Genomic DNA, 115,343 nt, shown 5'->3' with positions numbered 1-115,343 from the left:
GGGCCAGATCGAGGTGATGAAGATGACGAAGATCGCCGACGGGCTGGAATCGCGGAACGCCGCCAGCGACAGCGGCAGCCACGCGAGCGGCGGCACCGTGCGCAGGATCTGGAAGACCGGATCGAGACCGCGCATCGCCCAGATCGACTGGCCGACCAGCGCGCCGAGCGCGACGCCGACGATTGCTGCCAGGCCGAAGCCCATGGCGACGCGCTGCAGCGACATCAGCACCCGCCAGGCGAGTCCGATGTCCTGCGGGCCATTGTCGAAGAACGGGTGGGCGATCAGGTCATAGGCCTCGTTCCACACCTGGCTCGGCGGTGGCAGGCTGGCCGTGGGCGACGAACAGGCGACCTGCCAGACGACGAGCATAATGGTGATGACGATGACCGGCGGCACCAGCGTGCTGGCCAGCTTGGCGGCGACCGCGGCCGGGTCGAAGCGGCGCCGCGCCCTGGCGGTCAAGGCGATGACCTCGGCGGGCTTGGCCGGTGCGGGGAACGGCTTCACCTTGCGGTCCTCGATGGCTTGGATAGACATTCTCGAAAAACTCCTTGGCGGCAGGTGCAAGGCAGGCGGCGCTGCCACCGCCTGCCGCGCATCCCCTGTCAGGCTCAGGCCGACACCTTGATTTTCAGGCTGTCGAGATAGGCCGACGGGTTCTCCGGATCGAATATCTTGCCGTCGAAGAAGGTTTCAGTGCCTCGCGACGTAGACGCCGGAATATCGGCCGCGGCGACACCAAGATCCTTGGCCGCCTCGCGCCACAGATCCTCACGGTTTACTTGGCCGACCAGTGCTTTGATGTCGGTGGTCGGCGCGAACTTGCCCCAGCGGATATTTTCGGCGAGGAACCAGCTGTCGTGGCTCTTGAAGGGATAGGACACGCCGCCCTTCCAGAACTTCATATAGAGGTCGGTGCCGTTGGCGACGCGGCCATTGCCGTAGTTGATGTCGCCCTTGAGGCGGCCGATGATGTCGGCAGTCGGCACGTTCATCCACTGCCGCTTGCCGATGATGGCGGCCATCTCGTCCTTGTTTTCTTTTGCCTCGCACCATTGCTGGGCTTCCATGACGGCCATCAGGATCGCCTTGGTGGCGTTCGGGTACTTGTCGATAAAGGCGGCGCGCAGGCCGAGCGCCTTTTCCGGATGGCCCTTCCACAGTTCGCCGGTGGTGGCGGCGGTGAAGCCGACGCTCTGGTGGACGAGTTGCTCGTTCCACGGCTCGCCGACACAGAACACGTCCATGTTGCCGACCTTCATGTTGGCGACCATCTGCGGCGGCGGCACGACGATGGTCGAGACGTCCTTGTCGGGATCGATGCCGCCGGCAGCCAGCCAGTAGCGCAGCCAAAGATCGTGCGTGCCGCCCGGGAAGGTCATGGCGGCCTTCACCTCCTTGCCTGCGGCCTTTTTCGCAGCGAAGGCGTCCTTCAGCTTGGAGGCGTCGAGGCCGACGCCGGTGCCGGCATATTCCTGGGCGACGGAAATGCCCTGGCAGTCGTAGTTGAGCCGCGCCACGATCGCCATCGGCAGTGGCTGCTTGTTTTGCGTCACCTTGCCGGTGTGCATCAGATAAGGCATCGGCGTCAGGATATGGGCGCCGTCAATGCCGTTGGCTTCGCCGCCGAGCACCAGATTATCGCGCGTCGCCCCCCAGGAGGCCTGCTTGAGCACCTCGACATCGGGCATGCCGAATTTCTCGAACAGGCCTTTCTCCTTGGCGATCATCAACGGTGCTGCATCAGTCAATGCGATGAAGCCGAGCTTGGCGCCGGTGACTTCCGGCGCGGCGGGCGCCGCATAGGCGCCGGAGGGCAGCAGCGCACGCGCCGCGGCCAGCGTTGCCGCGGTGGCCGCGCTGATCCTCAGGAAATCCCGGCGGCTGATCGCCGTTTGGGCGGAATGGCTATTGGTGCTTTTCGTCATCGTCATCTCCGGTTGGGCGCGGCTTGGGATCGGCGCCGTCGATTGCGTGTTCGACCAAAACAAAAAAAGCCGCCGGCCAGGCCGCGCGCGTCCGTCCATCCGGGATCGCGTGTTGACCTGAGCGGCAGCTTTGCCTGTAGCGCCCGCCATTGGACGCCTATTCCGTGACCCGAGAAGAGTCTGCCTATTACAAAGCAGGAACCGTGCCAGTTTCGGAATGGGTGACAAACATCAATGAGATCAACGGCATGCCACAATCTTCGGCGCGCCGGGCCGCTGGGCGAGCAAGCCAAGGATTGTTCATTAGCGCAGTTGCACGCACATTTTTTGTGCAGCGCACAAGAATGCCGGAGAAATGATCAGGCCTCAGCGCGCGCCAATTTCTGGCCGGCAATGTAGGCGTCGATCTCGTCGGGATCGAATATCTGGCCATCGAAGAAGCCATCGGGACCGAGCACCAGGCTTGCCCCCGCCGAACCGACCGGAGTCGCGGCCTTCAGCGCGCCCTCGACCTTGGCATTGGCACCGGGAAGCGCCACGCCAAGCGGCTTCAACGCCGAGCGGTAGAGATCGGGGCGGTAGCAGTCGCGGGCAATAGCGAGGTTTTCCGGCGTGTGCGCGACATGCCCCCAGCGCACCATCTGCGTGTAGAACCACAGCGCATGGCTCTTCCACGGGAAGTTCGCCGCCTTGTTGAAGGGCAGAAAGAAGTCGCCGACGGAGAGTTCGGCGCCGCCGCCGAGCGCCAGATGCCCGCTGAGAATCGGCATCTGCAGCGCCGGCGCAAGCCCGAGGAAGGCCGGCTGCGCCATCAGGGCCGCGAGTTCGTCACGGTTTGCCGGATCCTGGCACCAGCGCGCCGCGTGATGAAGCGCACGCAGCAGAGCTGAAAGCGCGTCCGGCTCTCTTTCCGCCCATGCCTTGCGCACGCCAACGACTTTCTCCGGGCTGGTCTTCCAGATGGCCGCCTTGACCGTGGCGATGCGGCCGGTGCCGGCGACGACCGCGGCACTGTTCCAGGGTTCGCCGACGCAGTAGCCGTCGATCCTGCCGGCGGCGAGCGCGTCGGCCATGAAGGGGGGCGGCACGATGACGATCTCGATTTCACGCGACGGGTCGATGCCGCAGGCGGCGAGCCAGTAGCGCAATTCGTAATTGTGCCCGGAATGCGGATGGACGACGGCGAAGCGCAGCGGATCGCCGCCGCCATTCGCCCGTTCGCGAATCAGCGCTCGCAATGCCTTGCCGGCCCGCGCCGGATCGAGATCGGGTTGGGCGCCGTGCGCGGCCATGCCGGCCCAGACCGCGTTCGAAACCGTCACGCAATTGCCGCCGAGGCCGAGCGAGAACGGCACGACGGTATCGGAGGCGAGCGGCGTCAGCCCAAGATTGCAGGCGATCGGCATCGGCCCCAGCATGTGCGCCAGATCGAAGTGGCCGATGGCGATGCGGTCGCGGATGTTGGCCCAGGACGTTTCCCGGTTGAGGGTGAGGTCGATGCCTTCGCGCAAAGCAAAGCCGATTTCCTTCGCCGCGACAAGGATGGCGCTGTCGAAGAGCGGCATGAAGCCAGCATTGATCCGGTGCTCGGCCGCCATTCTCAACTCTCCTCGGGATCCAGAAGCCCTGCCGCCGTCACCAGGCTCTGCGCGATTTCGGCGATCTTGCGGTTCTGGTTCATGGCTGTCTTGCGCAGCAGCGTGTAGGCCGCGTCCTCCGACAGGCCGCGCGATTTCATCAGGATGCCCTTGGCGCGATCGATCACCTTGCGGCTCTCCAACTCGCTGCGGGCTTCTTCCAGTTCGCGCGCCATGCGCGAGAAGGCGTTGAAGCGGCTGATCGCCATGTCGAGGATCGGCTTGACCCGCTCCTGGCGCAGGCCGTCGACGACATAGGCCGATACCCCCGCTTCCACCGCAGCTTCGATCGAAGCCTGATCCGAGCGGTCGACGAACATGGCGATCGGCCGCTTCACCACGCGCGAAAGCTGGAACATGTTTTCGAGCATGTCGCGGTTGGGATTTTCGAGATCGATGACGATCACGTCGGGTTCGATCTCGGCGATCCGCCGCGCGATGCCGGCGACGTCGTGGATGACCGTGACCTGCTGATGCCCGGCCTCCCGCAATCCCGCTTCGATTATCGAAGCGCGGATGTGGTTTTCATCGATCACCAGAACAGTGAGGGATTTGCGGATCATGCCGCATTTTGCGCAGGCGAGACGATTGTGCAATGCGGCATGGCGAGATTCACGGAAACAAAGCCGGCGTCCAGGCGCCGCCTGAGGAATTGGACGACGGCCGGCGCGACGAAGTTGACGCCGCGGGCGCCGGCACCCGCCTGATCGGCTGCCTGCAGGTCTGTCGGCGCACGGTGATCGCGTCGGGCGGAAGCAGACATCGCAAGCGAGGACTCCGGAGGTCGCGGTTGCGCCCTCAAGCCCCGCCTGGTCGACCAGATAGAAGATCGCATTGGCCTCTCCGCCCGGCATCGTCTCGCTGAACTGGATGCGGCTGTCAGGCTGGATCAGACCGAGCAGGGTCTCCGCGGCACCTCGACGCCGAGGTTGCGCAGATCGTAGCCGTTGCCGCGCCGCGCCGATTTTCTGGAGTGATAACCGCGCTCGCGCGGCGAATTCGTAACCCTACTCGGCGGCCGTCTCCGATGGCGCCTCTGCCGGCCCCGAAGGTTCGGCCTCGGCACGGGGCTTGCGCCGTGAAAACAGCGACCTGAGCGTGACGTAGAACACCGGCGTCAGGAACAGGCCGACGAAGGTGACGCCGAGCATGCCGGAGAATACCGCGGTGCCGAGCGACTGGCGCATTTCTGCGCCCGGTCCCGTTGCGATCATCAGCGGCACGACGCCGAGGATGAACGAGAAGGCGGTCATCAGGATCGGCCGCAGCCTGAGCCGGCAGGCTTCGACGGCAGCCTCGGCGGCCGACAGCCCGCGTTCCTGCGCCTGCCGCGCGAATTCGACGATCAGGATCGCGTTCTTCGCGGCAAGCCCGATCAGCACGATGAGGCCGATCTGCACGAGGATGTTGTTGTCCAGCCCTCGGAAAGACACGCCGAGCAACGCCGCGAGCACGCCGAGCGGCACCACCAGCACAATGGCGAACGGCAGCACCCAGCTTTCATATTGCGCCGCCAGCGCCAGGAACACGAACAGCACCGACAGTCCGAAAATATAGACAGCGGCATTGCCGGTGTTGCGCTCCTGATAGGCGAGCTCGGTCCATTCATAGGAGGTACCGGCCGGCAGCGTCTTTGCCGTGATCCCTTCCATCAATGCCAGCGCGTCGCCCGTGGAAACGCCGGGCGCGGCGTTGCCCTGCAGCGGCACTGAGACGTACATGTTGTAGCGCTGGACCAGCGCCGGGCCGGTGACGTCGCGGATCTCGATCAACGTGCCGAGCGGAACCAGCGCGCCGGTCGCCGAGCGCACCTTCAGTTTCAAGATGTCGGCGCGATCGAGGCGGAACGCCTGGTCGGCCTGCGCCCGCACCTGGTAGACGCGCCCGAACGCGTTGAAGTCGTTGACGTAGGCGGTGCCCAAATTGATCGACAGCGTCTCGAAGATGTTGGGGATCGGCACGTTCAGGATGCGCGCCTTGTCGCGATCGATCTCCAGGAAGAATTGCGGGCTCGACGCGGAGAAGGTGGTGAACACGCCCGTCAGCCCCGGCGTCTTGTTGGCCTTGCCGGCGATTTCGTAGGCAAGCGCCAGGATCTGCCGCATGTCGGCGCTGTTGCGCTCCTGGATCTGCAGCTTGAAGCCGCCGGCATTGCCGACGCCGCGGATCGGCGGCGGTGGCAGTGCGATAATGAAGGCTTCCTTGATGCTTTGCAGGCTGCCGAACAGATTGCCGATGACCTGGGTCGCCGACTGGCCGGCTTTCAGTCGCTCGTCAAACGGCTTGAACCTGGCGAAGATCACGCCCGCGTTGCTGGCGTTGGTGAAGGTCGCGCCGGAGAAGCCGGCGAAGGCGACAGCGTAATCGACGCCTGGCGTTTTCTGGATGATCTGCGACGCCTGCTGGATGACCGAATCGGTCCTCGACAGCGAAGCGCCGTCCGGCAACTGGACGACGACGATCGCATAGCCCTGGTCAAGCGACGGAATGAAACCGCGCGGCACCGCCTGCACCATGTAGACCGTGGCGTAGATGAGGGCCGCGAAAACGGCCAGCATGGCGGCCATCGTTATCCACGAGCCGACCAGCACGCGGATAATGCTCGAATACCAATGGGCGACCCTGTCGAAGCCGCGATTGAAGCCGTCGGCGAGCGCCCGTCCGAACCGCGCCAGGAAAAAGCGCGGCGGCGCCGCCGCGGCGTGATGCGGCTTGAACAGCAGTGCGGCCAGCGCCGGCGAAAGCGTCAGCGAATTGAATGCCGAGATCGCCGTCGACACCGCGATGGTGATAGCAAACTGCAGATAGAACTGCCCAGAAATGCCGGGGATGAAGGCTGTCGGCACGAACACGGCTATCAACACCAGCGAGATCGCGATGACGGCCGTTCCGACTTCGTCCATGGTCAGGTGCGACGCCGGACTGGGCGCCAGCCCTCTGGCGATATTGCGCTCGACGTTTTCGACCACGACGATCGCATCGTCGACGACGATGCCGATCGCCAGAACGAGGCCGAACAGCGTCAGCATGTTGAGCGAGAAGCCGGCGGCGTAAAGTACCGCCAGCGTGCCGATCAGCGACACGGGAATCGCCACGATCGGCACGATCGCCATGCGCCACGATTGCAGGAAGACGATGATGACGATGATGACCAGCAGCATCGCCTCGAGGATCGTCTTGTAGACCTCCTGGATCGACTCGGCGACGAACTCGGTCGGATTGTAGACGATGTCGTAGCTCAACCCCTTCGGGAAGTCGCGGGAAAGCTCCTTCATCTTGTCCTGGATCTCCGCGGCTGCGGCGAGCGCATTGGTGCCCGGCCGCTGGAAGATGGCGAGCGCCACCGCCGGTTTGCCGTTGAGATAGGAGTTGGTGACGTAATCCTTGGCGCCGAGCTCGATGCGCGCCACGTCCTGGAGCGAGATCAGGCGGCCGTCGTCGGTCGATTTGACGATCACGTATCGGAAGTCGCGTGCGTCGTTGAAGCGGCCTTGCGTTGTGACCGTGTACTGGAACGCCGTGCCGGTGCTGGTCGGCGGCGCGCCGATCGAGCCGCCCGACACCTGGACATTCTGGTCGCGCAGCGCCTGCACCACATCGCCCGAGGTCATCCCCAGGGCGGACAGTTTTTCCGGATCGAGCCAGATGCGCAGCGAATATTCGCGTTCGCCGAAGATGATGAGGTCGCCGACGCCGTCTAGTCTGAGCAGTATGTCGCGCACCCGCGAGCGGGCGTAGTTCGAGACGTAGAGTTGGTCGTAGGTATTGTCGGGCGACAGCATGTGCACGACCATCATCAGGTCGGGCGAGGTCTTGGTGGTGGTGATGCCGAGGCGGCGGACTTCTTCGGGCAGGCGCGGCTCGGCGACCGACACGCGGTTCTGCACCAGCACCTGCGCCTGGTCGAGATCGGTGCCCAGCTTGAAGGTGATGGTCAGCGCCATCGCCCCGTCGCCCGACGAATAGGACGACATGTAGAGCATGCCCTCGACGCCGTTGATCTCCTGCTCGATCGGCGTTGCCACCGTCGCTGCGACCGTCTCGGCGTCTGCGCCCGGATACTGGGCGCGAACGACGATGGTCGGCGGCGCGATCTCGGGATATTGCGCGACCGGCAGCTGGGTATAAGCAATCCCGCCGAGGATCAGCAGGACGATCGAAACGACCGATGCGAAGATCGGACGGTCGACGAAGAAATGTGCGAACCTCATTGCTGCAACTCGGCGGTCTCGGCCCTGGGCGGCAACGTCACCATCTCGACCTTGACCTTGGTGCCGGGCCTGGCGTGCATCAGCCCGTTGACGATGATCGTCTCATCGCCGGTCAGGCCCTGGCGGATCACCCGGTAGCCGTCGAGAAGCGGGCCGGTGCGCACGGGCTTCGCCGACACCATCCCGGCCTCATCCACCAGGAACACGATGCGGCGATCCTGATCGGCGCCGATCGCCTCGTCGGGCACCAGCACGCCGCTATGCGGCAGCGACCCCGGCACGTTGATGCGTCCGAACATGCCTGGCTGGAGAATGCCGTCGGCGTTGGGAAACCTTGCACGCACCCGCATGGTGCCGGTCGCGTTGTCGATCCGGTTCTCGGCAAAATCGAGCTTGCCTTTGAATACTGCCTCCGCGCGGTCGGCGACGCGAACCACCACCTCGAGCCCGCCGGCGCCTTCCTGCATGCTGCCGCCGCGCTCCTTCGCGTCGCGGGCGTAGCTGAAATACAGGCGCTCATCGACGTCGAAATAGAAGTCGATCGGATCGCGCGTAACGATGGTCGTCAGCAAGGTGGAATCCGGCTGCACGAGGTTGCCGACCGACACCAGCCGGCGGTCGATGCGGCCGGACAAGGGTGCCTTGATCTCGGTGAATTCCATGTTCAGTCTGGCCGTCGTCAGCGCAGCCGTCGCGCCCTGCATCTGCGCCTGCGCCGAAAGGTATTCCCGCCGGCGGTCGTCGACCGTCGCGGTTGAGATATTGCCGGTCTTGGCGAGTTCGTCGGCGCGATCCAGCTGCATCTTGGAGAATTCGAGCAGACTCTTGGCGACGTCCACTTGCGACTTGGCGGCATCATAAGCCGCCTGGTACGGACGCTGATCGATGGTGAAGAGCAGGTCGCCCTTGTTGACCAGTGCGCCGTCCTGGAAGCTGACCTTGTCCAGATAGCCGCTGACGCGCGAACGGATGGCGACCTGGTCGAGGGCTTCGAAGCGCCCGACGAACTCGTCGTCTTCGACGATTTCACGGACCACCGGCTTGGCCGCCGTCACCACGGGTAACTGTTGGTCCTGCGCAAACGCAGTGCTGCTGAAAGCCATGCCGAGCAGGAATGCCGCCAACACGGCGGCGCGGGTAAGCCAGCCGGCCGATCGACAGGGTCGCCCGCCCGCGTCGCGATGCAATTGCCCATTCTCTTGGGTGTCCATTTGCGTCCTCGCTCGCTGGACCCGGAGGTCGGTTGATCCGCTTCTACGCTCAGGCTTTTCGTCGAAATCAGAGCACTACAGTGTGTGCATGGCAACATGATCATTTTCGATGTGGGCTGAAATGTCCACCCTGTGGCTGCCCCGCCACCCGCCACTTGCGATGCAGATCCACCGGGCGGTCCGGGGATGCCATTGAGAGGGGGCGGCTAGACCTGGGAACAGACCTTGGTCCCGTCGGGCTGAACGTCCGCAACCCTTCTTCAAACGTTAAAGCCGCCATTTCGCTATCGGAACCGCATCAGCCCTTACACCGCCAAACTCCCCTGCTCCGCGTCCTCTGCATTGGGATCGCCCGGCGCGGTCGCCCAGGCGAGCTCCACCAGCGTCACCGTCCGCCTTCCAACCCCGTCGAGCTGGCAGACGATCAGCCCCTGCTCCTCGATATATATCAGCAGGCGCCGGGCGCGGCGTAGCGAGTGCGAGCCGTAGGCGCGGGCGATCGCCGCGTCGCTCGGGCAGGGCCAGCCTTCCTTGGCGGCGCGGGCGATCATCATGAACACGCCTTGCATGTCCTCGGGGAGCAGCGAGGCGCGCGCCGAGACGTCCTGCCAAGCGTCATCGCCTGCCATGTCGGAGCCGAGGCCGGCGCGGGCGCGGGTCAGCATGCGGCGGAACTCCGGCAGGTCCGGCACGACCGAGGCGAGGCCCTCGATGCGGCAGCGGACCACGAACTCCTGATAAAGCACGCCGATGACCCGGAAGCCGGCATCGGGTTGCGCCAGCACGGCGCGCAGCACCCGGTCGACGCGCTCGCGGCGCTCCGCCAAATCCTCGGCGCTGATCGGCGGCTCCACCGCTTCGGGGCGGATTTCCAGCGCCGCCGATTTCGCCGCCATCAGCTGGTCGAGCAGGTCCGGCGACGACCGGCGCTGCGGCCGGACGGTTTCGGGCGGCGGGGCCGCCAGGATGATCGCGCGCGCGTCCTCCAACGCCGATTCCGGCAGCGGCATCAGGCGCGGGGTCGCGTTGCGCGGACTTGTATCGGTCGGGCCGATCCGCAAGCCCAGCGGACGGCGCGACAGCGCCGGGCCGAGCGCCATGAATTGCCCGCGCTCGAGGTCGCGAAAAGCCTCCGCCTGGCGCCGCTCCATGCCGAGCAGGTCGGCGGCGCGCGCCATGTCGATATCGAGAAAGGTCCGGCCCATGAGGAAATTGGAAGCCTCGGCCGCGACGTTCTTGGCAAGCTTGGCCAGCCGCTGGGTGGCGATGATGCCGGCCAGCCCGCGTTTGCGGCCGCGGCACATCAAATTGGTCATGGCGCCGAGCGAGAGCTTGCGCGCCTCGTCGGAAACCTCGCCGGCGACAGCCGGCGCGAACAGCTGCGCTTCGTCAACCACCACCAGCATCGGGTACCAGTGGTCGCGGGCGACCTCGAAAAGCCCGCCGAGAAAGGCGGCGGCGCGCCGCATCTGGTTCTCGGCGTCGAGCCCCTCGAGATTGAGCACCGTGGAGACGCGGTGGATGCGCGCCCGCTCGCCGGCGCTCTGCAGGCCGCGCTCGGTATGCTCCTCGGCGTCGATCACCAGGTGGCCGAAACGGTCGCCCAGCGTCACGAAGTCGCCTTCGGGGTCGATGATGGTCTGCTGCACCCAGGGCGCGCTCTGCTCCAAGAGCCGGCGCAGCAGGTGGGACTTGCCGGAGCCCGAATTGCCCTGCACCAAAAGGCGGGTCGCCAGCAGCTCCTCGAGATCCAGCGCCGCCGGGGCGCCTGCGCTCGTCTGGCCCATCTCGATCGCAACGGTCATGTCTCGACTCTCCTTGCGGAGAGGGCTTATCAATCGCATCACAGCCCGTCGAGCGCGGCATGGCCGGCGCTCCGTGTTGCGCACAGGCTGGATGTCGCGGACGATCGAGGATACGGAACGTACCGTTTCGATTCGATGAGGCTTGTCTCCTCAGGTCGAAAACCGGTACCCGCCTTTCACCGGCTGGGCCTGCCTGGCTTTCTGCGAGCCGGCGCGCGCGGCCGCTGCAAGAATGCTCTCCACCAGATCCTTATCGCGCAGCGGTTTGCCGAGCAGCGGCACGTCGGGGGGCCGGCCGGCGATCGCGTCGGCATCGGCATATCCGGTTATCATCACCGCCGGCCAATCGGCCCGCAGATTGCGGGCGAACCGAATGACCTCCAGGCCCGAGACGAGCGGCATGGCAAAATCGGTGACGATGACATCGAAATCGTACGGCGCGCGCTCGATCATCGCCAGCGCTTCGGCACCGCCCGCGGCACAGGTAACCGCAAAGCCGTGTTGGCGAAGCGATTGCGCCGTCAGTTCCCGCAGTACGTTGCTGTCGTCGATCAGCAGGACCGATGGATAGTCCTCGCCGGCATTCACGACGCTGTCGTCGGCATCGGATTTCTCGGGGATTTCGACCGGACGCTCGATTGAACGCGGCAGCCAGAGCTGGACGGATGTTCCACTGCCGACGGTGCTTTCAATGCGAAGCGTGCCGCCCGATTGCTTGACGAAACCATGCACCGTGCTCAGACCGAGGCCAGTGCCCTTGCCGACCGGTTTTGTGGTGAAGAACGGTTCGACGACCTTGGCGAGAATGTCAGCCGGTATGCCCGACCCGGTGTCCTTGACGGTGACCACGACATAGTCGCCCGCCGAAATATCCTCGGCTGCACGGCCTAGCGTTCGATTTTGCGCCTCCACGATTATCGTGCCGCCGGACGGCATGGCATCGCGCGCGTTGAAGACCAGGTTCATCAGCGCGAGCTCCAGCTGGCTGGCATCGACATGCGCCGGCCACACAGTGTCGTCGACAAGCCAATCGAAACGGATCAGGCCGCCCAGGACCGGGGCCACCAACCCGTTCATTGTATCGCCGAGCGCGGCGAGGCGCACGGCCTGCGGCCTCAGCGTCTGGCGGCGCGAGAACGCAAGCATGCGGTTGACGAGCTCGGCGCCTTGTTTTGCCGACCGGCGTGTCAGTTCCAGAACCTGCCTGGTCTGTCCATCGAACTCGGCGTGGCGCTCGAGCAATCCCAATCCGCTGAGAATTGCGGCAAGCAGATTGTTGAAATCATGCGCCAGCCCGCCGGTAAGCTTGCCGATCGCGTCGAGGCGCTGCGATTGCAGCAGCTGGTTCTCAAGCTCGCGCCGCTCGGTAACGTCCAGCAACGTGCCGAGGATCTCAGGCTCTTTGCCGTCGGAGCCATTCGACAGGACGCCCTGGTCGAGAAAAATCCGGTAATTGCCGTCGGCGCATTGCCAGCGGAATTCGCAGGTGTAGGAGCCGGCGGCCTTGGCTGCGAGCAGGACCTCCCTCACTCTCGGCAGATCGTCGGGATGAACCCGGCTCAGGCCGAAGCCTGGATCGGATGTCAGGCGTTCGGGAGGAAAGCCGGTCAGGCGTTCGACCCCTTCGGTGACAAAGCTGGCGCCGAACGGCGGCTCCGCCGCCCTTGCGTGGAAGCAGACCGGAAGAGAGCTCAAAATGGCATGCTGCCGCTCCTGGGCGCTGCGCAGGGCTCGCTCGGCCTCGAGCTTTTCCTTCTGCGCCTGCAGTGCCTGGGCCAGCAGCCGTTGCTCGGCAGCCGCCTTTTGCTGGATTTCCAGCGTCTTCTCATGAAGTTCGACGAACACGGCGACCTTGGAACGCAGCATGGCCGGGTCGAAAGGCTTGAACACGTAATCGACCGCGCCGGCGTCGTAGCCGCGCAGCATGTGCGCGTCTTCCTTGTTGATGGCGGTGAGAAAAATTATCGGCGTTCGCCTGGATTGCTCGCGCTGGCGGATCAATCCCGCGGTCTCGTAGCCATCCAGCCGGGGCATCAGCACATCCAGCAGGATGACTGCGAAATCCTCCTTCAGCAGTGCGCGCAACGCCTCTTCGCCCGACTGCACGCAGACGACTTCACCGATAGGGGCCAGAACCTCGCCGATCGCCAGCAGATTGCGCTCGTCGTCATCCACGGCCAGGATGCGCGCCTTTGCCGGCCCTGCTGCCGGCGCCATAACCTCCAGCTTCCTTGCTCCGTTTCTCGACAGTTTCTGCATCGAGCGGCCGTCAGTTCACTGCCATGAGCGTCTTTTCCGGACCATGAACACGGGATCGCGAACGGCCGATCCAGACACGCAGCAATGCCAGCAGCAGATCAAGGTCGACAGGCTTGGCGATGTAGTCGGAGGCGCCGGCGTCGAGGCACTTCTGCCGGTCGCCCTTCATTGCCTTGGCTGTGACCGAGATCAACGGGATATGGGCGATCGCCGGCATGCTGCGGATCTGCCGCATCGTCTCGTAGCCATCCATTTCCGGCATCATGATATCGATCAGTGCCGCATCGATGTCCGGGCTCTGCTCCAGAAGCGCGATACCTTCCCGGCCACGCTCCGCATGCAGCACCTGGATGTCATAGGTCTCGAGAACGCTGGTGAGTGAATAGATGTTGCGGATGTCGTCGTCGACGATGAGGACCTTTGCGCCGGCGAGGTCGAACTTGTCCGGCTGTTCGGCTGCCGCACTATTGTTGTCGTGGCCCCGCCCCGGGAGCGTCGCGGATATCAGGAGAGCCAGCTGCGCGAAATTCTCCGCCCGGGGAACGTCTGCCAATGCCGGATGCAAGGCAAGCGACTGTTGCAGCGCTTCCGGATGAGGCGCAAAGAACAGCAGCCGCGACACCGACTGTCCGAACAGGACGGCAATCTCATCCAGCATCTGGGCGTTGTCCTTGGCCGAGCGGCCAAAGCCGAGCACAACGGCATCATAGCCGGCGATGCCGATATCGTCCGCATTCGCGGCGACGCGGCCGATCGCCATGACCGAGGTGACGCCGTCGCGAATCGCGTCGATCAGCGAAAGGCGGCGCTCGGGATCGGGATCGGCAATCAGGACGCGGCGCTGGACGCGGACCTTTCTGGAATGAATGTCGTGGAAGACCTTCATCAGTTCGTCCGACGATACGGGCTTGGTTGAAATGCTGGATGCACCCTTGCGGGCAAGCACCTCGATGTCTTCGGCGCCCGAGATGACATGAACGGGAATGTCCTTGGTTTTCGGGTCATGGCGAAGCAGATCGAACAACACCCAGCCGTCGATATCCGATAGTCCGAGATCGAGCGTAATCGCGTCGGGAACCAGCTTGCGTGCCAAAGCCAGCGTGCCGGAGCCCGCGGTCGACAGGACGCCTTTCAGCCCGGCCGAACGTGCAAGGCCGAGCAGCAAACCGCCGAAGGTCGGATCGTCCTCGACGATCAGCACGACCCGATCTTCCGACGAGATCGTGTCGCGGTCATCGAGCAATTCGGAGGACGGCGGGCTCGGCTGCGCCGTCGTCGCGGCCACCTCCATCGCCGGCAGCAACGCCGCTTGCGGGGCCAAGGCCATCCGGGGTCCGTCGAATGGAATGACCAGAGTGAACGTCGAACCCTTGCCCGGCGTGCTCTCGACCCTCAATTCGCCGCCAAGCAGCCGGGCAATCTCCCGGCTGATCGAAAGCCCAAGCCCAGTGCCGCCATATTTGCGGCTTGTGGTGCCGTCGGCCTGCTGGAAGGCTTCGAAGATCAGCTTCTGCTTGTCTTGCGGAATACCGATGCCGGTATCGCTGACGACGATCGCGAGCGCCTCCATGGGTTGCGCCGAACCGTTGTGACGGCCCGCCTTTTCGGCCCGGAAATTCAAGCGGACCTCGCCTTGCGAGGTGAACTTGAACGCGTTCGACAAAAGGTTGAGCACGATTTGCTGCAATCGCTTCTCGTCGGTGCGGACGGTCTCCGGAAGCTCGGGATCGACGTTGATGGTGAAGCCAAGTCCCTTGTCGGTCGCCAGTTGCCGGAAGGTTCGCTCCATGTGCTGGCGAAGATGCACCACCGGCATGTCGTTGATGTCGATCGAGACGGTGCCCGATTCGATCTTCGACAGGTCGAGGATGTCGTTGATCAGGCTCAAAAGGTCGGTGCCGGCCGAATTGATGGTGCGCGCGAACTCGACCTGCTTGTCGTTGAGATTGCCCTGCTGGTTGGTTGCGAGCAGGTTTGAAAGGATGAGCAGCGAGTTCAGCGGCGTGCGCAGTTCGTGGCTCATATTGGCGAGGAATTCCGACTTGTATTTCGAGGTAAGCGCCAGCTGCTCGGCCTTCTCCTCCAGCGCCCGCCGCGCCATCTCGATTTCCAGGTTCTTGTTCTCCACCTGCTTCTTTTCGTTCTCGAGCAGCTGCGCCTTTTCCTGCAGCTCCTCGTTGGTGGCGTGCAGCTCCTCCTGCTTCTTGGTCAGTTCGGTCTGACGCGCCTGCAATTCCGAGGTCAGCAGCTGCGACTGCTTGAGCAGGCCTTCGGTGCGCATGGTGGCGGCGATGGTGTTGAGAACGATGCCGACGGATTCCATCAGCTGGTTGAGGAAGGACTGGTGCGTGTCGCGGAATTCGCTGAACGAGGCGAGTTCGATGACGGCCTTCACCTCGTCCTCGAACAGAGCCGGAAGAATGATCACGTTCGCCGGCGCGGCATTGCCAAGGCCGGAGGTAACGCGCAGGAAATTCGGCGGCACATTGTCCAGCATGATGGCGCGCTTGTCGGCGGCACTCTGCCCGACAAGCCCTTCACGCAGATCGAGGCGTTGCTTGATTTCCGCCTTGCTTTCGGCGCCATAGGAGGCGGCGAGCTCCAGATAGAATTCATCCTCGTCGCGGTTGGTCACATAGAACACGCCATATTGCGCATTCACCAGCGGGGCGAGTTCGGACATGATGAGGCGCGAGACCGTGGCCAGGTCACGCTCGCCCTGCAGCATGCGCGAGAAGCGGGCGAGATTGGTCTTCAGCCAGTCCTGCTCGGCATTCTTCAGCGTCTGGTCCTTCAGATTGCGGATCATCTCGTTGATGTTGTCTTTCAGCGCCGCCACCTCGCCGGAGGCCTGGACGCTGATCGAGCGGGTCAGATCGCCCTTGGTCACCGCCGTCGACACCTCGGCGATGGCGCGCACCTGGGTGGTCAGGTTGGCCGCGAGCTGATTGACGTTGTCGGTCAGGTCGCGCCAAAGGCCGGCAGCGCCGGGCACCCGGGCCTGGCCGCCGAGCTTGCCTTCGATGCCCACTTCGCGGGCGACGTTGGTCACCTGGTCGGCGAAGGTCGCCAGCGTCTCGATCATGCCGTTGATGGTGTCGGCGAGCGAGGCGATCTCGCCCTTGGCATCGACCGTCAGCTTGCGCTTGAGATTGCCTTGCGCGACCGCGGTCACGACATCGGCGATGCCGCGCACCTGGTTGGTCAGGTTCGTCGCCATCAGATTGACGTTGTCGGTCAGGTCCTTCCAGGTGCCGGCGACGCCCTCGACCCGCGCCTGGCCGCCGAGCTTGCCCTCGGTGCCGACCTCGCGGGCGACACGCGTCACTTCGCCGGCAAAGGAGTTCAGCTGGTCGACCATGGTGTTGATCGTCGATTTCAGCTCCAGGATCTCGCCCTTGACGTCGACGGCGATCTTCTTCGACAGGTCGCCGCGCGCCACAGCGGTGGTCACCTCGGCGATGTTGCGGACCTGGCCGGTCAGGTTCTCGGCCATCGAATTCACATTGTCGGTCAGATCCTTCCAGGTGCCGGCAACGCCGCGCACCTGCGCCTGGCCGCCGAGCTTGCCTTCGGTGCCGACCTCGCGCGCCACGCGCGTCACCTCCGAGGCAAAGGAATTCAGCTGGTCGACCATCGTATTGATGGTGTCCTTCAGCTCGAGGATCTCGCCGCGCACATCGACGGTGATCTTCTTCGACAGGTCGCCCAGCGCCACTGCCGTCGTCACCTCGGCGATGTTGCGCACCTGGCCGGTCAGATTGGCGGCCATTGCATTGACGTTGTCGGTCAGGTCTTTCCAGGTACCGGCAACGCCGCGCACCTGCGCCTGGCCGCCGAGCTTGCCGTCCGAACCGACTTCGCGCGCCACGCGCGTCACCTCGGAGGCGAAGGAATTCAGCTGGTCGACCATCGTATTGATGACGTCCTTGATCTGCAGGATCTCGCCCAATGCATCGACGGTGATCTTCTGGGTCAGGTCGCCGGTCGCAATCGCGGTTGCTACCTTGGAGACGTCGCGTAATTGCACGGTCAGATTGCCGGCCATGGCATTGACGTTGTCGGTCAAATCTTTCCAGGTGCCGCCGACGCCCTCGACATGCGCCTGACCGCCGAGCTTGCCCTCCGACCCCACTTCGCGCGCCACACGCGTCACTTCCGAGGCGAAGGAATTGAGCTGATCGACCATCGTGTTGACGGTGTCCTTGAGCTCGAGGATTTCGCCCTTGACGTCGACGGTGATCTTCTTCGACAGGTCGCCGCGGGCAACGGCGGTCGTCACCTCGGCGATGTTGCGGACCTGGCCGGTCAGGTTGGCGGCCATCAGGTTGACGTTATCGGTCAGGTCCTTCCAGGTGCCGCCGACGCCCTTCACCTCGGCCTGGCCGCCGAGCTTGCCTTCGGTTCCGACCTCGCGCGCCACACGCGTCACTTCCGAGGCGAAGGAATTGAGCTGGTCGACCATCGTGTTGATGGTGTCCTTGAGCTCGAGGATTTCGCCCTGCACGGCGACGGTGATCTTCTTCGACAAGTCGCCCGAAGCGACCGCAGTCGTCACCTCGGCGATGTTGCGGACCTGGCCGGTCAGGTTCTCGGCCATCGAATTGACGTTGTCGGTCAAGTCCTTCCAGGTGCCGGCGACGCCGCGCACCTGAGCCTGGCCGCCGAGCTTGCCCTCGGTACCGACCTCGCGGGCGACACGCGTCACTTCGCCGGCAAATGAGTTCAGCTGGTCGACCATGGTGTTGATCGTCGATTTCAGCTCCAGGATCTCGCCCTTGACGTCGACCGTGATTTTCTTCGACAGGTCGCCAAGCGCCACGGCCGTGGTCACCTCGGCGATATTGCGCACCTGGCCTGTCAGATTTTCGGCCATCAGGTTCACGTTGTCGGTCAGGTCCTTCCAGGTGCCGCCGACACCTTCGACGCGCGCCTGACCGCCGAGCTTGCCTTCTGTACCGACTTCGCGCGCGACGCGCGTCACTTCCGAGGCGAAGGAATTGAGCTGGTCGACCATCGTGTTGATGGTGTTCTTGAGTTCGAGGATTTCGCCTTTCACGTCGACGGTAATCTTCTTCGACAGGTCGCCGGAAGCGACGGCGGTCGTCACCTCGGCGATGTTGCGCACCTGCCCGGTCAGGTTCGTCGCCATGGCGTTGACGTTGTCGGTCAGGTCCTTCCAGGTTCCGGCCACACCTTTCACGCGAGCCTGGCCGCCCAGCTTGCCTTCGGTGCCGACCTCGCGCGCCACGCGCGTCACTTCCGAGGCGAAGGAGGCCAGTTGCCCGACCATGGTGTTGACGATCTTGCCGATGCGCAGAAACTCGCCGCGCAGCTGCCGGCCGTCGATTTCGACCATCATCGTCTGCGACAGGTCACCCTTGGCCACCGCGCCGATGACGCGCGCCACTTCGGCCGTCGGCTGAACCATGTCCTCGATCAGATCGTTGACGGAACGGACGCTCGATTCCCAACTGCCGGTGGCGTTGCGGACACGGCCGCGTTCGCCGATCCGGCCATCCTTGCCGACGACCTTGCTGAGGCGTTCGAACTCGCGCGTGACCTGATCGTTGAGTTCTACGATTTCGTTGAAGGTGTCGGCGATCTCGGAATCAAGGCCGGCGTAGACATTGTCGATACGAACGGAGAAATCACCGCTCCGAAAAGCCTTCAGCGCGTTCAGTATTTGACGACGGTCCAATTGCCTTGTGGATGCAAGCACGCTCACAGCGCCCCTCCCAGCTCACGGATTTCTTGAATGTCCTGGTGAAACTGTCCCCTGCGGCCGACACAACTCCCCGCAAGCGCAAGAACGCGGCATGCTCGATTTGGTTCCAGACGAAATTGCCGCTATGCGGCAGGAATTTCGCAGCCGCATTCACGAAACGACGAGCAACAAAGATCCATAATGATTGTATCGATCAATATTTCTGCCCAACGGAACATCTCGAAAAAACTCTCGTTGGTATAGATCGCGATCCAGCGATGCAACTCGATGGAGACACTAAGATGATGAAAATTCTCTCTGCATCCCTACTTGCTATCGGCCTGGCCACATCTGCCATGGCACAATCCATGGGCTCCGGGACCGGTAGCGCCGATGGCAATACCGGCGTCAACACAGGCACTTCCGGCGGCAACACCGGGACCGGCAGCGCAACTACCCCGAACACGATCGATCCGAACGCAACGAACGCCACCACGCCGCAGACAAACGGTATGGAGGACCGCTGTAAGGATACGGCGAGCAGCGATACCGACAACAATACCCCCAGCGGCGCCATGACGTCGGATATGCAGAACTGCAACAAGTAACGGAGTTTTGCGCAGCGGTCATTTCAGCCCGCGGCCTGGTCCAGACCGGTGCTCGCGGTTCAAACCACAGCCAGAAATATGCACAGACCGGGCACGGGCTCATTACTTCTGAACGGATCGGCGAGCCCAAGCCGGGCGGCCGATTAACTAGTCTCAGCTAGGTTCTGCGATAGGCGGCGGCCAGCCCGGCGGGCGGGGCGGCCGTTCTGCTGATTTTCGCGGAGAGAACTGGTGGAGCCAATCGGAATCGAACCGACGACCTCTTGAATGCCATTCAAGCGCTCTCCCAACTGAGCTATGGCCCCACTCCGGCAGTTCACCGGCGCCGTTTCCGGCGAAGAGATCCGGCGCGGGTTCTAGACCGCGCCGTTAGTGAAGGCGGCTTCTAACCCCGCCTTCAGTCAATATCAAGCTTTCAAGAACCGCTTTTTCTAAGCAGCGCCGCGAAAGCCGGCGAATGCGGTTCGCTCAGACTTCGTCGTCGTCTTCGCCGACGCCGATCATGTCGGCAACGTCGTCGTCTTCTTCCTCCTCGTCGGCGAGGAACGTGTCATCCTCGTCATCGCCAAGGTCAACGTCGTCTTCGTCATCGCCGAGATCGGGAAGCTCGTCGGCCTTCGCGTCCTCGTCCGCCTCTTCGAGCGAGACGACCTCGACGCCCTCTTCCTCCTCGGCGTCCACTTCCTTCTCGGCAACTTCCTCTTCCTCCTCGAGGGCGGCGATCTTGCCTTCTTCGAAATAGGAGCGCGGATAGCTCTTGCCCGTGTAAGGCGAGACGATCGGGTCCTTGTTCAAGTCATAGAATTTTCGACCTGTCTCCGGGTCGATGCGTTTGGTGCCAAGTTCGGGTTTTGCCACAGCAAGCCTCGTCGATGAAAGTTTGGTCCCCTTAACCAGAGTTTACGGCGCTGTCAAAGCGAAAAGCCGGCGTCCCAAAAAGCTTGAATTCGAAGGCCTTCATACCAAGGGGATGACCATTTCGGCACGCCATGATAGGAGACCCCGCAAACCAGCAGAAAATGGCCGGCCGCCGGCGTTTCCAGGAAAGAACCATGTCGCACACTGCCGCCCCGAAGCAGGCCACCGCCCGCAAATCATCTGGCCTTTCAGGCGCGGCACGGGTGCCGGGCGACAAGTCGATCTCGCACCGCTCGTTCATGTTCGGTGGCCTGGCCTCCGGCGAAACCCGCATCACCGGGCTGCTGGAAGGCGAGGATGTGATGCGTACGGGCGCTGCCATGAAGGCCATGGGCGCCCATATCGAGAAGCATGGCGCTGAGTGGGTGATCCGCGGTACCGGCAACGGCGCGCTGCTGCAGCCGGAAGGCCCGCTCGATTTCGGCAATGCCGGCACCGGCTCACGCCTCACCATGGGCCTGGTCGGCACCTATGACATGGAAACCACCTTCATCGGCGACGCCTCGCTGTCCGGCCGGCCGATGGGCCGGGTGCTCGAGCCGCTCCGCCAGATGGGCGTGCAGGTGCTGAAGGCGACGCCCGGCGACCGCATGCCGATCACGCTGCACGGGCCCAAGCACGCTGCTCCGATCACCTACCGCGTGCCGATGGCATCGGCACAGGTCAAGTCGGCGGTGCTGCTGGCTGGGCTGAACACGCCGGGCATCACCACCGTCATCGAGCCGGTTATGACGCGCGACCACACCGAAAAGATGCTCAAGGGGTTCGGCGCCAATCTGTCGGTCGAGACCGACGAGCGCGGCGTGCGCCACATTTTCATCGAAGGCCAGGCCAAGCTCACGGGGCAGACGATCGCAGTGCCTGGCGACCCCTCCTCGGCCGGCTTCCCGCTGGTGGCGGCGCTGATCGTGCCCGGCTCGGACATTACAATCGAAAACGTGCTGATGAACCCGACCCGCACCGGACTTCTGTTGACGCTGCAGGAAATGGGCGCGCGCATCGACATAATCGATCCGCGCAACGAAGGCGGCGAGGATGTCGCCGATCTGCGCGTGCGCTATTCCGAGCTGAAGGGCGTCACCGTGCCGCCCGAACGGGCGCCGACCATGATCGACGAGTATCCGGTGCTTGCCGTGGCGGCGAGCTTCGCCGAGGGCGAAACGCTGATGCTCGGGCTGGAAGAGCTGCGCGTGAAGGAATCCGACCGGCTGTCGGCGGTCGCCAACGGGCTGAAGCTCAACGGCGTCGACTGCACCGAGGGCGAGGCCTCGCTTGTCGTGCGCGGAAAACCCGGCGGCAAGGGCCTCGGCCAGCATCCCAACGGACAGGGCACCATCGTCCAGACCCATCTCGACCACCGCATCGCCATGAGCTTTCTGGTGATGGGGCTGGCGACGGAAAAACCGGTGACCATCGACGATCAGGCGATGATCGCAACGAGCTTTCCGGAGTTCATGGGGCTGATGAAGGGGCTCGGTGCGGAGATCGAGTAGCTTGATGGCAATCAATAGCCTTGGGGGTTGGGGCCAAACTGGAACGTCGGCGGGACAGCGCCCCCCTCTGTCCTGCCGGACATCTCCCCCACAAGGAGGGAGATTGGCAGCTTCGGCGCTCCGCTCAATCCTGCGACGTAGACAATTGGCGAAAGCCGCGATGGCCGCCGATCTCCCCCCGAGTGGGGGAGATGTCCGGCAGGACAGAGGGGGGCGCGAAGGATCGCCACGCCTAGCTGGATCATTGCGCTTTTCGATTCCGGTGGGCGGCCAATGACCCCAACCTTCACCATCGCCATCGACGGCCCTGCCGGCGCCGGCAAAGGCACCCTTGCCCGGCGGCTGGCCGATCACTACCGGCTGAACCTGCTCGACACCGGTCTTACCTATCGCGCGGTGGCGCATTCGCTGCTCCGGCTCGGCCTGCCGCTCGACAATGTCTCGGCCGCCGAGACTGCCGCCCGCCAGGTCGATCTGGCAAAGCTCGACCGCGCCGTGCTTTCGGCACACGCAGTCGGCGAGGCGGCTTCGAAAGTGGCTGTCATCCCGTCGGTCCGGCGCATACTGGTGGACAAGCAGCGTGCCTTTGCAAAAACCCCGCCGGGTGCGGTGCTCGACGGCCGCGACATCGGCACTGTCGTCTGTCCCGATGCCGACGTAAAACTCTATGTCACGGCCAGCGCCGAGGTGCGGGCAAAGCGGCGGCTGGATGAAATCGAGAGCATCGGCGGCACTGCCAATTTCGATGAAATCCTTGCCGATATCGTGCGCCGCGACGAGCGCGACATGGGCCGCATGGACTCGCCCTTGAAGCCGGCCGCCGATGCGCACTTGCTCGACACGTCGGAAATGGCTATAGAGGCCGCGTTTCTGGCAGCTCAGGCGATCATCGACGACGTCCTGGCTAAGAGAAACGAAGCCTGAGCCGGGTTTTCCTGCCGCCGCCGATTGCCGGCGACAAAAGAATTCCCATATTGGGCGTGAACCAGCCTGCCAGCATTCTTCATGCGCCGGAATTGCCGCTCAAGGGCGGCCAAGGGCTTTTTGCCCGGAACGCCGGCAGGCCAACGCAACGCTAACCCACGGCGCCCGCCCCGCGACAGATGCGGGGCATTCCAGGAGAAACTATGTCAGTTGCAAACCCCACTCGCGATGATTTCGCGAGCCTGCTCGAAGAATCATTTTCCGCCGGCCATTCCGGCGAAGGCCAGGTCGTCAAGGGCATCATCACTGCCATTGAAAAGGACATGGCCATCATCGACGTTGGCCTCAAGGTCGAAGGCCGCGTGCCGCTGAAGGAATTCGGCGTCAAGGGCAAGGACACGACCCTCAAGGTCGGCGACACGGTCGAGGTCTATGTCGAGCGTATCGAGAACGCGCTTGGCGAAGCCATGCTGTCGCGCGAAAAGGCCCGCCGCGAAGAGAGCTGGGTCCGTCTCGAAGAGAAGTTCACCAAGGGCGAACGCGTCGAAGGCGTCATCTTCAACCAGGTCAAGGGCGGCTTCACCGTTGACCTCGACGGTGCCGTGGCCTTCCTGCCGCGCAGCCAGGTCGATATCCGCCCGATCCGCGACGTCTCGCCGCTGATGCACAACCCGCAGCCCTTCGAGATCCTAAAGATGGATCGCCGCCGCGGCAACATCGTGGTGTCGCGCCGCACCGTGCTTGAGGAAAGCCGCGCCGAACAGCGTTCGGAAATCGTGCAGAATCTCGAAGAAGGCCAGGTGGTCGAAGGCGTCGTCAAGAACATCACCGACTATGGTGCGTTCGTCGACCTCGGCGGCATCGATGGCCTGCTGCACGTCACCGACATGGCATGGCGCCGCGTCAATCATCCGACCGAAATCCTCAATATCGGCCAGACGGTCAAGGTGCAGATCATCCGCATCAACCAGGAAACCCACCGCATCTCGCTCGGCATGAAGCAGCTCGAGAGCGATCCGTGGTCCGAGATCGGCACCAAGTTCCCGATCGGTAAGAAGATCAAGGGTACCGTCACCAACATCACCGACTACGGCGCATTCGTCGAGCTGGAGCCGGGCATCGAAGGCCTCATCCACGTTTCGGAAATGTCGTGGACCAAGAAGAACGTGCATCCCGGCAAGATCCTGTCGACAACGCAGGAAGTCGACGTGGTGGTGCTCGAAGTCGATCCGGCCAAGCGCCGCATCTCGCTCGGCCTCAAGCAGACGCTGGAGAACCCGTGGGAGGCCTTCGCGCGCAGCCATCCGGTCGGCAGCCAGGTCGAGGGCGAGGTCAAGAACAAGACCGAGTTCGGCCTGTTCATCGGCCTCGAAGGCGACGTCGACGGCATGGTCCACCTTTCCGACCTCGACTGGACCCGTCCGGGCGAGCAGGTGATCGAGGAGTACAATCGCGGTGACATGGTCAAGGCGCAGGTGCTCGACGTCGACATAGACAAGGAGCGCATCTCGCTCGGCATCAAGCAGCTGGCCAAGGACACGGTCGGCGAAGCAGCGACGTCAGGCGAACTGCGCAAGAACGCAGTCGTCACCTGCGAGGTTATCGGCGTGAAGGATGGCGGTCTGGAAGTGCGGCTGGTCGACAGCGGCATCGAGACCTTCATCAAGCGCTCCGACCTCAGCCGTGACCGCGACGAGCAGCGCCCCGAGCGCTTCACCGTCGGCCAGAAAGTCGACGCCCGCGTCATCGCCTTCGACAAGAAGACCCGCAAGCTGCAGGTCTCGATCAAGGCGCTGGAAATCGCCGAAGAGAAGGAAGCGGTCGCTCAGTACGGCTCAACCGATTCCGGCGCTTCGCTGGGCGATATTTTGGGTGCCGCGCTGAAGAAGCAGGGCAGCTAAGCCAACACCGCGCCTCGCGCGGGTTATAAACGAAACAAAAAGCCCCGCCGGAACGATCCGGCGGGGCTTTTGCTTGTGAGCCTTGCTTGCGACGGACCGCAGGCTCAGGCCCGGCCGTAGAGTGGCACCAGCGTGCCGCTGATCGCCATGTTGGCCGGCGAGGCGAGATAGGCAATGGCCTCGGCGGCCGCTTCAAGGCTGACCCATCTGCTGAAATCTGCGTTCGGCATGTCAGCCCGGTTGGCCGGCGTGTCGAGCGTCGAGGGCGCCACGGCATTGACCAGGATGCCGTTGCCCTTCAGCTCTTCGGCCATCGCCACGGTCATCGCGGCGACTGCCGCCTTGGCGGCGGCGTAGGCCACCTTGCCGGAGCCGCGCCGCGGATCGAGCCCGGCTCGCGCGGTGACATTGACGATGCGGCCCGGCACGGAAGATCCCAGCATCGAGCGTATCGCCGCGCGGCAGCACAGAAAGGTGGTGCGGGCATTGGTGTCCATCATCTCGGCGAAGGAGGCGGGTTCGATCTTCTCGACCGGCGCCGCGGTGAAGCCGCCGGCAAGATGCACCGATGCCCATAGATCTGGAACGCTGGCATAGAAGGCGGCGACCTTGGCAGGGTCGGCAAGGTCGACATTGTGCGCCAGCCTGACGCGGTCATGCGCCGGAAAGGGAAAATGCGCAGGCGCGGCAGCGTGGGCATTGGGCACATGGCAGATCGCGCCCTGCTCCAGCAGTTTTCCTACGACCGCGCCGCCAAGGGCACCGGTGCCGCCGGTCACCACGATATGTCTGCCGTCCAGTGTTTCCGTCATATTCGACCGCTCCGTCATTGCGCGCCGCCGATGCGGAAGGTCGCGCCTTTCGCGCGATCACTCAACCGAAATCTCGATGACGTAAGGTCGTCCAGTCGCCCGCGCGCGCCCAAGCGCGTCCGCCAAGCCGCCGGTGCCGGAAATCCGCTCGGCGGCAATGCCGTACGCTTCGGCCAATTTGCAGAAATCCGGCGGTGCCGGGGAGACGCCGACCGGCTCGACGCCGACGTCGAGCATCGAGGTTTCGATCTCGCGGTAGCCACGATTGTTCCAGACGGCGAAGATCACCGGCGCCGCCGCGTCGAGCGCGGCGCCCAGTTCCGGCAGGGTGAACTGGAAGCCGCCGTCGCCGGTGAGGCAAACGACCGGCGCCTCAGGCCTGGCAAGGACGGCACCGATCGCCGCCGGCGGGCCATAGCCAAGCGCGCCGAAGCCGGTGGCGGCGTTGAACCAGCCGCCCGGCCGGTCGTGATCGTAATAGAGGTTGGCGGCGTAGACCGGCTGGGTCGAATCGCCGACGATGATCGCGCCAGGCAGCGCATCGCGGATCGTCTCGACGGCGCGCAGTTGCGCCTGCATAGCCGGGCCGATCTCGGCAAAGGCCGCTTGCCGCGTCGCGGCGGCGCGAGCGGCGCCGTCGACCGATTGCGCCTGGCCCGTGCCGAGTTCGGCACGCAGCGCCTCGAGCGCTGCACCGCAATCGGCATGGATCGAAATCCGGGCCGGCCGGCGGGCAAGCTGCTCGGCGCCGATGTCGATGCGGATCAGATTGGCAGGCAGGACAAAACCGCCGTCGCCATAGCCATCATAGTCGGTCGGACCGAATTCGGTGCCAGCGGCAATGACCAGGTCGGCGCCGGCCATCAGCGCACGCACCGCCTTCAGGCTGGGGCTGGCCGGCACGCCAAGTGGATGACGATAGAGCAGGCCGCGCGCATTAGCGGTCTGGACGACCGGCGCTCCCAGCCTCTCGGCCAGGTGCTGCAACGGCGCTTCGGCGGCCTTGGCGCCGCCTCCGGCGAGGATAAGCGGCCGGCGGGCAGACGCGCACAGCCTTGCCGCCTCTGCAATCGCCACTACATCCGGCTCGGGCGGCGCTGAATTCCGCAGCAGCGGCACGATGCCGTTGGCCGGCATGGTCATGACATCGGTCGGGATCTCAATATGCACCGGACCCGGACGCGAGGATGAGAACAGCGCAAAGGCGCGGGCGAGCACGCCGGGCAGTTCGCCGGCCTCGGTGACACGGTGCGAAAACAGCGCCACCTTCTCCATCATGCCGCGCTGGTCCGGCAGTTCATGCAGATGGCCAAGGCCTTTGCCCAGCGTCGGCGTGGCGTTGACGCCCGAGATCACCAGCATCGGCACCGAATCGGCGCGCGCCTGACCCATGGCGGTGATGGTGTTGGTCAGCCCCGGCCCGGTGATGACGAAGGCGATACCCGGCCTGCCGCTGGCGCGCGCATAGCCGTCAGCCATGAAGCCGGCGCCCTGCTCGTGGCGCGGCGTGACGTGACGGATCTTCGATCGCGCAAGCCCGCGATAGAGCTCGACCGTGTGTACGCCGGGAATGCCGAAGACGGTGTCGACGCCGTGCGCTTCGAGCAAGGTGATGAGCGCTTCGCCGATGGTCGTCATTGTCTTAACACCGGGCGCGTGAGGCAGGTAGGGCCGCCCTCGCAGGCAATGCACAGCGCATCGGCCTCGAATGTCGAGACCGTACAGCCGGCGGCTTGCATGGCAGCCGCCGTCTTCGGAAAACCGGCAACGGCGATAACCTGGCGCGGCGCGGTCGGCAGCACGTTGAGGCTGAGCCCATTCGAGGCGAAGAATTCGTCGGCGTCGCCCTCGACCAGCCGAATGGCGCGTTCGCGCAGCATCTGGTGGAAGGCGACCGGCAGGAGGGGCGCATAGACCAGCGCCAGATCGTCTGCGAGCGGGCTGATCACCGACATCAGGTGCAGGCAGGCCTCCTCGCCCTGCCAGAGCGGCAGGTCGAAGCCATAGACCTGGATGCCTTTGGGTGAAAGCAGGTTGGAGAGCTGCTGGATGCCGTGCTGATTGGTGCGCACGCCGCGGCCGATGGCCAGCGTGTTTGCATCCACCCACACACAGTCGCCGCCCTCGACCTGGCCGGGAGCCTCGATTCGGCCGAGGACGGGGATGCCCATGCGCCCATAGGCTGACTCGTGGAGGCTGGGCTCGGGCCGGCGCAGCGCCTTGCCCATGGCAAGGATGACCGCGCCATGATCAGTCATCAGCGAGGGATCGTGGGTAAAAACCGAATCGGCAAGCCCGTCGTCGGCGTCACTCAGCCATTCGATTTCGGCGCCTGAGGCCGAAATCAGCCTGGCCAGCGCATCATGCTGGACCGCCGCTTTTTGCGGATTGAAGCCGGGGCCATAGTGCCACTCCAGCGCTTCGGCCCGACGCATGGCGCCGGCAGCGGAGCGCATCAGCACGCGCTGCAGCGTCCCGGCCATCGACTGCGACCCGTATGCTTTGCCCACTAAATTCTCCTGAAACGCGCCCCTCCTGCCAATAGCCACTCGGCAGGCGGTGATCAATGGTCCAAAAAACTGCGGTTGACGGAGACAAGCGGAACGGTCCATCTTGAGAATCGGAACGCTGTCCAGTGACGGGTAATGGGTAAAAAATTCCAGCAAGGACTGCCTCGGCTGCTCCGCGGGGCACCGCGACGATGACAGCGCCGGCCACTGCCCTGAAGCATACGGCGCAGAACGGCGCTGCCGAAGCCATCCACGTCGAGAACCTGCACAAGAATTTCGGCAAGCTGCATGTATTGAAGGGCGTTTCGCTGTCGGCGCGCGATGGCGAGGTGATCGCCATCATTGGCGGCAGCGGCTCGGGCAAATCGACGCTGCTGCGCTGCATCAACTGCCTGGAGAACCCGACCAGCGGCATTATCCGGGTCAATGGCGAAGAGATAAAGCTGAAGGCCGACAGCTACGGCCACACCGTGCCCGCAGACCGCAAGCAGATCGAACGCATCCGCTCCAAGCTTGGCATGGTCTTCCAGAACTTCAATCTGTGGAGCCACATGACGTTGATCGAGAACGTCATCGAGGTTCCCGTGCATGTGCTCGGCGTCAAGCGCGATGTGGCGATCGGCGAGGCGGAAAAATTGCTCGCCCGCGTTGGCTTGGCCGAAAAACGCGACGTCTATCCTGCCTATCTGTCGGGCGGCCAACAGCAGCGCGCCGCGATCGCCAGGGCGCTGGCCATCAATCCGCGCGTCATGCTGTTCGATGAGCCGACTTCGGCGCTCGACCCGGAACTCGTCGGCGAGGTGCTGAAGGTGATCGGCGACCTGGCGCGCGAAGGCCGCACCATGGTGCTGGTCACCCATGAGATGAAGTTTGCCCGCGAGGTCGCGACGCACGTCGTTTACCTCCATAACGGGCTGGTCGAGGAAGAAGGGCCGCCGGAACAGATCTTCGGCGCACCAAAATCCGAAAGGCTGAAGCAGTTCATCCGCAACATCAGTTAAACTGTGGGCGGACGAAAACCGGGAACAACAACAAAACTGGGAGTCATGACGATGAAGATTATTCTCAAGACCTTTGCCGCAGCGCTGCTGGTTGGCGTTGCCGCCATGGGCGTGGCCAAGGCCGATCCGGTCAAGATCGGTGTCGCTGCCGAGCCCTATCCGCCGTTCACCTCGCCGGATGCTTCCGGCAAATGGGTCGGTTGGGAAATCGAATTCATCGACGCTGTCTGCGCCGAAGAGAAGCTCGACTGCGTCATCACGCCGGTCGCCTGGGACGGCATCATCCCGGCGTTGACGACCAAGAAGATCGACGTCATCGCCAGCTCGATGTCGATCACCGACGAACGCAAGAAGACGATCGACTTCTCCGACAAATATTACAACACCCCGACTGCGATCATCGGGCCGAAGGACCAGAAGTTCGGCTCGACACCGGAGGACCTCAAGGGCAAGATCATCGGCGTCCAGGTCTCGACCGTACACGCCGACTACGCCAAGAAGCACTTCGCCGACGCGGCGGAAATCAAGGAATACCAGACCCAGGACGAGGCCAACCAGGATCTTGCCGCCGGCCGGGTCGACGCGGTGCAGGCCGATTCCATCGCCCTCGACGCCTTCCTGAAATCGGACCAGGGCAAGCAATGCTGCGATCTGAAAGGCATGGTCGCGCCGGATCTGGCCATTCTCGGGCCCGGCGTCGGCGCCGGCGTCCGCAAGGAAGACACCGAGTTGAAGGAAAAGATCAACGCCGGTATCAAGGCCATCCGCGCCAACGGCAAATATGACGAGATTTCGAAGAAATACTTCGACTTTGATATTTACGGCTCCGACACGCAGTCGAACTGACGGCCTCATCCATGAGCGATTAACCACGCGGCCCCGATAGAGCCGCGTGGTTGGTCGAAATCCATCGACGCGAGCTTCCGCGGGCGGAAATCGCCGGCGGTTTTAGCGCCAGCAATTCGAGGGCGACGCTGATCGACGCATTTGTTCCGGCTTGGGCCGCCTCTGCCATCGCGCTTCTCTCGCCCGTGCCGCCGGGCTGGGGTGGAACGCTCATCGTCGGGCTGCTCCATACGATCGAGATTGCGGTCGGCGCCACCTGTCTCGGCCTTTTGATCGGCATCGGCGGCGCCTCCGGCAAGCTGTATGGTGGTCCGGTGGTGCGCGATCTCCTGGCAGTCTATACGACCGTCGTGCGCGCCGTGCCGGAGCTGGTGCTGATCCTTCTGCTCTATTACGCCGGCACCGACCTGATCAATCAGATGCTGACGGCAACGGGCTATCAGCGTATGGACATTAGCGGGCTGGCGGCCGGCATTGCCGTGCTCGGCTTCGTCCAGGGCGCCTATTCGACCGAGGTGATCCGCGGCGCGATCCTCGCCATTCCGCAGGGCCAGATCGAAGCCGCGCGCGCCTATGGCATGTCTCCCGGCCTGCTGCTGCGGCGCATCACGCTGCCGGCGATGCTGCCGTTCGCCATACCCGGCCTTGCCAATCTCTGGCTGATCGCCACCAAGGACACAGCCCTGCTGGCGGTCGTCGGCTTTTTCGAGCTGACATTGGCGACACGGCAGGCGGCCGGCGTGACCAAAGCCTATCTGACATTCTTTATCGCCGCCGGCGCGATCTACCTTCTGTTGACGCTGGTTTCGAACCTGATCATCGGCCGCATCGAGACATGGGCCCGCCGCGGCATGCCGTCGCTCAAGGAGGCTCGGTGATGGCTGGCCCGGCGATGACTGGCGAAGCGGCCGTCGAGATAGCCGCACGCGCTTCGCTGTGGCTGAAGCCGCATCGTATCGCGCTGATCCTGATCGCGCTGGGGCTGGTTTTGGCGGCGGCCGTCTTCATGCGCTGGGACTGGCTGCCGAAATATTACGGGATGGGATTGCTCGGCATCTGGCGCGCGCTGTGGATTCTTGCCGTCACCTGCACGCTGGGCTTCCTGCTCGCCATGCCGCTCGGACTGGCACAAGCCGCAGGCTCTTTCTGGTTCGCGGCGCCCGCCAAGGCCTTCTGCACGGTCATCAGGGGAACGCCGCTGCTGCTGCAGCTCTGGTTGCTCTATTACGGGCTGGGCTCGCTGTTTCCACAATATCCATGGATTCGCGAGTCCTGGATGTGGCCCTATCTGAGGCAGGCATGGCCCTATGGCGTGCTCGGGCTGACGCTGTCCTTCGCCGGCTATGAGGGCGAGGTGATGCGAGGCGCTTTTGCCGGCGTACCGAAAGGCCAATTGGAAGCCGCCCGCGCCTTCGGCATGAGCCGGTGGAGGATTTTCCGGCGAATCTGGCTGCCGCAGGCCTTCTACCGCGCGTTGCCGACACTGACGGGCGAAATCGTGCTGCAGCTGAAATCGACGCCGCTGGTGGCGACCATCAGCGTGATCGACATATTCGCCGTCTCCTCCAAAGTGCGGCAGGATACCTATCTCACCTATGAACCCTTGCTGCTCTTGGCGTTGATCTATATGGCGATCACCGGCATCCTCGTCTTCACCCTGGGCAAGATCGAGGCGCGGATCCCGAACAAGGTTGGTTAGGTGAATAGTGAATGGTGAATAGTCAGTAGTGCGTAGCCCCTATGTTACCGGCTAAGTCCCCACTCACCATTCACTATTCACCATTCACCCATTCCCTCAGATATCCATGGCAATCACAATGCAACTCAGTCTCGACCAGGCGACAGGGCTGTGCCGGATGGCCGCACTTGGCGCTGGCGCCAACGAAGAGGCGGCGCAGTCGCTGGCTGCCTCGATCGTCGCGGCCGAGGCGGAAGGACTGTCGACCGTTGGGCTGTCGCACTTCATCGATTATCTCGAAGCGCTGGAAGCCGGCCGCATCGACGGCAACGCCGATCCGGTGATCACCAGGCCGGCGCTCGCGGTCTATCTCTCCGATGCGCGCGGCGGACTGGCGCATACCGGTTTCGACCGCACGATCGATGACCTCGCCAAGGCGGCGCGGCTGTTCGGCGTCGCGATTTTTTCGCAGAAGAATGCCTATACGTGCGGCGCGCTCGGCTATTTCACCGGAAGGCTGGCCGCGCAGGGATTGGTGTCGTTCGCCGCCACCAACGGCCCGGCCGTGCTTGCCGGCTCGGGCTCGGTCAAGCCGGTCTACTGCACCAACCCGATGTCCTTTGCGGCACCCGCCGCGGACGGGGCGGCGCTGGTCATCGACCAATCGTCGAGCGCCACCGCCTTCGTCAACATCCGCAAGGCGGCCGAGGACGGCAAGAAGATACCCGAAGGCTGGGCACTGGATGCGAGCGGCAATCCGACCACGGACCCGGCAGCTGCAATGAAGGGCGCCATGCTTGCCTTCGGCGGCCAGCGCGGCGCCAACATCGCGCTGATGGTCGAGGTGCTGGCTGCGGGCCTGTCGGGCGCCAACTGGTCGCTCGATGCGCCATGGTTCAGCGGCGGGCCGGACAGTCCGGGGACCGGCCTGTTCGTGCTTGCCGTCGAGCCCAAGCTGCTCGATCCGGACTTCGAAAAGCGGATGAAGGATCAACTCGACCGGCTGCGGCGGCGCTATGGCGTGCATGTGCCGGGGCGTGCCCGGGCCGAGGCCGCGGAGAAGGCGGCGGCGCGCGGCATAAGCGCGCCGAAAGCCGTGGTGCAGCGCATTTCCGAATTCGCCGCCCGCTATTCGTCCTGAAGAAATTCGTTTGTCCGATGAGCGGCTGAGAACGCCTGCCGATCCGGCAGCGCGAGCCTACTTCCCGCAATAATGATCGTTGATGACGTTCGCCGCATTCGCGTCCGGCCCTACCCTGTTGTAGGAGCAGGGTTCGGCGGCCGTCGTGAACAGGTGGTTGTCATAGTAGCGCGGGCCACCGAACAGAATGTCGATGATGTTGCCGTTGGCCGGAACGTAGCGTTCGGGTTGAGCTTGGTGGTGATGCCGGTTTGCCGCGAATGCCGAGGCACCAATGCTGCAGCCTGTTGCGAAAGCCAGAGCGAAGATCGCAACGCGTTTTGTCGTCATCGGCAATATCCTCCATTCGGAATCAAACCATACATCCTAAAATCGCCGGCCGGAACAAAGGTTCCTGTCCCGAATGGAGTTACCCTAAAGCCCGGCGTCGGCGGGTTTTCTGCCGTTTCCAACGGATACTGGAAATCATGCTTCAACAATGCCGGGCGACCGATGGTCACCCTTTGCCTTTGGCGCGAAACCGACTATGAAACGGCTTCAAACCAAACCATCTGGATAGCCCGCCGGAGCCAGCCATGACCGAAATCCTGCAGACCCCAAAGCTCGTCGTCGTGTTCGGCGGCTCCGGCTTTGTCGGTCGTCATGTCGTGCGGGCGCTGGCCAAGCGCGGCTACCGCATCCGGGTTGCCTGCCGTCGGCCCGATCTCGCCGGCCACCTGCAGCCGCTCGGCAATGTCGGGCAGATCCAGCCGGTGCAGGCCAATGTCCGGGTGCGCTGGTCGGTCGACCGCGCCGTGCAAGGCGCGGACCATGTCGTCAATCTGGTTGCGATCGCGCATGAGGCCGGCCGGCAGAAATTCACTGCCGTCCACGAATTCGGCGCGCGCGCTGTCGCTGAAGCGGCGCGCGCCGTCGGCGCCGGCCTCACCCACATCTCGGCTCTGGGAGCGGATCTCCACGCGCAATCGGACTACGCGCGTACCAAGGCGCTCGGCGAAAAGGCTGTTCTGGAGACGGTCCAAGACGCCGTGATCTTGCGGCCATCGATCAATTTCGGGCCGGAGGACGGTTTCTTCAACCGCTTTGCCAACATGGCCCGCTTTTCCCCGGTGCTGCCGCTGATCGGCGGCGGGCAGACGAGATTCCAGCCGGTCTATGTCGGCGACGTCGCCGAAGCGGTGGCGCATTCGGTCGACGGCAAGGTCCAGGGCGGCCGGATATATGAACTCGGCGGGCCGCAAGTGCTTACCTTCAAGGAATGCATGCAACAGCTGCTTATCATCATCGGACGCAAGCGGTTTTTGCTGCCCGTGCCATGGTGGCTGGCGAACCTCCAGGCATCAATTCTCGGGCTGTTGCCCAATCCGTTGTTGACCAAGGACCAGGTCCTGCTGTTGCGCCAGCACAATGTCGTGTCGGAAGCCGCCGTCAAGGACAACCGGACGCTCGCCGGCCTCGGGATCCAGCCACGGTCGATCGGAACCATCCTGCCCAGCTATCTCTGGCGCTACCGCGCCGCCGGCCAGTTCCAACGCAAGTCCGCCGCATAATACAAACGGACGTCGGTTGCCTACGAGGCGCGCCGGGTGACCTGCATCGGCAGGCCGCCTTGCGGCTGCGTCGTCAGCTTCTGCACCGGCCAGGGGCGGGTTTCCGCGGTGGCGTCGAAACGGTAGCGCGACAGCATGATCGCCAACGCGATGATTGCCTCCTGCATGGCAAAGCTGGCGCCGATGCAGACGCGAGGCCCGGCGCCGAACGGCAAATACTGGAAACGGTCGATCTTCTCGCGGTTTCCCGGATGGAAGCGTTCCGGCATGAAGGCGTCGGGCCTGTCCCACAGCTTGCGATGGCGGTGGACGACCCACGGCATCACCAGCACCGCGGCACGTCGCGGTATGTAGAGGCCGTTCCAGGTTTCGGGCTCGATCGGTTCGCGGTTGATCGATGGCGCCGGCGGATAGAGCCTGAGCGCCTCTTCGAAGGCGGCACGGGTGAGCGGCATGGCGTCGAGCCATTTCGTCGGGTCGGGCTCACGCGCCAGCACGGCATCGATCTCGTGCTCGATCTTTTCGCGCTCCCACGGCGCTTCGGCAAGGCAGTAGAGCGTCCAGCCGAGCGCCCTGGCCGTAGTCTCGTGGCCGGCGCCGATAAAGGTGATGATGTTGTCCTCGACCTCGGCCCGGGTCAGCCCGCCCGGTCCCTCCGCTTTCAACAGCAGCGTGAGAAAATCCTGCGGCACCGTGTCCGGATCACGCTTCAACCGCGCCTCGCGCATCTGCACCGTGTCGGTGACGATCTTGCGGAAGTAGGCCATTGTCTTGCGGCCGCGGATGCGGGTCAGACGCGGCAGCCAATCGGGTGCCCGCAACAGGTCGAGCGGATCGACCCGACCCATGGTCTCGAACAGGCGGTCGATCTCCTTGGCAAAGCTGCCCGGCTCGCCTGAAATCTCACCGGAAAACAGCGTCTCGGCCAGGATGTCAAAGGTAAGCAGCGTCATGTCGTGAGCGATGTCGAACGTGCCGCCGCCCTCGTAGCGCGTGACGAACTCCCGCGTGCGCCTCAGCATCGGCTCGGCAAAACCGAAGATATGGCGCGGCGTGAACACCGGCGCCATGGCCTTGCGTGAACGCCTCCACACCTCGCCCTCGGCGGTCAGCAAGCCGTCGCGCAGGATCGGCCGCAGGATCAGCTGGCGAACCGTCGCCATCTTGTAGTTCTTGGCGTTATCGACCAGCACGTGGCGAATGAGACCGGGGTCGTTGGCGATGACCAGCGGCCCGCCGATGCCGGTCACCGAAATCCAGGGCTCGTTGTAGGTCGGCTCGCCCCACAGTTCGAGCGGATTGCGGTAGACGATGCGGATCATCTCCAGCGTCGAGGGCGGCGCGGTGCGCGGCTTCGGCGCCGGCGGGACGAAGGGGACTGGCTGACTGTCCATGACTTGCTCCGCTGACACCTCAATGTAGTGGCGGGCAAGGCAGGCGTCCATGTGAGCGGACGACAAGGTGATGCATCCGCTCTCTGTAATGTGACCCGGGCACCGGAAAGTGCCTGCTTGCTGTGTCCGGCTGCGTGTCTTAGGTGGCAGCACCACAGATGTCAGAACCGGCGGGAGCCTGCCTTGAAGCACCAGTTGAACGTCATCATCGGCAGCACGCGGCCGGGCCGCGCCGGACCCGCTTTCGCAAAGTGGCTGGAGAGCTTTGCGCGCGAGCATGGCAAATTCGAGCCGGTGCTCACTGACATCGCCGCATTCAACCTGCCGGTGCTGGACGAGCCGCATCATCCGAGACTCGGCAAATACGAAAACAGCCACACGAAAGCCTGGTCGAAAGCAATCGACGCAGCCGACGCATTCGTCTTCGTGGCGCCGGAGTACAATTATTTCACCGCTCCCGCGATCGTCAACGCGGTCGACTACCTGCTCAGGGAATGGCGATACAAGCCGGCCGCCATCCTCAGCTACGGCGGTGTCTCCGGCGGTTTGCGAGCGGCGCAGGCGGTCAAACCGTTGCTGACCGCCGTCGGTGTCATGCCGATTCCGGAAGGCGTGGCGCTGCCGATGTACCAGAAGCTGCTCGACGAGACCGGCGCCTTCCTGCCCAGCGAGCAGGTGCTCGGCGGGGCCAGGACCATGCTGGACGAGCTGTTCCGCTGGAGCGAAGCGCTGAGGCCGATGCGCGCCAGCTAACAACGCGAACGGCCGAACTGGCCGATGCCATAACTTGCTCATGCCATAAAGAGATGGAATGCTCCGGCAAATGACCGGGCCGGGGCGGTTCGATTTGCGTTTTCTGTTTGCCTTGCTGCTGATCCTCTCGACGGCCTCCGCTGCAATGGCGGAGCGGCGCGCTGCGCTGGTCATCGCCGAGAACGACTACCGGCTGATCCGGCCGCTCGCCAATCCCGTCAATGACGGCGAGATCATGGAAACTGTGCTGAGGAAGCTCGGTTTCGAGGTCTTCCTCGAAACCAACCGCGACCTGCGGCGCATGCGCCGGGCGCTTGACGATTTCCGCGAGGATGCCAAAGGCGCCGACGTGGCACTGGTGTTCTTCTCCGGCCACGGCGTCGAGATAGCCGGCGAGAATCGGCTCCTGCCGGTCGATGCAGACGCGTCGTCGCTCGCTACGCTGGAACGGACCAGCCTGCCGCTGGAGGAGATCCGCGCGACCGTCGCCGCCACCAGCAAGGTCGGACTGATCGTGCTCGATGCCTGCCGCAGCGATCCGTTTGCGGCTACGGGCGGCGAAGGCCGCGGCGCAGCGGCGCTGGTAAAAGAGGTCAGCGACAAGGTCCGGCCGGGTCTTGGCCGCATCGGGCGGGCAGAAAACATCCTGTTTGCCTTCTCGGCGGCGCCCGGCGAGACCGCCGCGGATGGGACGGACCAGAATTCGCCGTTTACCGCGGCGCTGACGAAATACCTCGGCACCGAAGGTCTCGAGATCCGCTCCGTGCTGACGCTCGTGCAGCAGGAGGTTTACGACCTCTCGCGCGGCAAGCAATTGCCCTATGTCGAGAGCGGCCTGCCGCAGCTGTTCTTTGCCGCCTCGGCCAAGGAGAAATTGCCGGAACGCGAACGCCTGTTGCTGGCCATGGCCGAGGTGACGCCTCAGATGCGCGGCGAAGTGGAGAAGATCGCCAGCGACGCCGACATGCCGCTGGCACCGCTCTATGGCGCGTTGATCAGTTCCGATGCCGGCCACCTCTCCGCGGACAGTCTGAACGCCAGGCTGCGTGAGGCAGCCGACGCCTTCGTCAAGGTGCGGAGCGAAATGCAGACGCTTGGATCCGACGATCTCAGAGTGTCGGCGTTGCGCCGGCAGGCCGAAGAGCAGCTTTCGCTGGGAGCGTTCGATGCGGCGCGGAAAAAGCTCGCCGAGGCAGCCGAGATCGACAGTGTCTCTCGCAACGCTTTGAAGGCCAATTTCGTCAGCCGCACGCTCTCCGAGGCCGCAACGCGCTATTTGTCCGGCGGGGCGGCGCGCGCCGACCTCGACTACGCCACAGCCATCAAGGACTATGAGTCCGTGCTCGCGCTTTATGACGAAGCCGGACAGGTGGTGCTGTCGCTCGACGACGCCGACCGCTTGATCCGCACGCTGGACGAGCTCGGCAAGCTGTATACCACGGTCGGCAATATCGATGCGGCTGGCCGTGCCTTCGAGGCGCTGCAAGCCGATCTCGAGCGGCGGTCGCATCATGAAACCGATCTCAACGTGAAGCGCGACTTCGCCGTCAGCTACGTCAAGCTCGGCAACGTGCGGATGGCGCAAGGCAATCTGCCGTCAGCGCTGCAGAATTATGAGACCGCCAAGACCATTCTGCAGGGCCTGACCGAGGCAGAACCGGACAATCTGGAGTGGTTCGGCGACCTCGCCATGGCCGACGACAAGATCGGCAACGTATTGGCGACGCAAGGCGATCTGGCCGGCGCCGCAGAGGTCTACCAGGAAAGCCTGTCGATCAAGAAACAGCTCGCCGCCGGAGAGCCGGACCGTGCCGAACTGCAGCGCGACCTGACCATCACCTACGATGAGATCGGTCACCTTGCCCATATCGCAGGCCAACTGGACAACGCACAGGCGGCCTATGAAGAGAGCCTGAAGGTGCGGCTGGCGCTGGTGGCGCACAAACCGGGAGACGCCGACCGGCAGCGTGACGTCTCGGTCAGCCACGATACGATAGGCGACCTGCTGCGCGAACGCGGCGACGCCGCCGGGGCGCTGGCGGCCTACAAGGAAGGTCTGGCGATCGTCAAGCAACTGGCGAAACGCGATCCGGACGACACCGAGTTGAAGCGCGACCTGTCGGTCGGCAACGCCAAGATCGGCAATGCGCTGAGCGACCAGCAGAATTGGCCGGCGGCACTTTCGGCTTATCGTGAGGCACTTTCGCAGGCCAGCGTGCTCGCCGCCGGCGACCCGAACAACACCGAATGGCAGCGCGACCTGTCCGTGTGCATCGAGAAAGTCGCCGGCATCCTGGCGATACAGGGCGACCACAAAGGCGCGCTGAAAGCCTATCTGGACAGCTACGCGATTGCGCAGAGGCTGGCCAAGCTCGATCCCGCCAATTCCGACTGGCAGCGGGACTTGTCGATAACGCTGTCCGAAGTCGCCACGCTGCGCCTCAGGCAGCGCGACGTCAGGGGCGCCCGGCAAGCCCTTCAGGACAGCCTGGCCATTCGCGAGAAACTTGCCCGGTCCGATCCGGACAACGCCACCTGGCAGCGCGACCTGGTGGTCGCCTATATCGACTACGCCCAAGTCGCAAAGGACCCGAAGGCTGTGCTTTCCAAGGCGCTCGACATGACGCTCGAGCTCGACCGGAGCGGGCGGTTGGCACCGCGCCACAAGTTCATGATCAAGTTTTTACGTGAGCGGCTGGCCAGGATCGAAGCCAGGCGCCGATAGCCTGCTCACGCGATGGTCATTCCGTTCCGAAATGCCTGCAAACCTTGGAAAAACCGCCTTTTGCGCCTATATCTACGACATTAGAAATGCGCGATTCGAAGCCGATTTTTCGCGCTCTGCACACGGCATCAATCAGACAGGTTTTCATGAGCGACCAGACCGACATCGCCAACGGCGTTGAAGCCGAATACGGCGCCGATTCCATCAAGGTTTTGAAGGGCTTGGATGCCGTTCGCAAGCGGCCGGGCATGTATATCGGCGATACCGACGACGGCTCGGGCCTGCACCACATGGTCTATGAGGTGGTCGACAACGCCATCGACGAAGCACTGGCCGGCCATGCCGACCTGGTGACGGTGACGCTCAATCCGGACGGATCGGTGACGGTCATCGACAATGGCCGCGGCATTCCGACCGATATCCACACCGGCGAAGGCATTTCAGCGGCCGAAGTGATCATGACGCAGCTGCATGCCGGCGGCAAGTTCGACCAGAACTCCTACAAGGTCTCAGGCGGCCTGCACGGCGTCGGCGTGTCGGTCGTCAACGCCCTGTCGGCCTGGCTGAAACTGAAGATCCGCCGCAACGGCCAGATCTACGAGATGAGTTTCACGCATGGCAATGCCGACGCGCCGCTGCGCATCACCGGCAGTTATGAACAAGACAAGGTCCCCGGCACCTATGAAGGGCGCAGCGGCAGCGAAATCACGTTTTTGCCGTCGTCCGAGACTTTCACCATGGTCGAATTCGACTACGGTACGCTGGAGCATCGGCTGCGCGAACTCGCCTTCCTGAACTCCGGCGTGCGCATCGTTTTGACCGATGCCCGCCATGCCGACATCATGCGCCATGAATTGCACTACGATGGCGGCCTCGAAGAGTTCGTCCGATATCTCGACCGGACGAAGAAGCCGTTGCTCGACAAGCCGATCTCGATCCGCGCCGAGCGCGACGGCATCACGGTCGAAGTCGCCATGTGGTGGAACGACAGCTACCATGAGAACGTGCTGGCCTTCACCAACAACATCCCGCAACGCGACGGCGGCACGCATCTGGCAGGCTTCCGCGGTGCGCTGACGCGCCAGATAACCGGCTATGGCGACTCCTCGGGCCTGACCAAGAAGGAAAAAGTGGCGCTGATCGGCGATGATTGCCGCGAAGGGCTGACCGCGGTGCTGTCGGTCAAGGTTCCCGACCCGAAATTCTCCTCGCAGACCAAGGACAAGCTGGTGTCGTCCGAGGTCCGCCCGGTGGTCGAAGGGCTTGTCAACGAAGCGCTCGGCACCTGGCTCGAGGAGCACCCGACCGAGGGCAAGGCGGTCATCGAGAAGGTCATCCAGGCCGCTGCCGCGCGCGAAGCGGCGCGCAAGGCACGCGACATCACCCGCAAGAGTTCGCTCGGCGTCACCTCGCTGCCCGGCAAGCTGGCCGATTGCCAGGAGCGCGATCCGGCGAAATCCGAGATCTTTATCGTCGAGGGCGACAGCGCCGGCGGCTCGGCCAAGGGCGGCCGTTCGCGCCAGAACCAGGCCATTCTTCCGCTGCGCGGCAAGATCCTCAATGTCGAGCGCGCCCGCTTCGACCGCATGCTCGGCTCCGACATGATCGGCACGCTGATCACCGCGCTCGGCACCTCGATCGGCAAGGACGAGTTCAACGCCGACAAGCTGCGCTACCACAAGATCATCCTGATGACCGACGCCGATGTCGACGGCGCCCACATCCGCACCTTGCTGCTGACCTTCTTCTTCCGGCAGATGCCGGAACTGATCGAACGCGGGCATCTCTACATCGCGCAGCCGCCGCTCTACAAGGTGACGCGCGGGAAGAGCTCGCAATACATCAAGGACGAAGCCGCCTTCGAGGAATTCCTGATCGGCTCCGGGCTGGAAGAAGCGTCGCTTGCGCTCAGCACAGGCGAGGTGCGGGCTGGACAGGACCTGCGCAGCGCCATCGACGACGCCTTGGCTGTCCGCCAGCTCATCAACGGATTGCACACGCGCTATAACAGAGGCGTGGTCGAGCAGGCAGCGATTGCCGGCGCGCTCAACCCGGAGATCTTCACCGACCTCCGCCGCGCCAACGAGACGGCCGAGCGTGTTGCCCGTCGTCTCGACATTATCGCCGAGGATACCGAGCGCGGCTGGATCGGCCGCATGTCGACCTCGAACGAGGGCATTGGCGGCTATGTCTTCGAGCGAACGGTGCGCAGCGTCAAGGAGTTCGCGCATCTCGACCTGGCATTGATCAATTCCGCCGACGCACGCCAGCTCGACCGCTATGCGCCGCGCCTGGCGGAAATCTACGGCGAGCCGCCGGTGCTGCGCCGCAAGGATGTCTCGGAAACCATTTCGGGGCCGCTGGCACTGCTCAATGCCGTGTTTGCCACCGGCCGCAAGGGCCTGACCATGCAGCGCTACAAGGGCCTTGGCGAAATGAACGCCGAGCAGCTCTGGGAAACGACGCTCGACCCGAATGTGCGCTCGCTGTTACAGGTCAAGGTCAATGACGCGACTGATGCGGACAGCTTGTTTTCACGGCTGATGGGCGACGAGGTCGAGCCAAGGCGCGAATTCATCCAGGAAAATGCGCTGTCGGTTGCCAATCTGGACATCTGAGCCGCCATCCAGATACCCAGCCAGCAGGCATGAAGTGTATTGGTGCGCCTTGGCGCACCAATACGACTGCTGCAACGCAACAAAGATCACCAGGACCGCCGGAACGGAAAGGCTTTCAAGGCATTGTAGTTGATCACAATCGCCGCAGGAGGCATCCATGGGACGTGGCATTTTGCTCTGGCTTCTCGGAGTCCCAATTCCGATCATTATTCTGATCATGCTGTTCGCACGGTAGGGAGGCTTCGATGCAGTCCACCGTAACAGCTGTCGACGTTTCCGCCCCGACGGAATCCGCTTCCACTGCTGTCAGCTGGGGGCCAATCGTCGCCGGCGCCTTTGCTGCGTCAACGCTTACCTTCATCTTGATGCTGCTCGGCTCCGGGCTTGGGCTGAGCATGGTGTCGCCATGGTCCGGCTCGGGTGCGTCAGTCACCACTTTCGCCGTTTCCACCGCCGTCTGGCTGATCGTCGTGCAGTGGCTGTCGTCGGCCCTGGGCGGCTACCTCGCCGGGCGCCTGCGCACCAAATGGGTCGGCATCCACACCGATGAAGTCTTCTTCCGCGATACCGCTCACGGCTTCCTGGCCTGGGCGCTGGCGACGCTGCTCGTCGCCGGCGTGCTCGGCACGGCGCTTTCGGCCGCGATAGGTACCGGTGTCCAGGCTGCTTCGACTGTGGCATCGGGCGCGGCAATGGGCGCTTCGGCAGGTGCTGCTGCAAACGCGGGTAGCGCCTCGACTGACAACGCCACATCGTATTTCGTCGATACGCTGTTCCGCCCGGCCGATCCGGCAAGGCTCGCTGCCGCCAATCCGGAGAGCGACGCTGCGGCAACGGCGCAGGCATCGCGCATTCTAATCGCGAGTGCCGCAGCAGGCGAAATATCGGCCGACGACAAGACCTATCTGTCGCGGCTGGTGGCCGCCCGCACAGGCCTGTCCGAAGCGGATGCCACCGCTCGCGTCGATACGGTGATCGCCAGAGCGCAGGACGCCAAGGTCAAGGCCCAGCAGGCGGCCGACACCGCCAGAAAGGCAGGCGCCACCTTCTCGCTGATTGGCGCGCTGTCGCTGGTCGTCGGGGCCTTCATTGCCAGCGCGGCTGCAGCACTTGGCGGCAGGCAGCGCGACGACGAGGAAGCGATTTTCCTGACCAATCGTTGATCGGTGACTAAGCGAACTCGGTCCGCTTCGGGAAGATTACGCCCGAAGGGGACCTTGCTTTGAACTGCCGCCGCGGCATTGTCGTGCGCTGCTCGCCGCCTACAGCTCAGCTTCCAGTTTGCGGCCGAGATCGACCGCATCGCGCAGCACGGCAAGGTGCGAGCGCGGCTGTACGCCGGCCGGCGCGTTGACCTCGACGCCGCTCGCCGTCAGCGACCAGTAGAGCCTGTGCGTGAAGACGCGGCCGCCCGAGCCGCGCAGCTCGACCTGGATGTTTTCCACGCCGGGACCAAAATTTTCCGTCATCCGCCCTGAAATCGGGTCGCCGGTCAGCCAGCCATTGCCCCTGTCGAAAATATTGGTCCAGCGCGTCGCGGCAAACACCGCGCCATGATGCACCGCCCGCTGCGGCTTACCGGAATGGCTGCGCCCTTCCTGGTAGAGCATGGTCCCGCCCGCCGCCCTGTCGGCGATCGGCGGGCATGCCGAAAACAGGCGCTCGGCGATGCCGCGCCTGAATTCGGCGAGGTTGTAGGTCACCAGAAACTCGCTGTGGGTCAGCGGACTGCCGAGCGTGACGAAATCGCTGATCTTCCACGGCAGCGGATGATCGGCGTCGCCGACGCGAAGCTGCCGGTAGAGCTCCCATTGGCTGCGCCGGAATGCGGGGAGGTCATCGAGGCTGTCGGGCCAAGCGGAGGCATCGGCGGCCAGCGTCGCCTTGTCGACGGCGTGGATCGCCTTCAGCCTCGCTTTGTCGCGAATGGCTTCCAACTTTCTAGGCCTGAAATCGGCCCACAATATCTGCAACAGATCATAGGCGATGATCGACCCGAGGCTGTGCGAGACCAGCACGATGCGGTCATAGGCATCGTCCATCATGAGACGCTTCAGCAGCTTGAGGCCACGCTCGCGGACCAGCGCCCGCTTCTCGACCGTTGCCGCTTCGGCCCGCACATAGGCGGCGACGTCGCCGAAATAAGGCAAGCCAAACTGGTCCACCGACCAGATGACGAACGACGCCAGAACCGTGACAAGCACACCGGTCGTCCAGGAGATGTAGCCTTGCCAGGTCGACGTTGCGAGCGCCAGCGCCGCGCCGAGGACGACGAGGGTGGCCAAAAGCGTGACGACATAGAGTTTGAGCACATCGCGCGGAATATCGGCCGGCTTGCGCCAGAGCAGGGTCGTCACCCAGGCAGCAAGGCGGCTTCGGGTCGTGCCCTGGGTGATGTCGGCCCAGTAAAGCTCGTAGAAATCGGTGCGGCGGCCATCGACATCATAGGGCGTGGTGATCCGGCGGAGTTCGTGCGAATTGGTCCGACTGTCGGGCGTGATCCAGCTCTGGTTGATCTTCGCACCCATCGGGTCGGCCGGATCGGGGATATGGGCATAGAACGGTGCACGGGCCGGATCGTGGCTCCATACGGCCTGGACAAACTCCCTCAACGTGTCCATGGGACGCTGCTCGCCCATGCCGTGCACGACCACTACCGCCTGGCTGCGCTTGCGTGGCGCCTTCTCTGCTGCGGTCAGATCGGCGGCCGGCAATGCAGCAGAACCAGGGTCGGGCACCAGCACCTCCACGATGACGCCGTTAGCAAGACGACGGGTCGGCATCGTAGCTTCAGAACCGGTAGCAGCCAAGAAAAAGCCCGGTGCGGAGCCGGGCTGTATTCGACGATCGGCAGTGAGTTGGCAGCGACGCCGTTTCAGTGATCTATCGCTTTGACGATCTCCTCGGTCATCTTCTTGGCGTCGCCGAGCAGCATCATGGTGCCGTCCTTGTAGAACAGCGTGTTGTCGATGCCGGCATAGCCGGAGCCGAGCGAGCGCTTGACGAACAGGCAGGTGCGGGCCTTGTCGACATCGAGGATCGGCATGCCGTAGATCGGTGACGACTTGTCGTCACGGGCCGAGGGATTGGTGACGTCGTTGGCGCCGATGACATAGGCGACGTCGGCCTGCGCGAACTCAGAGTTGACGTCCTCCAGCTCGAACACTTCGTCATAAGGCACGTTGGCTTCGGCCAAGAGCACGTTCATGTGGCCGGGCATGCGGCCGGCAACCGGGTGGATGGCGTATTTGACGTCGACGCCGTTGGCCTTGAGCTTGTCGGCCATCTCGCGCAGCGCGTGCTGCGCCTGGGCGACGGCCATGCCGTAGCCCGGCACGATGATGACCTTTTGCGCATTCATCATCAGATAGGCGGCGTCCTCGGCCGAGCCCTGCTTGACCGTGCGCTCGATGCCGTCGTTGGCAATGGCTGATGTCTCGCCGCCGAAGCCGCCGAGGATGACCGAGATGAAGCTCCGGTTCATGCCTTTGCACATGATGTAAGACAGGATGGCGCCCGACGAGCCGACCAGCGCGCCGGTGATGATCAGCGCCAGATTGCCGAGCGTGAAGCCCAGGGCGGCCGCGGCCCAGCCCGAATAGGAATTCAGCATCGACACGACCACCGGCATATCGGCGCCACCGATCGGGATGATGAGAAGCACACCCAGCGCCAGCGAGGCGGCAACGATCAGCCAGAACACCACCTTGGACTCGGTGGTGACGAGCAGCACGATCAGCACGATCAGCGCAATGCCCAGGGCCGCGTTGATGAAGTGGCGGCCACCGATCATGATCGGCTTGCCCGACATGCGGCCGTCAAGCTTCAAGAAGGCGATGACCGAGCCGGTGAAGGTGATGGCACCTATGGCAACGCCGAGGCTCATCTCGATCAGTGCCTGGGCATGAATATCGGCGACCGTGCCGATGCCGAAGCTTTCCGGTGCATAGATGGCGGCGGCCGCCACCATGACCGCGGCAAGACCGACCAGCGAGTGGAAGGCGGCGACCAGCTGCGGCATCGAGGTCATGGCAATGCGCCGTGCCGTGACCGCACCGGCCGAGCCGCCTATCAGCAGCCCGAGCACTATGAGGCCGAAGCGCCCGGCCGAAGGGGTCGCCAGCGCCAGCGTCGTGGCGATGGCGATGCCCATGCCGATCATACCGTACATGTTGCCCTGGCGGCTGGTGGTCGGATGCGACAGGCCGCGCAATGCGAGGATGAACAGGATGCCGGAGACCAGATAGAGAAAGGAGGCGAAGTTGGCGTTCATAGCGGCCTACTTTTCCTTCTTCTTGTACATGGCCAGCATGCGCTGGGTGACGAGGAAGCCGCCGAAGATGTTGACCGATACCAGCATCAGAGCAACGAAGCCGAAGCCGGTGGCAAGCCCTGAGGCCGAGATGCCGACGGCCAGCAGCGCGCCGACGACGATGACCGAGGAAATGGCGTTGGTGACCGCCATCAGCGGCGTGTGCAGTGCCGGTGTGACGGACCACACGACGTAGTAGCCGACGAAGATCGCCAGGACAAAGATGGCGAAGCGAAAGACGAAGGGATCGATGGCACCGCCGGACAGCGCGTGAGCGGCGTCACCCGCCGCCTCGGTGCCGGGCGCGGCCGCCAGGTTCTGCACAGCGAGCCGCACGGCAGCTGTCGCCTGGTCGAGCTGGTCGAGGGCTTTCTGCAGCGTCTGATCCATCACGCGATCCCTCCGGTGGTCTTAGGCTTCCTCGCAGCGGCCGTTTTCTTCGCAGCCGGCTTCGCCGAAGCCTCGGCAACCATCGTCCTGGCCGGAATGGCCGGTGGCTCGACATATTGGCCCTTTGGCGGCTCCTGCTCAGCCTTTGCGAAAGCCGGATGCACGATCTTGCCGGCATCGGTCAGCATGGTTGCCTTGACCAGCTCGTCGTCGCGGTTGATGGCCAGCGTCTTCGCCGCCTTGTCGACCAGCGTCTCGAGGAAGGCATAGAGGTTCCTGGCATAGAGAAGCGAGGCCGAGGCGGCGACGCGACCGGGAACGTTGAGATGGCCGACGATCTTTACCCCGTTGGCGGTGGTCATCACCTGCCCGGGCACGGCGCCCTCGACATTGCCGCCGCGCTCGACCGCAAGGTCGACGATCACCGAGCCGGGTTTCATCGAGGCGACCATCGCCGCCGAAACCAGCTTCGGCGCCGGCCGGCCGGGGATCAGCGCCGTGGTGATGACGATGTCCTGCTTGGCGATGTGCTCGGCAGTCAGCGCCGCCTGCTTGGCCTGGTATTCCTTCGACATTTCCTTGGCGTAGCCGCCGGCCGTCTCGGCCGCCTTGAACTCCTCGTCCTCGATGGCCAGGAATTTTGCGCCGAGCGAGGCGACCTGCTCCTTGGCGGCCGGGCGCACGTCGGTGGCGGTGACCACGGCGCCGAGGCGGCGCGCGGTGGCGATGGCCTGCAGACCGGCGACCCCGACGCCCATGACGAACGCCTTCGCAGCCGGCACCGTGCCCGCCGCCGTCATCATCATCGGCAACGCCCGGTCATATTCGGCAGCCGCATCAATCACCGCCTGGTAGCCGGCGAGGTTGGCCTGGCTGGATAGAACGTCCATCGACTGCGCCCGGGTGATGCGCGGCATGAACTCCATGGAGAAGGCAGTAACACCGGCCCTGGCAAGGGCTGCGACGGCAGCGTCGTTGCCGTAAGGATCCATGATCGCAACGATAGCGGCGCCGGCCTTGTAGCCCTTCAGCTCGGCGTCCGTGGGGCGGCGCACCTTCAGCACCACATCGGCCCTGGCTGCATCGCCGGCCTTGCCGATCGCGGCGCCCGCCTTGGCAAACTCCTCGTCGGGAACGCGCGACGCCGTGCCGGCGCCGGTTTCCACGATTACGTCGAAACCCAGTGCTGCCAGCCGCTTCACCGTATCGGGCGAGGCCGCGACGCGAGGCTCGTTTGCGTCGAGCTCACGAGGGATGAAAACCGTCTGTCCCACCGCACGATCCTTTCGGCCGGAACCCTGTTACCGCAAGACACCGACCGACCCCGGCGGCGCCTTCGACAAAGGTTGGAGGAGTTATCGGAGAATAAAGGCGCCGATGGCCAGGATCAGCACGAAGAGGATAGTCGCCGAGAAGAAGCCGCCCACAAAGAAGCCGAACGCCATGGCAAGAAGCACGGCGGCGCAAAATAGCGACCCATATTTGGCCAGCATCACAAAGCCGGCATAGGTGCGGTCGTGCTCGGCATAGTCCATCTTCGCGCCCAGTTCGACAGGACCGGTCGGCGTGTGTTCAGCCATTGGAATACCCCTTCGAAGACATCTTTCAGGCACATAGCGAAAAGCCGCGTTAAGGGCAATGGCGCTATTGCCGCATCGCCGCAGCCAACAATCTCAAGTAAAACTTGAAATCGCTGCGCGGAGCGCGGCGATACCAATCACAATGGATGGCAGGTCCGCTATTGCCTATGTCGTTAGCCGGCGAGATGCGGGAACAGACCGAGCAGGCCGACAACGATCAGATAAAGGGCGACGATATAATTGAGCAGCCGCGGCATCACCAGGATCAGCACGCCTGCGATCAGGGCGATGAGCGGGGTGAGGGCGAGCGTGGAAATGGTCATGTCGGTTCCTTTGATCGGATGGCTATCGAAGCGATGCTTGGTGGATGCCGGCCATGCCGACCTACCACCAGCACCCTTGCCCAGAACGCCGAAGCGACCGGAAGGCTCCATGGGCTCGTTCAGGCGGCTTCGCGAAAATACTTGGCGGTGGGCAGGATGGTCAGCGGGGCGAGTTCGCCGGCACCGGGCGTATCGAACAACATGCGCTGCTCCATTGGCGTCGAACGGAAGAACGGAAAGCGAGCGTAGGTTTCATTCTTGATCGCCAGGACATCGGCTTGATAAAGCAGCGCGAAACAGTTGATCACGCCGGCATAGGGCCGCGCATCGCCAATCGGTCGCGCCCGATAGATGCGCTTGTAGAAAGCCGCATGGTCCTCGCGGATCATGGATATGCAATAAGGCGCGCCGAAATGGAAGCAAGCCATGCCCGCAAGGCGCAGCGTCACATACGGGATCTGCGGGTAAAGCCGTGACCATTCGGCGTCCACGGCAAAACGGCTCGGGTCGATAAAGACTTCGCCGGCCGCCAGACGCGGCATCAACAAGTCCTTGTAGACGCTGAGCGCTGGTGATGTGGCGTTATCAGCAGACACGTTATGCAGGCGCATTGTGCTGACCAGCCGCCCCTCGATATAGATTCCGAACGTATGGCAATTGGGCAGTTCGTCAAACTCGTCATGGACCTGACGAGACGCATTCTCGGGCACCAGATCGTTCATCCGATAGGAATTGTAGCGCAGCCTGTAAATGTTTTCGAAGTCCTCGCCGCTTTCACAGCGTCGGTACTCCGTCCGGTCAAGCAGCGCATAAACATGTTGCGCGAAGCTGGACATGGTCTCGGACGCATCTTTCCCACCAGCGCCCGCCGCATGGCCGAGCGAACTCAACTGGGCACACATGAACTCTATTCCCCGCGATTACCGCCACCAGCCGACACTACGGACGGGTCATGAGATGTAAAGATGAAAATAAGTAGGAGCTCGTTTACCGCTCGTTAAGGTTAACAATTAATAAAATTATACTAAAATACGCGGGTTTTCAGCGCGAAGTCAGCGCCGCGGCGCCTTCCTTGCCGTCTGGATGTCCTTGGCAAAGGGCCAGACGGTGCTCGACATCGTCTCGATGCCGGACGCGCTGAGTGCCGACCCGAACAGAAAGCCCTGGACCAGGTCCGGCTTGACCTGCAATGCCAGGATCTTGAGCTGTTCGAAGGTCTCGACACCTTCGACGGTAACCGAAAGTCCCAGCGGCCGTGACAGGTTGACGATGCCCTTGAGCAATTCGAGCGACCGGCTGTTCTGAGTGACATCCATCAGGAACGAGCGGTCGATCTTGATTTTGTCGAGCGGCAGTTTGTGGAGATAGCTGAGGCTCGAATACCCGGTACCGAAATCGTCGAGCGCAATGCGCACGCCGAGCCGCTTCAACTCCTCGATATATTGGCGTGTCAGCGACTTGTCGTCGAGCAGCGCCGTCTCGGTGACCTCAATCTCCAGACGTCCGGCGGAGAGACCGGATTCAGCCAGCGCGTCGCGAACCTTCTGGATGACATCACGGTTGCGGAAATCCTTGGCCGAGAGATTGACCGACACGCTGGTCTGGGCCGGCCATTTGGCGCATTCCGTGCAGGCCGCATGCAGGACGAAGGTGCTGATGTCGGAAATAATCCCCATTTCCTCCGCCAGCGGAATAAAGATACCGGGGGAAATCGGCCCGAGATCGGGATGATCCCAGCGGCACAGCGCTTCGCAACTGGCGATACGCATCGTGCTCATCGCGACGATCGGCTGATAGACCACCCGCAATTCGTTGTTTTCCACGGCGCTGCGCAGGTCCGCCTTCATCAGCTGACGGCTGCGGAAGGCAGCATCCATGGAGGCCTCGAACAGCCGCCAACCGTTCTTGCCAAGCTCCTTGGCCTTGTAGAGTGCAAGGTCGGCTTTGACGATCATGGCGTCAACGTCGGTATCCTTGACCCGCGACAGCACCGCGCCGCCGGAGGCCTGGATGCGTAATCCGTGGCCGGCGACATCGACCTCGCCCTGTAGATTGACAAAGATCTCGTCAACCTGGCCGGTCAGGTGGCTTTCATCCTCGATGCGCTCGAAGAAGATCATGAACTCGTCGCCGCCGAAGCGGCTGACGGTGATGCCTGGCCCAGCGACTGCCGCCAGCCGCTCGGCAACGGCGTAGATCAATCCGTCGCCGACCGGATGGCCGAGCGTGTCGTTGACGCTCTTGAAATCATCGAGATCGAGCACCACCAGCCCGCAGAGACGCTCGGGATCCCCTGAGGCCATGGCTTCCACCACCAACTCGTGGAAGTAGGCGCGGTTGGGCAGGCCGGTGAGACTGTCGTAGCGCGCCATGAAGCGGATCTTGTCTTCCGCCTCGACCCGGGCGGTCACATCCTCGAAAGTGACGACGCCCAGTTCCTGGCTGCCTTCGCGCGCCGAAAATTCATAGTGCTGGCCGTTGGTGAGCGAGACCAGGACCTTGCGGTCGCGGCCCTCGCGCAACGCACGCGTCAGCTGGGCTTCGATGTAACGGCAATCTTTCGGCGCCAGCATGCCGCCTGCAGCGCCGCGCATCAGCAGACCGTGGATCGAGCGGCCTAGCAGCGCATCGGCCGATTTGAGCGACATCAGGTGCGCGGCTTCGGCATTGGCCACCGCCACCCGGCCGTCGGGACCAAGCATGACAAGGCCATGCGACATGGTGTTGAGCGCGCGGTTGAAACGCTGCGCGATGCGGTTCGCCTTCTTTTCCTCCGACAGGGCGGTAAACAGGACTTCGCGGACGATGTCGGCGAACCGCTTGATCGCAAACAGAAAAGGGGCCGACATCAGACCGAGGATGATGTGGTAGATATCGCCGCGCAGGATAAAGCCAAGCGATATGGGCCATGTGGTGGTTATGATAAAAATCATGACCATCCGCGGCGACCCATAATTGCGGCCGGCAATCGACGTGACCGATGCCAGAGTGACGCAGACAGAGGCTATTTCGGCATAGTTGTCGTGGCTGTCATTTGCCAGATAGATACTGACGAAACAGAACGCGCCAAGCATGAAACCATGCATCGAACCGAAAATTATGTAATCGTTTTCGCGATCATGGGCTTCTTCCCACGTCGTCGGGGAAGGAAGTCGCCCGTATTTTCGGATGTTGCGAAGGCGCAGAGTACCGACAATGATGAGCCCAGCGGCAACTAGAAGATACGCCAAGTCCATGGTCTTCCAATAGACCAGAATGACGAGGAGTGTCTGCGCAACAAGGCCGATCGACAGCGTGAACCCGTCGCGAAACAGCGTTTCCACGAACGGAATGTAAACGTCGACCGGAATCTCGTTTTTTCGTCTCAGATTCACGCCTGGATCCCAACCCTGGGGAACCCAGCAGTGTCACATTGGCCTTAAGAAAGGTTTAGAGCGGCGTTTCGAGCCCTGCCGGCATCCATTGGTGACGCCGCGGAAGCAGGGAAACTACAGTTCAGGTAAACAAGGTGTATCACAGCGCTGAATTATTCGGCGGCTTGAAGTTGCGGCCGCAGCGGCGCCGTCGAGAGGCGGTCGAGCAGACGCTGGCGTTCGCCGGCGGCTTTTTCGGCACTGGCCTGCTTGACGTGGCCAAAGCCGCGGATGAGCGCCGGTACCGAAACAAGCGCGGCAGCAACCTCGATCTTGCCCGGCGCCAGCGCGCCGGCGACAAGTTCCAGGTCGGCTTCATAGAGGGCAAGAAGCTGCCGCTCCATACGCCTCTCGGCGCTGTAGCCGAACAGGTCGAAAGCGGTGCCGCGCAGGCCCTTCATCGCCGCCAGCAGGCGGAACCCGTTCATCATCCACGGGCCAAAGCTCGATTTCTTCGGCTTCCCGTCACTGCCGCGCCTGCCCATGATCGGCGGTGCGAGATGGAATTCAAGCTTGCCGTAGCTCTGGAACTGCTTTGCGAGCTCTGCGGCAAAGGAGCCGTCCGTATAAAGCCGCGCCACCTCGTATTCGTCCTTGATCGCCATCAGCTTGAACAGGTTCTTTGCGGCAGCCTCGGTCACCACGGTCGACCCGGGCACAGCATTGGTTTCGGCCTTGCGCAGCGCCGCCAGTCTGTCGGCATAGCGCTTGCCATAGGCGGCGTTCTGGTAGGCGGTCAGGAAGCCGACGCGGCGAGCAATGATATCGTCCAGCGTCTCGGCAATGGCGACATGCTGCGTGGCCTTGCCCGGCTGGGCGAGAAGGCTGCGGACGAAATCCGGCTGGTGGGCGGCGCGGCGGCCCCAGCGAAATGCCGCGACATTCATCGCTACCGCCTCGCCGTTGAGCTCGATCGCCTTCTCGACCGCCTCCGCCGACAGCGGCAAGCCGCCATGCTGGAAGGCGAATCCGAGCATGAACATGTTGGCACCAAGCGAGCTGCCGAACAGGGCAGTGGCGGTGCGGGTAGCATCGAAGAAATGCGTCCTGTCGTCGCCCGCGGCCGTTCTTATCGCCTTCTTCAGCCGCTCGACGGGCAGCGAGAAATCGGCCGAACGGGCGAACTCGCCCGGCATGATCTCGGCAGTGTTGGCGAGGAAGATGGTATGGCCTTCGCGCACCGCGGCCAACACCTTCTTGGCACCTGAAACGACGAGATCGCAGCCGAGCACGAGATCGGCCTTGCCGGCCGATACCCGAATGGCGTGGATGTCGTCCGGCGTGCGGGCGATGCGGACATGGGTGAACACCGAGCCGCCCTTCTGGGCGAGGCCGGCCATGTCGATCATGCCGCAGCCCTTGCCTTCCAGGTGCGCGGCCATGCCCAGCACCGCGCCTATTGTGACGACGCCGGTGCCGCCGACACCGTCGATGATCGCCGCCCAGCCTTGTTCACCGAGCGTAAATTGCGCCGGCGCCGGCACCCCCGCGAGCGGGTCGGCCGCACCGGCTATGCCTTCGGCTTTCCTGATTTTGGCGCCGTGAACGGTGACGAAGGAGGGGCAGAAACCGTTGACGCAAGAGAAGTCCTTGTTGCAGCTCGACTGGTCGATCTTGCGCTTGCGACCGAATTCGGTCTCGACCGGCTGGATCGAGACGCAATTCGACTGCACGCCGCAATCGCCGCAGCCTTCGCAGACCAGCTCGTTGATGAAGATACGCTTGTCCGGATCGGGGAACGTGCCGCGCTTGCGGCGGCGACGCTTCTCGGCGGCGCAGGTCTGGTCGTAGAGCAGCACCGAGACGCCTTTGACCGAACGCAACTCGCGCTGGACGAGATCGAGGTCGTCGCGGTGATGGATGGTGGCGCCGGCGGGAAATTCCACCTTGCCGGTATATTTGTCCGGCTCGTCGGTGACGATGGCGATGCGCTCCACGCCCTCGGCGCGCACCTGTCTTGCGATCATGTCCACCGTCAGGCCGCCCTCGTGCGGCTGCCCGCCGGTCATCGCGACGGCGTCATTGTAGAGGATCTTGTAGGTGATGTTGGCGTCGGTCGACAGCGCGAAGCGTATCGCCAGCACACCCGAGTGGTTGTAAGTGCCATCGCCCAGATTCTGGAAGATGTGCTCGCGCTTCGAGAACGGCGCCTGGCCGACCCACTGCGCGCCCTCGCCGCCCATGGCGGTGAAGCCGACGGTGTTGCGGTCCATCCACAGCGCCATGAAATGACAGCCGATTCCGGCGGCGGCGAGCGAGCCGTCCGGCACCTTGGTCGAGGAATTGTGTGGGCAGCCGGAGCAGAAGAAGGGCGTGCGCGAGGCGATGTCTGACGTGTCGGCCAGCATCGCCTGGAAATGGCGCAACTTCGCCACCCGCGCGGCGATTTCTTCCGACGGGCCGATCGTTCGCAAAATCCTCTCGCCGAGCGCGATGGCAATATCGTTGGGGTCGAGTGCGCCCTTGGCCGGGAACAGCCAGTCGCCGCGCTCGTCCTTCTTGCCGACGATGATCGGCTGCGTCGCGGTGCCGTAAAGGTTCTCGCGCAGTTGCACCTCGATCAGCGAGCGTTTCTCCTCGACGACGACGATGGTATCGAGGCCGCGAGCAAAGTCGGCGATGTGCTGCAGGTCGAGCGGCCACGGGCAGCCGACCTTGAACAGCCTGATACCGATGCGACTGGCGGCCGCTTCGTCGATGCCGATATCCTCCAGCGCCTGGCGAACATCGAGATAACTCTTGCCGATGGTGACGATGCCAAGCTTGGCGCTGCTGCCGCCCGAATAGACGATCCGGTTCAGCCCATTGGCGTGGATGAAGGCCGAAGCGGCGGCGCGCTTGTGTTCATGCAGCCGCTCCTCCTGGCCGAGCATGTCGATCTCGTTACGGATATTGAGGCCGCCGGGCGGCATGTCGAAGTCCGGCACGATGATGTTCAGCCGTTCGAGCGCGGCATCGACCGAGGCCGTCGATTCGATGTTGTCCTTGACGCATTTGATCGCCGCCCAGGTGCCGGCAAAACGCGACATGGCAAAGCCGTAGAGGCCGTAGTCGATGATCTCCTGGACGCCGGCCGGATTAAGGATCGGCACCATGGTGTCGACGAACAGGAACTCGGTGGCATGCGCGTTGGTCGAGGATTCGGCCATGTGGTCGTCACCCATCAGAGCCAGCACGCCGCCATGTTTTGACGACCCGGCGAGATTGGCGTGGCGGAACACGTCGCCGGAGCGGTCGACGCCCGGACCCTTGCCATACCAGACCGAAAAAACGCCGTCATGGGTACCCTCGCCCAGCAATTCGGCCTGCTGCGAGCCCCAGCAGGCGGTGGCGGCGAGCTCCTCGTTGAGACCGGGCTGGAAGACGATGTCCGACTGCGCGAGCTGGTTCCTGGCCTTCCACAGCTGCATGTCGAGGCCGCCGAGCGGCGAGCCGCGATAGCCGGAGACGAAACCGGCGGTGTTCAGGCCAGCCCGGCGGTCGCGCTCGCGCTGCATCAGAAGCATGCGGATGACTGCCTGGGCACCCGACAGGAAGATCCGCTCCTTTACCAGGTCGAACTTGTCGTCGAGCGCGACATTGTGCAGCGTCATCAGGCATTTCCTGTGCGGAGGCCGCGCCTGGAGGTGCGCGGCCAACGTCGGAGTCGAGTGCCCACAGTCTTTCTTCCCTTGCCGGGGAGGTCAAACAAAATCGAAGGTGCCAGGCGGTCCGCAACAAACGATCCGTGCGCGGCCGTGTGGCGCCACGAAACGCCTGTCGGGGAGGATGGCCGAGCATGAAAAATTCCGGCGGCGGTCAGTGCCGCTGGTGATGCATCATGCAGCCTTTGGGCAACTGGGCTTCGGTTCACCGGGCAGCTTGCCGTCGACATGGCCGGCCAGGTCCTTGTTGAGCTCGTAGATTGGCCCGACCACCAGAGGCCGGTCGGGCAGGACCGACTGGTCGAGTGAGGACGTCAGAGTGGTCGCGAAACTCTGCAGCAACTTGCCGCTGGAATCCTCGATGCGGATCGACACCGCATAGGGCTTGTCCTTGACAACGCAGGTAAGCGGCGGGCTGGTGAGCGTCACATGCGGCAGCTTCGGCCATATTTTCTGGGTGACGATGATCGGATCACCGCCGGCCGGGTTCTGGAAGGAGACCACAGCGACCTGCCCCTCACCCACCGGCCGCAGCGGATTGAGAGTGATGACATAGGTGGCGATACCCAGCCGGTAGTTGAACTCGAACAGCTTCCCGGAAATGGCGAACAACTGGTCCTTGCCGGAATCACGGCAGGCGCCGAGCGCGGCCGCCGCGAACAACGCCGCGACGACAATCATCGCGCGTGAGAATCTTCTAGACATTGGTGACCTCCCTGGCCGCGGTCCGGCGGCGATAGTGTCGGTTTGCCTTCTGGCGGTTGCCGCACACCGCCATGTCGCACCAGAGGCGGCTGGAATTCCGGCTTTTGTCGACAAACAGCCAGCTGCAGTTCGGACATATCCTCAGCCTGGCAATGGTGTCGCTACGCAGCAGCGACAACGCCGAGACCGCAAGCGCGGCCTCGAAGGCAATCGGCGTCGCCGGATCACCGAACGGTTTTCCAGGCGTGCCGATTTCGGTGCGGCTATGAGCGAGGCCATCGGCGCAGGCTTCCAAGAATTTCGGCATATCGCCGGTCGCGATCGCACCTTTCGATACCGCGCCGCGAAACAGCCGATCGGTCGTCTCCCGGATCGACAGCACCACCGGTGCGATCTTTTCAGGCGCCGGCGCTACGAGCCGCCTGCCACCGAGCTCGGCGGCGCGAAAGGCACTCGCGGCTTCGGCAAAGCGGGCGATCTCGGCCGGATCGTCGAAACGGTCGAAAGTTTTCTCCGGATCGTTCCGCAAAACGACGGTGTTCGCCGTATCGAGCGCCAGCATGCCACCGGTAAAGCGGTGCGGAGTCCAGGATACTGTCATATGGCGAATCTAACTGATAACTCGCGTTTGACAAGTTAGATTCCGGGTGCAACGCTTGTCACTGAGGCGATCGCCGTACTGAGAATATCGTTCGTCCCAAACCTCTGCCCCGATTGCGGGGCATGCATAGAGGGTCTTGCATGCTCTATTTCTTCCAGCAGGTTCTGAACGGGCTGCATTCGGGCGCGCTCTACGCATTGCTTGCATTCGGCTACGTGCTGACCAACGGCATCCTGCACCGTACCAATCTTGCCTATGGCGCGCTGTTCGCCTTTTGCGGGCATACGATGATCCTCACTGCGGCGTTCGGCTATCAGGCGCTGTGGTTAACGCTGTTTGCATCGGTCGCGCTCGGCGTAGCTGCGGCATTCCTTTATGCGGCGCTGCTCAGCCATGTCCTGTCGCGAAGTATCTTCGAACCGCTGGCCGACCGCTCGCCCAACGCCATCGTGGTGACGACGCTCGGCATATTGCTGGTCTTGTCGGAAGCCAGCCGCATCGCCGCCGATACCCATGACCTATGGTTGCCGCCAATGCTGGCCCAGACCATCGTCTTCGCGCAGAATGCCAGCTTCAAGGCGACGTTGACGCTGATCCAATTGCTCGATTGCGCCGCCGTACTGGCGGCCATAGCGCTGGCTGCCTGGGGCTTCGCATATTCGAGCTTCGGCCGGAGCTGGCGCGCCGTATCCGACGATCCCAAGGCGGCTGCGATGTGCGGCGTCGATGTTCGTGCGGTGTTTCGGCACGCGGTGCTTTTCGGCGGCCTTTGCGCGGCACTGGCCGGCGTGCTCGCCGCCTTCTACTACGGTAACATCAGCTTCGGCACAGGGTTGGTCTACGGGTTGAAGATCCTGTTCGTGACCGCAGTGGGCGGCTATCTCTCGCCTTTGCGGGCGGCACTGGGTGCCGCCGCTTTCGGCATGGCCGAATCGCTATGGGCCGGCTATTTCCCGCTCGAATGGCGGGACGGCTGGATGTACCTGTTCCTCGTCGCCATGCTTGTGCTGATCGGCGCCGGCCGCGACCAACAGAAGATCGCCTGAGCCGCACCCGACTTTGCTTGGATGAAAGCGCCGCATGTCCTTGGACATGCAAAAGGACGCGGCAGCATTTTGCCGCCCGTCATCTCACAACTGTGTTTATGCGGGCTATCCCGTGTTGACCAGCCGGACCACGCACTGCATACCGTTGGTCCACAGCGACACGACGGACAGGGAACCGCCGCGCTCTGACACAAGGGAGGAATGCATGGCAGGGCTTCTCGCTCTTTCCAGAACCATTGACCGTTTGAACGAATTCATCGGCAAATGGGTTTCGTGGCTGATCCTGCTGGCGATCCTGGTAAGCGCCGCCAACGCCGTCATCCGCAAGGTGTTCGACATGTCCTCGAACGCCTGGCTGGAATTGCAATGGTATCTGTTCGGCGCCGCCTTCATGCTGGCCGCCGCCTACACGCTGAAGCAGAACGACCATATCCGCATCGATATCGTCTACGGCATGTTCTCGCGCCGCGTGCAGCACTGGATCGACCTTTTCGGTCACGTCTTCTTCCTGATGCCGTTCGTGACGTTGATGGTGGTCTATTTCGTTCCCTATGTGTCGCTGTCGTATCGCAGCGGGGAGATGTCGAACAATTCCGGCGGGCTGATCATCTGGCCGGCGAAGGCGATTTTGCTGGTCGGCTTTTTTCTGCTCGCGCTGCAGGGCATTTCCGAAATCATCAAGAAAATCGCCATCATGCGCGGTCAGATGGACGATCCCACTCCGTTCATATCGGCGCATGAGCAGGCCGAACTCGAAGCCAAGGCGCTCGCCGAAGAGGTGCGCTCGTGATCGAGTTCATCGCCCAGAACATGGCGCCGATCATGTTCGCCTCGCTGGTCGTCTTCCTGCTGATCGGCTATCCCGTCGCCTTCTCGCTCGCCGCCAACGGCCTGATGTTCTTCTTCATCGGCGTGCTTCTGTCGCCCTATTCGGGCGGCTCGATCAATCTCGCCTGGCCGTTGCTGCACGCGTTGCCGGATAATTTCTATGGCAGCCGGGTGATGTCGAACGATACGCTGCTGGCGATCCCGTTCTTCACCTTCATGGGCATCGTGCTCGAACGATCCGGCATGGCCGAAGACCTGCTCGACACGATCGGCCAGCTGTTCGGACCGGTCCGTGGTGGCCTTGCCTATGCCGTGATTTTCGTCGGCGCGCTGCTTGCCGCGACGACCGGCGTGGTGGCGGCTTCCGTCATTGCCATGGGTCTGATTTCGCTGCCGATCATGCTGCGCTACGGCTACGACCGGCGGCTGGCATCCGGCGTCATTGCCGCGTCCGGGACGCTCGCCCAGATCATCCCGCCGTCACTGGTGCTGATCGTCCTGGCCGACCAGCTCGGCCGCTCGGTCGGCGATATGTACAAGGGGGCGCTGATCCCCGGGCTCATTTTGACCGGCATCTACATGCTCTACATCCTGCTCATGTCGATCTTTCGGCCGAAGTCGATGCCGGCACTGCCGCTTGAGGCCCGCACGCTCGGCCACGGTGTGCTGTCGCTGCTGGCGGCGCTGCTGGCGGCGGTGGTGGTTTCCTATGCGGCGTATCGCTACCTCGCGCCGAACCATGGCGGCAACGCCGATATTCTCGGCGCCACCATCGGCGTCATCTTCATCTATGTCGTGGCGATCGTCGACCAGCGCCTGAAGATCAACCTGATGTCCAGACTGGCACAGCAGGTGATCATCGTGCTGATCCCGCCGCTGGCGCTGATCTTCCTGGTGCTGGGCACCATCTTCCTTGGCATCGCCACGCCGACGGAAGGCGGCGCCATGGGCGCCGTCGGCGCGCTTGCAATGGCGGCGGTGAAGGGGCGGCTGTCGCTCGACGTGGTCAAGCAGGCGCTGGCCTCGACGACCAGGCTGTCGTCCTTCGTTCTGTTCATCCTGATCGGCGCGCGGGTGTTCTCGCTGACCTTCTACGGCGTCAATGGCCACATCTGGGTCGAGCACCTGTTGACGTCGCTGCCGGGCGGTGAAGTCGGTTTCCTGATTGGCGTCAACATCCTCGTCTTCGTGCTCGCCTTCTTCCTCGACTTTTTCGAGCTTGCCTTCATCATCGTGCCGCTTTTGGCGCCAGCGGCTGACAAACTCGGCATCGACCTGATCTGGTTTGGCGTGCTTTTGGGCGTCAACATGCAGACCTCCTTCATGCATCCGCCCTTCGGCTTCGCGCTGTTTTATCTGCGCTCGGTCGCCGCGCGCGTGCCCTATCTCGACCGACTCACCGGCAAGCAGATCGCGCCCGTCACCACAGGGCAGATCTATTGGGGCGCAGTGCCCTTCGTCTGCATCCAGGTGATCATGATCGGCCTGACCATCGCCTTCCCGCAGATGGTGATGCACTACAAAGGCACTGTCGTCGATCCTGGCACCATCAACTACCAGGTGCCGGAAACGCCTGGCATCGGCTTGTCGCCGCTTGGCACGCCGCCGGCCAACGGCGGCACTGCCCCGGCCTCACCTTCCCCACCGGATTTGTCGCAGCCGCCGAGCTTCGACGAAAAGCCGCCCGCGAAACCGGCGGCGCCGGCAATCGATCTGTCGCAACCACCGAGTTTCAACTGAGGAAGGCCCGGCAGCCATGAAGGCGGTTCGGTTGGAGCGAGTGGGCAGCCTCGCCGTGTGCGAGGTCGAGAAACCGACCGCCGGGCCGAACGATCTGCTGGTGCGCATCGAGGCGTGCGGCGTCTGCGGCACCGACAGGCATCTTTTCCATGGTGAATTCCCGTGCACGCCGCCGGTGACGCTCGGGCATGAATTCTCCGGCATCGTCGAGGCGGTCGGACCTGCCGTATCCGGCTTTTCCGTCGGCGACCGCGTCACCGGCGATCCCAACATTGCCTGTGGCCGATGCGAGCATTGTCAGGCCGGCCGGGTCAATCTCTGCGGCAATCTACGCGCCATCGGCATCCATCGCGATGGCGGCTTTGCCGAATATCTTGTCCTGCCCCAGAAACAGGCCTTCGTCTTGCCAGGCGATCTGAAGCCTACGCATGGTGCTTTCTGCGAGCCGCTCGGCTGCTGCCTGCATGGCGTGGACCTTGCCGCGATCAAACCAGGCTCGTCGGTCGCGGTGCTCGGCGGCGGCGTGATCGGCCTGCTCACCGTTCAACTGGCAAAGCTCGCCGGTGCGACGACCATTATCTTGTCGACCCGTCAGGCCTCGCGGCGGGCTCTTGCCGAGCAATTTGGCGCAACGGCGACGCTCGATCCCAGCGCCTTCGATGTCATCGATGCGATCGTCGGCCGGTCGGGTTTGATGCCGGGCGGCGTCGACGTGGTGTTCGAATGCGCCGGCGTGAAAGACACTGTTGAGCAGGCGATGCGGCTGGCCAAAGCGGGCGGCACCGTCGTCGTCGTCGGCGTGATGCCGCAAGGCATGAAAGTGGCGTTCGAACCGTTCGATCTGCTGTTCCGTGAGTTGAAGGTCCTGGCTTCCTTCCTCAACCCCTTTACCCATCGCCGGGCCGCCAATCTTATCGCCTTGGGGACGATCGAAGTAGATCGGCTGATATCACGACAGGTCAGCCTCGACGAGGCGGTGGCGATCATTGCCAACCCGCCGGCGCCAGGCGAGGTCAAGGTCGTGGTGGTGCCCGACTGATCGCAAATGAATGCGCTACGGCGCCAGTGTTCCGAAAGGAACACTGGCGCCGCGAAGCAACAGGATCAGAGCTTGGCATTGCGCTGCTGGACCATCATGAAGGTGTCATAGTTGTACTCGGCCACCTGCGCCCAGAGATAATGCTCCTTGCGGAACGCCTTGATCGAATCCCAGATCTTCTTGAACGGCGCATTCGAGGCTTCCATCTCGGCATAGACTTCGTTGGCCTTTTCGAAACAGGCGGCCATGATCTCCTGGCTGAACGGGCTCAACTTGGCACCGCCGGCAACCAGCCGCTTAACCGCCGCCGGATTGAGATAGTCGTATTTCTGCAGCATGTTGGCGTCGGCCGCTTGAGCGGCAGTATGCACCAGCGACTTGTAAGCCGGCGAAAGTTCGTCGTATTTCGCCTTGTTGAACATCAGATGGACGGTCGGTCCACCTTCCCACCAGCCGGGATAGTAGTAATAGGGCGCAACCTTATAGAAGCCGAGCTTCTCGTCGTCGTAAGGGCCGACCCATTCGGCGGCGTCGATCGTGCCCTTTTCCAACGCCGGATAAATGTCGCCACCGGCGATCTGCTGCGGAACCACCCCGAGCCTTTGCACCACTTTGCCGGCAAAACCACCGATACGCATCTTGAGGCCGGAAAGGTCGGCGACCGTTTTGATCTCCTTGCGGAACCAGCCACCCATCTGCACGCCGGTATTGCCGCCCGGCAGCCCGAACAGACCTTGCGTCGCCAGGAACTCGTTGAACAGATCGATGCCGCCGCCATGATAGTGCCAGGCGTTGATGCCGCGCGCGTTGAGCGAAAACGGAACCGCCGCTCCCAGCGCCCACGTCGGGTCCTTGCCCCAGTAATAGTATGCCACGGTATGGCAGGCCTCGACCGTGCCGGCTGTGGTGGCATCGGCGGCCTGCAGGCCGGGAACGAGTTCGCCGGAGGCGAAGACCTGGACCTGGAAGTTGCCGTCGGTCGCCTCCGACAGCATCTTGGAAAACACTTCGGCGCCGCCATAGATCGTATCGAGCGACTTCGGGAAGGACGACGCCAGTCGCCAGGTCACTTTCGGATTGGACTGGGCGATGGCCGGCGCAGCAAGTGTCGCGGCAGCGGCCGCAGCGCCGAAACCGGTGGTGCCGGCCTTGCGGATGAACGAACGACGATCCATGAAGTTCCTCCCTTTTGGATCCACTGACCGACATTCGGGACACTTCGGCGCCCGGATCGGCTTCGAGCCGACAATACACAGGCAAGGAGTCGAGTCCAGCACGGCAGCCCGGTTTGAGTGGCGCATTTCGGGGAAATTCACGGCGTTGGGGCAGATCTTGCAACTATAGTCTAAGGTCGATTAACTGGCCTACGCGACACGCCGAAACTTGCCATGGAAATGCGCCTTCGGATCGCCTATTTTGCAGGCAGATAATTCGTTGCACCCGATGGGATCCGGACCAAATGCACCAGCCGCTCGTCGCCGTATCGACCGATGTCCGCCAGTTCGACAATTACACCTGGCATGCCGCGCCACAGCAATATCTCGAAGCGGCGCTTTCGGGTGCAGGCGTGTTCCCGCTGCTGGTACCGTCCTTCGGCGACCGGCTCGACTTCGACGAACTGCTTTCCGCCGTCGACGGCGTCATGGTCACCGGCTCCAAATCGAACGTTCATCCCTCGCTCTATGGCGGTGACGCCAGCGAAGCCAATGGTCCTTACGACTCCGCCCGCGACGCGACGACGTTGCCGCTGATCCGCCGGGCGGTGGAGCGCGGGGTGCCATTGCTCGCCATCTGCCGCGGCATCCAGGAGATGAATGTGGCGCTGGGTGGCACGTTGGCCACCGAAATCCAGGAACGCGCCGGTTCGCTCGATCATCGTGCGCCGGCAAGCGACAATCAGGACGAACGCTTCGCCATCCGCCAGAGCGTGGCGATAAAACCAGGCAGCTGCCTGGCCGGGGTCTTCGGCGCCGGCGATATCATGGTCAATTCGGTGCATCGCCAGGCCATCGACCGGCTTGGCCCAAAGCTGCAGGTCGAAGCGGTCGCCGCCGACGGCACTGTCGAGGCGGTTTCGGTGCGCGATGCACGGGCTTTCGCCGTCGGCGTCCAGTGGCATCCCGAATACTGGGTCAAATCGGACAGTATCTCGGTAAAGATATTTCGCGCATTCGGCGATGCGGTGCGGCTGCATCAGGCGGCGAAATCGGGTGCGCGCGCAGCCGCGGAATAGTCCTGCCGCGCTCGCTAGTTGCCGGCCGACGCCAGCGTCAGCAGCGGCAGCGCCGGCGCGTAGGATTCGTAACCATCGCCGTCGGCGACTGAGAACATGACGATCGGATCGCTGCCGTTGGCGCTGAAGGTGACCGTGCCGTCATCCTGCTCTCGCCAGAACTTCGCCTGCTCGACGCCGGGCAACACCCGGCGGCAATTTTCTGCGACCGTCAACAGCGACAGGCCTTGCGAAATCTCGGCGCCGCGGCTGACCGCACAAGACCCCTCGTCGCCATGGGCTACCAGCCTGTAGTTGCCGGATGAAGGCGGTGACTCACTGGCTGCACGGCTTTCACCGCTACCGGCGTAAAACAGCTGGGCGCTGCCGAACAGCACAGCGACTGCCATCAATGCAGGAAGCGTCTTCATCCTGGTTCTCCGCGCATTTCTAGCGCGCCGGTTCGAAGAGATCAGGGAGGCGCGCTTCATCTTGCTGTCATGTCCTGTCAGGCGGACATACACTGCGAAGGGACCAGAATGATTCCGAAGGGTTAAGCTGAAGTTAATAGATATGGCAGCCCGCTTACGGCCTTGCCTTGACATTTGCCGTCTCCGGCACCGGAGTCAGCGCCTTGCGCTGCGAAAACCACGAGACCAGATTGTCGACGCAAAGGTCGGCCATGGCGCGGCGCGTATGCTCGGACGCCGAGCCGACATGCGGCAAAAGCGAGGTGTTGGGCGCGGCAAGCAACGCCGCTGGCACATTCGGCTCGTCGGCAAAGACGTCTAGCCCGGCAGCGGCGATGCTGCCGCTGGCAAGCGCGGCGGCAAGGGCTGGTTCGTCGACCGTGCTGCCCCGGCCGATATTGACGAAGACGCCGTTCGGCCCCAGAGCCGAGAGGATTTCGGCATTGACGGCCTTTTCCGTCGAGGCCCCGCCGGGCGCCACCGAGATCAGTGTGTCGACCGCCTCGGCGAGACCTTTCAGCGTCGGGTGATAGTCATAGGACAGGCCTTCGACGCGGCGCCGGTTGTGATAGGCGATGGGCAGTCCGAAAGCATCGAGCCGCCGGGCAATGGCGAGGCCGATGCGGCCCATGCCGAAGATGCCGACATGGCGACCGCGCAAAGTCAGCCGGCTCAGCGGATAGTTGCCGTTGCTCAGCCAGCTTCCGTCGCGCAGCCAGGCCTCGGCGCGCGGCAGTTCGCGGACGGCATTGATCAACAGGCCGAGCGCCGTATCGGCGACCTCTTCGGTCAGCACATCCGGTGTGTTGGTGACAATGATGCCGCGCCGTGCGGCGTGGCGGATATCGACCGAATCATAGCCGACGCCGAAATTGGCGATAATCTCGAGCTTTGGCAGCGCGTCCATCAACGCGGCGCTTATGCCGCCAAAGGCGGCTATGCCGCGCACCGTATGACGCATCTCGTCGGTGACCAGCGACGGATCGGCGCGTTCGATCCGGACGCGGCTGAACGCCCCGTCGATGCGGCCGACCGCATGGTCGTTGAACTGGCCCGGCACCAGAATGGTAACATGTTGCTGTTCGGTTTTTGTCATGCACGTTCCACCGGTTTGCCGGTCGACTGGCGCACATGCAGTTCCGGCTTGATCAGTTCCTGCGACGGCCGCACCGTCTGTCCGTTGAGTTTGTCGAGCAGCGCGCTGGCGGCGCGGCGGCCAACCTCGCGCTGGCCGTTCCACACGGTAGTCAGCGCCGGCGTGGCGATCGCCGCTTCCTCGAGGTCGTCGTAGCCGGTAACCGAGATGTCGATGCCCGGCACCAGCCCGGCGCGGGCAATGCCATTCATCAGGCCGATGGCGACGAGGTCGTTCCAGCAGCAGGCCGCGGTCGGCCTGTCCTTCAGCGCCAGGAACTGCCCGGCCGCCTCGAAGCCGGCCTGCTTGGTGCGCGGGCCGGGGATGCGCCAGGACGGCCTGACCTCAAGCCCTGCCGCCTCCATGGCGTTGACATATCCCTGATAGCGGTCGCGGCCGGTCGACGTCTGGTCGGTACCGCCGATCATGGCGATGCGCTTGTGGCCAAGCGAGATCAGATGGTTGGTGGCAAGCCCGGTGCCATAGGCGTCGTCGCCGCGAAACACCGGCACGTCGGCACCTTCGACGGTGCGTGCAATCAGCACTGCCGGGAGACCGTTCTCCTCGGCCAAGATTATGTCTTCGGGCGGCGTGCCGATGGCCGGCGACATGATGACCCCGTCAGCGCCAAGCTGCAGAAGCGTGTCGATGAAAGTGCGTTGTTTCTCGAGCTGGTCGTAGTGGTTCGACAGGATGAAGGTTTGCCGGCTGCGGTCGAGCTCGCTCTCTATCGAACGCAATATCTCGGCAAAGAACGGGTTCATGATGTCGTGGACGACGACGCCGACTATGCCCGATCGCGAGGTGCGCAGGCTGGCGGCGCGGCGGTTGTAGATATAGCCGATGGCGCGTGCATGTTCCTTGATGCGATCGCGGGTGCCGCCGGCGACCAGCGGGCTGTCGCGCAAGGCCAGCGAGACCGTGGCCGTGGACACGCCGAGCGCATCCGCGATGGTCGAAAGCTTGATCTTCTGTGCCAGCGCCCTGCGCTCCCGAAGCAATTTAAACTGTTTAAAGGCCGGCTCTTATGCCATCGATTCCGAGCAAATCAAAGTTTTTTTGCCAGCGCTTCCGCCTCCGCGCCCAGCGTTGCGCGGTTGCGCAAGCGGAGCCGGTGCTCGCGGTGAACGATGTAGAGGCCGCTGGCGACGATGACTGTGGCACCGACCAGCGTCCAGCGATCGGGAAACTGGTTGAAGACGATCAGGCCGGAGATGATCATCCAGATCATCTGCGAATAGGGATAGGGAGCCAGGGCCGTGGTGGTGGCAAGGCGATAGGCCTGCACAAGAAGCCAATGACCGATGGCGCCGAAGACGCCAAGCATCAGCAATATGAACCAGTGCCAGCCATCCTGCGGCAGCGAAGGCGAAAACGGCAGTGTCGGCAGCAGCAGCACGGCCGGCGCCAGCGCCGAAAACAGGATCAGGCTTTCCGAGGTTTCCGTCGCCGACATGCGGCGCGTCATGATGACGTAGAAACTGTTCGATAGCATCGAGCCGAGCGCAAAGAGATGGCCGACGCCAAAAACGCCGACGCCCGGCCGGGTGATGATGAGGACGCCGACAAAGCCGCTCATGATGGCCAGCCAGCGCCGCCAGCCAGCCCATTCGCCGAGCAACGGACCGGCAAGCGCGGTGATCACCATCGGGCCGAAGAAGTAGATCGAGGTGGTTTCCGCCAGTTGCAGCGTCCGCAGCGCCAGAATGTTGAACATCGTCGATCCGAACAGGAGCAGACCGCGCGTGATGTGCGCCGGCAGGTTGGCGGGACGAAAGCGCAGCGGCTCGCGCCATCCGCGCAGAAAGACGCCGACGATCAGCACATGGACCGCGAAGCGGGTCCAGGCGACGATCAGCGCCGAGACGCCGGCCAGCACAAGGTACTTGCTGCTGGTGTCGAGGAAGGTGAAAAACACATAGACGGAAAGCATGCACACGATCGCCGCTGGCGATGTCGCGCTTTCGTCATGTCTTGGGGGAGCATTCAATTTCAGGCCGGACGGGAAGCAAGGCGGTCCCTCACCAATGCGGTAATTGTCGCCTGCGGGCAAGCCAAAACAGGCTGGCACAACGACAGCCGCCGACAGGCTCAGTTTGTTTCCCAGTGGCCGACCTAGTGGCCGACGACTCAGGCGTGCATGGGCGCCCTTGGTGATCTTGTCGACGAGCTTCTTTTCGGCGCGAAGCGCGATGCCGACCACCTTGGCATCCTCCGGCGCAAATTCGGCAAAGACGGCGCGGTTGGCCAGATCATACCCGGTCGAAAACATTTCCTCGACATAGAGCGAAACCGTCACACCACGCTCCAGCGCCCGCCTCTGGATCGCGACGAGCGTCTGGCCGTCCGCCGAAAGCACGATGACCGGCTGGATCGACAGCGGGTTGTAGATATTGCCGGCGCGATCACGGTAGGGGTCGCCGATAATGTCGGGAAATTGCGCGACGATGCCGCTGGTCAGAAAGGCGGTGACATTGAGCTTTTGCCAGACGGGAAGATCATCCTTGAGGACGATTGCAAATTTCGTATCGAACATGCGACAGTTTCCAATCCGAAAAGGGGGCCAATCCGAGGCTGCGAGTGAAGTTATGGCGCACGATCTAGACCGGGAAGCCTTTCAGGGTCTTGGACGTTTGTGCGTGGATGCAGCCGAGAACTGCATCGTACCGGCACCCGGTGCTGCCGGGATGGAACGCATCGAGGCCCGGTTCCACGGCAATGCCTTCGATCTCCATCGCCACGACACCTATGCGATCGGGGTGACGCTTTATGGCGTGCAGCGCTTCCGCTATCGCGGCCAAACGCATCAGAGCCTGCCCGGCCAGATCATTATCCTTCATCCCGACGAACTGCACGATGGCGGTGCCGGCACCGAAGACGGCTTGCGATACAGAATGCTATTTGGAGCCGTCCCTGATGCTCGATTGTCTCGGCGGCGGATCACTGCCATTCGTCGGGAATGCCGTGGTACAGATCGCGATCTCCGGGCGACGCTGCTTTCCGCGCTCGGGCCGTTGAATCAGGAACTGGACGAGCTGTTTGTCGTCGATTTCATGACGCAGCTTATGCAAAGCCTGGCCCGGCACGCCGGTCAGCCGGCGAAACCGGTAGCGAAAACGGCGTGGCGCGCCGCCAGCCTGGCGCGCGACTATCTGGAGGAAAATGTCGCGCGGATTGTACGTTCGGATGAATTGGAGGCGATAACCGGATTGGACCGTTATGCCCTTTCGCGGCATTTCCGCGCCACCTTCTCCACCAGCCCGCACCGGTTCCTGGTGATGCGCCGGCTTCAGCGGGCCCGTCGGATGATCGAAGCCGACGAGCCGCTGGCGCAAATCGCCATCGCAGCCGGCTTCAGTGATCAAAGCCATTTCAATCGGCATTTCAAGAAGGCGTTCGGTGTCACACCGGGACGTTGGTCGGCACTGACGCGGCGGCCGTCAGCGGCGAACGCGTGAGCTATTCAAGCATCTTGTCTTCGATATCCAGTTCGTCATCCGGGAGCACCATTTCGCCGTTCGACAGGTTCGCCTCGACGCGGGCAAGCAGCTTGAACAGCGCTTTCTGGTCCTTCTTGTCGAGACCCTTCAATGCCTGCTTTTCGGTCTTCTTCACCGACTTCTCGATGGCGTGGATGATTTCGCGGCCGGTGTCGGTGAGGAAAATATGCGCCTGGCGGGCATCGGCGGACGAGGCCCGCTTCTCCAGAAAGCCCTGCGCCTGCAGCCGGTTGATGGTCTTGGTGATGGTTGGCGGCCGCACGCCGAGGCGGCCGGCAAGGTTGCCGGGCGTCTGCCCATCCTCGCGGTCGAGCGCCAGCATGATCTGGTCCTGGCCGGCATAGAAACCATGCGCCAGAAGCCGGGCGGCGAGCGCCGTGCGCGCCAGCCGCGCCGCCGAATGCAGCCGGCTCATTGTTGCAGTCTTGTCCGCCTTGGCCATGCTCATCCCTCCTCGGCCGAACCGGAACGGCCAGCATAGAAGCAGGCCGCCGATTGGCAATGACGATCGAAACATTCCGGCTCGGAAAATAGCTTTGCCGGCAAGCTTCGCGGTGTTCGCCGTGGCTAATGCCAGATGTTTATTTCAGTTAGATGACAAACGACTTTCCACAATGGCTGGATGGGGACGTGACGAGGTGTTCTCAACCAGGTTTCACCGCGACCACCATCAACGCCTGATAGGCGTCCGCCATTTCCCGCAGCGCTGCCTGCGACAGCGGCCCGGCCTGCCGCGCAATGCCGTCCCGCGCGTTCGATGTATCGCGTTTGCCGGGGCGATCTTTATAGGGCGCGACGGTGGCGAATATCTGCTCGCTGAGGCTGTCGGGGAAGAACATCTGGCCGGTCATCACCGAGCGGTCGTCGGGGAAGATCTTGAAATGGATGTGGGTGGTGCGGCCACGATACCAGCCGGGATAGATGGTGGCGAAAGAAGCGATGCCGCTTTCATCGGTTCTCTGCCAGCCGCGGAGAAAGCTCTGGCCGGACGTGTCGATATCCTGCCCGTCGCCCTGTCCGGGATATCCGGAATAGGCGCCCTGGGCATCGCAATGCCAGATATCGACGCGTGCGCCGGGAAGCGGGCGGCAGGCGGCGTCGACGATTTGCAGCCGCACATTGAGGGCGGTGCCCTTCTTGCCCTCGGTGATGTCGGCGCGTTCGAGCTTCGGGTCGAAATAGAACGGCCCTTCGGTGACCTCGGGCGTGATGGCGCAGACGCCGGCACCGGCCTCGAACAAAGCAAGCCCGGCATAGGGCGAAACCTGCCCGGCCCTTGCACCGGCGGGCAGGAATATGCCGCCAGCGGTAACCGCAACGAGACCGAGCGCCTGCCGACGGCTTAGTGGCAAGGACTTGTCGGACATCTGGCGCCTCTTCAACGCGAACAGCTCCGTAAATGACCCCGCCTATCTAGGGCCCGCTGTCAGGCGGCGCCAATGAAAGTTCGGTAATGTGAGGAAAGTTCGGCAATACCAGCCCCTCTTTGGCCCACCGGTTTGCCTCGTGCAAAAGCCGAGCACACATCCTATATGGAGCCGACAATCCCTATTCGAGGCACAATATGAGCGACGCACAGACGCAGATCCCCGTAACCGTCCTCACCGGCTATCTCGGCGCCGGCAAGACGACACTGCTCAACCGCATCCTTTCGGAAAACCATGGCAAGCGCTACGCCGTCATCGTCAATGAATTCGGCGAGATCGGCATCGACAACGAGCTGATCGTGGAATCCGACGAGGAAATCTACGAGATGAACAATGGCTGCGTCTGCTGCACCGTGCGCGGCGACCTGATCCGCGTCGTCGAAGGCCTGATGCGCAGGCCTGGCCGCTTCGACGCCATCCTCGTCGAGACCACAGGCCTCGCCGATCCCGTGCCGGTGGCGCAGACCTTCTTCATGGACGACGACGTGCGTTCGAAGACCAGGCTCGATGCGGTGGTGGCGCTGGTCGACGCCAAGCACTTGCCGCTGCGCCTCAAGGATTCCCGCGAGGCCGAGGACCAGATCGCCTTTGCCGATGTCGTCGTGCTCAACAAGACCGATCTGGTCACCCCCGAAGAGCTGAGCAAGGTGGAGGCGACGATCCGCGCCATCAACCCGGCGGCACGAATCCATCGCACCACGCGCGCCAGCGTGGCGCTGTCCGAGGTGCTCGATCGCGGTGCGTTCGACCTGTCCCGGGCGCTGGAGAACGATCCGCACTTCCTCGAGGCGCATGACGATCACGACCATCATGATCATGATCATGATCATGACCACCATCACCATGATCACGACGGCCATGATCACCACGATCATGACGGGCATCATCATGCGCACCCTTCCGACATCCATGACGTGACTGTGCAGTCGGTGTCGCTGCGCGGCGGCGAGATGGACCCGAAAAAGTTCTTCCCGTGGATCGAGAAGGTCACCCAAATGGAAGGCCCGAACATCCTGCGGCTGAAAGGGATCATTGCGCTGAAAGGCGATGACGAGCGCTATGTCATCCAGGGTGTGCACATGATCATCGAGGGCGACCACCAGCGCGCCTGGAAGGACAACGAGAAGCACGAGAGCCGGCTGGTGTTCATCGGCCGCGAACTCGACGCCGAGCGACTGAAGACAAGCTTCGAGGCCTGCCAGGCCGCTTGATTTAGCTGCCCTTTCTTCCTTCTGGGAGAAGTGCAGCCTAAACGCTGGCGGTCTCTCCTCACCACGATCCGAAGCACGGGTTGAGACCCGCAGCTCAACCCCTTAAGGGTGAGGCAGCAGAAATCTCGAACGGAATGATCTCTCATGCCGACAGTCGCCCCGCTCGATCTCGAAGGCCACTGCCTCGCCGCCGTGTTTCTCGGCGACGTGCCGCATTTTGCGCTGGCCGACGGCACAATCCATCGGCTCGACCACGGCCACAAGACGGTGCAGGCCAATGACGGAATGCTCGCCGCCTTCCATGATGCGGCAAACGACCGACTGATCACCGGTGGTGAGGACGGCAGGATCTTTGCCGTGACCCCAGGCGGCAATACAACGGAATTGGCGACCGCAGGCAAAAAATGGATAACCAGCGTCGCCGCCGGGCCGCAAGGCGCTGTTGCCTATGCTTCGGGCAAGATTGCCTATGTGCGCTTTGCCGACGGTAAAACGAGGGAATTCTCGCATCCGCGCTCAGTCGAGGGGCTTGCCTTCTCGCCCAAGGGCATGCGCTTCGGCGTTGCCCGCTATAATGGCGCGACGCTGCATTTCCCGGCCGCCGACGGCAAGCCGGTCGAACTCGAGTGGGCCGGCGCCCACACCGGCATCACCTTCTCGCCGGACGGCGGCTTCGTCGTCACCTCCATGCAGGAAAACGCGCTGCATGGCTGGAAGCTCGCCGACGGCAAGCACATGCGCATGTCCGGCTACCCCGGCAAGGTGAAAAGCCTGTCGTGGAGCGCCAAGGGCAAATGGCTGGCGAGTTCCGGCGCGCCGGCGGCGATCGTCTGGCCGTTTTCCGGCAAAGACGGGCCGATGGGCAAGGCGCCGCTGGAACTCGGCACGCGCGGCAATGCGATGGTCACCTCCGTCGCCTGTCACCCGAGCCAGGACGTCGTTGCTATCGGCTATGATGACGGGATGGTGATGGCGGTGCGCTTCGCCGACGCCAAGGAAGTGCTGTTGCGCCGGCCGGGCAAAGGCGCCGTCACCTCGATGATGTGGGACAAGGAAGAGCGCCGCGTCGCCTTCGGCAGCGCCGCCGGCGATTGCGGCGTCATCGATATTTCGGCGTAGCCTGTTACTTACTCGGCTCCGCAGGATACTTTGCCGGTCAATTCAGCCTGCTTGCCGTCCTTTTCGGCATCGGCCGTTACATCATAGATTGAGAGCAAATAGCGACCGTCATAGACGCCTTCGTCGCTGGCCTTGGTCAGGATCGCCAGTTCGACATAGCCGTAGGCGTTTTCGACCTGCCGTTCGTGGTAGACGAGCAGCCGCAATTCCTTGTTGTCGAGCCAATATTGCGTGAGGTTCTGATCCTCGAACACCGTCTTGCGCAGACTGTCGGCAGCCGGCCTGCCCAGAATCTCGAGCTCACCGCTAAAATTGAAGGTCGGCCCGCCCATGCCTCTGGTGACCCCGGCACCGACCTGAAATTTGACGGCTGCATCCTCGGCGGAACACCAGATGCCGCCCGACCCCAGAGCCGCACCAACCGACGACAGCAGCGTTGCTGCGCAGACGATCGCCCGCACCATCTTGTCCCCTCCGGCCGAAGTACCATTCGGCGCCCGAAGGCGGCTCGCGGTCAAGCGCCTGTTTCCATTTAAATGACCGCTGACCCAACACAGGGCAGCCGCCCGGCCAATTGCGGTGGCGGATGCCGATTGTCTAAAGTGCGACTGAGAGGGACGCCATGAACGTCATGAACCATGCAAAGACTTCCATCGGCGGCATCGGCCCGGCCCGGATCGCCGAGTTGCGCGCGACCGAGGCAGAAGTCTTTCGCCGGGCGCGGCCAAAATCGATGGCGAAAATCGGCAATGGCCTGCCCGGCTTCTTCGGCGGCGTGCCGATGCATTGGATGAACGACTGGCGGACGCCGTTCCCGATCCTTGTCGATAGTGCCAGGGGCGCCATCATCAGAGATATCGACGGCAACCGGCTCGACGATTTCTGCCTTGGCGACACCGGTTCGATGTTCGGTCATTCGCCGCCGCCGGTCGCACGCGCCATTCGCAGGCAGGCCGGACGCGGCCTGACCTACATGCTGCCTGCCGAGAACGCGCTCGCCATCGGGCCGCTGCTGCAGCAGCGTTTCGGCTTGCCGTTCTGGCAGATCGCGACGACGGCGACCGATGCCAACCGCTTCGCGCTGCGGGTTGCCCGCGCCGTTACCGGCCGGGAGAAGATACTGGTCTTCAACGGCTGCTATCATGGCTCGGTCGACGAGACGATGGTGCGGCTGGTCGCCGGGAAAGCGGTGAATCGACCGGGATTGGCCGGCGAGTTCCGCGACCTGACGCGGGCGACTGATGTCGTCGAGTTCAACGATCTGCCGGCGCTCGACGCAGCACTCCGGGGCAACGATGTCGCCTGCGTCATCGCCGAGCCGGTGCTGACCAATTCCTGCATGGTGCTGCCCGAAGCCGGCTTTCATGATGGCTTGCGGCGTCTCACCCGTGCGACCGGCACGCTGCTTCTAATCGACGAGACGCATACAATCTCGACCGGTCCCGGCGGCTATACAAGCAAATACGGGCTGGAGCCGGACCTGTTCGTGCTGGGCAAGCCGATTGCCGGCGGCGTACCGGCGAGCGTCTGGGGCATGAGCGAAGACGTTGCGGCCCGCTATGCCGCTTATATCAGCCGGAAAGAGCCCGGCTACTCCGGCATGGGGACAACGCTGTCGGCCAATCCGCTGCAATTCGCAGCGATGCGCGCCACGCTCGAATACGTCATGACCGACGAGAACTACAGCCATATGGACCATCTGGCGCGGCGGCTCGACGCCGGGCTGACCGCCGTCATCGATCGCTATCGTCTGCCCTGGCATGTTGCTCGCGTCGGTGCCCGTGTCGAGTTCATCTGCGCGCCGGGCCCGCTGAGGAACGGCGGCGATGCGGAAGCTGCGCACGTGCCGGAGCTCGAGGCGGCAATCCATGTCGCGCTGGTCAATCGCGGCGTGCTGATCGCACCCTTCCACAACATGATGCTGATCTCTCCTGCGACCAGCGCCGCCCAGGTGAACCGGCTGATCACTGCCTTCGGCGCGGTTGCGGCAAAGCTTACGGCGTGAGACAAGCTTGCGGCATGAAACAAGCGCCCAAGCAAAGTTTGAACCTGGTCACGGCATCCCCTTCGGGCTCGACGCCCGCCGAGGCGCAGGCCTTTCTCGACGCTCATCCCGAGATCGAAGCGTTCGACATCGTGCTGACCGACGCCAATGGCGTCGGGCGCGGCAAGATCGTGCGCCGGCATGAGTTGATGAGCATCTTCGAGGGGGGCCGGCACATGCCGATCTCGATCCTCGGCCTCGACATCACCGGCGAGGATGTTCACGAGACCGGGCTGATCTGGACGACGGGCGACGGCGACCTGCGGGCGTGGCCGATCCCCGGCACACTGGTGCCGCTGTTCGGCACCCAGCCGCCGCGCGGTCAGGTGCTGATGGCGATGTACCATCTCGATGGCCAGCCGATGTCGTCCGACCCGCGGCTGGCACTCGCCCGCCAGGTAGACATCCTCGCGGCCCAGGGCCTGCATCCGGCCGGCGCCTTCGAGCTCGAATTCTTCCTGCTCGCCAACGAGCGCGACGCCGAAGGCAAGGTGCAGCCGGCGCACGCGGTGCTTGACGGACGCCGCTCGGCCAAGACTGAGGTCTATTCCGTCGACCATCTGCACGGCATGGAGCCGCTGTTTTCCGACATCTACGCCGCAGCCAAGGTGCAAGGCATCCCGGCCGAGACGGTCATCTCGGAATATGCGCCCGGCCAGTACGAGCTGACGCTCAACTACCGCAAGGATGTGATGCGGGCGGCCGACGATCTCGTGATGCTCAAGCGACTCGTGCGGGCGCAGGCGCGCCGTCATGGTGTCACCGCTTGCTTCATGGCCAAGCCGATCGAGAAATATGCCGGCTCGGGCATGCATTTTCATGTCTCGCTGCTGGACGATGCCGGCAAGAATGTCTTTGCCGAAACCGGCGGCGAAAGCTGGTCGCTGCCGCTGCTGCGCGGCCTCGGCGGACTGATCCAGACGATGGCGGAATCGATGCTGGTCTTCGCGCCGCATGCCAATTCATGGCGGCGCTTCGTCTCGCAATCCTATGCGCCGGTGGCGCCGACCTGGGGCGTCAACAACCGTTCGGTGGCACTGCGTGTGCCGGCCGGCGATGCCAAGAACCGCCGCATCGAGCACCGGCCATCGGGCGTCGACGCGAATCCTTACCTAGTGGCAGCAACGGTGCTGGCCGGTGTCGTCAAGGGCCTCGACGAAGGCCTCGATCCCGGTCCCGAAACCACCGGCAATGGCTACGAATCGGCCGTCACGCGCACGACGATGCCGGTGGACTGGCGTGCCGCGATCGAGGCGGCAAGGGCGTCGACCTTCCTCAAGGGCGCATTAGGCGAAGACCTGCACCGGACGTTCGTGGCGATCAAGCAGTCGGAATATCTGCGGGTGGCGCGCACGGTCAGCGAACTGGATTATCACCTCTATCTGCACGAGGTGTAGGGCATCACATCGTCAGCCATCCGCCGGTGAAGGCCCATGCGGAATAATTTCAACGGAACCTTCGGCGGGCTTTGCTCATTGCGTGTCTGATTGCAGGAGCGAGCAAGGCCGCCTTAGTCATGATCGCCAGGATGCAGACAACCCCGACGCCGCACCATGCCAAAGTGCAGGCAAGACGCTTGCCTGCAAGCAAGTCTCCGGAAACGACAGAAATCGACGCCAGGACGATTCCTGAACTGCGCGAAACGGCCAAGATCTGCCGCCGCTGTCCGCTATGGCACGACGCCACGCAGACCGTGTTCGGTGAGGGCCCTGATAAAGCTAAGGTGATCTTCGTCGGCGAACAGCCGGGCGACCAGGAGGACCTGGCGGGCAAGCCCTTCGTCGGTCCGGCGGGCAAGGTGTTCGACGCGATCCTGGACGATGCCGGCGTCGATCGGCTGAAAGTCTACGTCACCAACGCGGTCAAGCATTTCAAGTTCGAGCCGCGAGGCAAGCGGCGCATCCACTCCAAGCCGAACGCCGGCGAGGTGCAGGCTTGCCGCTGGTGGCTCGACAAGGAAATCGATCTGATCAAGCCCAATCTGGCGGTGGCGCTCGGCGCAACGGCGGCGCAGGCGCTGCTTGGCAAGGTGGTGCCGATCATGAAGATGCGTGGGGCCGTCGTGGAGCGCGACGATGGCTTGCGTGTCTTCGTCACCATCCACCCGTCCTTCATCCTGCGCATTCGCGAGCCGGCGGACAAGCAGGCAGAACGCGACCGGTTCCTGCAGGATATGAGAGCGGTGAAAAAGCTGATGGCCGCCTGAGCTATTTGATCAATATCGCCCGGAGATCGTTGACGTTTGTGCCGGTCGGACCGGGTGCGAAAAGGTCATCTACGGCATTGAATGCCGTCCAGGCGTTGTTGCCGGCAAGCATGGCCTTGGCATCGATGCCCGCCTTATGCATCCGCGACACTGTCGAGCCGTCGGCGAAGGCGCCGGCATTGTCTTCCGAACCGTCTATGCCGTCGGTGTCGGCGGCCAGTGCGTGGACGCCCGCCATGCCGCTGATCCCAATGGCGAAGGCGAGCAGGAATTCCGAGTTGCGGCCGCCTTTGCCTTTCGCGCGCAAGGTCACGGTCGTCTCGCCGCCCGACAGGATCAGCACCGGTTTTGCGAATGGCCGGTTGCGCGTCGCCACTTCGCGCGCGATTGCAGCGTGGACGCCGCCGACCTCACGCGCCTCGCCCTCGATGGAATCGGAGAGAATGACCGCTTCGATACCTTGGTACCTGGCTTCGGCCGCAGCCGCTTCCAGCGATACGCCGGCCGAGGCGATCAGATGTACCTCGTTGCGCGAAAAACGCGGATCATCGACAAGCGGTGCATCGGCGGCCGGCGAATTGATGTGCGCCATCACTGAAGCCGGTAGTTTCATGTCAAAGGCGGCGATCGACGCTAATGCATCTTCGCGGCTGCCGGAATCGGGAACGGTCGGGCCGGAAGCGACCAGCGCCGGGTTATCGCCCGGAATGTCGGAGACCACCAGCGACACCACCTTGGCTGGATAGGCAGCGGCCGCCAGCCTGCCGCCCTTGATCGTGGAAACATGTTTGCGGATGGTGTTCATCGCGGCGATCGGCGCGCCGGAGGCGAGCAGCGCCTCGTTGACGGCGATCTCATCGGCCAGCGTCAGACCTTCGGCAGGTGACGGCAGCAGCGCCGAGCCGCCGCCCGAAATGAGCGCCACGACGAGGTCGTCCGCAGTCAGTCCCTGGACCTTTTCGAGCAGCCGCCGGGAAGCTTCGAGCCCCGCGCCATCCGGCACCGGATGCGCCGCCTCGATGATCTCGATGCGCCGGCAGGCCGCGCCATAGCCGTAGCGGGTGACGACCAACCCTTCGATCGGCCGGTCCCACACTTTCTCGAAAGCCGCCGCCATCTGCGCCGAGCCTTTTCCTGCACCGATGACGATGGTCCGGCCCTTCGGCCTTGCCGGCAAATGATCCTTGATCGTCCTCTGGGGATCGGCGGCGGCAACGGCGGCGTTGAAGATCGAAATGAGAAAGGACTTGGGATCGAGCGCGGTCATACTGAGGTACCACGGACGCTGTGCGAGCTTCTGCGGCGTTTGCGCTGCCCCTCACCCTTACCCTCTCCCCGTATAGAGACGGGGAGAGGGTATCGCCAGCGTTGGAGCGTTTCCCTTCTCCCCGTCACTACGCGGGGAGAAGGTGCCGGCAGGCGGATGAGGGGCAGCGCCAACGTCACGATGTTGCTTCTGGCGGCAGGAGCAACTCCTGGTTATCGACGCCCAAGTAGCTACACAGCGTATCGACGACCACTCCGTGGTCCTCGCGCTCCGGTAGACCGGAGACGGCGATCACGCCGATGACGCCAGCGCCCGTGACAGTGATGGGAAAGCCGCCACCGGCCAGCACATAGTCGGCAATGTCCAGCCCCTCGCCGGGCTTGAAGCTGCGGTCGGGGCGCTGCTGCTCCAGCACAATGCGGTAGGTGCTTTTCAGGAACCGCCGCACGACGTTGATCTTGCGCCGCGCCCAGTCCGGATTGGAGGCGTTCGAGCCGGGCATTGCCGCATAGAACAGCGGCCGGTCGAAAGTTCTGATATCAACGATGATTGGCAGGTTTTCCTTGAGAGCCCGGTCGCGGATCGCCGAGCCGATCTCGAAAGCGACGGCTTCGTCGAAGGCCGAAAAGACAAGCGTGGCTTCCTGTTTCTTGATCAGAGCGATGTCGTCCGCAACGGCCATGTCGTTCCCCTGTCGATCTCGCCTGTTGCTTTGGCGGATGGCTGCCGCCCGGTCAAGCCGGCCGCATACGACGGCTAAACCGCTATATCCGCCTTGGCCGCCCGGCCGGCGACATAGACCTCGCGCACGGCGCGGTCGTCGCCGAGTGTCTGCAGCAGAAATAATTCCTCGGCGAGCGTGTCCGCCGTCTCCACCCGCAGCCGCATCGCCGGCGTGGCGCGGGCGTCGAGCACGATGATATCGGCGTCGCTGCCTTCCTCCAGGGTGCCGATCTTTTCCGCAAGCGACAGCGCCTCGGCATTGCCGCGGGTCAGCTGCCAGAAGGACTGGAACGGATTGAGCTTCTCGCCGTTCAGCGCGATCACCTTGTAGCCCTCGTCCATGGTGCGCAGCATCGAATAGTTGGTGCCACCGCCGACATCGGTGGCTGCGGCGATGCGAAGCGGCTTCTCGCGGCGGCTATAGCGCTGATAATCGAACAGGCCCGAGCCGAGAAACAGGTTGGAGGTCGGGCAGAACACCGCCACCGAGCCGCTATCCGAAAGCGCATCCGCCTCGCGCTCCGACAGGTGGATGCAATGGCCGAACAGGCTTCTGCGCCCGAGCAGCCCATAGTGTTCGTAGATGTCGGTGTAGTCCCGCGTCTGCGGGTATAATTGCTGCGTGAAGGCGATCTCGGCGTGGTTTTCCGACAGATGCGTCTGCATGTGCAGATCAGGATATTCGCGGCAGAGCGCGCCCGCCATCTCCAATTGCTCGGGCGACGAGGTGATGGCGAAGCGCGGCGTGATGGCATAGTGCTGGCGCCCCTTGCCGTGCCACTCATCGATCAACGCCTTGCTGTCGTCATAGCCCGATTGCGGCGTGTCGAGCACGCCGTCCGGCGCGTTGCGGTCCATCATCACCTTGCCGGCGATGTTGAGCATGTTGCGGTCGTGCGACTCTGCAAAGAACGCTTCGGCAGATTCCTTGTGTACCGAGCAATAGGCCGCGACTGTCGTGGTGCCGTGGCGCAACACTTCATCCAGGAACAGCCTGGCGATACGGCGGCCATGCTGGGCGTTCTGGAATTTGGTCTCTTCCGGAAAAGTGTAGGTGTTCAGCCAGTCGAGCAGTTCGGCGCCGAAGGAAGCGATGACCTGCATCTGCGGAAAATGTGCATGCGCATCGATGAACCCGGGCAGCAGCAGATGTGGCCTGTGGTCGATCTTTTTTGTTCCCTCGCCCGCCTTTTTCTCGACCTCGGCATAGGCGCCAGCGGCAACGATCCTTCCGTCGCGCATCAGCAGGCCGCCATCTTGCTCGTAGCGCCAGGCGGAATGGTCGTCGATGGTTTCTGGCCAGCGCAAAAACGACAGCGTGCGGCCGCGCAGCAGCGTGCTGGTCATGCTATTTCCCCGCGCCTTCGAACCAGGCTACCAGCAGTGCCCGTTCCTTGTCGGTGATCTGGGTGACGTTGGCGGGCGGCATGGCGTGGCTGCGTCCGGCCTGCAGGTAGATCTCGCCGGCGTGCTCGGCGATGCCGGCATCGGTATCGAGCATCACGCCCTTAGGCGCGTGGTAAATGCCCTCGTAGGACGGCTCCGCCGCATGGCACATCGAACAGCGGCCAAGCACTGTATCACGCACGGCGGGAAAATGCGCCGAGGCGACGTAGACCTGTGCCGCCGAGGACGTTTTGACCTCGCCGGTCAGCAGCTTCGGTGCCGTCGACAGCCAGATGATGACGACGAACAGGACGGCGGCGGCCAGCCAGGTCCAGGTCGGATTGCCTTTGCGCGCGTGCCTGGTATTGAAATAGTGCCGGATCAGCACGCCGATGATGAACACCAGCGAGGCAATGACCCAGTTGAACTCTGTGCCGAACGCCAGCGGATAATGGTTCGACAGCATCAGGAACAAAACCGGCAGCGTCAGGTAATTGTTGTGCAGCGAGCGCTGTTTGGCGATCTTGCCGTATTTCGGATCGGGCTTACGGCCGGCGATCAGGTCGGCGACGACGATCTTCTGGTTGGGGATGATGACCATGAAAACGTTGGCCGACATGATCGTCGCGGTGATGGCGCCGAGATGCAGGAAGGCGGCGCGGCCGGTGAACAGGTGGGTCAGTCCCCAGGCCATGAATACCAGCACCCCATACAGCACCAGCATCAGGCCGGTGTCGCTGTTGCCGAGCGGCGAACGGCACAAGAGATCGTAGACCACCCAGCCGACGCCGATCGTCGCCAGCGACAGCAAGATGCCTGTAGGCACCGACATGGCAAGGACATTCGGATCGATCAGGAACAGGTCCGCCCCGGCATAGTAGACGACGCACAGCATGGCGAAGCCCGACAGCCAGGTGGCGTAGGATTCCCACTTGAACCAGGTCAGATGCTCGGGCATCTCAGCCGGCGCCACCAGATATTTCTGCACATGGTAGAAGCCGCCGCCATGCACCTGCCATTCCTCGCCGAAGGCTCCGGCAGGCATGCCCGGACGCTGGCGCAGCCCGAGATCGAGCGCGACGAAATAAAAGGACGATCCAATCCAGGCGATACCGGTGACGACGTGCAGCCAGCGCACGGCGAAACTCAGCCAATCCCAAAATATCGCGAAATCCATCATGAAAAAATCGTCCCTGCCGATCCACTGACTTTACGGACTGGAGCGCAAACGGAAAGGGCCGAGCTGCACGATGACTTTCAAAAAAAATTGGAAAATACTAGGCTGATCATACGCAGCCACATGAGAGCCACGGAAGCCGCATGGCCTATCTCGACAACATCGCCGTTTTCGTCCGCGTCGTCGAGCTCGGCAATTTGTCGGCGGCTGGGCGCGACATGCGCATTTCGCCCGCGGTCGCCTCTAACCGGATCAAGGAGCTCGAGAAGCACCTGGGCGTCAGGCTGTTCAACCGCACGACGCGACAATTGATGCCGACCGAGCACGGCACGGTGTTCTACTCTGGCGCCAAGCAGGTGCTGGAGGCGGTCACCGAGGCGGAAGCGGCGGTCAGCGCGCTATCCGGCCAGCCGCGCGGCACCATAAAGGTGACAGCGCCGCTCGGCCTCGGGCGGCGGCTGGTAGCATCCGGAATCCCGGATTTCCACGACAGGTACCCAGATATCGAGGTGCGGCTCCGGCTTTCCGATCACAATGTCGATATCATGAAGGAAGGCATCGACGTTGCGTTCCGGCTGGGCATCATCGAGGATTCCAGCCTCAGGATGCGCGGCATCATGGACTGCGAACGCGTGCTGGTAGCGGCTCCGCAATATCTGGACGTGCGCGGCGAGCCGACCGAGCCGCAGGAGTTGATCGGCAAGAAACACGATTGCCTGATGCTGCGCTATTCCGGCGCGCGCGAATATGTCTGGACACTGCAGACGCCGAATGGGCCGCAAAAGTTCGAGGTGCACGGCCCCTACGATACCGATGATGGCGACGTGCTGACCGGCTGGGCGCTGTCCGGCCGCGGCATCATCAACAAGCCGCGCTTCGAGGTCGAGCCGTTTATCCGCGACCAGCGGCTGAAGGTGATCCTGAGCAACACGCCGCCGACGCCGGTGCAGTTCGCCGCCGTCTACCCGCACAAGAAGCTGCAGGATCCGAAGGTGCGGCTGCTGCTCGATTTCATGGCCGAGCGCTGCCAGCGGCTGATCAGGGATATTCTGGCCGGCAAATGATCGTCGGCTGGCTGGTTGCTTTCCGTCCAGCCGGCGAGATAATTCTCAAGGAATCTCGCTCAACAGGGAAAAGCGATGGCCAACGGCGCCACAATGTGTCTCGCCGTTTCACTGTCTCCGGAAGCCGCCCCTTCCCATCCGCCCGACGCCGCCCCGGACTTCAGTCTGCTGACGCGGTTCGTGCAAGAAGCCGAAGCGGCCGGTCTGGACATGGTGTTGCTGGGCGATTCCGCACCGGTTGCAGGCTGGCCGAACCGGCAAATGCGCTTCGAAGCAACCACCTTGGTGGCGGCGCTGGCGACGGTGACAAGCAGGATCGGCCTCGTCGCCGCCGCGTCGACGGTCGCCCACCAGCCCTATAATCTCGCGCGCCGTTTCGCCTCGCTCGATATCATCAGCCATGGCCGCGCCGGCTGGAACGCGAGCATGATGCCCGACCCGCGCGAGGCGGCCAATTTCAGCCGGCCGGAAGGGTTTTCCGGCGACGATTTCCGCCTGCGCGCCGAGGAATTCATCGGCATCGTGCAAGGCTTGTGGAAAGGCTGGGACGCAGACGCGCTGCTGTTCGACAAAGTTGGCGGCCGCTTCTTCGATCCCGAGAAGATGCACCTTCTCGACCACAAGGGCGAATATTTTTCCGTGCGCGGGCCGCTCAACGTGGCGCGGTCGCCGCAGGACACGCCGGTGCTGGTCATGTCCGGCCTGTCCGAGCCCGACATGGATACTGCCGCCCGCACCGCCGATGTTGTCCTGCGGGACCAGCGATCGATCGACTGGGCTGACGATCTGAAGCGCCGTGCGCTTGCGTTCGGGCGCAGGCCGGAGGCGCTGAAAGTGCTGATGAACGTTGTCGCGGTTGCCGAAATAGCCGCCGCCCCGGACGTGTTTGCGGATCGGCTCGAAGAGTGCTTTCGCTCCACAGCTTGTGACGGTTTTAACATTCTCATGCCGCGGATGGTAGCGCTCGACAATTTCGTTGATTGCGTGCTGCCGGGCCTTCGCCGCCGCGGCCTCGTTAGGCCTGGTTACCGCGGGGCGACACTTCGCTCCCATCTCGGACTTGCCGGGGAGGATCGGCAATGAGTACCGGTCGACGGCAGATGAAGCTCGGCGCCTTCCTGTGGGCGACAGGCCACCACATCGCCGCCTGGCGTCATCCGCAGGCGCATGTCACGGCCGGCATCGACATCGATCATTACATCCAGCTGGCGCGGACGGCGGAAGCGGCAAAGTTCGACATGATCTTCTGCGAGGACGCCGCCGGCGTGCGTGAGGCCAATGTCGATATCGCCAGCCAGACCTCACGCTCGATCGGCTTCGAGCCGATCAGCCTGCTTGCGGCGCTCGCGGTGCAGACGGAGCGCATCGGCCTCGTCTCAACGGCGTCGACGAGCTATAACGAGCCTTACGGGCTGGCGCGAACCTTCCTGTCGCTCGACCATCTGAGCGGCGGGCGTGCCGGCTGGAACCTTGTCACTTCCGCCAGCCAGATCGAGGCCGCCAATTTCGGCTCGACCGGACTGCGCCCGCATGCGGACCGCTACGAACGCGCGCGCGAATTCGCTGCCGTGGTTGCTGGCCTTTGGCAAGGCCAGGGTGGACACGAAGGCAGAAGTTTTTCGGTGCGCGACCCGCTCGATCTGCCGCGCTCGCCACAAGGTGCACCGGTCATGGTTCAGGCGGGAGCGTCAGATGAGGGCCGCGATCTTGCCGCCCGGACCGCCGATGTGGTGTTCACTGCGGCGCAGACATTCGAGGAGGCAAAGGCCTTCTACGACGACCTCAAGGGACGGCTGGCGCCCCATGGGCGCGAGCCGGAGGACGTCAAGATCATGCCCGGCGTCGCGCCGGTCGTCGCGGCAAGCGAAGCGGAAGCCCGGGCAAGACATGATGAACTGCAGGAGCTGATACCGGACGATGTCGGTGTCGCGCTGCTTTCCAGCTATCTCAGCATATCCGATCTCGCGCGCTATCCCATCGACGGACCGCTGCCCGAGCTGCCGGCCAGCCAAGGCATGCAGAGCCGGCAGGCGCTCGTCATCGAGCAATCCCGCCGCGACAAGCTGTCCATTCGCCAGCTTGCCCGTCATTTCGCCGGCGCGCGCGGTCATTGGCGCGTCGTCGGAACTCCGGCCCAGATCGCCGACCAGCTCGAGGCACGCTTCGAGGGCGGCGCGGCAGACGGTTTCAACGTCATGCCATCCTATTTTCCCGGCGAACTCGAAGCCTTTGCCACGCTTGTCGTGCCGGAGCTGCAGCGGCGCGGGCTTTTCCGGAAGGATTATGAAGGCAGCACGCTGCGCGACCATCTGGGCTTGAAAACGCCGGCGTAAAACGACGAGCGGAACGAAAGTCGGAGATCGCCGTTTTGGGATGCTGTGCCGCGCGGCGATGAGGGCGTCTGCGCGCATATTCGATTGACCATCCCAAACTTCGCCCTCTTTTCAAACCACGCGGACGCAACCGCCACAGGAGCCGATCATGGATGCCATCGCCACCCGCAACGACCTGCAATCCAACGCCAAGAAAGAGTGTATCGATCTTCTCAACGCCCGCCTCGCCGACGCCATCGATCTGGCCTTGATCACCAAGCAGGCGCACTGGAACGTCAAGGGACCGCAATTCATCGCCATCCACGAGATGCTCGACACATTCCGCGAGGAGCTCGACGGCCATGTCGACACCATTGCCGAGCGCGCCGTACAGCTCGGCGGGACGGCGCTCGGCACATCGCAAGAGGTGTCGAAGGCGACTATGCTCGAGGCCTATCCGACCGACATCCACAAGACCCGAGATCATCTGGCGGCGCTGATCGACCGCTATGCCGCAACCGCCAAGCGGGCACGCGCGGCGATCGACGAGGCGGCCGGCGCGGGCGATGCCGACACCGCCGACATCTTCACCGCCTATTCACGCTCGCTCGACAAATTGCTGTGGTTCCTTGAGGCGCACACGCAGGAGAAGGAATAGCCAAAACGTCAGCCAGCCATCGCCTTGCGGTGAGGGGCTTTGGACTGAGCGAACGGTGCCGCCGCATGGCCGGCCAACGCTGTCATAATCTCGGCTACGGCGAGTGCGGCGATCACCTGCGGGCGCTTGTCCTTAACGGCATCGCCGCCGATCGGCGAGACGAGGTGGGCAAATTCCGCCTCGCTTCCGTCCGCCGATTTCAGGAACCAGTTTCGGAACGTCGCCTTCTTGGTTCTGGAGCCGATCATGCCGACATAGGCGGCATCCCGGCGTTTCAGAGCCTCGGCGACGATCAGGAAGTCCAGCGCGTGGTCATGTGTAAGGACGACGAAGGCGGATCCAGCCGGGGCTTCGCGCACCATCGCCTCAGGCATCGGCGTCAGCTTGGTTTCGACCGCTTCCGGCATGCCTTTGAGCGCCTCGGCTCGCGTCTCGACAACGACGACATGCACCGGCAGCAAGGCCATCGCGGAGGCCAGCGCCTGGCCGACATGGCCGCCGCCGAGGATGTAGACATGCGGTCGCTGCGCTTCCTCGGTTTCCGCCGCCGCAACCAGCTTGGCTTCAAGCGCGGGGTCGACTAGCTGGATCAGCAGCTCGACCCTGCCGCCGCAGCACTGCCCGATGTCCGGGCCGAGCGCGATGTCGAGGGTGGCGCGGATATCCCTCCCCCTTGAGGGGAGGGTGGCGGCGAAGCCGCCGGGTGGGGTCGCGGCGGCAGTGCTCGACGCGCTGGCGGTACCTTCTGAGACGACCCCCTCTGGCCGCTCCGCGGCCATCTCCCCCTCAAGGGGGGAGAAAAGCATCTGTCGCGCTTTGTCGATCGCCATGTATTCGAGCTGGCCGCCGCCGATCGTACCGAAAGTGGCCGATCCTGAGACGAGCATGAAGGCACCCGTCTCGCGCGGCGTCGAACCTTTTGTCCGGGCCACCTCAACGAAGGCGACCCGGCCGGCGCCGGCAAGAAAGGCTTTCAGGCTCTGCACTTTCGCGTTCATCATTTGCGTTCCCTATCGGGAAATATAGAGTTTTTCGGCCTGAATTGCACGTTTTCCGGGATTCAAATGCCGGTTTTGGCTTCCCGCTTCAGCCGTTCGATCGCCATCAGCACACGCTCCGGCGTGGCCGGCGGGTCGAGGCGCGGGCAGATCTTGTGGCCGGCAACGCTCGCCACTGCGTCCGACAGCGCATGCAGCACCGAGATTGCGAGCGGAAAGGGCGGCTCGCCGACCGCCTTGGAGCGGTACACCGTCGGCTCGCCTGCTTGCGCCCAGTCGGCCAAAGTCACATTAAAAATCTTCGGCCGGTCCGACGCGAGCGGGATCTTGTAGGTCGATGGCGCATGGGTGCGCAGCCGCCCCTTGTCGTCCCACCACAGTTCCTCCGTCGTCAGCCAGCCCATGCCCTGGATGAAGCCGCCCTCGATCTGGCCGAGGTCGATGGCGCGGTTCAGCGAGCGGCCGGTTTCGTGCAGGATGTCGGTGCGCTCGACGACATATTCGCCGGTCAGCGTATCGACCGAGACTTCCGAGCACGCGGCGCCATAGGCGAAATAGTAGAAGGGATGCCCCTCGCCCTTGTCGCGGTCCCAATGGATTTTCGGCGTCTTGTAGAAACCCGCCGCCGAAAGCTGGATGCGCGCCATATAGGCCTGCCTGACGAGATCGGCGAAGGCGATCTCCTGGTTTCCGATGCGCACGCGATTGGGCAAGAACAGCACCTGGTCGCGCGGTACCTGGTATCTCTCGACGGCGAAATTGATCAACCGGTCCTTGATCTGGCGGGCGGCATTCTGCGCCGCCATGCCGTTGAGATCGGAGCCGGAAGACGCGGCGGTGGCCGAGGTGTTCGGCACCTTGCCGGTCGTCGTCGCGGTGATCTTGACCTGATCGAGGTCGATCTGGAACTCTTCCGCCACGACCTGCGCCACCTTGACATAGAGGCCCTGCCCCATCTCGGTGCCGCCGTGGTTCAGATGCACCGAACCGTCGGTATAGACATGCACCAGCGCGCCGGCCTGGTTGTAGTGGGTGGCGGTGAACGAGATGCCGAACTTGACCGGCGTCAGCGCCAGTCCGCGCTTGATGAAGCGGCTGTTGGCATTGAAAGCACCGATGGTGCGGCGGCGCCTCGCATAGTCGGAACTCGCCTCCAGCTCGGCGACGATGCGGTGGATGATGTTGTCCTCGACCATCTGGTGATAGGGCGTGATGTTGCGGTCGCTGGTGCCGTAGAAATTCTTCTTGCGGATTTCGAGCGGGTCCTTGCCGACGGCAAACGCGACTTCGTCGATGACGCGCTCGGCGCCGACCATGCCTTGCGGGCCGCCGAAGCCGCGAAAGGCAGTGTTCGATACCGTGTTGGTGTAGAGCGGCGCCGATTGCGCGTGCACCGCCGGCCAGAAATAGGTGTTGTCGCAATGGAACAGCGCGCGGTCAGTGACCGGGCCGGAGAGGTCGGCCGAGAAGCCGCAGCGCGCCGCGAACATGAAATCTACGCCCAGAATATTGCCCTGGTCGTCGAAGCCGACCTCGTAGTCGACGAGGAAATCGTGGCGTTTGCCGGTGGCGATCATGTCGTCGTCGCGGTCAGGCCGGATTTTCACGGCCCGATGATGTTTCTTCGCGGCGATAGCGGCCAATGCCGCAAACTGATTGCCTTGCGTTTCCTTACCGCCGAAAGCGCCGCCCATCCGGCGGATTTCCACCGTCACCGCATGGCTCGGCACACCCAGCGCATGGCTGACCATGTGCTGGATTTCGCTCGGGTGCTGGGTCGAGGAATAGATGGTGACGTCGTGGTCCTCGCCGGGGATGGCCAAGGCGATATGACCTTCGAGATAGAAATGCTCCTGGCCGCCTATGCGCATTTTTCCCTTCAGCCGGCGCGGCGCCGCATTGATCGCAGCCGCTGCATCACCGCGCCTCAGCGTCAGCGGCGGCGTGACCAGCTTATCTTTCCGGGGATCGAGCTCACCGACATCGGCGACGAACGGCAATTCCTTGTATTCGACCTTGGCCAGCCTCGTTGCACGGCGCGCCTGCTCGCGGGTTTCGGCAATGACGCAGAAGATCGGTTGGCCAAAGAATTGCACCTTGCCGTCGGCCAGCACCGGCTCGTCGTGACGGCCGGTCGGCGAAATGTCGTTCTCGCCTGGCACGTCGCTCGCCGTCAGCACGTCGATGACGCCGGGTGCCGCGCGCACCGCCGACAGGTCCATGCTGGTGATGGTGGCATGCGTCGCCGTCGAAAGCCCAAGGCAGCCGTGCAGCGTGCCGGCCGGTTCCGGCATGTCGTCGATATAGACGGCCGTGCCACTGACATGCTTGTGCGCGGAATCATGGCGCTGGTCGGTGGCGACGCCGCCGGCGATTTTTTGCGCCTTCAGGTTTGGCGTGGCGTGCTTGTTCATCATGCAGCCTCGTGCCGTGATACCTGGATCGGCGCCCGGGTGCCGGTGGTTTCGGCAAAGAAGCGCAGCAGCAGGTTGCGCGCCGCCAGCGCCCGGTATTCGGCGCTTGCCCGCATGTCGGTTAGCGGCGTGAAATCGCCGGCATACGCGGCCATCGCCGCCTCGACCGTCGCTTCCGTCCAGGGCTTGCCAAGCAATGCCTTTTCGACGCCAAAGGCTCGCTTCGGCGTTGCCGCCATGCCGCCATAGGCGATGCGCACATCCGCCACCGTGCCATGCTCGGCGAGCTTCAGGAAAAACGCGCCTAGCGCTGCTGTGATATCTTCGTCGCGGCGCTTGGTGATCTTGTAGACGGCAAATTTCGTCTCGCTGCCCGGCACCGGAACATGCACGGCCTCGACGAATTCGCCGGGCTGCCGGTCCTGCTTGCCATAGGCGATGAAAAACTCCTCGAGCGGGATCGTTCGACGCTTGTCGCCGCGGCGCAGCGTCAGGCGGGCACCGAGTGCGATCAGCGGCGGCGGCGTGTCGCCGATCGGCGAACCGTTGGCGATATTGCCGCCGATGGTGCCCATGTTGCGCACCTGATCGCCGCCGATGCGGTCGAACAGCGGGCCGAGCGCCGGGATGCGTTTCGCCAGCGTCGAGAAGGCTTCGCTATAGGTGACACCGGCGCCGATCGAGATGACGCCCTTGTCCTCGGAAATCCCGCACAGACCATCGAGATTGCCGATGAAAACCGCCGGCGCAATATCGCGCATGTGCTTGGTCACCCAAAGGCCGACATCGGTCGAACCCGCGACGATAGTGGCGCCCGGCTCCTTGACGAGTACGCTGGCCAGATCGTCGGCATTGGCCGGCACGATCAGCCGCTTGTTGCCGGAGCCGATCTCGATGCGCGAACCGTCCTTCATCGCTTCGAGCTTGGCCGTGACTGCCTTGCGCTCCGCCGCCAACGGATCCTTTGCCGCCGTGCCGTAGCTGGAGATGGCACGTGCGGCGCGCATGATCGCCTCGTAGCCGGTGCAGCGGCAGAGATTGCCTTGCAGCGCCTTTTCGATGGCGGCGTCCGACGGCTCCGGCGCCCGCATCCACAGAGCATAAAGCGACATGACGAAACCCGGTGTACAGAAGCCGCATTGCGAGCCGTGGAAATCGACCATGGCCTGCTGCACGGGATGCAGTTTTCCTGCGTCGCCGCGCAGATGCTCGACGGTCACGATATGCGTGCCGTCTAGCGAGCCAAGGAAGCGGATGCAGGCATTGACGCTTTCATAGACCAGTGTTCCACCGGAGAGCCTGCCGACCAGCACCGTGCAGGCGCCACAGTCGCCCTCGGCGCAACCTTCCTTGGTGCCGCGCAGCGAGCGGTCGAGCCGCAGCCAGTCGAGCAGGGTCTGGTCCGGTGCAACCGTGCCGAGCGCGACGTCCTCGCCATTGAGGATGAAGCGGATTTCGTTGCGTGTCTTGATCCCTGCCATCTCAGCTTCCCCGGTAGGTCGAATAGCCGTACGGCGACAGAAGCAGCGGCACATGATAGTGCATCGGCTCGGCCATACCGAAGCGGATCGGCACATGGTCGAGGAAGGCCGGTTCCGCCAGTTTTGTCCCTTGCCCGCGCAGATAATCGCCGGCCGCAAAGACCAGCTCGTATTCGCCGGTGCGGAATTCAGCGCCGGCAAGCAGCGGAGCATCGCAACGGCCGTCTTGATTGGTGACGACCGTTTTCAGATGCGTCCGGGCCTGACCGTCAAGATGATAGAGCTCGATCGACAGACCGGCCGCCGGTTTGCCGGCCGCAGTGTCGAGGACGTGGGTCGTCAGGCGCCCGCCTTCGGCTTTCGACGTTTCCGCCACTGGCTGCTCCATTCCCTGAACGGTCGAACACTATTCATGAATTGTGCGCCAATTAAAGGCGATGCATAAGTCCCGGTCGAGCGGAGCGCGACAAAAACACTTTCAAAAATTTCGGGGGAATGCGCAGGCACTCCTTTCGACTATCCTGATTACAATTTCCGGCAGGAGCGAGAATGCGTTACGAACGAGACATGCGCGGCTACGGAGCCAATCCGCCGGATCCGAAATGGCCCGGCGGGGCGCATGTCGCGGTGCAGTTCGTCGTCAATTACGAAGAGGGCGGCGAGAATTGCGTCCTGCACGGCGACAAGGCTTCGGAGGCTTTCCTGTCGGAGATCGTCGGCGCCGCGCCCTGGCCCGGCCAGCGCCACTGGAACATGGAATCGATCTACGAATACGGCGCCCGAGCCGGCTTCTGGCGATTGCTGCGCCTGTTCAGCGAGGCACAGGTGCCGATCACCTGCTATGGCGTCGCCACGGCCCTGGCGCGTTCGCCCGACCAGGTTGCGGCGATGCAGGAGGCCGGCTGGGAGATCGCTTCGCACGGGCTGAAATGGATCGACTACCGCGACCATCCCCCGGAAGACGAGCGCCACGACATGGAGGCGGCGATCCGGCTGCATTATGAGGTGACAGGAGCGCGGCCGACCGGCTGGTACACCGGCCGCACCTCGATCAACACGGTGCGGCTGGCGGCGGAAGAGGGCGGCTTCGACTATGTGTCGGACACCTATGACGACGAACTGCCCTACTGGTTCGAGCATGCCGCACCGGACGGGTCGGCGAAGCCGCAGCTGGTCATCCCCTACACGCTCGACGCCAACGATATGCGCTTTGCCACGCCGCAGGGCTTCAACTCGGGCGACCAGTTCTTTGCCTATCTCAGGGATAGTTTCGATATGCTCTATGCCGAGGGCAAGGCAGGGCGGCCGCGCATGATGAATATCGGCCTGCACTGCCGCCTGGTTGGGCGGCCGGGCCGGGTCGCGGCACTGAAGCGCTTCATCGACTACGTCAAATCGCATGACAAGGTCTGGCTGGCACGACGCATCGACATTGCAAAACACTGGCAGGAGACGCATCCGTTCCGGTTGCCGGCGCTGCGCCCGTCGAAAATGGAATTCGAGGCCTTCGTCCACACATTCGGCGGCGTCTTCGAGCATTCGCCGTGGGTTGCCGAGCGCGCTTATGAGCTGGAGCTCGGCCCGGCCCATGACAGTGCCGGCGGCCTGCACAACGCGCTCTGCCGCGTGTTTCGCGCGGCCAGCGAGGCCGAGCGGTTTGCCGTGCTCAATGCCCACCCCAATCTTGCCGGAAAACTGGCACAGGCCAAGCGGCTGACGGCGGAATCGTCGAGGGAACAGGCTTCGGCAGGGCTCGACGCGTTGACCGAGAAGGAGCGCGAGCTGTTCGCAAAACTCAATGCCGCCTACGTCACCAGTTTCGGTTTCCCCTTCATTATTGCGGTGAAAGAAAAGACCAAGGCGGAGATCCTGGCCGAGTTCGAGGCGCGTATCGGCAACAGCCACGACGTCGAATTCGAAACCGCCTGCAGACAGGTCGAGTGCATCGCGCTGCTTCGTCTCAAGGACATGCTTCCGCAATAGGCTTCGGCTGCCGCCATGGGCCCTGGCTTCCGCAACAGGCTTGAATTTATGGATATGATGAAAATGGCCGAGCGAACCTATTATGCGCCGCAGGGCGGACATCCCGGCCAGAGTGAATTGCTGACTGGCCGCGCTGTGTTCACACAGGCCTATGCCGTCATCCCCAAGGGCGTGATGCAGGACATCGTCACCAGCGCCTTGCCGTTCTGGGATGGGACACGCGTCTGGGTGCTGTCGCGGCCGCTGTCGGGTTTTGCCGAGACGTTTTCGCAATATATCGTCGAGCTCGCGCCCGGCGGCGGCAGCGATCGCCCTGAGCTTGACGCCGCCGCCGAAGGTGCCCTGTTCGTGGTCGAAGGCGAGCTAAGCGTTTCGCTTGCCGACAAGAAACATAGCTTAAGGCCGGGCGGCTTTGCCTACCTGCCGCCGGCGAGCGGGTGGACGGTGCGCAATGAAAGCGGTGCCGCCGTCCGCTTTCACTGGATCCGCAAGACTTATGACGCAGTCGACGGCATCGACCAGCCGCAAGCGTTCTTCGCCAACGAACAGGACATCGCGCCGTCGCCAATGCCGGGTACCGAAGGCCGATGGGCGACCACGCGCTTCGTCGATCCGGCCGACATGCGCCACGACATGCATGTCACCATCGTCACGCTCGAGCCTGGCGCGGTCATTCCCTTCGCCGAGACGCACGTCATGGAGCACGGGCTCTATGTGCTGGAGGGCAAGGCGGTCTACCGTCTCAACCAGGACTGGGTCGAAGTCGAAGCCGGCGACTATATGTGGCTGCGCGCCTTCTGCCCGCAGGCTTGTTATGCCGGCGGGCCGGGCAAATTCCGCTATCTCCTCTATAAGGACGTCAACCGCCACGCCAAGCTTGGCAGCGCCGGCGTCGTGAGACCCACACCATGACCCGCATCGTCGCGCGGCCGCTGACCCGCGAGAATTTCGCCGAATTCGGCGACGTCATCGATATGGGCGGCGACAACCATTATCCGATCAATGGCGGCAAGGCTGAGCGCTACCATGACCTCGCCACGGCGGAAGCACGAGGGCCGAATGCGCGCGTGCTGATCTCGATGGTGCGTGGCACGCCCTATGAGCTGCCGTTGAAGCTTACCATGGTGGAGCGCCATCCGTTTGGCAGCCAGGCCTTCATCCCGCTGTCACCACGGCCGTTCCTGGTCGTCGTCTGCCATGACGGCGAGGAGGGCCCGGGCGAGCCGCATGCCTTCATCACCGCGCCCGGGCAAGGCATCAACTATCCGCGCAATCTGTGGCACGGAGTGCTGACGCCGATCGGCGATGTTCAGGATTTTGTGGTCGTCGACCGCGGCGGCGACGGCTCCAATCTCGAAGAGTGCCATTTCTCGCACGCCTACGAGATCGATCTTCCCGACGGGATTAGATGATGACCGACATTTCGCTGATCGACCGACTGCTCGACGTCATCGAGCACGACATCGTGCCGAAGACCGTCGAAGGCGTCGCGCACGGCAATAAGCTGTTCGGCGCGGCCATTCTGCGCAAGGACGACCGCTCGCTGGTGCTTGCCGAAACCAACAACGAGACCGAAAACCCGCTTTGGCACGGCGAGGTGCATTGCCTGAAGCGCTTCTACGAAATGCCTAAAGCCGAACGCGTCGACACCAAGGACGCGATCTTTCTTGCCACGCACGAACCCTGCTCGCTCTGCCTGTCGGCGATCACCTGGACCGGCTTCGACAATTTCTTCTATCTGTTCAGCCACGAGGACTCGCGCGACAGCTTCGACATCCCGCATGATTTGAAGATCCTGAAAGAGGTCTTCACCCTCGATCCGGGCGGCTACAATGCCGAGAATGCCTATTGGAAGAGCTTTTCGATCCGCAAATTGGTGCGCTCGCTGCCCGACCCCGAGCGCGGTCGGCTGGAAGCGCGCATCCACACAATATCAGCGCGCTATGACGAATTGTCCGGCGCCTATCAGGCCGGCAAGGACGAAAACGACATTCCGCTGAATTGAATGCCGCAAAGTTCAATGGCTTGAATTGCCACCTTTATGGTGGCATATTGCGTTATGGAGAAACGCAGACCCACTTACGATCTTGATGCAATCAAGGCCGAGTTGGGTTCGGTCGACAGGCTGGCAATCACGACGTCCGCCCTGCGGGATGGCATTGGGCTGAGCTTTGATCGCGCCGGTATTGTCGGTGATCGGCGACATCACGCGGAAGATGTTTGTAACGTCGATGACGACGTTCGCCGACCATCGTGTCTGGCACGTGCCAGCACGCGACCTGGTTCTTTTCCGTGAAATTTCAGGCGGACGTCGTGACCGAATTCACAGTCATGTCGTTCAAGGAAAAGTGACTATGGCGATGAAGGAAAATAATGGAACGAATAGCATGACCTCCCCCGAAACAGGAGAAACGCTGACGCGTGGGGTGCGTCCGTTCACTGTGACTTACAAGGGCGAGAGCATGATCGTCGACCTGCTGGGTTATTATCCCTCTTCGGGAAGTGAGGGCGTGCATGTCGGAGACGACATGACCGTCGTCGATGCAGCGCTCCGCATCCTCAAAGAAAAGATCGACGGCGTTCCGGCACCGGCCACCATCCGTCGCGTGCGCACAAAGCTCAAACTGTCGCAGCGCGAGGCAGGATCCCTGTTCAAGGTCGGCGAGAACGCTTTCGACAAATACGAACGGGGTCTGATCGAGCCGAGTGGCCCAACCATTCAGCTGATGACGCTGTTGGAAAAACACCCGGAGTTGGTGGACGAGTTGCGGTAGCCGCGCGGCCTCTCTGACAGGTCGCATAATTTGCTGCTCCAGTCGCGAATAGCGATTGAAAGTCGCCTCGCTGCGGGGCGTTATGCCCCGCATGAAAATCGTCACTGAATTCCCACGAAAGATCGTCGAATTTCCGGATATGGGGATCATCATGCCGGACGGCTGCCGGCTGTCGGCGCGGGTGTGGATGCCGGCCGATGCTGCCGACGATCCAGTGCCGGCAATCCTCGAACACCTGCCCTATCGCAAGCGCGACGGCACGATCTATCGTGATCAGCTGACGCATCCCTATTTTGCCGGCCACGGCTACGCCTCGATCCGCGTCGACATGCGCGGCAATGGCGATTCCGAAGGGCTGATGGACGACGAATATTCCGAGCAGGAATTGCAGGACGCTTGCGACGTCATCGCCTGGGCGGCGGACCAGCCCTGGTGCAACGGCAATGTCGGCATGATGGGCATTTCGTGGGGCGGCTTCAACTGCCTGCAGGTAGCAGCCAAGCAGCCGCCGGCGCTGAAGGCGGTCATCAGTCTCTGTTCGACGGTCGACCGCTATGCCGACGACATCCACTACAAGGGCGGCTGCCTGCTGATCGAGAATTTCGGCTGGGCCTCGACCATGCTGTCCTATTCGTCAAGGCCGCCGGATCCGTTGCTGGCCGGCGACAACAGATGGCGCGACCTGTGGCTGACCAGGCTGGAGAACCAGCCATTCCTGGCACCGCTGTGGCTGAAGCACCAGCATCGCGATGCCTATTGGAAGCGCGGCTCGATCTGCGAGGACTATTCCGCCATCCATGCCGCGGTGCTGTCGATCGGCGGCTGGCATGATGGCTATCGCAATACGATTTCCCATCTCGCCGTCAATATCGAGGCGCCGGTCAAGGGCATCGTCGGCCCGTGGATCCACAAATACCCGCATTACGCCGCGCCCGAACCGCGCATCGGCTTCCTGCAGGAGGCCTTGCGCTGGTGGGACCGCTGGCTGAAGGACATCGACACCGGCGTCGAGGCCGACCCCGCCTACCGCGCCTATGTCATGGACAGCGTGCGTCCGGCGCGCTGGCACCCCGAGCGGCCGGGCCGCTGGGTCGCTGAATCGGAATGGCCATCACCCAACATCGAGACCCAAGAGGTTGAGCTTATCGCTGAAGGCAACCACGCTATCGTCGCTTCGCCGCAAAGCTGCGGCCTCGCCGGCGGCGAATATTTCCCCTTCACCTTCGGCCCGGAACTGCCGGGTGACCAGCGCCCCGACGATGCGCTGTCGGTGTGCTTCGACCAGCCGGTGCTGACCGAAACGATCGACATTGTCGGTGCTCCCGAAGTTGTGGTCAGGGTCTCGTCGGACCGGCGCCAGGCGAACATCGCGGTTCGGCTGTGCGACGTCCATCCGGACGGGGCATCGGAGCTGATCTCGTACGGCGTGCTCAACCTGACGCATCGCAACTCGCACGAATTTCCCGAAGCGCTAGTGCCCGGCGAAACCGTCAGCGCCCGGGTGGTGCTCGACCAATGCGCCTATCGCGTGCCGGTCGGCCATCGCTTGCGCGTTGCCGTTTCGAACGCCTACTGGCCGATGATCTGGCCGTCGCCGGAGCCGGTCCGGCTCGAATTGTCGGCCGCGACATTGATGCTGCCGGTACGCCCGCCAGCGACAGGCGACGAGGTCACCTTCCCCGCTCCCGAAGGTGCTGCGCCCTGGGCAACGGAGACGCTTCGGCCCGCCAATTCCGAGCGTCATGTCGATCGCGACGAAAAGACCGGAATGATTACGGTTTCCATCGTCGACGATTTCGGTGAGGTGCGCGACCTGGAGCATGGCCTCGCCCACGGGAGCCTCGCCAGGGAGACATGGGTGATCCATCCTGACAATCCGCTGTCAGCCTCGGGCAAGACGCATTGGAGCCAGACGCTGTCGCGAAATGGATGGTCGGTGCGCACCGAAACCTTCGCCGAAATGCGGTCCGACGCGCAAAGCTTCGTGGTTAGCGCCAGAATTGAAGCCTATGAAGGCGAGAAACTCGTCTTCGAGCGCAATTTCGAGGAGAAAATCCCGCGCGTGCTGCTTTGAGCGCGTATAGCGATTGGTCCAATTGCGACGCACGATTTACGCCACGGCATGTCGCATTCGGTCTTGCTTACCGCTTTCCCTTACGGTCATTATTCTCCCGATTGAAATGAGAAAAACGACCATAAGGTCGGACCAACAGAGTGAGGAACTCAACATGTCGAACGAACTGGAATATCTGAGCCGGCGCGTTGCGTCCGGCAAGCTGAGCCGTCGCGATTTTCTCGGCCGGGCAGCAGCGCTCGGCGTCACCGTAACCTTCGCCAATTCGCTGCTTTCCGGTGCAGCACGCGCGGCGGGTCCGGTCAAGGGCGGGACGCTCAAGGCTGGCCTGGTCGGTGGCGAGTCCACCAACAGTCTCGATCCGGCGCTGTTCATGACGCAGGTGCCGTTCGCCTTCGGCAAGATGTGGGGCGAACTGATCGTTGAACTGTCTCCCGAAGGCAAGCTCGAGAACCGCATTGCCGAGGAGATCGGCTCGTCGGACGACGCCAAGACCTGGACGCTGAAGATCCGCGATGGCGTCGAGTTCCACGACGGCAAGAAGGTGACCGCAGATGACGTGGCCGCCACCCTCGAACGCCATTCGGACGAGAAGTCGAAGTCCGGCGCGCTCGGTTACATGAAAGGCATCGAGAGCATAAAGGCCAGCGGCAAGGAAGTGGTGCTGACGCTGAAGGAGCCGAATGCCGACCTGCCCTACCTGCTTAGCGACTATCACCTGATCATCCAGCCGAACGGCGGCAAGGACAAGGCCGATGCCGGTATCTCGGCGGGTCCTTACAAGGTCACCACCAACGAGCCCGGCGTGCGCCATGGCGGCGAGCGCTTCGCCAATTACTGGCAGGGCGACAAGATGGGCCATGCCGACCAGATAGAGATCATCGTCATCAACGACGCCACGGCCCGCACGGCGGCGCTGCAGGGCGGCCAGGTCAACATGATCAACCGGGTCGAGCCGAAGATCGTCGATCTGATCAAGCGCGTGCCCGGCGTCACCATCCGCAACCATTCGGGACCCGGCCACTACGTCTTCATCATGCACTGCGACACCGCGCCGTTCGACAACAACGACTTGCGGATGGCGTTGAAGCTGGCGATCGACCGCGAGGAGATGCTGAACAAGGTGCTGCGTGGCTATGGCTCGCTCGGCAACGACTTCCCGATCAATGCATCGTACCCGCTATTCACCGAGATCGAGCAGCGCAAATACGATCCCGATAAGGCCAAGTTCCACTACAAGAAATCGGGCCATGACGGTGCCGTCCTGCTCCGGACGTCGGACGTCGCCTTCCCCGGTGCCGTCGATGCCGCACAGCTGTTCCAGCAAAGCGCGGCCAAGGCCGGCATCAAGCTGGAGATCAAACGCGAACCGGGCGACGGCTACTGGTCGGAAGTCTGGAACAAGCAGCCCTTCTGCGCCTCCTACTGGGGCGGCCGGTCGACGCAGGACCAGATGTACTCTACCGCCTATCTGTCGACGGCCGACTGGAACGACACACGTTTCAAGCGTCCGGATTTCGACAAGATGGTGCTGGCGGCTCGCGCCGAGCTCGACGAGGCCAAGCGCAAGGCAATGTACCACGACATGGCTGTGATGGTGCGCGACGAGGGCGGCTTGATCCTGCCGATGTTCAATCAGTTCATCGACGCGACGGGCGCCAAGGTCGCCGGCTGGGTGGATGATCCGCATCAGGAGTTGATGAACGGATATGCTCTGGCGAAGTGCTGGCTCGAAGCCTGAGCCCGGCCTTGCGGATATGTCCTCACCCATCGTGAAACTGGTGGCCCAGCGCATTGCGCTGGGCATTCTGCTGCTGTTGGCCGTTTCGGTCCTGATCTTCGCCGGCACCCAAATCCTGCCCGGCGACGTCGCGCAAGCCATTCTCGGGCAGTCGGCGACACCGGAGTCGCTCGCCAATCTGCGCGAGCAGCTCGGCCTCAATGATCCCGCTTACATCCGTTATTTTCGCTGGCTCGGCGGCATCCTGACCGGTGATCTCGGCACGGCTATGTCGAGCGGTCAGGATATCGCAACCTCTATCAAGGGAAGGCTGTGGAACACGCTGTTCCTTGCCTTCTGGGCGGCGATCGTCGCGGTGCCGCTGGCGATCATCCTCGGCCTGATCGCGGTGCGCTACCGCAATGGCTGGGTCGACAAGCTGATCTCCGGGTTAGCGCTCGCCTCGACCTCGTTTCCGGAATTCTTCATCGGCTATGTGCTCGTCTTTTTCTTCGCGGTGCAACATCAATGGTTTCCCGCCATTTCCACGGTCTATGACGGGATGCCTTTCGGCGAACGCATTCAGGCCATAGCACTGCCGGCGGCAGCGCTGACCCTGGTGGTGCTCGCGCATATGATGCGCATGACGCGCGCTGCGATCCTCAATGTGATGCAGTCCGCCTATGTCGAGACCGCCGAACTCAAGGGGCTTTCGGCCTTCGCGGTCATCCGCAGGCATGCCTTCCCCAATGCCATCGCGCCGATCATCAACGTCGTGATGCTCAATCTCGCTTACCTGATCGTCGGCGTCGTCGTCGTCGAAGTTATCTTTGTCTATCCAGGCATGGGCCAATACCTCGTCGACCACGTCACCAAGCGTGACGTGCCGGTGGTGCAGGCGGTCGGGCTGATCTTCGCCGCCGTCTACATCAGCCTGAACATCATCGCGGACATAGCGGCGATCATCGCCAATCCGCGCCTCAGACATCCGAAATGAGGGGGGCGGGTATGCTCGTCATCAAACGCATCCCCATCCCGGCATTGGTCGGCATCGTGCTGACGGCGCTGTTCGTGCTGGCAGCAATTTTTGCGCCGTGGATCGCGCCGCATGGCAATGCCGAGATCGTCAGCGACGTCCCTTGGGAACCGATGTCCGCGGCGCATTGGCTGGGCACCGACAATCTCGGCCGCGATCTGTTGTCGCGCATGATCTACGGCGCCCGCATCACCCTGTTCATCGCGGTGCTGGCGACCGCGCTGTCCTTCTCGCTCGGCGCCATCCTCGGCTTTTCGGCAGCGGTTTTCGGCGGCTGGTTCGACACGCTTCTGTCGCGTCTCGTCGATCTCCTGATGTCGATCCCGACACTGATCATGGCCCTTGTCGTGCTGTCGGTGCTGCCATCCAATCTCGTGACACTGATCCTGGTCATGGGCATTCTCGACTCGACCCGCGTCTACCGCCTGTCGAGGGCGGTCGCCGTCGACATCAACGTCATGGATTATGTCGAGGCGGCCAAGCTGCGCGGCGAAGGCAGCGGCTGGATCATCTTCCGGGAAATCCTGCCCAATGCGCTGTCGCCGCTGGTTTCGGAACTCGGCCTGCGCTTCATCTATGCCGTACTGTTCCTGTCGACGCTGTCCTTCCTCGGGCTTGGCGTGCAGCCGCCGGACGCCGATTGGGGCGGCATGGTCAAGGAAAACAAGGATGGCATCGTCTTCGGCATAGGCGCCGCCCTCATTCCGGCGGCGGCGATCGCAGCGCTGGCGATTTCCGTCAATCTCGTCGCCGACTGGGTGCTCAACCGCACGACAAGCCTGAAGGGAGGACGCGGGTAATGGCTGACAAGCAACCGAAGCCCGGGCAACCGAAGCCCGGGCAACCGAAGCCCGGGCAACCAAAGTCCGGCGTGCTGCTCGACATCCGCAATCTGCGCATCGAGGCCACGGTATATCCGCCGGGTGAGGCGCCGAAGAACATCGTGCTGGTGCACGATGTCTCGCTGACGCTCGAAAAGGGCAAGGTGCTCGGATTGATCGGCGAGTCCGGCGCCGGCAAATCGACCATCGGCCTGTCGTCGATGGGCTACGGCCGCGGCGGCGTGCGCATCACCGGCGGCGAGGTCATCCTCAATGGCCGCGACATCTTGAAGGGCGGCAACGAAGGGTTTCGCAAATTGCGCGGCCGCGAGGTCTGCTATGTCGCGCAATCGGCGGCAGCCGCCTTCAATCCGGCGCACAGGCTGATGGACCAGGTGGTCGAGGCAGCACTCCTGCACGGCACGGCGACGCGGGCCGAAGCCGAAAAGCGCGCCGTGGCGCTGTTCAAGAAGCTCAGCCTGCCGAATCCCGAAAGCATCGGCGAGCGCTTCCCCCACCAGGTGTCGGGCGGTCAGCTGCAGCGCGTCATGACGGCAATGGCGCTGTGCTCGGAACCCGACCTGATCGTCTTCGACGAGCCGACCACGGCGCTCGACGTGACGACGCAGATCGACGTCCTGGCGGCGATCAAGGATGCCATCCGCGACACGCATGTCGCGGCGCTCTACATCACTCACGACCTTGCCGTCGTCGCCCAGGTCTCGGACGAGATCATGGTGCTGCGCCACGGCCGGCTGGTCGAATGGGGCGGCACCCGCCAGATCATCAAGGAGCCGCGCCAGGAATACACCAACGCGCTGGTTTCGGTGCATGAGATCGAACACCAGGAGCAGAAGCCCGGCACGAGCCCGTTCCTGTCGGTCAAGAACATCACCGCCGCCTATGGCCGCAGTCACATCAAGGTGCTGAAGAACGTCTCGGTCGATATTTTCCCCGGCCAGACGCTGGCGGTGGTCGGCGAGTCCGGCTCCGGCAAATCGACACTGGCGCGCGCCATCACCGGCCTCTTGCCGCCCGAACAAGGCACCGTCACCTTCGACGGACGGCCGCTCGCCAACCGGCTTGCCGACCGGCCGAAAGAGGATCTTCGCCAACTGCAGATGATCTACCAGATGGCCGACGTGGCGATGAACCCGCGCCAGACGGTCGGCACCATCATCGGCCGGCCGCTGGAATTCTATTTCGGTCTGCGCGGAAGGCAACGTGACGCCCGTGTCGCGGAACTGCTCGACAAGATCGAAATGGGCAAAGGCTATGTCGACCGCTATCCGGCCGAGCTTTCGGGCGGCCAGAAGCAGCGCGTCTGCATCGCCCGCTCGCTCGCCGCAAAGCCGAAGCTGATCATCTGCGACGAGGTGACCTCGGCGCTCGATCCGCTGGTCGCCCACGGCATACTGGAGCTGCTCCTCGGGCTGCAGAAAGAGGAAAACGTCGCCTATCTGTTCATCACCCACGACTTGGCCACGGTCAAGTCGATCGCCGATTCAATCGCCGTGATGTATCGCGGCGAAGTGGTGCGCTACGGTGCCAAGAGCACCGTGCTGACGCCGCCCTTCGATGCCTATACGGATCTTTTGCTATCGTCGGTGCCCGAAATGGAGATCGGCTGGCTGGAAAAGGCGATCAAGGGACGGCGCATGGCCAGCGCGGGAAATTAGACACTCCGTGGCGCTCGACACAAAACTGTTGCTCATCATCCTCGACGGCGTGCCTTACCGGAACTGGCGACGGCTGATGGGCAATCTCGAAGGCTGGGTGCAATCAGGCGAAGCCCGCGTATGGAAAATGCGTTCCGTGCTGCCGTCGACCTCGGCATCCTGCTATGCCTCGATCCACACCGGCGTGCCGCCGCAAGTGCACGGTATCCTGTCGAACGAGAACCGGTTTCGCGTCGAACAGCCGGACATCTTTTCCGAAGTCAGCAGGGCCGGCGGCAAGACCGGTGCGGTCACCCACTCCTACTGGTCCGAATTCTTCCGGGCCTATCCGTTCGACCTGGTCGAGGACATGGAGTTCGACCAGCCGGGCAGGCCGATCAGCCATGGCCGGTTCCACACCATGACCGGCTACAATGCCAGGAACCAGATGACGCCGAGCGACGTCGACCTGTTCGCGACGTTGACCATGCTGACCAGGCGCTACGGCATCGATTACGGCATCCTGCACAGCTGTACTCTGGACTCGATGGGCCACCGCTTCGGCCATGACTGCCACGAGATGGATCATGCCGTCTATGCAATGGACGCCATGCTCGCCGGCTTCCTGCCGCGCTGGCGGGAAGCCGGCTACGAGGTGATCGTCACCGCCGATCATGGCCAGACCGATCGCGGCCATCATGGCGGCCACGACGAGGAGATGCAGGATTTCGCACTTTACTACTTCGGATCCGGCGAGGGTCCGGAAGCCAGTACGCTGCTCGATCAGTTGCAGCTCGCGCCGACGGTGCTTGCGCGCCTCGGCGTGCCGGTGCCGGCGACGATGAAGGCAAAGCCGTTCCTGAGTTGAGCGCGCGCCCTCTTCTCCCTCTGGCAACGCTCCCGCTCTTCAGTTAGCCTCCGCAGATATACGGGCGGATGCGGTGAACCTTTTTGGGCCGATCAGCGACAGAGCAGGCAGGAGCCAGGCGGCTCGACCGGCGATGACGGCCGCGGAGACCGATCGCGCGCTTGTCGAGCGGGTCGCGAAAGGCGACCGTGCCGCCGTGCGGCTCCTGTTCATGCGCCACCACGCGCGGGTCTACCGCTTCGTGGCACGCCAGACGGGATCGGAACTGATGGCCGACGATATCGCGAACGAGGTGTTCCTCGAACTCTGGCGGCAGGCACCGGCCTTCGAGGGGCGCTCGGAGGTTTCGACATGGCTGCTCGGCATTGCCCGCTTCAAGGCGCTGTCCCTGCTGCGCAAGAAGAAGGAAGACTGGATCGACGACGATGACGCGGCCCAGGTCGCCGACGGCGCCGACACGCCTGAAGTCGTGACGATGAAGGAAGACAAGGCCGCCGCCTTGCGACACTTTATCGATGCCATGCCGGAAGAGCACCGCACGGTGATCGACCTTGCCTATTATCACGGGCAATCGGTGAGCGAGATCGGCGAGGTACTCGGCATCCCGGTCGCAACGGTCAAGACTAGGATGTTCTACGCCCGCAAGAAACTCGGCGAAGCCCTCAAGGCCGCCGGTTACGACAGGGGGTGGCCATGAGCGCCGCTGAAAAGATGTCACGCCGCGACGAAATGGAAATGCTGCTGCCGTTTTATCTGAACGGCTCGCTGGAGGGCACCGAGCTCGAAGCCATCGAGGAATGGCTGACGAGCGATCCGGCGGCGATGGCCGCACTAGGCGAGGCCGAGGCCGAATTCTCCGGCACCGCTGCCGCAAACGAGGCAATCCGCCCGCCGGCCGATGCGCTCAGCCGCTTTGCCAAGGCGCTCGACGCCGAGGCCGGCCCGTCCCGCGCTCCGGCGGCATCGTCCTGGCTGGCGCAAGCCTGGAGCCGCTTCATGGCGGTGCCCGCCGGCGTCGCCTGGGCCGCGGCCGCGGTGCTGCTGGCCCTGGTCGTCGCGCAATCCTTTGTGCAGACCGGCAACAGAGGTGGCGATTTCGAGATTGCCGGATCGGAGGACGATCTGGCCAAAATGCCGTTTGCACTGGTGAAGTTCAAACCGGATGCGAAGCTGTCCGATATCGTCGCTTTTCTCGACCAGAACCAGTTGAAGATCGCTGGCGGGCCGACCGCCGACGGCGTCTTCCGCGTCGGCGTCCCGGCCGAGACCGCCGCCGACTATCAGAAGCTGCTTGGCCTTATCGCCGCCCAGCCTTTCACCGAAGCTGCCCTGGAGGGAAGGAAACCGGCTGATGGCGGCTGAGGCGGTCATTCGATTGACGGCGGCGATGACAATCTTCGCCGCGTCTGCCGTTGCACAAACCAATGATCCTAACCTCACCCAGGCTGAGATCGACTGCCTGAACCGGGGAAATGCTGCCAACGCCGACTGCGCCAAGGATGGCGGCGGCGTGAAGGATGGCGGCAAAGCGCCGGCTCATGGAACGACGGGCGCGGTGTTTCTTCCGGGCTTGATTGTCGACCTGTTCCCCAATCCTGCCGTAGTCACCGAGGCGCCGATACCTCCTGGCAATACTGCAACCCCACCCGCCGTCGCGCCGGCAATACAGGCTGCGGTGCCGGGCGGTGCGGTGGTTGCGCCGACCGATCTTGTGGCAACCGAGCCGCCGCGCGCCGTGACCGGCGATTTCGTGCCCGACGAGGTGCTGGTCACCGTCAATGGCGATGCCGGCGCGGTCCAGCAGATCGCGGCCTCGTTCGGCCTCGAGATACGCTCGCAGCGGCAGTCGCGGCTGCTCGGCAACACGCTGGTGCGCTTCGGCATTCCCGATGGCCGCCCGGTCGGCGTCGTACTGGCACAGCTCGCCGCCGACGGCCGTACTTTGCGGCGTGAGGCCAACCATGTCGGCGGGAATGTGCGCATCGGCGTCATCGACACCGGCATCGACGACGGCAATCCGGCGCTCTCCGGCGTCATCGCCGGGCAGTTCGATGCCATTCCCGACGTGCCGATCGAGGCGCGCGACCACGGCACTTCGGTCGATGGACTGATCGCCGGCACCGGCGCGTTCAAAGGCATGGCGCCGGGCGCCAGGATCTATCATGCCCGCGCCTTCGAGGGCGGCAAGTCGACCATGGACGTCATCCTTTCGGCGCTTGACTGGGCGGCGGAGCAGGATGTCCGCATCATCAACATGAGCTTCGTCGGCCCGAAGAACGACCTGCTCGGCATCGCCTGCCGCAATGCGCGCGCGCTTGGCATCGTGCTGGTTGCGGCCGCGGGCAATAATGGGCCGAAGGCGCCCTACGGTTATCCGGCCGCCTTCGTCGGCGTGATCGCGGTGACGGCCACCGATGCCAAGGACGGGCTGATGCCGCAGGCCAATCGCGGCGCCTACGTCTTCATCTCCGCTCCCGGCGTCGAGATGGTAGCGCCAAGCGGCGCCGGCTCGGACGTGGTGACGGGGACTTCGTTTGCAGCGGCGATCGTGACCGGCGCCGTCGCCAACCTGTTCCATGCCGCACCCGACCGTTCGGCCGACTGGGTCGAGAAAGCACTTGCCGCCACCGCCAGGGATCTCGGCCCCAAGGGGCGGGACAATGATTTCGGCTTTGGCCTGCTGGACACCAAGGCGGCCGAAGCGGCGAAGGAATAGCCCGCTCAGGTCGCGTTTTGCTGAGGACGTAGGAGAAAATAGAATGCGGCGATGTGCGTTATCATCAGCAGCGGTACGTAGATGATCGGGATCGCGTAGGTGGCGCCCAGTTCGCCTGCGCGTGCAGGAAGGCCGATCTGAATGGCGTGGTAATAGTCGACGATGAGGTCGGCCGTCCCCGCGACATTGAAGGCGACGACCAACGGCCAGAAGAGCGGGCGTATCCTCACCGTGAGCAGCGCCAGCATGGCCAGCACGCCAGTCGCGAAATCGCCGTAGGCGGCGAATACGGCGAAGTCGGTGGGCAGATTGGGGCTTACGACACCTGGAACCAGGAAGACGAGCCCGAAGAAGCGGAAGCTGTGCAGCGTGGCGATGGCGCGTTGCGCCGCGACCCGGTCCATCGACCTGAGCCACGGCAAACCGTACGCGCCGAAGCAAAGCAGCCACGCGACGTAGCCGAGAACAAGGTGGGTTTGGAATACCATTTCCGTGGACATTTGGCTTCCTCAACAGTTGATTCACGCGGCTTTAAGCCCGCTACCGCAATTCGACTATCCGGTGTAATCACAACAACCTATGAAGCAGAACTACACAGTCCGACATGGTGCGCTGGAGGGCGTCGAGGCGTTCCTGGCCGTCGCCAGGCGCCTCAGCTTCCGCCGTGCCGCCGCCGATCTCGGCGTGACGCCATCCGCCGTGAGCCAAGCGGTGCGCGCGCTGGAAGCCCGTCTGGGCACGGCGCTGTTCGTCCGCACGACGCGGAGCGTTGGTTTAACCGAGCCTGGCCAGCGATTCCTCGACCGTGCCGGCCCGGCATTCGAAGAGCTTGTCGCGGCCGGCGAGGCCGCCCGCGATATCGGCCAGCGGCCGACCGGTCTGCTGCGCCTGTCTGTGCCCCGCGCTATCGTGCCGCTGATGCTGGAGCCGCTGATCGCGTCGTTCTGCCAAGCCTATCCTGAGATCGAACTGGAGATCGCCGTGAGCGACCAGATGGTCGATCTCGCGACCGGCGGGTTCGATGCCGGCATCCGCCTCGGCCAGCTCATCGCCGCCGACATGGTCGCGGTGCGGCTGACAGCGCCGTTCTCGTTCGTGGTCGTCGGCAGCCCTGACTATCTTGAACGCCACGGCCGTCCCGAGCGTGTCGACGACTTGCGCCACCACGCCTGCTTACGCTTGCGCCGCTCGAATGGCAGCATCGCGCCCTGGTCGTTCATCGACGGCAACGGCGCGATCGAAGCGGTCGTCTCAGGCCCGCTGATCGCGCACGACTATTCGACGTTGGTCGGGGCTGCGTTGCGGGGCGTCGGGCTGGCGCAGACACCGCGACCACTCGCCGAAGGTCTGATAGCCGAAGGAAAACTCAAGTCGGTACTGGACAGCATCGCCACGACGACGCCGGGTGTCTTCCTCTATCATCCCGGCAAGCGCCAAGTCCTGCCGAAGCTGCGCGCCTTCATCGATCACCTCAAATCCGCGGCCTGAGACCAGGACGCACCCGCTGGTGCTGGCCAACAGCCGCCAAGAGTCGACCTTGGTCGTTCAGAGTGATTGAGTTATGCCCCTAGGCAGGTGCGCCGGCGACCGATCCCCTGACCACGAGATCGACCGGCCAGACCTCGCCGCGAGCGCCCTCCTCCAGGCCGGAAATCCGCGCCGCCAGCCGTTCGGCGACGCGTGCGCCGGCCAGGCGGATCGACGAACGTGTCGTCGACAGCGGCACCGAAAAATTTTCCGGCTTCAGCCACGGAAAGACGTCGTCATGGGCGATCAGCGACAGGTCGCCCGGAATAGTCAGGCCGAGATCGCGTACCGCGCGCACCACGCCGAGCGCCATGATCAGGCTGGAGCAGGCGATCGCCGTCGGCGCGTCGCTTTGTTCCAGCAAGCGCCTGGCAGCGCGATAGCCGTTCTCCTCGGTCATGGTCAGCGAACAGACATGCTGATCACGAAGCACCAGGCCGCTCGCCGCAAGCGCGCGGCGCACGCCGCGCTCGCGATGAATGGCGAAGGTCTCGCGATCGTCGCCATTGATCAGCGCCAGACGCCTGTGACCGAGCTGAACGAGTAGCCGCGCCGCCTCGTGGAAGGCGCCCTCATTGTCGATGTCGGTGAAGGGATAGTCGAAATCGAAGCCTTCGCTGCGGCCATGGACGATGAAGGGAATGCCGAGCGTATTGACGAGTGCCACCCGCCGGTCGGCCGGCCTCGGCGAGGAGATATAGACCGCGTCGACCTGCCGGTTGGCGACAATGCGGCGGTACGTCGTCTCCTGGTCGTCGACATCGGCCGGTGACAGCACCAGGTCGAGCTCGTGCGAACGCGCATAGTCGCCGAGGCCGGACAGGAACTCGACGAAATGCGGGTCGATGTCGACCGTCGTCCCCGTCGGCAGCACATAGCCGATCATGCCCGTCTTGCCGGTCGCCAGCCGGCGGGCGCTCGGATTGGGGCGATAGCCGTGACGCTTGGCGGCATCGACCACCCGCCGGCGCGTTTCCTCGTTGACTTCCGGGTACCCGTTCAATGCGCGGCTCACCGTAGTCTGCGAAAGCGCCAGCATGTGGGAGAGCTGCTTGAGGTTCACCGGAGGCCTCCAAACCTCAAAGCGCTTTTAATCTGAATCGAGCTGGCCGCTATGAATCGCCTTGCCGAGCGCAATGACCATACGCACGGTTCGGACCGGTTTGAAGCCGAATTTGCTGCTGCACCGCCAGAAAACTGTGCTGCAGCGCACTTTCGCCGGCACTCGACCGCAGAAATTAAGTCGATTAATTTGGCTTTCTCTTGACTCCGGATCAATTCAGTGGCGAGATCGAAATCACCAAAGCGCTTTGGAAGACTCTACGAAAGGTTGCAGTTCCTTTCCGACTGAGTCACAGTCCTGCAGCGCCGGCGGACGGAATGGAGGTTTCGTTCGGTGTTTGTCACCACTGGGAGGGAATACCGATGAAGAAAATGCTTCTGCTGGGCGCTGCGTTTGCCACGCTTGCGCTCGCCATGCCGGCGCAAGCCGAACTGAAGTTCAAGCCGGGCGAAGATCCCCGTTTCAACTGGGCCAACTACGAGGAGCTCAAGAAGGTCGACCTCAAGGGCGAGACGCTGACGATCTTCGGGCCGTGGCGCGGCGAGGACGAAGGGCTTATCCGCACCGTCCTCGATTACTTCTCCGAAGCCACCGGCGCCGAGATCAAGTACTCCTCGTCGGAGAATTACGAACAGCAGATCGTCATCGACACGCAGGCCGGCAGCCCGCCCAACATTGCCGTGCTGCCGCAGCCGGGCCTGATCCAGGATCTGGCATCGAAGGGCCTTTTGACGCCGCTCGGCGACGACACGGCCAACTGGGTCAAGGACAATTACGGCGCCGGCCAATCCTGGGTCGACCTCGGCACGTTCAAGGACAAGGACGGCAAGCCCGGCTTCTTCGCCTTTCCGTATAAGGCCGACGTGAAGTCGCTGGTCTGGTACTCGCCGGACAATTTCGAGGAAGCGGGCTACAAGGTGCCGAAGACGCAGGAAGAGCTTGCCGAGCTCGAAAAGAAGATCATCGCCGACGGCGGCACGCCATGGTGCATCGGGCTTGGTTCGGGCGGCGCCACCGGCTGGCCGGCGACCGACTGGGTCGAAGACATCATGCTGCGCACCCAGACGCCCGAGACCTACGACAAATGGGTGAAGAACGAAATTCCGTTCAACGATCCGGCAGTGGTCAACGCCATCGACATTTTCGGCAAGATCGCGACCGACGACAAGATGGTCGAGGGCGGCGCCAAGGCGGTTGCGGCGACCGATTTCCGTGACAGCCCGAAGGGCCTCTTCTCGGTGCCGCCGAAATGCTATCTGCACCACCAGGCATCGTTCATCCCGACCTTCTTCCCGCAAGGCACCAAGATCGGCGAGGATGCCGACTTCTTCTATTACCCGCCCTACGCCTCCAAGCCCGAGCTCGGCACTCCGGTGCTCGGCGCCGGCACGCTGGCCATGATCACTAAAGATAGCAAGAGTGCCCGCGCGTTCATCGAATTCCTGAAGCTGCCGCTCGCTCATGAGATCTGGATGGCACAGGGCGGCTTCGTGACGCCGTTCAAGTCGGTCAACAAGGACGCCTATGCTAGCGACGCGCTGAAGAAGCAGGGCGAGATCCTGGCCAACGCCTCGACCTTCCGCTTCGACGGGTCCGACCTGATGCCGGGCAAGATCGGCGCCGGTGCGTTCTGGACCGGCATGATCGACCTGGTCGGCGGCAAGTCCGCCCAGGACGTCGCCACTGACATCCAGAAAAGCTGGGACGCGATCAAGTAAGCGGCCGGCTTGAGTTCCCAATGTGATGTGGTCCGGGCCTCAAACGGCCCGGACCTTATCCGGTGCTTGGCGTCGCGTCGATTGTCGTGAGTACAACGCATTCCGGCATGACGCGCGCCCAGTGACCTGCTTTCCGGCTGGTCGCGCTCCAGACAACTGAATCGGCGCATGATCCCGTCGCCAAAGCCATTCTCGACTGGCGGATCCGTGCGCAGGGGGAGGGACCCATGGCGGCTCAGATTTTTTCGGCGATATTCGTCATCATCATCGGCGTGGGCGGCTGCGTCGCCTATTTCTGGGGCGCCAACAAGGCACTCGACACGATCTTTCCGGCACGCGGCGTTTCCGGCAAGGCGGCGATTAACAATCTGCGCCGGCAGGGGGTGATCCGACCCTGGCTGTTCGTCGGCCCGGCGATGATCATCCTCACCATTTATCTGATCTACCCGGTGGTGGAGACGCTGAGGCTGTCGTTCCTCGATCGCGGCGGCGCCCATTTCGTCGGCTTGGCCAACTATCAATGGGCGTTCGGCGACCGCGAGTTCCGCAACTCGATCCTCAACAACATCATCTGGCTGGCGGTGGTGCCGGCCGCCTGCACCTTCCTCGGGCTGATCATCGCCGTGCTCACCGACAAGATCTGGTGGGGCACCATCGCCAAGAGCCTGATCTTCCTGCCGCTGGCGATCTCGTTCGTCGGCGCCAGCGTCATCTGGAAATTCATCTACGAATATCGCGGCGACGGGCAGACGCAGATCGGTCTGCTCAACGCCATCATCCAGTATTTCGGCGGCCAGCCGCAGGTCTGGATCTCGCTGCCGTTCTGGAACAACTTCTTCCTGATGGTCATCCTGATCTGGATCCAGACCGGCTTTGCCATGGTCATCCTGTCGTCGGCCTTGCGCGGCATTCCGGAAGAGACGCTGGAAGCCGCCGTCATCGACGGCGCCAACCCTTTCCAGATCTTCTGGAAGATCATGGTGCCGCAGATCTGGGGCACCATCGCCGTGGTCTGGACCACCATCACCATCCTGGTGCTGAAGGTTTTCGACATCGTGCTGACCATGACCAACGGCCAGTGGAACAGCCAGGTGTTGGCCAATCTGATGTTCGACTGGATGTTCCGCGGCGGCGGCGATTTCGGCCGCGGCGCCACCATCGCCATCATCATCATGATCGCGGTCATTCCGATCATGGTCTGGAACATCCGCCAGGCGAACAAAGAGACGGAAGGGCATTGAGATGGCCGCGTCGACCGGAAAGTCCTTTGTCAGCCGTTTCGGCGTCCACATCGCCGTCTTCATCTTCGTTGCGATCTGGACGATCCCGACGCTCGGCATTCTGGTCTCGTCGCTGCGCGACAAGGATCAGATCATCGCTTCGGGCTGGTGGAACTCGTTCACCAGTTCCAGCCAGACGGAGGCCGGCCGGCTGCCGCCAGCCTCGGCGCAGGTCGAGAAGGAGGGCAAGTTCGTCCTGCAAGGCAATATCTTCGGCGACGGCCCGGCCCGCAACATCAGCGCCTTTGGCGTCAAGTCGGCCGCGCCGACGCAATATCCCGCCGGCACGACAGCCGATCTCGGCGACGGCGTCACCCTGCAGCTCAATGCCGACGGCAGTTTCGTCATGACCTCGCCGAAGGCTTTCGAAAGCGAACGCGGCCAGCGCGTCTATTACGCCTCGTCGGCGCCGCCGAAATTCACCACCGACAATTACGACACGGTGCTGTTTTCGGAAGGCATCGGCCGCTCCTTCATGAACTCGCTGACCGTCACCATTCCGGCGACCGTCATCCCGATCCTGATCGCCGCGTTCGCCGCCTACGCGCTGGCCTGGATGCGCTTTCCCGGCCGGGCGCTGCTCATCGCCGTCATCATCGGCCTCCTGGTCGTGCCGCTGCAGATGTCGCTGATCCCGCTGTTGAAGCTCTATAACGGCGTCGGCAGCTTCTTCGGCGTGCCGTCGAAGACCTATCTCGGCATCTGGCTGGCGCATACCGGCTTCGGCCTGCCTTTCGCCATCTATCTTCTGAGGAGCTATATTGCCGGCCTGCCACGCGAGATCATGGAGTCGGCGCGTATCGACGGCGCCAGCGATTTCGAGATCTTCGTCAAGATCGTGCTGCCATTGTCGTTCCCGGTGCTGGCCTCGTTCGCCATCTTCCAGTTTCTCTGGGTGTGGAACGATCTGCTGGTGGCGATGGTTTTCCTTGGTACCGAGGGCGACCAGATCGTGCTGACCGCCAAGCTTAATGCGTTGCTCGGCTCGCGCGGCGGCGACTGGGAGATCCTGACGACATCGGCCTTCGTCACCATCATCGTGCCGCTGATCGTGTTCTTCTCGCTGCAGCGCTATTTCGTCCGCGGGCTGCTTGCCGGCTCGGTGAAAGGAGGTTGAGATCATGCAATCCGCTTTGAAGGCCACCCCGAAGCCAGATCTCGCTATAGATCGCGACTGGTGGCGAGGTGCCGTGATCTACCAGATCTACCCGCGCAGCTATCAGGATTCGAACGGCGACGGCATCGGCGACCTCAGGGGCATGATCGGCCGGCTGGCCTACATCGCCTCGCTCGGTGTCGACGCCATCTGGATCTCGCCATTCTTCAAATCGCCGATGAAGGATTTTGGCTACGATGTGTCGGATTATTGCGATGTCGATCCGATGTTCGGCACGCTGGCCGACTTCGACGCGCTGACCGCAGAGGCGCATCGGCTTGGCCTCAAGGTGATGATCGACGAGGTGCTCTCGCACACCGCCGACATCCATCCCTGGTTCAAGGAGAGCCGCTCGAGCCGGAGCAATCCAAAAGCCGACTGGTATGTCTGGGCGGATGCCAAGCCGGACGGCACGCCACCCAATAACTGGCTGTCGATCTTCGGCGGCTCGGCCTGGCAGTGGGACACCAGCCGCCAGCAATATTATCTGCATAATTTCCTGGCCGAGCAGCCCGACCTCAATTTCCACAGCCGCGCGGTCCAGGACGCGCTGCTCGACGTCACCCGCTTCTGGCTGGAGCGCGGCGTCGACGGCTTCCGCCTCGATACCATCAATTTCTATTTCCACAGCCAAGGCCTGGAAGACAATCCGCCGCTGCCGCCCGAGCAGCGAAACGACCAGACGGCGCCGGCCGTCAACCCCTACAACTACCAGGACCATCTCTACGACAAGAGCCGGCCTGAAAACCTCGGCTTCCTCGAACGCTTCCGCGCCTTGCTCGACGAATATCCGGCGACGGCCGCGGTTGGCGAGGTCGGCGATTCGCAGCGTGGGCTGGAAGTGGTGGCGGCCTATACGGCCGGCGGCAAGCGCGTGCATATGTGTTACTCCTTCGACTTCCTGGCGCCGGAGAAGATCAGCGCGGCAAAGGTACGCTCGGTGCTGGAAACCTTCGGCAAGGTGGCCAGCGACGGCTGGTCGTGCTGGGCCTTCTCCAACCATGACGTGATGCGTCCCGCCTCGCGCTGGGCAGCCGGCGAGCCCGACCCGACCGCCTACCTCAAGGTCATCTCGGCGCTGCTGATGTCGTTGCGCGGCTCGGTCTGTATCTATCAGGGCGAGGAGCTCGGGCTCAGCGAGGCCGAGCTCAGCTTCGAGGATCTGCAGGACCCATACGGCATCCGTTTCTGGCCTGAATTCAAGGGACGCGACGGCTGCCGTACGCCGATGGTTTGGGACGGCGCCGCCCGCAATGGCGGCTTCTCGACGGCAAAGCCTTGGCTGCCGGTGCCCAGCAAGCACCTTGCGCAAGCCGTCAACGTGCAGCAGGGCGACGACGGCTCGCTGCTCGAGCACTACCGGCGCTTCCTGGCTTTCCGCCGCGCCCATCCGGCACTGGCCAAGGGTGATATCGAGTTCATCGAAAGCGAGGGCGACACCGTCGCCTTCACCCGCCGCGAAGGCAACGAGCAGATCGTCTGCGCCTTCAATCTCGGAGCAAAGCCGGCCGAAGTCGATCTTGGCGGCCGCTCATTGCAGCCCTTGCCGGGACACGGGTTTTCGGGACAGACTGGCGCCGGCACTATCCGCCTCGGCGGCTACGGCGCCTGGTTCGGGCGTATCGACTGAATTCAAGGAAGAACTGGAGGGTACCATGGCCGATGTCACGCTAAGGCAAGTGAGGAAATCATATGGCAATCTCAACATTCTGCACGGCGTCGACCTCGACATAAAGTCGGGCGAATTCATCGTCTTCGTCGGTCCCTCTGGTTGCGGCAAGTCGACCTTGCTGCGCTGCATCGCCGGGCTGGAGGAGATCACCTCGGGCGAGCTCAAGATCGACGGCGAGATCGTCAACGACGTGCCGCCGTCAAAGCGCGGCATCGCCATGGTGTTCCAGTCCTATGCGCTTTATCCGCACATGACCGTCTACGACAACATGGCCTTCTCGATGAAGATCGGCAAGGAAAGCAAGGCCGAGATCGACAAGCGGGTGCGCCAGGCGGCCGAGATCCTGCAGCTGACCAAATATCTCGACCGCCTGCCCAAGGCGATGTCGGGCGGCCAGCGCCAGCGCGTCGCCATCGGCCGCGCCATCGTGCGCAATCCCAAGGTTTTTCTGTTCGACGAACCGCTATCCAACCTCGACGCGGCGCTGCGCGTCGCCACCCGCATCGAGATCGCCAAGCTCAAGGAGTCGATGCCGGCCACGACGATGATCTACGTCACCCACGACCAGGTCGAGGCGATGACGCTGGCCGACCGCATCGTCGTGCTGAAGGAAGGCCATATCGAACAGGTCGGCACGCCGATGGAGCTCTACAAGCGGCCCGGCAATCTTTTCGTCGCCCAGTTCATCGGCTCGCCGGCGATGAACATCCTGCCGGCGACGATCGACAAGACCGGCAACCCGACGGTCGTCAGCCATGTCGGCGGCCGCAAGGCAACGGTGCCGATCGCAACGCCTGCGTCGGCGAAAGGCGCAGCGGTGAGCTTCGGGGTGCGGCCGGAGGATCTGATGATTGCCACCGGCGCCGACTATTTGTTCGAAGGGACGGTCGATTACGTCGAGCAGCTCGGCGAGGTCCAGCTCGTCTATGTCGACATCGGCCGCGCCGACCTGCCGCTGGTGACCAAGCTGCCGGGCAATGTCGAGATCAAGCGCGGAGCGACACTGCGGCTGACGGCGGACGCCGGAGACCTGCATATTTTCGACGCGGACGGGCGCTCTTTCGCGCTCCATGAAGCAGAAGCAAAGGCGGCTTGAAGCAGGCGTTCTTCCGCCATGCAAGAGACAAGAGCGGCGGGCCTTGGCCCCCGCGGTTGGTGGGGATTGACCGTGGGGCGGTTGAGCGGGGGAGAGGTTGACGGGAAGACGGCACGCCGGGTT

At 63.3% G+C, this 115,343-nt stretch carries 94 protein-coding genes, 1 tRNA gene and 1 pseudogene (1 of these 96 running past the window's edge); 49 read left to right on the top strand and 47 right to left on the bottom strand.

Going from position 1 to position 115,343, the window contains the following annotated elements; translation table 11 throughout:
• The 10 genes from ntrB to NKH59_RS10205 all read right to left on the bottom strand — a co-directional run.
• Positions 1–540, bottom strand: the 5' portion of a protein-coding gene (gene ntrB / locus NKH59_RS10250; protein ID WP_352681457.1) for a nitrate ABC transporter permease. Its footprint begins 357 nt before the window's first position; 540 of the gene's 897 nt are visible here — the first part of the coding sequence; its start codon is at positions 538–540; the stop codon falls past the left edge of the window.
• A gap of 74 nt (positions 541–614) precedes the next feature.
• On the bottom strand, positions 615–1,931 hold the full coding sequence (locus NKH59_RS10245) for a CmpA/NrtA family ABC transporter substrate-binding protein (protein ID WP_352681459.1): 1,317 nt from the start codon (positions 1,929–1,931) through the stop codon (positions 615–617).
• 359 nt (positions 1,932–2,290) lie between these two features.
• Positions 2,291–3,529 carry a CmpA/NrtA family ABC transporter substrate-binding protein gene (locus NKH59_RS10240; RefSeq protein ID WP_353021694.1) on the bottom strand — a complete coding sequence of 413 codons (1,239 nt, stop codon included), beginning with the start codon at positions 3,527–3,529 and terminating at the stop codon, positions 2,291–2,293.
• A gap of 2 nt (positions 3,530–3,531) precedes the next feature.
• Entirely contained in the window at positions 3,532–4,131 is a 600-nt protein-coding gene (locus NKH59_RS10235; protein ID WP_023676288.1) for an ANTAR domain-containing response regulator, read from the bottom strand.
• Complete coding sequence (locus NKH59_RS10230) at positions 4,128–4,331, bottom strand: hypothetical protein (protein WP_352469903.1); 204 nt, start codon at positions 4,329–4,331, stop codon at positions 4,128–4,130. The genes NKH59_RS10235 and NKH59_RS10230 overlap by 4 nt, the downstream gene beginning before the upstream one ends.
• Before the next feature lie 244 nt (positions 4,332–4,575).
• Complete coding sequence (locus NKH59_RS10225) at positions 4,576–7,779, bottom strand: efflux RND transporter permease subunit (protein ID WP_352469902.1); 3,204 nt, start codon at positions 7,777–7,779, stop codon at positions 4,576–4,578.
• Positions 7,776–8,882, bottom strand: coding sequence for an efflux RND transporter periplasmic adaptor subunit (locus NKH59_RS10220; RefSeq protein WP_352470181.1), 1,107 nt, complete (start codon positions 8,880–8,882; stop codon positions 7,776–7,778). Before NKH59_RS10220 ends, NKH59_RS10225 begins: the two co-directional genes overlap by 4 nt.
• Before the next feature lie 413 nt (positions 8,883–9,295).
• Positions 9,296–10,795: a helicase HerA domain-containing protein gene (locus NKH59_RS10215; RefSeq protein ID WP_352767273.1), complete on the bottom strand. Its 1,500-nt coding sequence runs from the start codon at positions 10,793–10,795 to the stop codon at positions 9,296–9,298.
• A 150-nt stretch (positions 10,796–10,945) separates the two neighbouring features.
• On the bottom strand, positions 10,946–13,012 hold the full coding sequence (locus NKH59_RS10210) for a PAS domain-containing hybrid sensor histidine kinase/response regulator (RefSeq protein WP_352813849.1): 2,067 nt from the start codon (positions 13,010–13,012) through the stop codon (positions 10,946–10,948).
• A 52-nt stretch (positions 13,013–13,064) separates the two neighbouring features.
• On the bottom strand, positions 13,065–18,776 hold the full coding sequence (locus tag NKH59_RS10205) for a HAMP domain-containing protein (protein WP_353021752.1): 5,712 nt from the start codon (positions 18,774–18,776) through the stop codon (positions 13,065–13,067).
• Between the two features lie 44 nt (positions 18,777–18,820).
• Here NKH59_RS10205 and NKH59_RS10200 point away from each other — a divergent pair, with 44 nt between their 5' ends.
• On the top strand, positions 18,821–19,369 hold the full coding sequence (locus tag NKH59_RS10200) for a hypothetical protein (RefSeq protein WP_352767277.1): 549 nt from the start codon (positions 18,821–18,823) through the stop codon (positions 19,367–19,369).
• A gap of 229 nt (positions 19,370–19,598) precedes the next feature.
• Here NKH59_RS10200 and NKH59_RS10195 read toward each other — a convergent pair.
• Positions 19,599–19,674, bottom strand: a tRNA-Ala gene (locus NKH59_RS10195).
• 163 nt (positions 19,675–19,837) lie between these two features.
• On the bottom strand, positions 19,838–20,227 hold the full coding sequence (locus tag NKH59_RS10190) for a TIGR02300 family protein (RefSeq protein WP_023676282.1): 390 nt from the start codon (positions 20,225–20,227) through the stop codon (positions 19,838–19,840).
• Positions 20,228–20,421: 194 nt separating this feature from the next.
• Between NKH59_RS10190 and aroA the strand changes: the two genes are divergently transcribed.
• The 3 genes from aroA (at position 20,422) to rpsA (ending at position 24,605) form a co-directional block, all read left to right on the top strand.
• Positions 20,422–21,780, top strand: a complete 1,359-nt coding sequence (aroA, locus tag NKH59_RS10185) for a 3-phosphoshikimate 1-carboxyvinyltransferase (protein ID WP_352769039.1) — start codon at positions 20,422–20,424, stop codon at positions 21,778–21,780.
• Positions 21,781–22,053: 273 nt separating this feature from the next.
• Positions 22,054–22,704: a (d)CMP kinase gene (gene cmk, locus NKH59_RS10180; protein WP_353021690.1), complete on the top strand. Its 651-nt coding sequence runs from the start codon at positions 22,054–22,056 to the stop codon at positions 22,702–22,704.
• Positions 22,705–22,907: 203 nt separating this feature from the next.
• The gene (gene rpsA, locus NKH59_RS10175; RefSeq protein ID WP_023676278.1) at positions 22,908–24,605 is read left to right on the top strand and encodes a 30S ribosomal protein S1; all 1,698 of its coding nucleotides are present in this window, start codon (positions 22,908–22,910) and stop codon (positions 24,603–24,605) included.
• Positions 24,606–24,709: 104 nt separating this feature from the next.
• Here rpsA and NKH59_RS10170 read toward each other — a convergent pair whose 3' ends face one another.
• The 3 genes from NKH59_RS10170 to NKH59_RS10160 are packed head-to-tail and all read right to left on the bottom strand — an operon-like array spanning position 24,710 to position 27,900.
• A complete protein-coding gene (locus NKH59_RS10170; RefSeq protein WP_353021687.1) occupies positions 24,710–25,417 on the bottom strand; it encodes an SDR family NAD(P)-dependent oxidoreductase in 708 nt (235 codons plus the stop codon).
• Positions 25,418–25,474: 57 nt separating this feature from the next.
• Complete coding sequence (locus NKH59_RS10165) at positions 25,475–27,055, bottom strand: 5-guanidino-2-oxopentanoate decarboxylase (RefSeq protein WP_353021685.1); 1,581 nt, start codon at positions 27,053–27,055, stop codon at positions 25,475–25,477.
• Positions 27,052–27,900 (bottom strand): dimethylarginine dimethylaminohydrolase family protein, encoded by an 849-nt coding sequence (locus tag NKH59_RS10160; protein ID WP_353021751.1) that lies wholly within the window; start codon positions 27,898–27,900, stop codon positions 27,052–27,054. Before NKH59_RS10160 ends, NKH59_RS10165 begins: the two co-directional genes overlap by 4 nt.
• Positions 27,901–28,118: 218 nt before the next feature.
• Between NKH59_RS10160 and NKH59_RS10155 the strand changes: the two genes are divergently transcribed.
• The 5 genes from NKH59_RS10155 (at position 28,119) to NKH59_RS10135 (ending at position 32,593) form a co-directional block, all read left to right on the top strand.
• Positions 28,119–28,928, top strand: a complete 810-nt coding sequence (locus tag NKH59_RS10155) for an ABC transporter ATP-binding protein (protein WP_023676274.1) — start codon at positions 28,119–28,121, stop codon at positions 28,926–28,928.
• Positions 28,929–28,979: 51 nt separating this feature from the next.
• On the top strand, positions 28,980–29,774 hold the full coding sequence (locus NKH59_RS10150) for a transporter substrate-binding domain-containing protein (protein ID WP_352469896.1): 795 nt from the start codon (positions 28,980–28,982) through the stop codon (positions 29,772–29,774).
• A gap of 212 nt (positions 29,775–29,986) precedes the next feature.
• Positions 29,987–30,652: an ABC transporter permease gene (locus tag NKH59_RS10145; protein WP_352470177.1), complete on the top strand. Its 666-nt coding sequence runs from the start codon at positions 29,987–29,989 to the stop codon at positions 30,650–30,652.
• Positions 30,653–30,666: 14 nt separating this feature from the next.
• Positions 30,667–31,473: an ABC transporter permease gene (locus NKH59_RS10140; protein WP_352872345.1), complete on the top strand. Its 807-nt coding sequence runs from the start codon at positions 30,667–30,669 to the stop codon at positions 31,471–31,473.
• 118 nt (positions 31,474–31,591) lie between these two features.
• Positions 31,592–32,593, top strand: a complete 1,002-nt coding sequence (locus NKH59_RS10135) for an Ldh family oxidoreductase (RefSeq protein ID WP_023676270.1) — start codon at positions 31,592–31,594, stop codon at positions 32,591–32,593.
• A 57-nt stretch (positions 32,594–32,650) separates the two neighbouring features.
• Here NKH59_RS10135 and NKH59_RS10130 read toward each other — a convergent pair whose 3' ends face one another.
• The gene (locus NKH59_RS10130) at positions 32,651–32,923 is read right to left on the bottom strand and encodes a hypothetical protein (RefSeq protein WP_352454720.1); all 273 of its coding nucleotides are present in this window, start codon (positions 32,921–32,923) and stop codon (positions 32,651–32,653) included.
• A 245-nt stretch (positions 32,924–33,168) separates the two neighbouring features.
• On the opposite strand from NKH59_RS10130, the gene NKH59_RS10125 reads away from it, so the two are divergent.
• Entirely contained in the window at positions 33,169–34,143 is a 975-nt protein-coding gene (locus NKH59_RS10125; protein ID WP_352872269.1) for a complex I NDUFA9 subunit family protein, read from the top strand.
• A gap of 20 nt (positions 34,144–34,163) precedes the next feature.
• Here NKH59_RS10125 and NKH59_RS10120 read toward each other — a convergent pair whose 3' ends face one another.
• The gene (locus NKH59_RS10120; protein WP_352872271.1) at positions 34,164–35,537 is read right to left on the bottom strand and encodes a cytochrome P450; all 1,374 of its coding nucleotides are present in this window, start codon (positions 35,535–35,537) and stop codon (positions 34,164–34,166) included.
• A gap of 183 nt (positions 35,538–35,720) precedes the next feature.
• Here NKH59_RS10120 and NKH59_RS10115 point away from each other — a divergent pair, with 183 nt between their 5' ends.
• The 4 genes from NKH59_RS10115 to NKH59_RS10100 all read left to right on the top strand — a co-directional run bounded on the left by NKH59_RS10115 (position 35,721) and on the right by NKH59_RS10100 (position 42,796).
• Positions 35,721–36,290 carry an NADPH-dependent FMN reductase gene (locus NKH59_RS10115; protein WP_352681479.1) on the top strand — a complete coding sequence of 190 codons (570 nt, stop codon included), beginning with the start codon at positions 35,721–35,723 and terminating at the stop codon, positions 36,288–36,290.
• A 58-nt stretch (positions 36,291–36,348) separates the two neighbouring features.
• Complete coding sequence (locus tag NKH59_RS10110; protein ID WP_353021683.1) at positions 36,349–39,015, top strand: caspase family protein; 2,667 nt, start codon at positions 36,349–36,351, stop codon at positions 39,013–39,015.
• A 146-nt stretch (positions 39,016–39,161) separates the two neighbouring features.
• Positions 39,162–41,633 (top strand): DNA topoisomerase (ATP-hydrolyzing) subunit B, encoded by a 2,472-nt coding sequence (gyrB, locus tag NKH59_RS10105; protein WP_352578576.1) that lies wholly within the window; start codon positions 39,162–39,164, stop codon positions 41,631–41,633.
• A 245-nt stretch (positions 41,634–41,878) separates the two neighbouring features.
• Entirely contained in the window at positions 41,879–42,796 is a 918-nt protein-coding gene (locus NKH59_RS10100) for a hypothetical protein (RefSeq protein ID WP_352501122.1), read from the top strand.
• Positions 42,797–42,895: 99 nt separating this feature from the next.
• Here NKH59_RS10100 and NKH59_RS10095 read toward each other — a convergent pair whose 3' ends face one another.
• The 11 genes from NKH59_RS10095 to NKH59_RS10045 all read right to left on the bottom strand — a co-directional run bounded on the left by NKH59_RS10095 (position 42,896) and on the right by NKH59_RS10045 (position 56,601).
• Positions 42,896–44,416, bottom strand: coding sequence for a hypothetical protein (locus tag NKH59_RS10095; RefSeq protein WP_353021680.1), 1,521 nt, complete (start codon positions 44,414–44,416; stop codon positions 42,896–42,898).
• A gap of 92 nt (positions 44,417–44,508) precedes the next feature.
• Complete coding sequence (locus tag NKH59_RS10090; protein ID WP_352469888.1) at positions 44,509–45,906, bottom strand: NAD(P)(+) transhydrogenase (Re/Si-specific) subunit beta; 1,398 nt, start codon at positions 45,904–45,906, stop codon at positions 44,509–44,511.
• A 6-nt stretch (positions 45,907–45,912) separates the two neighbouring features.
• Positions 45,913–46,335, bottom strand: coding sequence for an NAD(P) transhydrogenase subunit alpha part 2 (locus tag NKH59_RS10085; RefSeq protein WP_036238371.1), 423 nt, complete (start codon positions 46,333–46,335; stop codon positions 45,913–45,915).
• Positions 46,335–47,609 carry a Re/Si-specific NAD(P)(+) transhydrogenase subunit alpha gene (locus tag NKH59_RS10080; RefSeq protein ID WP_352469886.1) on the bottom strand — a complete coding sequence of 425 codons (1,275 nt, stop codon included), beginning with the start codon at positions 47,607–47,609 and terminating at the stop codon, positions 46,335–46,337. Before NKH59_RS10080 ends, NKH59_RS10085 begins: the two co-directional genes overlap by 1 nt.
• A gap of 81 nt (positions 47,610–47,690) precedes the next feature.
• Complete coding sequence (locus tag NKH59_RS10075; protein WP_254816044.1) at positions 47,691–47,915, bottom strand: aa3-type cytochrome c oxidase subunit IV; 225 nt, start codon at positions 47,913–47,915, stop codon at positions 47,691–47,693.
• Between the two features lie 173 nt (positions 47,916–48,088).
• Positions 48,089–48,238: a DUF3096 domain-containing protein gene (locus NKH59_RS10070; RefSeq protein ID WP_352469885.1), complete on the bottom strand. Its 150-nt coding sequence runs from the start codon at positions 48,236–48,238 to the stop codon at positions 48,089–48,091.
• Between the two features lie 119 nt (positions 48,239–48,357).
• A complete protein-coding gene (locus NKH59_RS10065) occupies positions 48,358–49,140 on the bottom strand; it encodes an N-acyl amino acid synthase FeeM domain-containing protein (RefSeq protein ID WP_352469883.1) in 783 nt (260 codons plus the stop codon).
• Positions 49,141–49,290: 150 nt separating this feature from the next.
• A complete protein-coding gene (locus NKH59_RS10060; RefSeq protein WP_352452207.1) occupies positions 49,291–51,612 on the bottom strand; it encodes a putative bifunctional diguanylate cyclase/phosphodiesterase in 2,322 nt (773 codons plus the stop codon).
• A 152-nt stretch (positions 51,613–51,764) separates the two neighbouring features.
• Positions 51,765–55,244, bottom strand: coding sequence for an indolepyruvate ferredoxin oxidoreductase family protein (locus NKH59_RS10055; RefSeq protein ID WP_353021677.1), 3,480 nt, complete (start codon positions 55,242–55,244; stop codon positions 51,765–51,767).
• A 225-nt stretch (positions 55,245–55,469) separates the two neighbouring features.
• Positions 55,470–56,000 (bottom strand): hypothetical protein, encoded by a 531-nt coding sequence (locus NKH59_RS10050; RefSeq protein ID WP_353021675.1) that lies wholly within the window; start codon positions 55,998–56,000, stop codon positions 55,470–55,472.
• Positions 55,993–56,601 carry a CGNR zinc finger domain-containing protein gene (locus NKH59_RS10045; RefSeq protein WP_352469881.1) on the bottom strand — a complete coding sequence of 203 codons (609 nt, stop codon included), beginning with the start codon at positions 56,599–56,601 and terminating at the stop codon, positions 55,993–55,995. The genes NKH59_RS10050 and NKH59_RS10045 overlap by 8 nt, the downstream gene beginning before the upstream one ends.
• Before the next feature lie 140 nt (positions 56,602–56,741).
• Here NKH59_RS10045 and NKH59_RS10040 point away from each other — a divergent pair, with 140 nt between their 5' ends.
• The 4 genes from NKH59_RS10040 to NKH59_RS10025 all read left to right on the top strand — a co-directional run bounded on the left by NKH59_RS10040 (position 56,742) and on the right by NKH59_RS10025 (position 61,254).
• Positions 56,742–57,647, top strand: coding sequence for a branched-chain amino acid ABC transporter permease (locus tag NKH59_RS10040; protein WP_352469880.1), 906 nt, complete (start codon positions 56,742–56,744; stop codon positions 57,645–57,647).
• 205 nt (positions 57,648–57,852) lie between these two features.
• Complete coding sequence (locus NKH59_RS10035; RefSeq protein WP_352452211.1) at positions 57,853–58,437, top strand: TRAP transporter small permease subunit; 585 nt, start codon at positions 57,853–57,855, stop codon at positions 58,435–58,437.
• Positions 58,437–60,215, top strand: coding sequence for a TRAP transporter large permease (locus tag NKH59_RS10030; RefSeq protein ID WP_352470175.1), 1,779 nt, complete (start codon positions 58,437–58,439; stop codon positions 60,213–60,215). Before NKH59_RS10035 ends, NKH59_RS10030 begins: the two co-directional genes overlap by 1 nt.
• Before the next feature lie 16 nt (positions 60,216–60,231).
• The gene (locus tag NKH59_RS10025; protein WP_353021672.1) at positions 60,232–61,254 is read left to right on the top strand and encodes a zinc-dependent alcohol dehydrogenase family protein; all 1,023 of its coding nucleotides are present in this window, start codon (positions 60,232–60,234) and stop codon (positions 61,252–61,254) included.
• 65 nt (positions 61,255–61,319) lie between these two features.
• Here NKH59_RS10025 and NKH59_RS10020 read toward each other — a convergent pair whose 3' ends face one another.
• Entirely contained in the window at positions 61,320–62,429 is a 1,110-nt protein-coding gene (locus tag NKH59_RS10020; RefSeq protein WP_352540376.1) for a TRAP transporter substrate-binding protein, read from the bottom strand.
• 284 nt (positions 62,430–62,713) lie between these two features.
• On the opposite strand from NKH59_RS10020, the gene NKH59_RS10015 reads away from it, so the two are divergent.
• Entirely contained in the window at positions 62,714–63,487 is a 774-nt protein-coding gene (locus tag NKH59_RS10015) for a gamma-glutamyl-gamma-aminobutyrate hydrolase family protein (protein WP_352469877.1), read from the top strand.
• A gap of 14 nt (positions 63,488–63,501) precedes the next feature.
• On the opposite strand, the gene NKH59_RS10010 is transcribed toward NKH59_RS10015, so the two are convergent.
• The 5 genes and pseudogenes from NKH59_RS10010 to NKH59_RS09990 form a co-directional block, all read right to left on the bottom strand.
• Positions 63,502–63,897, bottom strand: coding sequence for a hypothetical protein (locus NKH59_RS10010; protein WP_353021670.1), 396 nt, complete (start codon positions 63,895–63,897; stop codon positions 63,502–63,504).
• A 154-nt stretch (positions 63,898–64,051) separates the two neighbouring features.
• Complete coding sequence (locus tag NKH59_RS10005) at positions 64,052–65,032, bottom strand: 2-hydroxyacid dehydrogenase (RefSeq protein ID WP_353021667.1); 981 nt, start codon at positions 65,030–65,032, stop codon at positions 64,052–64,054.
• Complete coding sequence (locus NKH59_RS10000) at positions 65,029–66,051, bottom strand: LacI family DNA-binding transcriptional regulator (protein ID WP_352540495.1); 1,023 nt, start codon at positions 66,049–66,051, stop codon at positions 65,029–65,031. Before NKH59_RS10000 ends, NKH59_RS10005 begins: the two co-directional genes overlap by 4 nt.
• A gap of 68 nt (positions 66,052–66,119) precedes the next feature.
• A complete protein-coding gene (locus tag NKH59_RS09995; RefSeq protein WP_353021749.1) occupies positions 66,120–67,004 on the bottom strand; it encodes a DMT family transporter in 885 nt (294 codons plus the stop codon).
• 210 nt (positions 67,005–67,214) lie between these two features.
• Positions 67,215–67,607 (bottom strand): annotated as a pseudogene (locus NKH59_RS09990) (DUF2000 family protein); the annotation flags it as partial.
• A gap of 52 nt (positions 67,608–67,659) precedes the next feature.
• Here NKH59_RS09990 and NKH59_RS09985 point away from each other — a divergent pair.
• The gene (locus NKH59_RS09985) at positions 67,660–68,529 is read left to right on the top strand and encodes an AraC family transcriptional regulator (RefSeq protein ID WP_353021665.1); all 870 of its coding nucleotides are present in this window, start codon (positions 67,660–67,662) and stop codon (positions 68,527–68,529) included.
• 1 nt (position 68,530) lies between these two features.
• Here the strand turns inward: NKH59_RS09985 and NKH59_RS09980 are convergent, their stop codons facing one another.
• On the bottom strand, positions 68,531–69,013 hold the full coding sequence (locus NKH59_RS09980) for a MarR family winged helix-turn-helix transcriptional regulator (protein WP_254816029.1): 483 nt from the start codon (positions 69,011–69,013) through the stop codon (positions 68,531–68,533).
• 202 nt (positions 69,014–69,215) lie between these two features.
• On the bottom strand, positions 69,216–69,938 hold the full coding sequence (locus NKH59_RS09975; RefSeq protein WP_353021663.1) for an intradiol ring-cleavage dioxygenase: 723 nt from the start codon (positions 69,936–69,938) through the stop codon (positions 69,216–69,218).
• A gap of 197 nt (positions 69,939–70,135) precedes the next feature.
• On the opposite strand from NKH59_RS09975, the gene NKH59_RS09970 reads away from it, so the two are divergent.
• Complete coding sequence (locus NKH59_RS09970; protein WP_352818669.1) at positions 70,136–71,209, top strand: CobW family GTP-binding protein; 1,074 nt, start codon at positions 70,136–70,138, stop codon at positions 71,207–71,209.
• A 144-nt stretch (positions 71,210–71,353) separates the two neighbouring features.
• The gene (locus NKH59_RS09965) at positions 71,354–72,328 is read left to right on the top strand and encodes a WD40 repeat domain-containing protein (RefSeq protein ID WP_352540368.1); all 975 of its coding nucleotides are present in this window, start codon (positions 71,354–71,356) and stop codon (positions 72,326–72,328) included.
• An 8-nt stretch (positions 72,329–72,336) separates the two neighbouring features.
• Here NKH59_RS09965 and NKH59_RS09960 read toward each other — a convergent pair whose 3' ends face one another.
• Complete coding sequence (locus NKH59_RS09960; protein ID WP_352872303.1) at positions 72,337–72,846, bottom strand: hypothetical protein; 510 nt, start codon at positions 72,844–72,846, stop codon at positions 72,337–72,339.
• A gap of 104 nt (positions 72,847–72,950) precedes the next feature.
• Here NKH59_RS09960 and NKH59_RS09955 point away from each other — a divergent pair, with 104 nt between their 5' ends.
• The 3 genes from NKH59_RS09955 to NKH59_RS09945 all read left to right on the top strand — a co-directional run bounded on the left by NKH59_RS09955 (position 72,951) and on the right by NKH59_RS09945 (position 76,578).
• Entirely contained in the window at positions 72,951–74,333 is a 1,383-nt protein-coding gene (locus NKH59_RS09955) for an aspartate aminotransferase family protein (RefSeq protein WP_353021661.1), read from the top strand.
• A gap of 14 nt (positions 74,334–74,347) precedes the next feature.
• Positions 74,348–75,769 (top strand): glutamine synthetase family protein, encoded by a 1,422-nt coding sequence (locus NKH59_RS09950; protein ID WP_353021660.1) that lies wholly within the window; start codon positions 74,348–74,350, stop codon positions 75,767–75,769.
• Positions 75,770–75,855: 86 nt separating this feature from the next.
• Positions 75,856–76,578 (top strand): UdgX family uracil-DNA binding protein, encoded by a 723-nt coding sequence (locus tag NKH59_RS09945; RefSeq protein ID WP_280952098.1) that lies wholly within the window; start codon positions 75,856–75,858, stop codon positions 76,576–76,578.
• A gap of 1 nt (position 76,579) precedes the next feature.
• Here NKH59_RS09945 and NKH59_RS09940 read toward each other — a convergent pair whose 3' ends face one another.
• The 4 genes from NKH59_RS09940 to NKH59_RS09925 form a co-directional block, all read right to left on the bottom strand.
• Positions 76,580–77,845, bottom strand: a complete 1,266-nt coding sequence (locus tag NKH59_RS09940) for a glycerate kinase type-2 family protein (protein ID WP_353021657.1) — start codon at positions 77,843–77,845, stop codon at positions 76,580–76,582.
• Between the two features lie 175 nt (positions 77,846–78,020).
• Positions 78,021–78,527 carry a heme-degrading domain-containing protein gene (locus tag NKH59_RS09935; RefSeq protein ID WP_353021655.1) on the bottom strand — a complete coding sequence of 169 codons (507 nt, stop codon included), beginning with the start codon at positions 78,525–78,527 and terminating at the stop codon, positions 78,021–78,023.
• A 74-nt stretch (positions 78,528–78,601) separates the two neighbouring features.
• A complete protein-coding gene (gene guaD / locus NKH59_RS09930) occupies positions 78,602–79,915 on the bottom strand; it encodes a guanine deaminase (protein ID WP_352830253.1) in 1,314 nt (437 codons plus the stop codon).
• Position 79,916: 1 nt separating this feature from the next.
• Positions 79,917–81,134 (bottom strand): urate hydroxylase PuuD, encoded by a 1,218-nt coding sequence (locus NKH59_RS09925; protein WP_352614357.1) that lies wholly within the window; start codon positions 81,132–81,134, stop codon positions 79,917–79,919.
• Positions 81,135–81,274: 140 nt separating this feature from the next.
• On the opposite strand from NKH59_RS09925, the gene NKH59_RS09920 reads away from it, so the two are divergent.
• The 4 genes from NKH59_RS09920 (at position 81,275) to dps (ending at position 85,165) form a co-directional block, all read left to right on the top strand.
• Entirely contained in the window at positions 81,275–82,195 is a 921-nt protein-coding gene (locus tag NKH59_RS09920) for a LysR family transcriptional regulator (RefSeq protein WP_352452229.1), read from the top strand.
• 75 nt (positions 82,196–82,270) lie between these two features.
• Entirely contained in the window at positions 82,271–83,278 is a 1,008-nt protein-coding gene (locus tag NKH59_RS09915; RefSeq protein ID WP_353021653.1) for an LLM class flavin-dependent oxidoreductase, read from the top strand.
• Complete coding sequence (locus NKH59_RS09910; RefSeq protein ID WP_352469860.1) at positions 83,275–84,528, top strand: LLM class flavin-dependent oxidoreductase; 1,254 nt, start codon at positions 83,275–83,277, stop codon at positions 84,526–84,528. Before NKH59_RS09915 ends, NKH59_RS09910 begins: the two co-directional genes overlap by 4 nt.
• 148 nt (positions 84,529–84,676) lie before the next feature.
• Complete coding sequence (dps, locus tag NKH59_RS09905) at positions 84,677–85,165, top strand: DNA starvation/stationary phase protection protein Dps (RefSeq protein WP_352469859.1); 489 nt, start codon at positions 84,677–84,679, stop codon at positions 85,163–85,165.
• Between the two features lie 8 nt (positions 85,166–85,173).
• Here the strand turns inward: dps and xdhC are convergent, their stop codons facing one another.
• The 4 genes from xdhC to uraH all read right to left on the bottom strand — a co-directional run bounded on the left by xdhC (position 85,174) and on the right by uraH (position 90,434).
• Positions 85,174–86,163 carry a xanthine dehydrogenase accessory protein XdhC gene (gene xdhC / locus NKH59_RS09900; RefSeq protein ID WP_353021747.1) on the bottom strand — a complete coding sequence of 330 codons (990 nt, stop codon included), beginning with the start codon at positions 86,161–86,163 and terminating at the stop codon, positions 85,174–85,176.
• Between the two features lie 62 nt (positions 86,164–86,225).
• A complete protein-coding gene (xdhB, locus tag NKH59_RS09895) occupies positions 86,226–88,577 on the bottom strand; it encodes a xanthine dehydrogenase molybdopterin binding subunit (RefSeq protein WP_353021744.1) in 2,352 nt (783 codons plus the stop codon).
• Positions 88,577–90,058: a xanthine dehydrogenase small subunit gene (xdhA, locus tag NKH59_RS09890; RefSeq protein ID WP_352469858.1), complete on the bottom strand. Its 1,482-nt coding sequence runs from the start codon at positions 90,056–90,058 to the stop codon at positions 88,577–88,579. The genes xdhB and xdhA overlap by 1 nt, the downstream gene beginning before the upstream one ends.
• Position 90,059: 1 nt before the next feature.
• Positions 90,060–90,434 carry a hydroxyisourate hydrolase gene (gene uraH / locus NKH59_RS09885; protein ID WP_352681524.1) on the bottom strand — a complete coding sequence of 125 codons (375 nt, stop codon included), beginning with the start codon at positions 90,432–90,434 and terminating at the stop codon, positions 90,060–90,062.
• 173 nt (positions 90,435–90,607) lie between these two features.
• Between uraH and puuE the strand changes: the two genes are divergently transcribed.
• The 14 genes from puuE (at position 90,608) to NKH59_RS09815 (ending at position 105,708) form a co-directional block, all read left to right on the top strand.
• Complete coding sequence (gene puuE, locus NKH59_RS09880) at positions 90,608–92,041, top strand: allantoinase PuuE (protein WP_353021650.1); 1,434 nt, start codon at positions 90,608–90,610, stop codon at positions 92,039–92,041.
• 63 nt (positions 92,042–92,104) lie between these two features.
• A complete protein-coding gene (locus NKH59_RS09875; RefSeq protein WP_502895675.1) occupies positions 92,105–92,953 on the top strand; it encodes a bifunctional allantoicase/(S)-ureidoglycine aminohydrolase in 849 nt (282 codons plus the stop codon).
• Positions 92,950–93,453, top strand: coding sequence for an ureidoglycolate lyase (locus tag NKH59_RS09870; RefSeq protein WP_352767343.1), 504 nt, complete (start codon positions 92,950–92,952; stop codon positions 93,451–93,453). Before NKH59_RS09875 ends, NKH59_RS09870 begins: the two co-directional genes overlap by 4 nt.
• Positions 93,453–94,046, top strand: a complete 594-nt coding sequence (locus tag NKH59_RS09865; protein WP_352469853.1) for a nucleoside deaminase — start codon at positions 93,453–93,455, stop codon at positions 94,044–94,046. The genes NKH59_RS09870 and NKH59_RS09865 overlap by 1 nt, the downstream gene beginning before the upstream one ends.
• A gap of 166 nt (positions 94,047–94,212) precedes the next feature.
• A complete protein-coding gene (locus NKH59_RS09860) occupies positions 94,213–94,815 on the top strand; it encodes a type II TA system antitoxin MqsA family protein (RefSeq protein ID WP_353021648.1) in 603 nt (200 codons plus the stop codon).
• A gap of 91 nt (positions 94,816–94,906) precedes the next feature.
• Positions 94,907–96,889: a CocE/NonD family hydrolase gene (locus tag NKH59_RS09855; RefSeq protein ID WP_353021646.1), complete on the top strand. Its 1,983-nt coding sequence runs from the start codon at positions 94,907–94,909 to the stop codon at positions 96,887–96,889.
• A 154-nt stretch (positions 96,890–97,043) separates the two neighbouring features.
• Complete coding sequence (locus NKH59_RS09850; RefSeq protein WP_352469850.1) at positions 97,044–98,630, top strand: ABC transporter substrate-binding protein; 1,587 nt, start codon at positions 97,044–97,046, stop codon at positions 98,628–98,630.
• A 16-nt stretch (positions 98,631–98,646) separates the two neighbouring features.
• The gene (locus tag NKH59_RS09845) at positions 98,647–99,606 is read left to right on the top strand and encodes an ABC transporter permease (RefSeq protein WP_352540353.1); all 960 of its coding nucleotides are present in this window, start codon (positions 98,647–98,649) and stop codon (positions 99,604–99,606) included.
• 11 nt (positions 99,607–99,617) lie between these two features.
• Positions 99,618–100,445, top strand: a complete 828-nt coding sequence (locus NKH59_RS09840; protein ID WP_352452240.1) for an ABC transporter permease — start codon at positions 99,618–99,620, stop codon at positions 100,443–100,445.
• Positions 100,445–102,145: an ABC transporter ATP-binding protein gene (locus NKH59_RS09835; protein WP_353021644.1), complete on the top strand. Its 1,701-nt coding sequence runs from the start codon at positions 100,445–100,447 to the stop codon at positions 102,143–102,145. Before NKH59_RS09840 ends, NKH59_RS09835 begins: the two co-directional genes overlap by 1 nt.
• A gap of 7 nt (positions 102,146–102,152) precedes the next feature.
• Complete coding sequence (locus tag NKH59_RS09830; protein ID WP_352995554.1) at positions 102,153–102,992, top strand: alkaline phosphatase family protein; 840 nt, start codon at positions 102,153–102,155, stop codon at positions 102,990–102,992.
• 133 nt (positions 102,993–103,125) lie between these two features.
• A complete protein-coding gene (locus NKH59_RS09825) occupies positions 103,126–103,689 on the top strand; it encodes a sigma-70 family RNA polymerase sigma factor (protein WP_352995557.1) in 564 nt (187 codons plus the stop codon).
• Positions 103,686–104,354 (top strand): anti-sigma factor, encoded by a 669-nt coding sequence (locus tag NKH59_RS09820; protein WP_352469844.1) that lies wholly within the window; start codon positions 103,686–103,688, stop codon positions 104,352–104,354. The genes NKH59_RS09825 and NKH59_RS09820 overlap by 4 nt, the downstream gene beginning before the upstream one ends.
• Positions 104,344–105,708 carry a S8 family serine peptidase gene (locus NKH59_RS09815; RefSeq protein ID WP_353021643.1) on the top strand — a complete coding sequence of 455 codons (1,365 nt, stop codon included), beginning with the start codon at positions 104,344–104,346 and terminating at the stop codon, positions 105,706–105,708. The genes NKH59_RS09820 and NKH59_RS09815 overlap by 11 nt, the downstream gene beginning before the upstream one ends.
• Positions 105,709–105,713: 5 nt before the next feature.
• On the opposite strand, the gene NKH59_RS09810 is transcribed toward NKH59_RS09815, so the two are convergent.
• Positions 105,714–106,208 carry a DUF8737 domain-containing protein gene (locus tag NKH59_RS09810; RefSeq protein ID WP_352568407.1) on the bottom strand — a complete coding sequence of 165 codons (495 nt, stop codon included), beginning with the start codon at positions 106,206–106,208 and terminating at the stop codon, positions 105,714–105,716.
• A 79-nt stretch (positions 106,209–106,287) separates the two neighbouring features.
• On the opposite strand from NKH59_RS09810, the gene NKH59_RS09805 reads away from it, so the two are divergent.
• Entirely contained in the window at positions 106,288–107,196 is a 909-nt protein-coding gene (locus tag NKH59_RS09805) for a LysR family transcriptional regulator (RefSeq protein WP_352568409.1), read from the top strand.
• 79 nt (positions 107,197–107,275) lie between these two features.
• Here NKH59_RS09805 and NKH59_RS09800 read toward each other — a convergent pair whose 3' ends face one another.
• A complete protein-coding gene (locus tag NKH59_RS09800) occupies positions 107,276–108,298 on the bottom strand; it encodes a substrate-binding domain-containing protein (RefSeq protein ID WP_352568411.1) in 1,023 nt (340 codons plus the stop codon).
• Between the two features lie 362 nt (positions 108,299–108,660).
• On the opposite strand from NKH59_RS09800, the gene NKH59_RS09795 reads away from it, so the two are divergent.
• From NKH59_RS09795 to NKH59_RS09775, 5 genes are all read left to right on the top strand, one after another.
• Positions 108,661–110,016, top strand: a complete 1,356-nt coding sequence (locus NKH59_RS09795) for an ABC transporter substrate-binding protein (RefSeq protein WP_352452249.1) — start codon at positions 108,661–108,663, stop codon at positions 110,014–110,016.
• Between the two features lie 227 nt (positions 110,017–110,243).
• Entirely contained in the window at positions 110,244–111,257 is a 1,014-nt protein-coding gene (locus tag NKH59_RS09790) for a carbohydrate ABC transporter permease (RefSeq protein WP_023680221.1), read from the top strand.
• Position 111,258: 1 nt separating this feature from the next.
• Entirely contained in the window at positions 111,259–112,413 is a 1,155-nt protein-coding gene (locus NKH59_RS09785; RefSeq protein WP_023680222.1) for a carbohydrate ABC transporter permease, read from the top strand.
• A gap of 4 nt (positions 112,414–112,417) precedes the next feature.
• Entirely contained in the window at positions 112,418–114,082 is a 1,665-nt protein-coding gene (bglA, locus tag NKH59_RS09780) for a beta-galactosidase BglA (protein WP_352590886.1), read from the top strand.
• Positions 114,083–114,107: 25 nt separating this feature from the next.
• Positions 114,108–115,220 carry an ABC transporter ATP-binding protein gene (locus NKH59_RS09775; RefSeq protein WP_352469836.1) on the top strand — a complete coding sequence of 371 codons (1,113 nt, stop codon included), beginning with the start codon at positions 114,108–114,110 and terminating at the stop codon, positions 115,218–115,220.
• Positions 115,221–115,343: the final 123 nt, after the last annotated feature.

Source organism: Mesorhizobium sp. M0998, from assembly GCF_040318885.1.
GTDB lineage: Bacteria > Pseudomonadota > Alphaproteobacteria > Rhizobiales > Rhizobiaceae > Mesorhizobium.
Note: the sequence above shows the minus strand (reverse complement) of the source record. Positions and strands in the feature narration are given on the sequence as shown.

Bases quoted from the DNA above. Each gene is read 5' to 3' on its own strand.
- NKH59_RS10245 (WP_352681459.1), bottom strand. From the start codon at position 1,931: ATGACGAAAAGCACCAATAGCCATTCCGCCCAAACGGCGATCAGCCGC.
- NKH59_RS10240 (WP_353021694.1), bottom strand. From the start codon at position 3,529: ATGGCGGCCGAGCACCGGATCAATGCTGGCTTCATGCCGCTCTTCGAC.
- NKH59_RS10235 (WP_023676288.1), bottom strand. From the start codon at position 4,131: ATGATCCGCAAATCCCTCACTGTTCTGGTGATCGATGAAAACCACATC.
- NKH59_RS10230 (WP_352469903.1), bottom strand. From the start codon at position 4,331: ATGTCTGCTTCCGCCCGACGCGATCACCGTGCGCCGACAGACCTGCAG.
- NKH59_RS10225 (WP_352469902.1), bottom strand. From the start codon at position 7,779: ATGAGGTTCGCACATTTCTTCGTCGACCGTCCGATCTTCGCATCGGTC.
- NKH59_RS10220 (WP_352470181.1), bottom strand. From the start codon at position 8,882: ATGGCTTTCAGCAGCACTGCGTTTGCGCAGGACCAACAGTTACCCGTG.
- NKH59_RS10215 (WP_352767273.1), bottom strand. From the start codon at position 10,795: ATGACCGTTGCGATCGAGATGGGCCAGACGAGCGCAGGCGCCCCGGCG.
- NKH59_RS10210 (WP_352813849.1), bottom strand. From the start codon at position 13,012: ATGGCGCCGGCAGCAGGGCCGGCAAAGGCGCGCATCCTGGCCGTGGAT.
- aroA (WP_352769039.1), top strand. From the start codon at position 20,422: ATGTCGCACACTGCCGCCCCGAAGCAGGCCACCGCCCGCAAATCATCT.
- cmk (WP_353021690.1), top strand. From the start codon at position 22,054: ATGACCCCAACCTTCACCATCGCCATCGACGGCCCTGCCGGCGCCGGC.
- rpsA (WP_023676278.1), top strand. From the start codon at position 22,908: ATGTCAGTTGCAAACCCCACTCGCGATGATTTCGCGAGCCTGCTCGAA.
- NKH59_RS10170 (WP_353021687.1), bottom strand. From the start codon at position 25,417: ATGACGGAAACACTGGACGGCAGACATATCGTGGTGACCGGCGGCACC.
- NKH59_RS10165 (WP_353021685.1), bottom strand. From the start codon at position 27,055: ATGACGACCATCGGCGAAGCGCTCATCACCTTGCTCGAAGCGCACGGC.
- NKH59_RS10160 (WP_353021751.1), bottom strand. From the start codon at position 27,900: ATGGCCGGGACGCTGCAGCGCGTGCTGATGCGCTCCGCTGCCGGCGCC.
- NKH59_RS10155 (WP_023676274.1), top strand. From the start codon at position 28,119: ATGACAGCGCCGGCCACTGCCCTGAAGCATACGGCGCAGAACGGCGCT.
- NKH59_RS10150 (WP_352469896.1), top strand. From the start codon at position 28,980: ATGAAGATTATTCTCAAGACCTTTGCCGCAGCGCTGCTGGTTGGCGTT.
- NKH59_RS10140 (WP_352872345.1), top strand. From the start codon at position 30,667: ATGACTGGCGAAGCGGCCGTCGAGATAGCCGCACGCGCTTCGCTGTGG.
- NKH59_RS10135 (WP_023676270.1), top strand. From the start codon at position 31,592: ATGCAACTCAGTCTCGACCAGGCGACAGGGCTGTGCCGGATGGCCGCA.
- NKH59_RS10130 (WP_352454720.1), bottom strand. From the start codon at position 32,923: ATGACGACAAAACGCGTTGCGATCTTCGCTCTGGCTTTCGCAACAGGC.
- NKH59_RS10125 (WP_352872269.1), top strand. From the start codon at position 33,169: ATGACCGAAATCCTGCAGACCCCAAAGCTCGTCGTCGTGTTCGGCGGC.
- NKH59_RS10120 (WP_352872271.1), bottom strand. From the start codon at position 35,537: ATGGACAGTCAGCCAGTCCCCTTCGTCCCGCCGGCGCCGAAGCCGCGC.
- NKH59_RS10110 (WP_353021683.1), top strand. From the start codon at position 36,349: ATGCTCCGGCAAATGACCGGGCCGGGGCGGTTCGATTTGCGTTTTCTG.
- gyrB (WP_352578576.1), top strand. From the start codon at position 39,162: ATGAGCGACCAGACCGACATCGCCAACGGCGTTGAAGCCGAATACGGC.
- NKH59_RS10100 (WP_352501122.1), top strand. From the start codon at position 41,879: ATGCAGTCCACCGTAACAGCTGTCGACGTTTCCGCCCCGACGGAATCC.
- NKH59_RS10095 (WP_353021680.1), bottom strand. From the start codon at position 44,416: ATGCCGACCCGTCGTCTTGCTAACGGCGTCATCGTGGAGGTGCTGGTG.
- NKH59_RS10090 (WP_352469888.1), bottom strand. From the start codon at position 45,906: ATGAACGCCAACTTCGCCTCCTTTCTCTATCTGGTCTCCGGCATCCTG.
- NKH59_RS10085 (WP_036238371.1), bottom strand. From the start codon at position 46,335: ATGGATCAGACGCTGCAGAAAGCCCTCGACCAGCTCGACCAGGCGACA.
- NKH59_RS10075 (WP_254816044.1), bottom strand. From the start codon at position 47,915: ATGGCTGAACACACGCCGACCGGTCCTGTCGAACTGGGCGCGAAGATG.
- NKH59_RS10070 (WP_352469885.1), bottom strand. From the start codon at position 48,238: ATGACCATTTCCACGCTCGCCCTCACCCCGCTCATCGCCCTGATCGCA.
- NKH59_RS10065 (WP_352469883.1), bottom strand. From the start codon at position 49,140: ATGTGTGCCCAGTTGAGTTCGCTCGGCCATGCGGCGGGCGCTGGTGGG.
- NKH59_RS10055 (WP_353021677.1), bottom strand. From the start codon at position 55,244: ATGACGCTGCACAATGTCGCGCTCGACGACAAGTTCGACCTGGTAAAG.
- NKH59_RS10050 (WP_353021675.1), bottom strand. From the start codon at position 56,000: ATGTCTAGAAGATTCTCACGCGCGATGATTGTCGTCGCGGCGTTGTTC.
- NKH59_RS10045 (WP_352469881.1), bottom strand. From the start codon at position 56,601: ATGACAGTATCCTGGACTCCGCACCGCTTTACCGGTGGCATGCTGGCG.
- NKH59_RS10040 (WP_352469880.1), top strand. From the start codon at position 56,742: ATGCTCTATTTCTTCCAGCAGGTTCTGAACGGGCTGCATTCGGGCGCG.
- NKH59_RS10035 (WP_352452211.1), top strand. From the start codon at position 57,853: ATGGCAGGGCTTCTCGCTCTTTCCAGAACCATTGACCGTTTGAACGAA.
- NKH59_RS10025 (WP_353021672.1), top strand. From the start codon at position 60,232: ATGAAGGCGGTTCGGTTGGAGCGAGTGGGCAGCCTCGCCGTGTGCGAG.
- NKH59_RS10020 (WP_352540376.1), bottom strand. From the start codon at position 62,429: ATGGATCGTCGTTCGTTCATCCGCAAGGCCGGCACCACCGGTTTCGGC.
- NKH59_RS10015 (WP_352469877.1), top strand. From the start codon at position 62,714: ATGCACCAGCCGCTCGTCGCCGTATCGACCGATGTCCGCCAGTTCGAC.
- NKH59_RS10010 (WP_353021670.1), bottom strand. From the start codon at position 63,897: ATGAAGACGCTTCCTGCATTGATGGCAGTCGCTGTGCTGTTCGGCAGC.
- NKH59_RS10005 (WP_353021667.1), bottom strand. From the start codon at position 65,032: ATGACAAAAACCGAACAGCAACATGTTACCATTCTGGTGCCGGGCCAG.
- NKH59_RS09995 (WP_353021749.1), bottom strand. From the start codon at position 67,004: ATGCTTTCCGTCTATGTGTTTTTCACCTTCCTCGACACCAGCAGCAAG.
- NKH59_RS09985 (WP_353021665.1), top strand. From the start codon at position 67,660: ATGGCGCACGATCTAGACCGGGAAGCCTTTCAGGGTCTTGGACGTTTG.
- NKH59_RS09980 (WP_254816029.1), bottom strand. From the start codon at position 69,013: ATGGCCAAGGCGGACAAGACTGCAACAATGAGCCGGCTGCATTCGGCG.
- NKH59_RS09975 (WP_353021663.1), bottom strand. From the start codon at position 69,938: ATGTCCGACAAGTCCTTGCCACTAAGCCGTCGGCAGGCGCTCGGTCTC.
- NKH59_RS09970 (WP_352818669.1), top strand. From the start codon at position 70,136: ATGAGCGACGCACAGACGCAGATCCCCGTAACCGTCCTCACCGGCTAT.
- NKH59_RS09965 (WP_352540368.1), top strand. From the start codon at position 71,354: ATGCCGACAGTCGCCCCGCTCGATCTCGAAGGCCACTGCCTCGCCGCC.
- NKH59_RS09955 (WP_353021661.1), top strand. From the start codon at position 72,951: ATGAACGTCATGAACCATGCAAAGACTTCCATCGGCGGCATCGGCCCG.
- NKH59_RS09950 (WP_353021660.1), top strand. From the start codon at position 74,348: ATGAAACAAGCGCCCAAGCAAAGTTTGAACCTGGTCACGGCATCCCCT.
- NKH59_RS09940 (WP_353021657.1), bottom strand. From the start codon at position 77,845: ATGACCGCGCTCGATCCCAAGTCCTTTCTCATTTCGATCTTCAACGCC.
- NKH59_RS09935 (WP_353021655.1), bottom strand. From the start codon at position 78,527: ATGGCCGTTGCGGACGACATCGCTCTGATCAAGAAACAGGAAGCCACG.
- guaD (WP_352830253.1), bottom strand. From the start codon at position 79,915: ATGACCAGCACGCTGCTGCGCGGCCGCACGCTGTCGTTTTTGCGCTGG.
- NKH59_RS09925 (WP_352614357.1), bottom strand. From the start codon at position 81,134: ATGATGGATTTCGCGATATTTTGGGATTGGCTGAGTTTCGCCGTGCGC.
- NKH59_RS09920 (WP_352452229.1), top strand. From the start codon at position 81,275: ATGGCCTATCTCGACAACATCGCCGTTTTCGTCCGCGTCGTCGAGCTC.
- NKH59_RS09915 (WP_353021653.1), top strand. From the start codon at position 82,271: ATGGCCAACGGCGCCACAATGTGTCTCGCCGTTTCACTGTCTCCGGAA.
- NKH59_RS09910 (WP_352469860.1), top strand. From the start codon at position 83,275: ATGAGTACCGGTCGACGGCAGATGAAGCTCGGCGCCTTCCTGTGGGCG.
- dps (WP_352469859.1), top strand. From the start codon at position 84,677: ATGGATGCCATCGCCACCCGCAACGACCTGCAATCCAACGCCAAGAAA.
- xdhC (WP_353021747.1), bottom strand. From the start codon at position 86,163: ATGAACGCGAAAGTGCAGAGCCTGAAAGCCTTTCTTGCCGGCGCCGGC.
- xdhB (WP_353021744.1), bottom strand. From the start codon at position 88,577: ATGAACAAGCACGCCACGCCAAACCTGAAGGCGCAAAAAATCGCCGGC.
- xdhA (WP_352469858.1), bottom strand. From the start codon at position 90,058: ATGGCAGGGATCAAGACACGCAACGAAATCCGCTTCATCCTCAATGGC.
- puuE (WP_353021650.1), top strand. From the start codon at position 90,608: ATGCGTTACGAACGAGACATGCGCGGCTACGGAGCCAATCCGCCGGAT.
- NKH59_RS09875 (WP_502895675.1), top strand. From the start codon at position 92,105: ATGGCCGAGCGAACCTATTATGCGCCGCAGGGCGGACATCCCGGCCAG.
- NKH59_RS09870 (WP_352767343.1), top strand. From the start codon at position 92,950: ATGACCCGCATCGTCGCGCGGCCGCTGACCCGCGAGAATTTCGCCGAA.
- NKH59_RS09865 (WP_352469853.1), top strand. From the start codon at position 93,453: ATGACCGACATTTCGCTGATCGACCGACTGCTCGACGTCATCGAGCAC.
- NKH59_RS09855 (WP_353021646.1), top strand. From the start codon at position 94,907: ATGAAAATCGTCACTGAATTCCCACGAAAGATCGTCGAATTTCCGGAT.
- NKH59_RS09850 (WP_352469850.1), top strand. From the start codon at position 97,044: ATGTCGAACGAACTGGAATATCTGAGCCGGCGCGTTGCGTCCGGCAAG.
- NKH59_RS09845 (WP_352540353.1), top strand. From the start codon at position 98,647: ATGTCCTCACCCATCGTGAAACTGGTGGCCCAGCGCATTGCGCTGGGC.
- NKH59_RS09840 (WP_352452240.1), top strand. From the start codon at position 99,618: ATGCTCGTCATCAAACGCATCCCCATCCCGGCATTGGTCGGCATCGTG.
- NKH59_RS09835 (WP_353021644.1), top strand. From the start codon at position 100,445: ATGGCTGACAAGCAACCGAAGCCCGGGCAACCGAAGCCCGGGCAACCG.
- NKH59_RS09825 (WP_352995557.1), top strand. From the start codon at position 103,126: ATGACGGCCGCGGAGACCGATCGCGCGCTTGTCGAGCGGGTCGCGAAA.
- NKH59_RS09820 (WP_352469844.1), top strand. From the start codon at position 103,686: ATGAGCGCCGCTGAAAAGATGTCACGCCGCGACGAAATGGAAATGCTG.
- NKH59_RS09815 (WP_353021643.1), top strand. From the start codon at position 104,344: ATGGCGGCTGAGGCGGTCATTCGATTGACGGCGGCGATGACAATCTTC.
- NKH59_RS09810 (WP_352568407.1), bottom strand. From the start codon at position 106,208: ATGTCCACGGAAATGGTATTCCAAACCCACCTTGTTCTCGGCTACGTC.
- NKH59_RS09805 (WP_352568409.1), top strand. From the start codon at position 106,288: ATGAAGCAGAACTACACAGTCCGACATGGTGCGCTGGAGGGCGTCGAG.
- NKH59_RS09795 (WP_352452249.1), top strand. From the start codon at position 108,661: ATGAAGAAAATGCTTCTGCTGGGCGCTGCGTTTGCCACGCTTGCGCTC.
- NKH59_RS09790 (WP_023680221.1), top strand. From the start codon at position 110,244: ATGGCGGCTCAGATTTTTTCGGCGATATTCGTCATCATCATCGGCGTG.
- NKH59_RS09785 (WP_023680222.1), top strand. From the start codon at position 111,259: ATGGCCGCGTCGACCGGAAAGTCCTTTGTCAGCCGTTTCGGCGTCCAC.
- bglA (WP_352590886.1), top strand. From the start codon at position 112,418: ATGCAATCCGCTTTGAAGGCCACCCCGAAGCCAGATCTCGCTATAGAT.
- NKH59_RS09775 (WP_352469836.1), top strand. From the start codon at position 114,108: ATGGCCGATGTCACGCTAAGGCAAGTGAGGAAATCATATGGCAATCTC.